Origin of the sequence: Streptomyces sp. NPDC126499 (genome assembly GCF_040302485.1) — a bacterium.
GTDB lineage: Bacteria > Actinomycetota > Actinomycetes > Streptomycetales > Streptomycetaceae > Streptomyces.
This window is the reverse complement of record NZ_JBEOUO010000002.1, coordinates 1-112,437: the sequence shown is the minus strand read 5'-3', so window position 1 is coordinate 112,437 and position 112,437 is coordinate 1. Positions and strand designations below refer to the sequence as shown.

The 112,437-nt window shown below is 73.3% G+C and carries 99 protein-coding genes, 3 pseudogenes and 1 riboswitch (1 of these 103 only partly in view); of the genes and pseudogenes, 56 read left to right on the top strand and 46 right to left on the bottom strand.

Annotated elements, in window-relative coordinates:
- The 3 genes in view from ABTZ91_RS03230 to ABTZ91_RS03220 are tightly spaced (each overlapping or abutting the next) and all read right to left on the bottom strand, a layout consistent with a single transcriptional unit that may run on beyond the window.
- Positions 1-688, bottom strand: partial view of a nucleotide sugar dehydrogenase gene (locus tag ABTZ91_RS03230; protein WP_352075390.1) — the 5' portion only. Its footprint begins 569 nt before the window's first position; only the first 688 of its 1,257 coding nucleotides appear in the window; the start codon lies at positions 686-688; the stop codon falls past the left edge of the window.
- Complete coding sequence (locus ABTZ91_RS03225; RefSeq protein WP_352075389.1) at positions 688-1,470, bottom strand: WecB/TagA/CpsF family glycosyltransferase; 783 nt, start codon at positions 1,468-1,470, stop codon at positions 688-690. The genes ABTZ91_RS03230 and ABTZ91_RS03225 overlap by 1 nt, the downstream gene beginning before the upstream one ends.
- A complete protein-coding gene (locus ABTZ91_RS03220) occupies positions 1,467-2,759 on the bottom strand; it encodes a hypothetical protein (protein WP_352075388.1) in 1,293 nt (430 codons plus the stop codon). The genes ABTZ91_RS03225 and ABTZ91_RS03220 overlap by 4 nt, the downstream gene beginning before the upstream one ends.
- A 710-nt stretch (positions 2,760-3,469) precedes the next feature.
- Between ABTZ91_RS03220 and ABTZ91_RS03215 the strand changes: the two genes are divergently transcribed.
- The 3 genes from ABTZ91_RS03215 (at position 3,470) to ABTZ91_RS03205 (ending at position 6,604) form a co-directional block, all read left to right on the top strand.
- A complete protein-coding gene (locus tag ABTZ91_RS03215; RefSeq protein ID WP_352075678.1) occupies positions 3,470-4,816 on the top strand; it encodes an MFS transporter in 1,347 nt (448 codons plus the stop codon).
- Positions 4,813-5,859, top strand: a complete 1,047-nt coding sequence (locus tag ABTZ91_RS03210) for a TolB-like translocation protein (RefSeq protein ID WP_352075387.1) — start codon at positions 4,813-4,815, stop codon at positions 5,857-5,859. The genes ABTZ91_RS03215 and ABTZ91_RS03210 overlap by 4 nt, the downstream gene beginning before the upstream one ends.
- Before the next feature lie 127 nt (positions 5,860-5,986).
- Positions 5,987-6,604: a hypothetical protein gene (locus tag ABTZ91_RS03205; protein ID WP_352075386.1), complete on the top strand. Its 618-nt coding sequence runs from the start codon at positions 5,987-5,989 to the stop codon at positions 6,602-6,604.
- 142 nt (positions 6,605-6,746) lie between these two features.
- Here ABTZ91_RS03205 and ABTZ91_RS03200 read toward each other — a convergent pair whose 3' ends face one another.
- The gene (locus ABTZ91_RS03200; RefSeq protein WP_352075385.1) at positions 6,747-7,112 is read right to left on the bottom strand and encodes a hypothetical protein; all 366 of its coding nucleotides are present in this window, start codon (positions 7,110-7,112) and stop codon (positions 6,747-6,749) included.
- A 296-nt stretch (positions 7,113-7,408) separates the two neighbouring features.
- On the opposite strand from ABTZ91_RS03200, the pseudogene ABTZ91_RS03195 reads away from it, so the two are divergent.
- Positions 7,409-7,642: pseudogene (locus ABTZ91_RS03195) on the top strand (IS5/IS1182 family transposase); the annotation flags it as partial.
- Positions 7,643-7,998: 356 nt separating this feature from the next.
- Here ABTZ91_RS03195 and ABTZ91_RS03190 read toward each other — a convergent pair.
- The 6 genes from ABTZ91_RS03190 to ABTZ91_RS03165 form a co-directional block, all read right to left on the bottom strand.
- The gene (locus ABTZ91_RS03190; RefSeq protein WP_352075384.1) at positions 7,999-8,952 is read right to left on the bottom strand and encodes a MurR/RpiR family transcriptional regulator; all 954 of its coding nucleotides are present in this window, start codon (positions 8,950-8,952) and stop codon (positions 7,999-8,001) included.
- A 215-nt stretch (positions 8,953-9,167) separates the two neighbouring features.
- Positions 9,168-10,508 (bottom strand): SidA/IucD/PvdA family monooxygenase, encoded by a 1,341-nt coding sequence (locus ABTZ91_RS03185; protein ID WP_352075383.1) that lies wholly within the window; start codon positions 10,506-10,508, stop codon positions 9,168-9,170.
- A complete protein-coding gene (locus ABTZ91_RS03180) occupies positions 10,505-11,092 on the bottom strand; it encodes a GNAT family N-acetyltransferase (RefSeq protein WP_352075382.1) in 588 nt (195 codons plus the stop codon). The genes ABTZ91_RS03185 and ABTZ91_RS03180 overlap by 4 nt, the downstream gene beginning before the upstream one ends.
- A complete protein-coding gene (locus tag ABTZ91_RS03175) occupies positions 11,089-12,879 on the bottom strand; it encodes an IucA/IucC family protein (protein ID WP_352075381.1) in 1,791 nt (596 codons plus the stop codon). The genes ABTZ91_RS03180 and ABTZ91_RS03175 overlap by 4 nt, the downstream gene beginning before the upstream one ends.
- Entirely contained in the window at positions 12,876-14,414 is a 1,539-nt protein-coding gene (locus ABTZ91_RS03170) for an aminotransferase class V-fold PLP-dependent enzyme (protein ID WP_352075380.1), read from the bottom strand. The genes ABTZ91_RS03175 and ABTZ91_RS03170 overlap by 4 nt, the downstream gene beginning before the upstream one ends.
- Positions 14,415-14,417: 3 nt before the next feature.
- The gene (locus ABTZ91_RS03165; protein ID WP_352075379.1) at positions 14,418-16,229 is read right to left on the bottom strand and encodes an IucA/IucC family siderophore biosynthesis protein; all 1,812 of its coding nucleotides are present in this window, start codon (positions 16,227-16,229) and stop codon (positions 14,418-14,420) included.
- Between the two features lie 216 nt (positions 16,230-16,445).
- On the opposite strand from ABTZ91_RS03165, the gene ABTZ91_RS03160 reads away from it, so the two are divergent.
- A complete protein-coding gene (locus ABTZ91_RS03160; RefSeq protein WP_352075378.1) occupies positions 16,446-17,966 on the top strand; it encodes an MFS transporter in 1,521 nt (506 codons plus the stop codon).
- Between the two features lie 96 nt (positions 17,967-18,062).
- On the opposite strand, the gene ABTZ91_RS03155 is transcribed toward ABTZ91_RS03160, so the two are convergent.
- The 7 genes from ABTZ91_RS03155 to ABTZ91_RS03125 form a co-directional block, all read right to left on the bottom strand.
- Positions 18,063-20,123, bottom strand: coding sequence for an iron ABC transporter permease (locus tag ABTZ91_RS03155; protein ID WP_352075377.1), 2,061 nt, complete (start codon positions 20,121-20,123; stop codon positions 18,063-18,065).
- The gene (locus ABTZ91_RS03150) at positions 20,123-21,115 is read right to left on the bottom strand and encodes an iron-siderophore ABC transporter substrate-binding protein (protein WP_352075376.1); all 993 of its coding nucleotides are present in this window, start codon (positions 21,113-21,115) and stop codon (positions 20,123-20,125) included. The genes ABTZ91_RS03155 and ABTZ91_RS03150 overlap by 1 nt, the downstream gene beginning before the upstream one ends.
- Positions 21,116-21,174: 59 nt before the next feature.
- Positions 21,175-21,963: an ABC transporter ATP-binding protein gene (locus ABTZ91_RS03145; protein ID WP_352075375.1), complete on the bottom strand. Its 789-nt coding sequence runs from the start codon at positions 21,961-21,963 to the stop codon at positions 21,175-21,177.
- A 179-nt stretch (positions 21,964-22,142) separates the two neighbouring features.
- Positions 22,143-23,651: a carboxylesterase family protein gene (locus ABTZ91_RS03140; protein WP_352075374.1), complete on the bottom strand. Its 1,509-nt coding sequence runs from the start codon at positions 23,649-23,651 to the stop codon at positions 22,143-22,145.
- Between the two features lie 612 nt (positions 23,652-24,263).
- Entirely contained in the window at positions 24,264-25,649 is a 1,386-nt protein-coding gene (locus ABTZ91_RS03135; protein ID WP_352075373.1) for an FAD-dependent oxidoreductase, read from the bottom strand.
- 245 nt (positions 25,650-25,894) lie between these two features.
- Positions 25,895-27,196, bottom strand: coding sequence for a hypothetical protein (locus ABTZ91_RS03130; RefSeq protein WP_352075372.1), 1,302 nt, complete (start codon positions 27,194-27,196; stop codon positions 25,895-25,897).
- Positions 27,197-27,420: 224 nt separating this feature from the next.
- Positions 27,421-28,203, bottom strand: coding sequence for an SAM-dependent methyltransferase (locus tag ABTZ91_RS03125; RefSeq protein ID WP_352075371.1), 783 nt, complete (start codon positions 28,201-28,203; stop codon positions 27,421-27,423).
- Positions 28,204-28,565: 362 nt separating this feature from the next.
- Here ABTZ91_RS03125 and ABTZ91_RS03120 point away from each other — a divergent pair, with 362 nt between their 5' ends.
- The gene (locus ABTZ91_RS03120; protein ID WP_352075370.1) at positions 28,566-29,615 is read left to right on the top strand and encodes a hypothetical protein; all 1,050 of its coding nucleotides are present in this window, start codon (positions 28,566-28,568) and stop codon (positions 29,613-29,615) included.
- Positions 29,616-29,879: 264 nt separating this feature from the next.
- Here the strand turns inward: ABTZ91_RS03120 and ABTZ91_RS03115 are convergent, their stop codons facing one another.
- Positions 29,880-30,296, bottom strand: coding sequence for a secondary thiamine-phosphate synthase enzyme YjbQ (locus ABTZ91_RS03115; protein WP_352075369.1), 417 nt, complete (start codon positions 30,294-30,296; stop codon positions 29,880-29,882).
- A gap of 74 nt (positions 30,297-30,370) precedes the next feature.
- Here ABTZ91_RS03115 and ABTZ91_RS03110 point away from each other — a divergent pair, with 74 nt between their 5' ends.
- The gene (locus ABTZ91_RS03110; RefSeq protein ID WP_352075368.1) at positions 30,371-31,495 is read left to right on the top strand and encodes an NAD(P)-binding domain-containing protein; all 1,125 of its coding nucleotides are present in this window, start codon (positions 30,371-30,373) and stop codon (positions 31,493-31,495) included.
- Here ABTZ91_RS03110 and mltG read toward each other — a convergent pair.
- Complete coding sequence (gene mltG / locus ABTZ91_RS03105; protein WP_352075367.1) at positions 31,452-32,330, bottom strand: endolytic transglycosylase MltG; 879 nt, start codon at positions 32,328-32,330, stop codon at positions 31,452-31,454. The genes ABTZ91_RS03110 and mltG overlap by 44 nt on opposite strands.
- Before the next feature lie 323 nt (positions 32,331-32,653).
- Positions 32,654-34,489: an ABC transporter ATP-binding protein gene (locus ABTZ91_RS03100; protein ID WP_352075366.1), complete on the bottom strand. Its 1,836-nt coding sequence runs from the start codon at positions 34,487-34,489 to the stop codon at positions 32,654-32,656.
- A 93-nt stretch (positions 34,490-34,582) separates the two neighbouring features.
- Between ABTZ91_RS03100 and ABTZ91_RS03095 the strand changes: the two genes are divergently transcribed.
- The 3 genes from ABTZ91_RS03095 (at position 34,583) to ABTZ91_RS03085 (ending at position 39,609) form a co-directional block, all read left to right on the top strand.
- Complete coding sequence (locus ABTZ91_RS03095; protein ID WP_352075365.1) at positions 34,583-35,026, top strand: MarR family transcriptional regulator; 444 nt, start codon at positions 34,583-34,585, stop codon at positions 35,024-35,026.
- A 67-nt stretch (positions 35,027-35,093) separates the two neighbouring features.
- Complete coding sequence (locus ABTZ91_RS03090) at positions 35,094-38,027, top strand: FAD-binding and (Fe-S)-binding domain-containing protein (RefSeq protein WP_352075364.1); 2,934 nt, start codon at positions 35,094-35,096, stop codon at positions 38,025-38,027.
- Positions 38,028-38,181: 154 nt separating this feature from the next.
- Positions 38,182-39,609 (top strand): Gfo/Idh/MocA family oxidoreductase, encoded by a 1,428-nt coding sequence (locus ABTZ91_RS03085; RefSeq protein ID WP_352075363.1) that lies wholly within the window; start codon positions 38,182-38,184, stop codon positions 39,607-39,609.
- Positions 39,610-39,668: 59 nt separating this feature from the next.
- Here the strand turns inward: ABTZ91_RS03085 and ABTZ91_RS03080 are convergent, their stop codons facing one another.
- A complete protein-coding gene (locus ABTZ91_RS03080; protein WP_352075362.1) occupies positions 39,669-41,273 on the bottom strand; it encodes a peptide-N4-asparagine amidase in 1,605 nt (534 codons plus the stop codon).
- A gap of 272 nt (positions 41,274-41,545) precedes the next feature.
- Between ABTZ91_RS03080 and ABTZ91_RS03075 the strand changes: the two genes are divergently transcribed.
- Together ABTZ91_RS03075 and ABTZ91_RS03070 are read left to right on the top strand one after the other, a co-directional pair.
- Complete coding sequence (locus tag ABTZ91_RS03075) at positions 41,546-43,435, top strand: ABC transporter ATP-binding protein (RefSeq protein WP_352075361.1); 1,890 nt, start codon at positions 41,546-41,548, stop codon at positions 43,433-43,435.
- The gene (locus tag ABTZ91_RS03070) at positions 43,432-45,213 is read left to right on the top strand and encodes an ABC transporter ATP-binding protein (protein WP_352075360.1); all 1,782 of its coding nucleotides are present in this window, start codon (positions 43,432-43,434) and stop codon (positions 45,211-45,213) included. The genes ABTZ91_RS03075 and ABTZ91_RS03070 overlap by 4 nt, the downstream gene beginning before the upstream one ends.
- 63 nt (positions 45,214-45,276) lie before the next feature.
- Here the strand turns inward: ABTZ91_RS03070 and ABTZ91_RS03065 are convergent, their stop codons facing one another.
- On the bottom strand, positions 45,277-45,984 hold the full coding sequence (locus ABTZ91_RS03065) for an NAD(P)H-binding protein (protein ID WP_352075359.1): 708 nt from the start codon (positions 45,982-45,984) through the stop codon (positions 45,277-45,279).
- A gap of 117 nt (positions 45,985-46,101) precedes the next feature.
- Between ABTZ91_RS03065 and ABTZ91_RS03060 the strand changes: the two genes are divergently transcribed.
- Positions 46,102-46,824, top strand: a complete 723-nt coding sequence (locus tag ABTZ91_RS03060) for a TetR/AcrR family transcriptional regulator (protein ID WP_352075358.1) — start codon at positions 46,102-46,104, stop codon at positions 46,822-46,824.
- Between the two features lie 47 nt (positions 46,825-46,871).
- Here the strand turns inward: ABTZ91_RS03060 and ABTZ91_RS03055 are convergent, their stop codons facing one another.
- Positions 46,872-47,663 (bottom strand): metal-dependent hydrolase, encoded by a 792-nt coding sequence (locus tag ABTZ91_RS03055; RefSeq protein WP_352075357.1) that lies wholly within the window; start codon positions 47,661-47,663, stop codon positions 46,872-46,874.
- A 155-nt stretch (positions 47,664-47,818) separates the two neighbouring features.
- On the opposite strand from ABTZ91_RS03055, the gene ABTZ91_RS03050 reads away from it, so the two are divergent.
- Together ABTZ91_RS03050 and ABTZ91_RS03045 are read left to right on the top strand one after the other, a co-directional pair.
- The gene (locus tag ABTZ91_RS03050) at positions 47,819-50,332 is read left to right on the top strand and encodes a DEAD/DEAH box helicase (protein ID WP_407077883.1); all 2,514 of its coding nucleotides are present in this window, start codon (positions 47,819-47,821) and stop codon (positions 50,330-50,332) included.
- Positions 50,333-50,369: 37 nt separating this feature from the next.
- A complete protein-coding gene (locus tag ABTZ91_RS03045; protein WP_352075355.1) occupies positions 50,370-51,233 on the top strand; it encodes an acyl-CoA thioesterase II in 864 nt (287 codons plus the stop codon).
- 70 nt (positions 51,234-51,303) lie between these two features.
- Here the strand turns inward: ABTZ91_RS03045 and ABTZ91_RS03040 are convergent, their stop codons facing one another.
- A complete protein-coding gene (locus ABTZ91_RS03040; RefSeq protein ID WP_352075354.1) occupies positions 51,304-51,522 on the bottom strand; it encodes a DUF6011 domain-containing protein in 219 nt (72 codons plus the stop codon).
- Between the two features lie 36 nt (positions 51,523-51,558).
- Here ABTZ91_RS03040 and ABTZ91_RS03035 point away from each other — a divergent pair, with 36 nt between their 5' ends.
- The 6 genes from ABTZ91_RS03035 (at position 51,559) to ABTZ91_RS03010 (ending at position 57,032) form a co-directional block, all read left to right on the top strand.
- Positions 51,559-52,041, top strand: a complete 483-nt coding sequence (locus ABTZ91_RS03035) for a glutathione peroxidase (protein ID WP_352075353.1) — start codon at positions 51,559-51,561, stop codon at positions 52,039-52,041.
- Positions 52,034-52,804 carry a putative protein N(5)-glutamine methyltransferase gene (locus tag ABTZ91_RS03030; protein ID WP_352075352.1) on the top strand — a complete coding sequence of 257 codons (771 nt, stop codon included), beginning with the start codon at positions 52,034-52,036 and terminating at the stop codon, positions 52,802-52,804. The genes ABTZ91_RS03035 and ABTZ91_RS03030 overlap by 8 nt, the downstream gene beginning before the upstream one ends.
- 121 nt (positions 52,805-52,925) lie before the next feature.
- On the top strand, positions 52,926-53,129 hold the full coding sequence (locus ABTZ91_RS03025; protein WP_352075351.1) for a DUF2795 domain-containing protein: 204 nt from the start codon (positions 52,926-52,928) through the stop codon (positions 53,127-53,129).
- A 38-nt stretch (positions 53,130-53,167) separates the two neighbouring features.
- Positions 53,168-53,839 carry a response regulator transcription factor gene (locus tag ABTZ91_RS03020; protein ID WP_352075350.1) on the top strand — a complete coding sequence of 224 codons (672 nt, stop codon included), beginning with the start codon at positions 53,168-53,170 and terminating at the stop codon, positions 53,837-53,839.
- Entirely contained in the window at positions 53,836-55,200 is a 1,365-nt protein-coding gene (locus ABTZ91_RS03015; protein WP_352075349.1) for a HAMP domain-containing sensor histidine kinase, read from the top strand. Before ABTZ91_RS03020 ends, ABTZ91_RS03015 begins: the two co-directional genes overlap by 4 nt.
- Before the next feature lie 92 nt (positions 55,201-55,292).
- Positions 55,293-57,032 carry an alpha/beta hydrolase gene (locus ABTZ91_RS03010; protein ID WP_352075348.1) on the top strand — a complete coding sequence of 580 codons (1,740 nt, stop codon included), beginning with the start codon at positions 55,293-55,295 and terminating at the stop codon, positions 57,030-57,032.
- A 14-nt stretch (positions 57,033-57,046) separates the two neighbouring features.
- On the opposite strand, the gene ABTZ91_RS03005 is transcribed toward ABTZ91_RS03010, so the two are convergent.
- A complete protein-coding gene (locus ABTZ91_RS03005) occupies positions 57,047-58,396 on the bottom strand; it encodes a cytochrome P450 (RefSeq protein ID WP_352075347.1) in 1,350 nt (449 codons plus the stop codon).
- Positions 58,397-58,517: 121 nt separating this feature from the next.
- Here ABTZ91_RS03005 and ABTZ91_RS03000 point away from each other — a divergent pair, with 121 nt between their 5' ends.
- The gene (locus ABTZ91_RS03000) at positions 58,518-58,985 is read left to right on the top strand and encodes a VOC family protein (protein WP_352075346.1); all 468 of its coding nucleotides are present in this window, start codon (positions 58,518-58,520) and stop codon (positions 58,983-58,985) included.
- Between the two features lie 37 nt (positions 58,986-59,022).
- Here the strand turns inward: ABTZ91_RS03000 and ABTZ91_RS02995 are convergent, their stop codons facing one another.
- Positions 59,023-60,246 carry an acyl-CoA dehydrogenase family protein gene (locus ABTZ91_RS02995; RefSeq protein ID WP_352075345.1) on the bottom strand — a complete coding sequence of 408 codons (1,224 nt, stop codon included), beginning with the start codon at positions 60,244-60,246 and terminating at the stop codon, positions 59,023-59,025.
- Between the two features lie 197 nt (positions 60,247-60,443).
- On the opposite strand from ABTZ91_RS02995, the gene ABTZ91_RS02990 reads away from it, so the two are divergent.
- Positions 60,444-61,094 carry a TetR family transcriptional regulator gene (locus tag ABTZ91_RS02990; protein WP_352075344.1) on the top strand — a complete coding sequence of 217 codons (651 nt, stop codon included), beginning with the start codon at positions 60,444-60,446 and terminating at the stop codon, positions 61,092-61,094.
- A gap of 84 nt (positions 61,095-61,178) precedes the next feature.
- On the opposite strand, the gene def is transcribed toward ABTZ91_RS02990, so the two are convergent.
- Positions 61,179-61,739: a peptide deformylase gene (gene def / locus ABTZ91_RS02985; protein ID WP_352075343.1), complete on the bottom strand. Its 561-nt coding sequence runs from the start codon at positions 61,737-61,739 to the stop codon at positions 61,179-61,181.
- A 114-nt stretch (positions 61,740-61,853) separates the two neighbouring features.
- Between def and ABTZ91_RS02980 the strand changes: the two genes are divergently transcribed.
- The 5 genes from ABTZ91_RS02980 (at position 61,854) to ABTZ91_RS02960 (ending at position 66,448) form a co-directional block, all read left to right on the top strand.
- Positions 61,854-63,095, top strand: a complete 1,242-nt coding sequence (locus ABTZ91_RS02980; protein ID WP_352075342.1) for a MurT ligase domain-containing protein — start codon at positions 61,854-61,856, stop codon at positions 63,093-63,095.
- A 31-nt stretch (positions 63,096-63,126) separates the two neighbouring features.
- Positions 63,127-63,855, top strand: coding sequence for a glutamine amidotransferase (locus ABTZ91_RS02975; protein WP_352075341.1), 729 nt, complete (start codon positions 63,127-63,129; stop codon positions 63,853-63,855).
- Between the two features lie 199 nt (positions 63,856-64,054).
- The gene (locus ABTZ91_RS02970; RefSeq protein WP_352075340.1) at positions 64,055-65,083 is read left to right on the top strand and encodes a 6-phosphofructokinase; all 1,029 of its coding nucleotides are present in this window, start codon (positions 64,055-64,057) and stop codon (positions 65,081-65,083) included.
- 105 nt (positions 65,084-65,188) lie between these two features.
- On the top strand, positions 65,189-66,142 hold the full coding sequence (locus tag ABTZ91_RS02965; protein WP_352075339.1) for a cytochrome c oxidase assembly protein: 954 nt from the start codon (positions 65,189-65,191) through the stop codon (positions 66,140-66,142).
- Between the two features lie 120 nt (positions 66,143-66,262).
- A complete protein-coding gene (locus ABTZ91_RS02960) occupies positions 66,263-66,448 on the top strand; it encodes a hypothetical protein (protein ID WP_352075691.1) in 186 nt (61 codons plus the stop codon).
- 62 nt (positions 66,449-66,510) lie between these two features.
- Here the strand turns inward: ABTZ91_RS02960 and ABTZ91_RS02955 are convergent, their stop codons facing one another.
- Both ABTZ91_RS02955 and ABTZ91_RS02950 read right to left on the bottom strand, forming a co-directional pair.
- Positions 66,511-67,041, bottom strand: coding sequence for a GNAT family protein (locus ABTZ91_RS02955; protein WP_352075338.1), 531 nt, complete (start codon positions 67,039-67,041; stop codon positions 66,511-66,513).
- A 125-nt stretch (positions 67,042-67,166) separates the two neighbouring features.
- On the bottom strand, positions 67,167-68,141 hold the full coding sequence (locus ABTZ91_RS02950) for a DUF3048 domain-containing protein (RefSeq protein ID WP_352075337.1): 975 nt from the start codon (positions 68,139-68,141) through the stop codon (positions 67,167-67,169).
- A 93-nt stretch (positions 68,142-68,234) separates the two neighbouring features.
- On the opposite strand from ABTZ91_RS02950, the gene ABTZ91_RS02945 reads away from it, so the two are divergent.
- A complete protein-coding gene (locus tag ABTZ91_RS02945) occupies positions 68,235-68,948 on the top strand; it encodes a lysophospholipid acyltransferase family protein (protein ID WP_352075336.1) in 714 nt (237 codons plus the stop codon).
- Between the two features lie 64 nt (positions 68,949-69,012).
- Positions 69,013-70,044, top strand: a complete 1,032-nt coding sequence (locus ABTZ91_RS02940) for an NAD-dependent epimerase/dehydratase family protein (protein ID WP_352075335.1) — start codon at positions 69,013-69,015, stop codon at positions 70,042-70,044.
- 169 nt (positions 70,045-70,213) lie between these two features.
- Here ABTZ91_RS02940 and ABTZ91_RS02930 read toward each other — a convergent pair whose 3' ends face one another.
- The 7 genes from ABTZ91_RS02930 to ABTZ91_RS02900 all read right to left on the bottom strand — a co-directional run bounded on the left by ABTZ91_RS02930 (position 70,214) and on the right by ABTZ91_RS02900 (position 75,477).
- A complete protein-coding gene (locus tag ABTZ91_RS02930; protein ID WP_352075334.1) occupies positions 70,214-71,002 on the bottom strand; it encodes an urease accessory protein UreD in 789 nt (262 codons plus the stop codon).
- Positions 70,999-71,682: an urease accessory protein UreG gene (ureG, locus tag ABTZ91_RS02925; protein ID WP_352075333.1), complete on the bottom strand. Its 684-nt coding sequence runs from the start codon at positions 71,680-71,682 to the stop codon at positions 70,999-71,001. The genes ABTZ91_RS02930 and ureG overlap by 4 nt, the downstream gene beginning before the upstream one ends.
- A gap of 212 nt (positions 71,683-71,894) precedes the next feature.
- Positions 71,895-72,569, bottom strand: coding sequence for an urease accessory UreF family protein (locus ABTZ91_RS02920; protein WP_352075332.1), 675 nt, complete (start codon positions 72,567-72,569; stop codon positions 71,895-71,897).
- 21 nt (positions 72,570-72,590) lie between these two features.
- Positions 72,591-74,312 (bottom strand): urease subunit alpha, encoded by a 1,722-nt coding sequence (locus ABTZ91_RS02915; RefSeq protein WP_352075331.1) that lies wholly within the window; start codon positions 74,310-74,312, stop codon positions 72,591-72,593.
- On the bottom strand, positions 74,305-74,646 hold the full coding sequence (locus ABTZ91_RS02910) for an urease subunit beta (protein WP_352075330.1): 342 nt from the start codon (positions 74,644-74,646) through the stop codon (positions 74,305-74,307). Before ABTZ91_RS02910 ends, ABTZ91_RS02915 begins: the two co-directional genes overlap by 8 nt.
- A 16-nt stretch (positions 74,647-74,662) precedes the next feature.
- A complete protein-coding gene (locus tag ABTZ91_RS02905) occupies positions 74,663-74,965 on the bottom strand; it encodes an urease subunit gamma (protein ID WP_352075329.1) in 303 nt (100 codons plus the stop codon).
- Between the two features lie 227 nt (positions 74,966-75,192).
- The gene (locus ABTZ91_RS02900) at positions 75,193-75,477 is read right to left on the bottom strand and encodes a type II toxin-antitoxin system Phd/YefM family antitoxin (RefSeq protein ID WP_352075328.1); all 285 of its coding nucleotides are present in this window, start codon (positions 75,475-75,477) and stop codon (positions 75,193-75,195) included.
- Positions 75,478-75,533: 56 nt separating this feature from the next.
- On the opposite strand from ABTZ91_RS02900, the gene ABTZ91_RS02895 reads away from it, so the two are divergent.
- The 3 genes from ABTZ91_RS02895 to ABTZ91_RS02885 all read left to right on the top strand — a co-directional run bounded on the left by ABTZ91_RS02895 (position 75,534) and on the right by ABTZ91_RS02885 (position 77,470).
- Positions 75,534-76,163: an ATP-dependent Clp protease proteolytic subunit gene (locus ABTZ91_RS02895; protein WP_352075327.1), complete on the top strand. Its 630-nt coding sequence runs from the start codon at positions 75,534-75,536 to the stop codon at positions 76,161-76,163.
- Between the two features lie 7 nt (positions 76,164-76,170).
- The gene (locus tag ABTZ91_RS02890) at positions 76,171-76,476 is read left to right on the top strand and encodes a hypothetical protein (RefSeq protein ID WP_352075326.1); all 306 of its coding nucleotides are present in this window, start codon (positions 76,171-76,173) and stop codon (positions 76,474-76,476) included.
- A gap of 314 nt (positions 76,477-76,790) precedes the next feature.
- Positions 76,791-76,990, top strand: a riboswitch (cyclic di-AMP (ydaO/yuaA leader).
- A gap of 3 nt (positions 76,991-76,993) precedes the next feature.
- Complete coding sequence (locus tag ABTZ91_RS02885; RefSeq protein WP_352075325.1) at positions 76,994-77,470, top strand: C40 family peptidase; 477 nt, start codon at positions 76,994-76,996, stop codon at positions 77,468-77,470.
- A gap of 2 nt (positions 77,471-77,472) precedes the next feature.
- Here ABTZ91_RS02885 and ABTZ91_RS02880 read toward each other — a convergent pair whose 3' ends face one another.
- Positions 77,473-77,904, bottom strand: coding sequence for an ATP-binding protein (locus ABTZ91_RS02880; RefSeq protein ID WP_352075324.1), 432 nt, complete (start codon positions 77,902-77,904; stop codon positions 77,473-77,475).
- Between the two features lie 252 nt (positions 77,905-78,156).
- Here ABTZ91_RS02880 and ABTZ91_RS02875 point away from each other — a divergent pair, with 252 nt between their 5' ends.
- From ABTZ91_RS02875 to ABTZ91_RS02865, 3 genes are all read left to right on the top strand, one after another.
- Complete coding sequence (locus ABTZ91_RS02875; protein ID WP_352075323.1) at positions 78,157-78,633, top strand: VOC family protein; 477 nt, start codon at positions 78,157-78,159, stop codon at positions 78,631-78,633.
- A gap of 2 nt (positions 78,634-78,635) precedes the next feature.
- Positions 78,636-78,929: a hypothetical protein gene (locus ABTZ91_RS02870; RefSeq protein ID WP_352075322.1), complete on the top strand. Its 294-nt coding sequence runs from the start codon at positions 78,636-78,638 to the stop codon at positions 78,927-78,929.
- An 84-nt stretch (positions 78,930-79,013) separates the two neighbouring features.
- On the top strand, positions 79,014-79,223 hold the full coding sequence (locus ABTZ91_RS02865) for a transposase (RefSeq protein ID WP_352075321.1): 210 nt from the start codon (positions 79,014-79,016) through the stop codon (positions 79,221-79,223).
- Between the two features lie 84 nt (positions 79,224-79,307).
- On the opposite strand, the gene ABTZ91_RS02860 is transcribed toward ABTZ91_RS02865, so the two are convergent.
- The 3 genes from ABTZ91_RS02860 to ABTZ91_RS02845 all read right to left on the bottom strand — a co-directional run bounded on the left by ABTZ91_RS02860 (position 79,308) and on the right by ABTZ91_RS02845 (position 82,255).
- On the bottom strand, positions 79,308-80,138 hold the full coding sequence (locus ABTZ91_RS02860) for a hypothetical protein (RefSeq protein WP_352075677.1): 831 nt from the start codon (positions 80,136-80,138) through the stop codon (positions 79,308-79,310).
- A gap of 251 nt (positions 80,139-80,389) precedes the next feature.
- Entirely contained in the window at positions 80,390-81,001 is a 612-nt protein-coding gene (locus tag ABTZ91_RS02850; RefSeq protein WP_352075320.1) for a hypothetical protein, read from the bottom strand.
- Positions 81,002-81,034: 33 nt separating this feature from the next.
- On the bottom strand, positions 81,035-82,255 hold the full coding sequence (locus tag ABTZ91_RS02845; RefSeq protein ID WP_352075319.1) for an 8-amino-7-oxononanoate synthase: 1,221 nt from the start codon (positions 82,253-82,255) through the stop codon (positions 81,035-81,037).
- Positions 82,256-82,397: 142 nt separating this feature from the next.
- On the opposite strand from ABTZ91_RS02845, the gene bioB reads away from it, so the two are divergent.
- From bioB to mug, 10 genes are all read left to right on the top strand, one after another.
- Positions 82,398-83,606, top strand: coding sequence for a biotin synthase BioB (gene bioB, locus ABTZ91_RS02840; protein WP_352075318.1), 1,209 nt, complete (start codon positions 82,398-82,400; stop codon positions 83,604-83,606).
- Positions 83,607-83,614: 8 nt separating this feature from the next.
- Complete coding sequence (locus ABTZ91_RS02835) at positions 83,615-84,895, top strand: adenosylmethionine--8-amino-7-oxononanoate transaminase (protein ID WP_352075317.1); 1,281 nt, start codon at positions 83,615-83,617, stop codon at positions 84,893-84,895.
- Positions 84,896-85,027: 132 nt separating this feature from the next.
- Complete coding sequence (gene bioD, locus ABTZ91_RS02830; protein ID WP_352075316.1) at positions 85,028-85,744, top strand: dethiobiotin synthase; 717 nt, start codon at positions 85,028-85,030, stop codon at positions 85,742-85,744.
- Between the two features lie 18 nt (positions 85,745-85,762).
- The gene (locus ABTZ91_RS02825) at positions 85,763-86,107 is read left to right on the top strand and encodes a VOC family protein (RefSeq protein WP_352075315.1); all 345 of its coding nucleotides are present in this window, start codon (positions 85,763-85,765) and stop codon (positions 86,105-86,107) included.
- A 113-nt stretch (positions 86,108-86,220) separates the two neighbouring features.
- A complete protein-coding gene (locus ABTZ91_RS02820; RefSeq protein ID WP_352075314.1) occupies positions 86,221-86,658 on the top strand; it encodes a GNAT family N-acetyltransferase in 438 nt (145 codons plus the stop codon).
- A 295-nt stretch (positions 86,659-86,953) separates the two neighbouring features.
- Entirely contained in the window at positions 86,954-88,294 is a 1,341-nt protein-coding gene (locus tag ABTZ91_RS02815; RefSeq protein ID WP_352075313.1) for a hemolysin family protein, read from the top strand.
- On the top strand, positions 88,291-89,310 hold the full coding sequence (locus tag ABTZ91_RS02810; protein WP_352075312.1) for a hemolysin family protein: 1,020 nt from the start codon (positions 88,291-88,293) through the stop codon (positions 89,308-89,310). Before ABTZ91_RS02815 ends, ABTZ91_RS02810 begins: the two co-directional genes overlap by 4 nt.
- Positions 89,311-89,586: 276 nt before the next feature.
- Entirely contained in the window at positions 89,587-90,378 is a 792-nt protein-coding gene (locus ABTZ91_RS02805) for an SGNH/GDSL hydrolase family protein (protein WP_352075311.1), read from the top strand.
- Positions 90,379-90,451: 73 nt separating this feature from the next.
- Entirely contained in the window at positions 90,452-91,891 is a 1,440-nt protein-coding gene (gene purB, locus ABTZ91_RS02800) for an adenylosuccinate lyase (protein WP_352075310.1), read from the top strand.
- Positions 91,888-92,481 carry a G/U mismatch-specific DNA glycosylase gene (gene mug / locus ABTZ91_RS02795; protein WP_352075676.1) on the top strand — a complete coding sequence of 198 codons (594 nt, stop codon included), beginning with the start codon at positions 91,888-91,890 and terminating at the stop codon, positions 92,479-92,481. Before purB ends, mug begins: the two co-directional genes overlap by 4 nt.
- Positions 92,482-92,517: 36 nt before the next feature.
- On the opposite strand, the gene ABTZ91_RS02790 is transcribed toward mug, so the two are convergent.
- Entirely contained in the window at positions 92,518-92,886 is a 369-nt protein-coding gene (locus tag ABTZ91_RS02790; protein WP_352075309.1) for a hypothetical protein, read from the bottom strand.
- 162 nt (positions 92,887-93,048) lie between these two features.
- Here ABTZ91_RS02790 and ABTZ91_RS02785 point away from each other — a divergent pair, with 162 nt between their 5' ends.
- Positions 93,049-94,206, top strand: a complete 1,158-nt coding sequence (locus ABTZ91_RS02785; protein WP_352075308.1) for an ROK family transcriptional regulator — start codon at positions 93,049-93,051, stop codon at positions 94,204-94,206.
- A gap of 328 nt (positions 94,207-94,534) precedes the next feature.
- Here the strand turns inward: ABTZ91_RS02785 and ABTZ91_RS02780 are convergent, their stop codons facing one another.
- Both ABTZ91_RS02780 and sigJ read right to left on the bottom strand, forming a co-directional pair.
- On the bottom strand, positions 94,535-95,275 hold the full coding sequence (locus tag ABTZ91_RS02780) for a GntR family transcriptional regulator (RefSeq protein WP_352075307.1): 741 nt from the start codon (positions 95,273-95,275) through the stop codon (positions 94,535-94,537).
- 257 nt (positions 95,276-95,532) lie between these two features.
- Entirely contained in the window at positions 95,533-96,396 is an 864-nt protein-coding gene (sigJ, locus tag ABTZ91_RS02775) for an RNA polymerase sigma factor SigJ (protein WP_352075306.1), read from the bottom strand.
- A 215-nt stretch (positions 96,397-96,611) separates the two neighbouring features.
- Between sigJ and ABTZ91_RS02770 the strand changes: the two are divergent.
- Positions 96,612-97,358, top strand: a pseudogene (locus ABTZ91_RS02770) (alpha/beta fold hydrolase); the annotation flags it as partial.
- Positions 97,359-97,394: 36 nt separating this feature from the next.
- Here the strand turns inward: ABTZ91_RS02770 and ABTZ91_RS02765 are convergent.
- Positions 97,395-98,519 (bottom strand): annotated as a pseudogene (locus tag ABTZ91_RS02765) (DMT family transporter); the annotation flags it as partial.
- 153 nt (positions 98,520-98,672) lie between these two features.
- On the opposite strand from ABTZ91_RS02765, the gene ABTZ91_RS02760 reads away from it, so the two are divergent.
- The 5 genes from ABTZ91_RS02760 to ABTZ91_RS02740 all read left to right on the top strand — a co-directional run bounded on the left by ABTZ91_RS02760 (position 98,673) and on the right by ABTZ91_RS02740 (position 107,635).
- On the top strand, positions 98,673-100,079 hold the full coding sequence (locus ABTZ91_RS02760; protein WP_352075304.1) for a PLP-dependent aminotransferase family protein: 1,407 nt from the start codon (positions 98,673-98,675) through the stop codon (positions 100,077-100,079).
- A gap of 223 nt (positions 100,080-100,302) precedes the next feature.
- Positions 100,303-101,943, top strand: coding sequence for an alkaline phosphatase D family protein (locus tag ABTZ91_RS02755; protein ID WP_352075303.1), 1,641 nt, complete (start codon positions 100,303-100,305; stop codon positions 101,941-101,943).
- Positions 101,944-102,025: 82 nt separating this feature from the next.
- Complete coding sequence (locus ABTZ91_RS02750) at positions 102,026-103,408, top strand: SWIM zinc finger family protein (protein ID WP_352075302.1); 1,383 nt, start codon at positions 102,026-102,028, stop codon at positions 103,406-103,408.
- A complete protein-coding gene (locus tag ABTZ91_RS02745) occupies positions 103,405-106,059 on the top strand; it encodes a DUF6493 family protein (RefSeq protein WP_352075301.1) in 2,655 nt (884 codons plus the stop codon). Before ABTZ91_RS02750 ends, ABTZ91_RS02745 begins: the two co-directional genes overlap by 4 nt.
- An 85-nt stretch (positions 106,060-106,144) precedes the next feature.
- Positions 106,145-107,635, top strand: coding sequence for a GNAT family N-acetyltransferase (locus ABTZ91_RS02740; protein WP_352075675.1), 1,491 nt, complete (start codon positions 106,145-106,147; stop codon positions 107,633-107,635).
- On the opposite strand, the gene ABTZ91_RS02735 is transcribed toward ABTZ91_RS02740, so the two are convergent.
- Positions 107,583-108,773 (bottom strand): PLP-dependent transferase, encoded by a 1,191-nt coding sequence (locus tag ABTZ91_RS02735; RefSeq protein WP_352075300.1) that lies wholly within the window; start codon positions 108,771-108,773, stop codon positions 107,583-107,585. The genes ABTZ91_RS02740 and ABTZ91_RS02735 overlap by 53 nt on opposite strands.
- Before the next feature lie 60 nt (positions 108,774-108,833).
- Between ABTZ91_RS02735 and ABTZ91_RS02730 the strand changes: the two genes are divergently transcribed.
- The 3 genes from ABTZ91_RS02730 to ABTZ91_RS02720 all read left to right on the top strand — a co-directional run bounded on the left by ABTZ91_RS02730 (position 108,834) and on the right by ABTZ91_RS02720 (position 111,732).
- The gene (locus ABTZ91_RS02730; protein ID WP_352075299.1) at positions 108,834-109,331 is read left to right on the top strand and encodes an Lrp/AsnC family transcriptional regulator; all 498 of its coding nucleotides are present in this window, start codon (positions 108,834-108,836) and stop codon (positions 109,329-109,331) included.
- Between the two features lie 59 nt (positions 109,332-109,390).
- On the top strand, positions 109,391-111,121 hold the full coding sequence (locus tag ABTZ91_RS02725) for a DUF885 domain-containing protein (protein ID WP_352075298.1): 1,731 nt from the start codon (positions 109,391-109,393) through the stop codon (positions 111,119-111,121).
- Between the two features lie 161 nt (positions 111,122-111,282).
- Positions 111,283-111,732: an Lrp/AsnC family transcriptional regulator gene (locus tag ABTZ91_RS02720; protein ID WP_352075297.1), complete on the top strand. Its 450-nt coding sequence runs from the start codon at positions 111,283-111,285 to the stop codon at positions 111,730-111,732.
- Here ABTZ91_RS02720 and ABTZ91_RS02715 read toward each other — a convergent pair.
- Positions 111,722-112,437 (bottom strand): SbcC/MukB-like Walker B domain-containing protein (locus ABTZ91_RS02715; RefSeq protein WP_352075296.1); only part of this gene is annotated, 716 nt, incomplete at its 5' end. The genes ABTZ91_RS02720 and ABTZ91_RS02715 overlap by 11 nt on opposite strands.

Genomic DNA, 112,437 nt, shown 5'->3' with positions numbered 1-112,437 from the left:
TGTCGAGGTGGCGGGCGAACATCGCGATCTCGTTGACGAGGGCGATGTTGACGTGCCGGAAGGTGTTCTCCAGGAGTTTGGCGAGCTCGGCCTCCTTGGGCGAGCCGACCGGGACGGTGGTGTCGACCAGGCCGTCGTAGAAGTCCTGGACGGCCTTGAGGGAGGCCGCGTCCACGCCGGAGACGACCTTGGGGGTCTGCTCGAAGCCCCACACGGGGTTGCCGGGGTCGATCCGCTCGGGGCTGTAGCCGAGGTGGAAGTCGGCCCCGGCGACGAGCCCGGAGCCCTCTTCGAGGAGGGGGCCGAACAGTTCCTGGGTGGTGCCGGGGTAGGTGGTGGACTCCAGGACCACGGTGGCCCCGGGACGGAGATAGCGGGCGAGGGCGCGGGCCGACTCCTCGATGTAGCGCAGGTCGGGGGTGCCCTCGTGCAGCGGGGTGGGGACGGTGACGACGGCGACGTCGAAGCCGCCGCAGTCCCGTACGGAGTCGGTGGCCCGGTAGGTCCCGGCCTCGGTGGCGGCGCGGATGCGTTCCGAGGAGACGTCCTCGACGTAGGACTCCCCGGCGGCAAGGCTCTTGACCCGTTCGGCGTCCACGTCGTAGCCGATGACCTCGTGTCCGACCTCGGCAGCCCGGACGGCGAGCGGCAGGCCCACGTATCCCTGTCCCACGACGACGACGCGCATCAGGATTCCCCCCTGGTCACGGTGGTTGCGGTGCCGGCGGTCGGCGTGGGGCGGAGCAGCTCCCGTGCCGTCATGAGGGCGAAGGAGACGTTGGTGGTGAGGTAGCGGCGGCCGAGGCGGCGCGGTTCCTGGAGGGCGCGGTAGAGCCATTCGAGGCCGAGCCGCTGCCAGCGTTCGGGGGCGCGGCGGGTGACGCCGGCGAGGATGTCGAAGGAGCCGCCGACTCCGTGGACGAGGGCCACCTTGGTGCGCTCGCCGTATGCGGCGGTGAAGATCTCCTTCTTGGGCGAGGTCATGCCGAGGAACAGCATGTGGGCGCCGCTGGCGGCGATCGCGTCGGCTATCTCGGGCTGCATGCTGTCGTCGAAGTAGCCGTCGCGGCTGCCGGCGACGCGCAGTCGGGGGAAGCGGACGGCGACCTGGCGGAGCATCGTCGCCAGGACGTCCTGGCGGGCGCCGAGGAAGTAGACGGAGAGCCCTTCGCGCTCGGCCTCGGTGAGCAGCCGCATGAACAGGTCGATGCCGGCGACGCGTTCGGGCAGCGGGCGGCGGAGCAGCCGGCCGGCCCACACGACGGCCTGCCCGTCGGCGAGGATGAGGTCGCAGCCGGAGACGGCCCGCGCGAGGGCGGGGTCGCGGCGCATGGTGACCAGCTTGGCGGCGTTGACGACGCCGATCTCCAGGCGTTCGCCGGCGCGTACGGCGTCGAGGCAGCGGGTCACGGTCTGGTCCATGGTGAGGGCGTCGAGGGTGACGCCGAACAGGTGCTGACGTGTCGTCATCTCGGGGCGCCCTTCTGGGTGGTGTCGCGCGGACCGCTGTCGTGGTCACCGCTGTCGCGGGTGCCGCCCTGGTGGTTGCCGCCCTCGTGGCCGGCGCCTTCGCGGCTGCCGCCTTCGTGGTTGCCGCTGGCGTGGCTGCCACCGTCCCGGATGCCGCCCAGCCAGGCGAAGAGCATCCAGCCGAACTCGTACGGGCGGCACTCCCGGTCCACGGCGGTGGGGCGGAACACGACGTCGAGAGGGCGGAGCCGTGCCCCGGGCAGGACGCGCGTGGTGAGGCCGCGGGCGGCGCGTACCGCCTTCTTCGGGTCGCCGCGGTGGACCTTGCGCCAGGTGACGCCGAGGTCGTCGTGGATCATCGGCTCTTCCGCTCCGGTGCCGGCGAGTTCGGGGACCTCGGTCATCCAGCGCAGGCCGCGGCGGACCGGTTCGGCGAAGTCGGTGCCGCCGGCCTCGGCGAGGTCGAGGAGGGCGGTGGGGGCCATGGCGTGCTGGTGGACGCTGTAGACCGGGTAGCCCTCGACGACGGTGCCGCGCCGGGCGTCGTAGTGCCACCACCACTGGCCGCCGTCGCCCTGGAGGGCGCAGATGCGGGTGGCGCAGGCGTCGGCGGCGGCCAGGGCCTCGGGGTCGTCGCCGGAGGCGTGGGCGCGGGCGAGGGCCTGGAGCGGGTAGGTCTGGTCGGCGAAGCAGCCGATGTGGGCGCGGTACCAGGGGGTGAGGCCCGGCCCCGTGGCGTGCGGGAAGAGCGGGCCGCCGTCGATCCGGGCGCGCAGCAGCCGGTCGCGGGCGGCCTTGAGGCGGTCCTCCACGTCGAGGGTGGCGCGGGCGGCGGCGAGCGCGGAGAGCACCCAGGCGGCCTCGACCGTGTACCGGGGCCGGCCGGGCGGGTCGAGGGCGGTGACCCGGTCGAGGGCGTCGGACAGTTTGGGGTGGGCGGTCTCGGCGGCGGCCCAGGCGACGAGGGCCGCGTCGCCGAGGTTGCGGACCCCGGGCAGCCGCTCGATCAGCAGGCCGGTGAACTCCTCGGCGGTGCGGCCGCCGAGGACGGCGCGCTGCCGGTCGGCGGGCAGGAAGCGGGCGCCGAGCGCGGTGATGGCGGCGTAGCGGACGCTGGTGCCGCGCTGCTCCAGGCTCCACGAGCCGTCGCCGGTGGAGCGGGCGGCCCGGGTGAAGACGAAGCCGGTCCCCTCCGGCAGGAGCATGCGCGGGAGTCCCCGCTCGGCCACCGTGAGCAGGCGGGTGGCGAGGTCGTGCAGCGGACGGTCCGCTTCCGCGAGCTTCGTCATCCGTGAACTGCGTGGATCATCGGGTGTGTTGGCAGGACGAGCGGACACACCCACCCCCCTCGGGTCGGTCCGGGCCAGAGCGGCTGGTCCGGGTCGGCTGACTGATCGACTGACTGAGCGACTGACTGAGCGACTGACTGAACTGCGGGCTGAGCGACTGACTGACTGAGCGACTGACTGAACGACTGACTGAAGGACTGACTGAGGGACTGACTGAACGGCCGGTTGTCGGCCGGCTGTGGTGGAAAGGCGGCACGGCGCTCTACGGCGCGGCGCGCAGGACACGGTGGGGTGTGTGGCACGGCGCGGGACGCCGTCGTGGCACCCCCGGGGGGGGATGCCGCCCCGCGTCCGGGCGCGACTATCCGGCGGACACCCGGTTCCCGGGCAGGCCGGTGTGCGGTAGGGCCCGGGCCTCACGACCCCGGGCGCGATGAGCATGATGAGAAGAACAGTCGGCGTCGAAGCGTCGGCGCTTCGGCCTCCTGCCGGTGGAACCCCCCACGGACACCCCCTGCGCACAGCGCGAACGTTGTGCTCAACTCGCAGCGTACAACGGGAAGATAGGCGCACAACACGGTGACGATGAGGCCTTTCGCGGAATTGGTGGCAAGCGGTCGCGAAGCCGCACCGATCGCGCCGTTCCGGCGGACGTCCGGCGTTACAGTGGGCGCGCGTTCACCCGTTCACGGCAGTGGGGGTCCTTGACTGTGTACCTGGCCGATCGCTCCGCACCGCGCGGGTCGACCGCCGCGCCGGACCGCGTCCGCGGCACGGTGCGGGCGGTCTCGCCGACCGTCCTGGCGCTCGGCACGGTCAGTCTGGTCACGGACGTCTCCACCGAGATGGTCACCGCCGTGCTGCCGCTGTACCTGGTGGTGGGGCTCGGCCTGAGCCCGCTGGGCTTCGGCGTGCTCGACGGGGTGCAGAACGGGGTGAGCGCGCTCGTGCAGCTCACCGGCGGCCATCTGGCGGACCGGGTGCGCAACCACAAGCTGGTGGCGGGGATCGGTTACGGCCTGTCGGCGCTGTGCAAGCCGCTGCTGCTGGTGCCGCACCTGGGCGCGCTCGGCGCGGCCCTCGCGCTCGACCGTACGGGCAAGGGCCTGCGCACCGCACCACGGGACGCGCTGATCTCGCTGTCCGCGCCGCCGGAGCACCAGGGCCGGGCCTTCGGCGTGCACCGGGCGATGGACACGACGGGGGCGCTGCTCGGTCCGATCCTCGCGTTCCTCGTGCTCGGTGCGGCGGCGGGGGGTTACGACGCGGTGTTCGCCGTGAGCGGGTGCGTGGCGGCGCTCGGCGTGCTGGTCCTGATTCTTTTCGTACCGAGCGGAAAGAAGCCGGCCGCCCCACCGGACGGGGCTCCCCCGGACGCGGTGGTCGCGCCGGGCGGGAAGGCTGCCGGGGGAACGGGCGGAGGGGCCGCCGAGGCGCGGGTGGATCTGCGGGCCGCCTTCGGGCTGCTGCGGTCCCGGCGGCTGCGTGCGCTGTTCGGCTGTGCCGTGCTGCTCGGCCTGACCACGGTCAGCGACGCCTTCCTCTACCTGCTGGTGCAGCGCCGTACGGGGATGGACGAGCAGCTGTTCCCGCTGCTACCGCTCGGGACGGCGGCGGTGTTCCTGCTGCTCGCGCTGCCCGCCGGGCGGCTCGCCGACCGGGTGGGGCGCCGCGCGGTCTTCCTCGCCGGGCACGCCGGACTGCTGCTCGCGTACGCGCTGCTGCTCTGGGCGCCGGCCACGCCCGCGCTGCCGTATCTGGTCCTGGTGCTCCACGGGCTGTTCTACGCCGCCACCGACGGCGTGCTGCCGGCGGCGGTCGCCGCGGTGGTGCCCGAGCGGCTGCGGGCCAGTGGCATCGCCCTGGTCGGCACCGGTCAGGCCCTGGCCCGCTTCTGCTGTTCCCTGGCCTTCGGCGCCGCGTGGGCCGCGTGGGGCGACGGCCCGGCGCTCGCCGCGGCGGCCGCGGGCCTCGCCTGCTGCGCGGCCGTGGCCGGCCTCGCCCTGCGCCCCGCCCGCCCCGCGCGCCCGGCGCGCCCCACGGGAGATCCGCGATGACCCTCACTCCGCTGCGCCGTCTGCTGATCCTCGCCGCCGGGGTCCTGCTGCTCACCGGCATCGGCGCCTGGTCGGTCCTGTCGGCCGCCGACCGGGCCGCCGAGGACGACAGGCCCCGGCCGGGCGGCCCGGCCTTCGCGAGCGGGCGGGTCACCCTGGACGAGCCGGGCCGCCTGGTCTTCCGCAACACGGCGGCGGGTCCGCACCGCGACCGGCTCGTCTCGGTGCCGGCCGACGCCCCGACCGGCGCGACCCGTACCGCCTCGGACGTCGCCTGTCTGCGCTTCCACGCGGCCGCCGGCACCGGCGTCTGCCTCCAGGCGACCACCCTCCTCGGCCGCCCGTCCTACCGCGCGGCGATCCTGGACGAGCGGCTGCGCACCCTGCGGACCTATCCGCTGGCCGGCATCCCGAGCCGCGCGCGGATCTCCCCCAGCGGCCGGCTGGCCGCCTGGACCGTCTTCGTCAAGGGCGAGTCGTACGGGACCGCGTTCTTCTCCACCCGCACCGCGATCCTCGACACCCGGGGCTGGCGGCTGAGCCCGAACCTGGAGGAGTTCACGGTCGTCCTGGACGGCCGCCCGTACCGCAACCGGGACGTCAACTTCTGGGGCGTCACCTTCGCGGCCGACGACGACACCTTCTACGCCACCCTGAGCACCCGCGAGCAGACCCATCTGGTCCGCGGCTCCCTCAGGGCCCGTACGGTCACGACGCTGACCCGCAACGTCGAGTGCCCCTCGCTCTCCCCCGACGGCACCCGCGTCGCGTACAAGAAGCGGGTCCTCGGCACGGCCGCCCTCTGGCGGGAGCACGTCCTCGACCTGCGCACGATGAAGTCCACCCCGCTCGCCGAGCGCCGCAGCGTGGACGACCAGGCCGTCTGGCTCGACGACGCCACCCTCGCCTACGCACTCCCCGCGGACACGGGCGCGCGCACCGACGACGTCTGGACCGTCCCGGCCGACGGCAGTGGAACCCCCCGCCTCCTGCTGAAGAGCGCCCTGGCTCCACCGGCCCCGGCGGCTGGACACTCCGGGTGAGGAACCATGGCCCGCCGCATCCCTCTCCGGGGTGGCGAGCGGAGAACAGCGGGCACGGCGCATGCAGGCCCAGATCGGCGGTCCGGTGCGGACGAAACCATTTGACGGCATCGAGAGAATGCCTGGCATGGGGACAGACATGAGCGGCTTCCTCGAGTACCGAGCGCCGCGGGACGATCAGGAGCCGATCTGGTACTGCGCACACGACCTCAGGTCTCTCAACGATGTCCGTAACTACGACGCGTTCGGGTGTCTCTTCGGGGTCCGTAACCACGCGAACTTCCGCCCCGTGGCCGCGGGCCGGGGTTTTCCCGCCGACGCCTCGGCCACTGTGAGGGCGCGATTCGCCCAGCTGACCGAGTGGTACGGCACGGACGGCTTCCACGGCACCACGTGGATCACGTGGGCCGAGGTGAAGGCCGTCGACTGGGACGAGCCCGCGGAGAAGCCCGACAGCCGGCTGCACCAATACCACCAGACGCCGAACGGGCTCCGCATGACGGGCAAGGCCTCCTGGAGTGGCGCATTCGCCGCGGCTGTCGGTCTCAAAGCCGGTGAGGTTCGGGAGTGGCCCGAAGGAAGTGAGTGGCTCGTCGGGGACACGCTCTACAGATCCGTCACGATCCGCCGCAGAGATGCCGTCACCGAAACCGGCGAGTGGCAACCCGTCTGGGAAGCCATGAAAGAACTCGCGGCACAGCACGGTGACGACAACGTGCGCCTCGTCGTGTGGTTCGACGACTGAGCGGGCCTCCCACGCTTCAGCGCCCTCGCGCGTGCCGGGACCGCCGTTGGGCCAGTGAACCAGCAGCTCCCCCGTGAGATGCGCCTCCACATCGTCCGGACGCAGCGGCGACAGAGTGTGATGCCGATCGGTCGAGGAGACGTCAGTGGGGCTTGTAGTCGTCCCAGTAGGAACCGGTCCGGCGCCGTTCGTACGAGGCTTCAGCCCTCGCCATCCAGGCGTCGATGTCGGCGACCATCGTAGGGAACCTCTCCTTGAGAGGTTCGGCCAGCTCGACCAGCTCCTCCCAGGAGTCGGCCAGATAGGACCCGTTCTCCAGTCCGATCGCGACCTCGCCCCGGAACGGATCGTCCGACTTCAGCCACTCCTTCCCGGTCCCGAAGATCTGCGCCCCGTCCTTGGGATCAATGATCCAGGACATGGAGAGCAGCTGCTCCGCGACATACCCAGGGGTGACATTCGGAGCCCTGTGGTCGACGAGGAAGTTCATGACGTCCTCAACCTTCACTGTCTACAACCTCCGGTACATGCGCCACGCGAGCGCGCCCGCGTGCGGTGTGATGACTCGGCCGTCGGTGTACTTCATCGTCCCGAACATCTGCGACGGGTGGACCCCCGGCCCCCTCGTCGATCAGTTCGAAGCCTGCCGCGGCCATCTCCTCTGCTGTGGCCTTCCCGAAACTTGTTGCGCTGCGCGGCCGAGACGATCGGCAGACCACCTCGCTCCAAGACTCGAGCCGTCTCCGCGTTGACCGGGTTGAATCCGAACGGATTGACAGCGTGGACCGTCCTCAAGGTTCCCTCCTGACCATGCGCCAGCTCGCCCCCCCTGTTCGAGGTGTCCAAGTCGGCGGCAGACCGGATCATCGACCACCTTGGGCCAATGCTTGCGCTTCAGCCCCACAAGCGGTTTGCCAGGGACGCCGTGCTCATCGTGGACTGCACGCTGGTGCCCACCCGAGATCACACCATCGCCGAGCGGTCGAAGCACGACCGGTACTCGCTGACCACCAGGTCGTCATCGACGCCGACACCCGCGGCCGACACCTGGGACAACCATGCCTACGGCAGTCGGAGATCATGTACGGGACAACTCTTTAGCGGATCACTGGGTCACCAGTGGTCGCCACGTCGCCGCTCGTGACAGACGCGAGCGGCGAGGCGGCGGCCCCGGCCCAGGGGTTGACCGGGGCCGCCACGAGTGCGTCGCGCTGGGCGCGGCGCGTGCCGTTCACACAGGAGGGCCGTCTGAGGAGGAGGGGGCGGCCCTGACGTGTTCTGTGCGGCCCGTGGGGGCACGCTCAGTAAATATACTTACTGGCGAGAAAGCAAGAGAATGAAAACTTTCATGCACGGTGCCGCCACTCGGACCCTTCGGCCCCCCTGGCCCCGTCTCAGTCGTCCAGGAAGAAGTCGTGCTGCTCGGCCGCCTGCTCGTATTTCTCCAGACGGGTCTGCGTGCGCTCCGGGTCCGCGTCCGCCATGGCCTGGAGGATCGCCGCCGACAGCACGCCGGGCGCCGCGTAGGAGTCGAAGACGAGCCGCGAGCCGGTGCCGGCGGTGAACACCACGTCGGCCTCGTCGACGAGCGGCCCGAACGCCAGGTCGCAGATGAGCGCGACCCGCAGTCCGGCGGCGCGGGCGGCGCGGACGACGGCGAGGGTCTCCTTGGCGTGCCGGGGCATCGCGAAGGCCAGCACCCACGTTCCGCCCGCCTCGCGGGCCTGGAGGAGGCCGTCGTAGGCGACGCTGCCGCCGCGCGTGACCACCCGCACGTCCGGGTGGATGCGACGCGCGGCGTAGGCGAAGTACTCGGCGAGGGAGACCGAGATGCGCAGGCCCAGGACCGTGAGCGGGACGGACCGGGCCAGCTCGCGGCCGATGTCGAGGATCCGGTCGGGATCGGCGAAGACGCCGCGCCGCAGGGCGGTGAGGTTCTCGATCTCGGCGTCGACGGCGGACTGGAGCTCGTTGCGCAGCCGCCCCTCGCCCTCACCCTCGCCCGGCGCGCCGGCGACCGCGCTGAGCGCGATCGGCTGGAGGGCCTCGCGCAGCGCCGGATAGCCGCTGAATCCCAGCGACGAGGCGAAGCGGGTCACGGACGGCTGGCTGACGCCCACCCGCTCCGCGAGTTCGGTGATCGACAGGAACGCCGCCTCGGTGAGGTGGTCGATCAGGAACTGGGCGATGCGCCGCTGCCCGGGTGAGAGGCGGTGTCCGCCGAACAGCGCCCGCACCCGCTCGGCCGGAGAACCCGCCTCCGCCTGAGCCTCCGGGTCCGCGTCCGCCGAGCGCCTGCCCGGTGTGATCGCGGCCGCCTGTGCGCGCGCCTGCTGCCCAGATGGCACGGGGTGCCTCCCTCTCGTCTCGCTGCCGCCCAAGATAGTTCAACGGCCCGGACGGCCCCGCCCCGCTCGCCCCCGCCCCGGTCACCCCTGCCCCGCTCACCGCTGCCGGGTCCACCTTCCGACCGGGTACCCCCCCCCCGGCGTATCACCGGAAGCCGAGGGGGCACCCCCGTGGCCGCGTCCTCCGCCGAGACGGTGAAGGACGCCGGCGGCGACTACATCGGCCGGGCCCCGGATCCCGGCATCCCCTGCGCCGGGGCCTCGAAGCGGGTGAAGGCGCTGCGCTTCGGCAGCCGGTAGACCTCGCGGCCGGTGATCGCGTTCAGGATGGTGGCGTTGCGCACGGCGCCGATGTCGAGGTTCGGGGAGGAGACGCCGTACGCGTGGATCTCGGCGTTGGCGACGAAGATCCGCCCGGTGACGCCCTCGGCCAGCCCGACGGAGTGGTCGGCGCGGACCAGCGGGCGCCCCCGGCCGTCGCGCTCGATCAGCTCCTCCACCGGGGCCAGGAAGGCCGGCGGGCGGCCGCGGTAGCCGGTGGCCGCGACGACCAGGTCGGTGACGTGCTCGAAGCGCTGTCCCGTGTCCAGGTGACGGCAGGTCAGCACGGTCTGGCCGTCCGGGTCGACGGCCGCGTTCTCGACGGCGATGCCGAAGCGCAGTTCGACGTCGGCGAGACCGTGGTCGAGCTGGCGGCGGTAGAGCAGTTCGTGGATCTCCTCCAGGGTGTCGGTGGAGACGCCCTTGTAGAACTGCCACTGCTCGCCGACCAGCCGGTCGCGCACCTCCTCCGGCAGGGAGTGGAAGTAGCGCATGTACGCCGGGGTGGTCAGCTCCAGGTTCATCTTGGTGTAGTCGAGCGGGGCCCAGGAGCCGGTGCGGGTCAGCCAGCTCACCGCGGGCCCGCCGTCGAGGTTGCGGGTCAGCAGGTCGACCGCGACCTCCGCGCCCGACTGCCCGGACCCCACGACGGTGACCTTCCCCGCGCGCTCGACGTCCCGGGCGCGGAAGAGGTAGTCGGAGGTGTGCAGCAGCCGGTCCTCCGGCAGCCCGGCGAGGGCCTCGGGCACGTGGGGCGCGGTGCCGATCCCGATGACGAGGTGCCGGGCCCGCAGCCGCAGCCGCGTGCCGTCGCCGCGGACGACGTCGACGGTGAAGCGTTCCTCGTCGCCGTCCCAGCGGACCTCCTCGACGCGGTGCGAGAACCGCACGCTGGGCAGCCGCGCGGCGGCCCAACGCAGGTAGTCCTCGTACTCCCTTCGGGAGGGGAAGAAATTCTCCCGCACGGTGAAGGTGTAGAGCCGGTCCATGTCGTGGAGGTACGCCAGGAAGGACAGCGGGTGCCAGGGGGCGACCAGGGTGACGAGGTCGGCGAGGAAGTTCACCTGCATCGAGGCGTCGCCGAACATCATGCCGCGGTGCCAGGTGAACTCGGGCCGTTCCTCCAGGACGACCAGGTCGAGTGCGTCCACGGTCGAGGCGAGGGCGGCGAGCCCCAGGTTGAAGGGGCCGCAGCCGATCGCGACGACGTCGTGCTCGGCGGTGGTCTCGGTCATGTGGGCAGGTCCTCCTCGCGGCGGGGACGGACGAGCAGGGCGGCGGTCTTGTCCGGGAGCGTGATCTCGCCCAGGTCGCGGAAGCCGGCGGCGGCGAACGCCCTGAGCGAGGGCGTGTTGGTGACGTCGGGCTCGGCGACGACCCGGGTGCAGTGGGGGTCGGCGGCGAGCAGGCCGTCGGCGAGGACGCGCAGCAGGGTGCGGCCGAGACCGCGGCCGGTGTGCGCCGGGTCGCCGATGGCGATGTGGACGCCGAGGTCGTGGGGCAGATGGGCGTAGTACGGGGCGAGCCGGTCGCGCATCACGCGGTACACCTCGATGTACGCGACGGGCGCGCCGTCGAGGGAGACGAGCACCGGCAGGATGGCGTCGCCGGCGAGGTGCCCGGCGATCTCCTCGTACCAGCGTTCACGCGGCCACGCCTGGTGCCAGAAGGCGTCGATGTGGGGGGCCTGCATCCAGCCGTGCACCAGGTCGAGGTCGGCCCCCTCGGCCCGGGCCGTCCGGGCCGACCAGCGTCCCTCCATGAGGGGCAGCGGCGGGCCGGGGACGGTGCGGGCGTCCTCGGGGTGTAACGAGGTCATGCGGTGGCCTCCTGGAGCGGGTTGGGCGCGTCGAGGTAGACGGACTGGGCGTCGAGCGGGGCGAGGACCTCGTCGATGCCGTGCAGGCGGGTGAGCAGGTTGCCCTTGCAGGGCAGGGTGCCGGCCGTCAGCCAGCGGCGGGCGAGGCGGTCGCCGTCGGGGCCGGCCTCGGCCAGGGCGGGCAGCGCGGCGCGCAGCCGGCCGGCGAGGACGGCGAGCAGGTCGCGCTCGTCGGCGAGGCCGTCGACGGCGAGGCAGCCGACGACGGACAGCGCCTGGTTGCGCAGCAGGTAGTACGAGAGCCGGTCGTCGACGATCGCGTCGTCCACGACGGCCAGGGTGGAGGAGTCGGCTCCGCTGAGCTTGAGCAGTTCCGGCAGGTGGGAGGCGGCCAGGTAGTAGCCCTGGTTGTCGCGGAAGACGGCGCCGGTGACCCGGCCCCGGGCGTCCAGGCGGACCAGGGTGTTCTGCTGGTGGGCCTCCAGGCCGATGCCGGTGGCGGCGTACAGGTGGAGCATGGGCACGAGGACCCGGTCGGTGTAGTCGGCGACCCACTGCGCGGCGGCGTCGGCTCCGCCGAGTCCGGCGACCAGGTCGCCGAGGGTGCTGCGGCCGAGGCCGGGGCGGGGTGCGACGAGTCCGACCAGGCAGCGCAGGGCGTCGATGCCGTCGGGGACCTCGCGGACGGCGACGTCGAGGCCGGTGACGGCGGGGCCTTCGGGGCGGCCGGGTTCGTCGACGGCGAGCCAGGCGGGGTCGCGGGTGATGGCGAAACCGGGGTGGGCGCGGAAGGTGCCGTCGGCGTATCCGGCGTCGAGCAGCCGGTTGATCTCCAGACCGCGCCTGAGCTCCGTACGGGTGGACTCCCGGCGGGAGTTGGTCAGCCTGAGCCCGAGCGAGAGCTTCAGCATGACGGGGGCGCCGGGCCGGTAGACGGTGCGCAGGCTGGAGGTGGGCCACCAGGCGGGGCCGAGTTCGCCGAGCGGTTCGAGCGCTCCGGAGGCGATCAGGGCGGCGACCCGGGGGCGGTGCGGCACGTCCCGGGCCTGCCACGGGTGGGCGGGGACCAGGATGCGGCCGTCGTCGAGGCGGTGCTCGGCGAGCTCGGACATGAGGGCGACGGTGTCCCGTCCGGCGAGGGAGGGCGCGCCGGCGACGGCGTCGTGCGAGACGACCGCGGGGTCGGCGGCGAACCAGTGCAGCCGGAAGGAGCCGCGCAGCTCTGGCGAGAAGGCGGCCGCGTCGTGGTCGGAGATGCCGTCGCGGCTCTTGGGTGCCGGGTGGTGCAAGTGGCCGAGGATCAGGGCCTGTTCGGCGTCGAGAAAGCCGTCGGCGGCGGGTTCGGGGCGGGTGCGCCGGTGGCCGATGAAGGCGGTGACGCGGCGGACGGACTCGGCGGTGCGCTCGACGAGGTCGGCGATCTCGCCGGCCGGGACGCCGCCGGGCCGGCTGCCGCCGCGTACGGCCGCCTCGGTGGACAGCAGGGCGACCGCCGTCACGGGGTCGGCGGTGTCGCCGAGGGGGCCGCCGGGGCCTTCCAGGCGTACGGGGCCGAAGCGGTGCCAGCCGGTGGGTGAGCGGTGGGTGACCTCGGTGACCAGGGTCAGGCCGGCGGTCGGCAGCTCGATCCGCAGCGGGCCTGGGGCCGGCTCGGTGTGCGTCTCGCGCAGCCAGCAGCGCAGCAGGGCTTCGAGGTGGGCGTGTTCGGCGGCGCCCCGGGCGTCGGGGCGGTGCAGGGGGTCGTCGAGGGGGGTGTGGGGGGCGGGTGCGGGGGTGGGGTGGGTCATGCGGCGCCTTCCTCGGCGAGTCGCTCGCAGGTGCGGCCGGCCTCGAGTACGGCGTCGAGGAGGCCGTCGATGTCGGCGGTGGTGGCGGTGGGGTTGAGCAGGGTGAGTTTCAGGCAGACCCGCTTCGGCGAGCCGGGGCCGGCGGTGGCGGCCTCGGTGCGTCCGACGAGTGCGGTGCCGGTCTCCAGGAGCCGGCGGCGCAGGGCGCCGTTGATCTCGTCGGCCGCCGCCGGGTCGGCCGTCCGGTAGCGGAAGACGACGGTGGTCAGCTCCGCCGGGGCGACGAGCTCCAGGGCGGGTTCGGCGCGGACGCGCCGTTCGGCGTGGCGGGCCAGCGCGTGGCAGGCGTCGACCATGCGGCCCAGGCCCTCGCGGCCGTGGGCGAGGAGGGTGGCGGCGGCCTTCACCGCGTCCGGGCGCCGGGTGGTCTGGAGGCTGCGGCCGAGGAGGCCGTCGTAGCCGGCGTCGGCGTCGTCGGCCGGGTTGAGGTAGGCGACGTGGCGGTCGAGGGCGGTGAACGCGGTGGTGTCGGAGACGAGGAGGACGCTGGTGGCGGCCGGCTGCCAGCCGATCTTGTGCAGGTCGAGGGTGACGGAGTCGGCGAGTTCCAGGCCCGTCAGCCGATCGGCGAGCCGGTCGGAGAAGAGGGCGCCGAAGCCGTACGCGGCGTCGACGTGGGTCCAGACGCCGTGCTCCGCCGCGATCTCCGCGATCTCGGGCAGGGGGTCGACGGAGCCGTAGTCGGTGGTTCCGGCGGTGGCGACGACGGCGATGGGGGTGTGCTCGGGGCCGAGGGAGCCGAGGGCCTGCCGGAGCGCGTCGGGGCGCATGCGCCGCTGGGCGTCGACGGGCAGCGGGCGTACGGCCGCTTCGCCGAGGCCGAGGGCGGCGCAGGCCCGGTGGGTGGAGAAGTGGGCGAGCTCGGAGCAGAGGACGACCGGCCCCGGCAGGGCGGCGATCCCGTGCTGGCGGGCGTCGATGCCGCGCCGGTGGGCGGCGGCGTCCCGGGCGAGCAGCAGGGCGAGGAGGTTGGACAGGGAGCCGCCGGGGGTGAGGACGCCGTCGGCGCGTTCGCCGAAGCGGGCGAGCCGGGTGAGGACGCCGATGAGCCAGCGTTCGACGGCGATGGCGGAGGGTCCGGAGTCGTAGGTGTCGAGGGAGGCGTTGGTGACGCCGGCGAGCGTGTCGGCGGCGACCGCGACGGCGAGCGCGGGCGGCTGGAGGTGGGCGGCGGCCCGGGGGTGGGAGAGGTCGATGCCGTACTCGACGAGGACCGTGGTCAGCAGGTCGAGGGCGGCTTTGGTGCCGAGGCCCTCGATGGGCAGTTCGTGCGCGCCGAGGGCGTCGGCGGCGGCCTTGAGGACGTCCTCGGGGCGTCCTGCGGGGATCGGTCCGGCGGGCCGGCGGGCGGCCAGCGCGGTGTCGACGGCCCCGGCGAGCGCGGCGGTGACGTCGGCGAGGCCCTGGCGGGAGGCGGCGAGCAGCGAGGCGGGCAGGGGCGGGGCGGTGGGAGGTGCTTCCGTCAGCGGTGTCACGGTTCAGCCTTCCGCCAGCGGGTTGGGATGGGTGCCGTTCGGGTAGAGGGCGTGCCGCAGGGCGCGGTCGCCGTAGCGGGTGACGACGAGCCGGTCGCGGTTCAGGCCGTAGCGGGGGATCTCGGGGGTGAGCAGGTCGTACTCGGCGTAGCGCTCGGCGAGTTCGGGGAAGCGCTTCTGGAAGTCGAGGATGGTCTGCCGCACCAGCCGCCAGAACGTCTTCTCGTCCACGCCGAGCTGGTCGGCGCAGAGCGGCGCCAGGTAGCGGAAGTGGCCGACGAAGACCTGGTCCATGACGTGCTGGCGGATGATCGAGGGGTGCTTGCGGGGCAGGACGTGGTCGTGGCCGTCGGGCTCGGGGCCGCGCTCGGGGACGTCGGTGAAGGAGACGCAGACGTCGTCGACGAAGTCCTTGAGGTAGAGGCGGACGGGGACGTCGTTCTCGTCGTAGCCGATGAGGGTGTTCTGGCCGTGCGGGTTGAAGGTGACGCCGTAGCGGTTGAGGACGTGCAGGATCGGCACGAGCAGGGTGTCGAAGAGCCGGCGCAGCCAGTCCTCGGGGTCCAGGCCGGAGGAGCGGACGAGTTCGGCGACGAAGGCGTCGCCGGCGGAGTCGACGTGCAGCAGGGAGGCGAAGGTGCGCACCCGCTCGTCGGGGTCCTTGCGGGCGGAGACCGATTCGCGCCAGATGCAGCCCAGGGTCTCCAGGTGCTGGTAGGGGGCGTCCGGCAGCTTGGAGAGGTAGGGGTGGCGTACGGTCACGGAGGCGACCTCGCCGAGGAAGACGGTGCGGCACTCCTCGGTCAGGAAGGCGTCGCGCTCCACCAGGCCGCGCAGCCACTGGGTGACGACGGGGGCGCCCATGGTGCAGTGCGGGGGTATGCCGCGCCAGACGAGGGTGTTGAGGATCTTCAACGGCAGTTTGACGTCGTACCGTTCGGGGACGGTGACGTTGGCCATCGTACGGATGGACTGGCCGGGCAGGTACGCGTCGGGGCTCTCGCCGAGCGGGACGATCCGGTTCTGCGCCACGTCGGCGGCGTGCAGCACCTGGACGGCGTGGTCCCACTGCCAGGGGTGCACCGGCATCCACACGTACGCGTCGGGGTCGACGCCGGTGTCCTGAAGGACGGCGGTGAAGCGGGCGCGGGTCTCCTCGTCCAGCTCGCGGGCGAGGATCTCGGTCTCGGAGAGCTCCGAGGTGCCGCGGAACTCGGCGAGGCCGCGGTGCACGGCGATCCACAACAGCTTGACGGGCTGGGCCGCTTCGGGGGCGTAGGCGCGGACGTCTGTGGCGGAGAAGCCGATCCGGCCCTTGTTGGCGACGAGCAGGTTGTGGCCGGTCATCCGGCACTCCAGCTCGGAGTGGCCGAGGGCGCGCAGTTCGGCGACGGTCTCGCCGCCGTGGGTGAGGCGGGCGGCGTCGACGGCGAGGGTGGCCGAGAGCTCGGTGAAGTAGGTGGCGACGGTCGAGGGGTCGGTGCCGAGGGTGGAGGCGGCTTCGAGGAGGAACTGCTGGGCGTCCCAGGCGGGTTCGGCGATGGAGTTGCCGAGCATGCCGGTGGCGGTGCGGGTGAGCGACGCCGGGTCGACGCGGAGCCATCCGAAGGCGCCGGGCGTGGCCCGGAACGCGTAGGTCGTGCCGCTGTCGAGGTCGACGCGGTAGGTGCCGTCGCCGCCGTCGGCCGCTTTGAGCATGTCCTCGAAGACCCACTCGCCGATCGCCTTGGCGAGCAGGCGGCGGTTGGCCTCGCGCCAGGCGCCGGGAGTGACGTCGGCCAGCTCGGGCACGGGATGGTGGGAGGGGAAGGGCATCAGGCAGCTCCGCGTGTCTGTCCAGGACCAGGCCTCGGCCGTACGACCGAACCGCCGCAACATTAGGTAAGGCTTACCTCACCGGCAAGGTCAACTTCCGGCCATGGCCGGTATATGACTTTCCGTCAGAAAACGACTTAGGTTAGCCTCACCATGTCTATCCTCTGAATTCCCCGGCCGCCGCCGGGGCTACCCGTGTGTCCGAGGTGACCGCCGGTGCCCTCCTCCCCCCGCCGCACGCCCCGCTCCCCTCGCTCGCCCCGCTGGACCTTCGCCCTGGTCAGCGCGGGTGGCGTGATGATGACGCTCGACGTCACGGTGGTGAACATCGCACTCGCCGACATCGCCGCGGACCTCGACGCCGGGCTCGCCCGGATGCAGTGGACCGTGTCCGCCTACTCGCTCGCCTTCGGCGCGCTGATCCTCACCGCCGGGGCGCTCTCCGACCGGCTGGGACGGCGCGCCGTCTTCACCGCGGGCATGGTCCTGTTCACTCTCGCTTCGGCCGGATGTGGTCTTGCGCCGGACGCGGGGACCCTGATCGCGGCCCGCGCGGCCCAGGGAATCGGCGGCGCGATGGTGTTCGCGCCCACGCTCGCCCTGATCGCGGCCGCGTACGAAGGGGCTCGCCGCCGCACCGCGATAGCGGCGTACGCGGTCACCGCCTCGGCCGCCGGTGCCGTCGGGCCCGTCGTCGGCGGCCTCCTCGTGGACGGCCTCGGCTGGCGGTGGATCTTCCTCGTCAACGTACCGATCGGCGTGCTCGTCGTGGCCGGCGCGCTCACCCGCATGCCCGGCTCGCCGGCGCCCGACTCCCGCTCCCGCCTCGACCTCGTCGGCGCGGGGCTCGCCGTGGCGACGCTGCTGACCCTGCACTACCCCCTGGTGACCGGGCCCGAGTCCGGCTGGACGGCCCCCGGCGTGCTGGGCAGCGCGGCCGCCTGCCTGGCGTGCGCCACGGCACTGGTGCTCAGCCAGCGGCGCGGGGACGGTCTGATCGACCCACGGCTGCTGCGGATCCGCGCCTTCTCGGGGGCGGCCCTCCTCGGCTTCCTGGCCCGCATGGCGAACCTCGGGGTCCTGGCGTTCCTCACCCTCTGGCTGACGACCGCCCACGGCTACTCCCCCTCGGAGGCCGGCCTGCGGCTGCTCCCGCTCACCGGCAGTCTGCTGGTGGCCGGCCTGTTCACCGCCCGTCTGCAGCGGCTCCTCTCCCCCGCCGCCCTGGTCGCCTCCGGTTTCGCGGCCCAGGGCGCCGGCCTCCTCTGCCTGGCCGCCGCGGGCGCGGGCGCCGGACAGACCGCCCTGACCGGCGGTCTGGTGCTGCTCGGAACCGGCGGCGCCGTCGTCTTCCCGCCCCTGATGGGCGTGGCCGTGTCGGCGGTACCGACCGAGCGGGCCGGCATGGCCTCCGGCCTCACCAACGCCTGCTACCCCCTCGGCACCGCCACCGGCGTCGCCCTCTTCGGCGCCCTGTTCTCGGCCCGCGTCACCTCGGGCCTCGGCTCCGCCGCGTCCCCCGGCGCGCGGGAGGCCGCCGAGACCGGCCGCTTCGACCTCCTCGACCCTGCCCTGCGCCCCCTGGCCGGGCAGGCCTTCGCCGACGCCTTCGCCCTCGTCTGCCTGGCCGCCGCGGCCGTCTGCGCGCTGGGCCTCCTCACGGCCCGCACCCTGCGGGCCGCCGCGGCGGAACCGGCGGCGGCACTCCGGCAGCCGGCGGCGGCACGGGCGTCGTGACGGAGGGGCCCGGCGGCGGCACGGGCGTCGTGACGGAGAGGGCCCGAAAACCGGGGGCGCGCGGGATCAGGCCCCGCAACTCCCCCGGTCCGGTTCTCACAGTTCCTTCGTGCGGCGCAGCAGCCACACCAGGTACGGCGCGCCGACCAGGGCCGTGACGATGCCGACGGGGATCTCGGTCGGGGCGAGGAGCCAGCGGCCGAGGGCGTCGGAGACGACGACCAGGACGGCGCCGAGGACGGCGGCCATGGGGACCATGCGGCGGGTGTCGTTGCCGACGAGGCGGCGGGCCAGGTGGGGCGCGACGAGGCCGACGAAGCCGACCGCGCCGACGGCGGCCGCCGTGCCGGAGGCCATCACCGCGCCGGCGGCGAGGACGAGCAGCCGGGCGCGGCCCAGCTCCAGGCCGAGGGCGCGGGGCAGTTCGTCCCCGAGGGCCAGCAGGTTCACCGGCCGCGCCACCGCGACCAGCACGGCCGCCACCAGGGCGGGCACGACGAGCCAGCCGAGCGCGTCGAAGCCGCGGGCGTAGGTGCTGCCCGCGAGCCAGCTCAGCGCCGCGGAGATGTTCATCTGCGAGCTGACCACCATGATGTTCACCAGGGCCATCGCCGTGGCACCCGCGCCCAGTCCGACCAGCACCACCCGGGTCGGGTCGAGCCCGCCCCGTACACCGTGCCGCCGTCCGCCGGCGATGGCGACGACCAGGGCGAGCATCAGGACACCGCCGATGCCCGCGGCGATCGGCAGGACGACCAGCGGAGCGGACGGCACGGCGATGATGACCAGCATGGCGCCCAGGGAGGCACCGCCGGTGACCCCGACGAGGCCCGGCTCGGCCAGCGGATTGCGCACGACGGCCTGCACCGCCGTGCCCGCCACCGCGAGACACGCGCCCGCCACGGCCGCCACCAGGATCCGCGGCAGCCGGTACGACACCACGGCCTCGGTGATCTGCTCGGCGGAACCGAACAGCGCCGCGCCCAGCTGGCCCCAGCTCACCTCGACGTCACCCACGCGCAGCGACAGCGCCATGGCCACGACCAGGGCGACGAGGCCGCCGCCGATCGCGACCGCGTAGACGGGAGCGCGGCGCCGGTCGGAGACCACGACCGCCGCACCGGTGTCGGCGTCACCGGTGCTGACCCGCCGGGCCAGCACCATGAAGAAGGGCCCGCCGATGAGCGCGGTGACCACGCCGACGGGGATCTCCGAGGTGTACACCGCGGACGGCGGCACGACGAGCTGGGCCGCCGCGTCCGCCGCGAGCAGCACGGCGGCGGCGGTCAGCGCGGCCGCCGGGATCAGCAGCACGTGGGTGCGCAGGCCCAACTGCCGTACGATCACGGGCGCGATGAGCCCGATGAAGCCGATCGGGCCGGCCAGGGACACGGCCGCCGCGGCCAGGAGCACGGCGACGAGGAACGCCGCGGGACGGATCCGTTCCACCCGTACGCCCATGGCCTGGGCCGTCTCGTCACCGAGCGCCAGCAGGTCGAGGGGCCGGGCGAGGAGCAGCGCGGGCACGGCGACGACGGCCACGAACACGCCGAGCACGAGGGGCCGTTCGAGGCCGGTCTGCATCAGGGTGCCGTTGCCCCAGAAGAACAGTCCGCGGGTCGCCTGCACGTCCAGCATCTGCAGGAACTCGGCCGCCGCGGTGCAGGCGAGCGCGACGGTCGCGCCGGCGAGCAGCACCCGGCCGGGCGCGGACACCCCTCCTCTGCTCAGCAGATGGACCACGGCGATGGCGAGCAGCCCGCCGAGGAAGGCGGCGCCCCCGGCCGGGACCGGGCCGAGGCTGACGCCGGTGAACGCCACGAGCACCACGGCGAGGTACGCGCCCGCGTTCACGCCGAGCGTGTCGGGGGCCGCGAGCGGGTTGCGGGTCGCCCCCTGGACGAGCACCCCGGAGACGCCGAGCGCGACACCGACGACGAGGCCGGTGAGCGTACGGGGCAGCCGGGCGCCCAGGAGCACGTCCTTGGTGTGGGACTCCCCGTGGCCCGCGAGCAGGTCCGCGATGTCCTCGAGGCCCACCCCGGACGCGCCGATGCCGAGGTGGAGCACACCGACCAGACACAGCAGCAGCGACAGGGCGCCGCCCACGAGCACGGCTCGTGAGCGGCGCCCCGGCAGCGCGACGGCGACCGCCATCAGACCTTCAGGGCCTTGCCGGTCTCGTCCAGGATCTGCACGGCCGACAGCGGGCCGCCGAACAGCCAGGTGCCGGGGTCGAGCGCCAGGGCCCGGTCCTGCTTCACGAAGTCGAGGCCCTTCCAGACCGGGTTGCCCGCGAGGGAGCCGGTGAACGGGTTGTCCGCGTCGGCGGCCACGTACAGGAAGGTGGAGTCCTTCTCGACCTTGGTGAGTCCCTCGACGCCGACCGTGGTCATGCCCCAGGCGTCGGGCTGGCCCTTCCAGCCGTTCTTCAGACCGGCGAGGCCGAGCACCTGGCCGGCGAGGGAGTCGTCGGTGAGCATCCGGATGGAGGCGGAGCCGTTGGCCGTGAAGCCCTGCGCGAGCGCGTACTTCAGGCCGCCCTTGCCCGCCTTGTCGAGACGGCCCTTGAGCTCGGCGGCCTTCGCGTCGATCTTCCCGAGGACGCCGGCGGCGGCGTCCTCCTTGCCCACCGCCTTCGCCAGCTCGGTGAAGTTCTTCTTCAGCGTCTGCATCTGCGGCTTGGTGGTGTACACGAAGGAGAGCACCGGGGCGATCTCGCCGAGCGCCTTGAGGTTGGCCTTCGAACGGTCGTCGTCGACCACGATGAGATCGGGCTGGAGGGCCTTGATCTTCTCCAGGCTGGGCTCGTTGCGGTTGCCCACGTCGGTGACGCCCGCCGGGAGCGCCGCCCCTTCGGCGGTGATCCACGTGCCGTACCCCTTGTTGTCGGCGTTGCCGACCGGGGTGACGCCGAGTGCGACGAGTTCCTCGGTGTACGTCCACTCCAGTGTGACGACCTTCTTCGCCGGGGCCGGCAGGGACACCGTGCCCCGGGCGGTCTCGACGGAGATCGCTCCGGCGGTACCGGCCTTTCCGCCGCCCGTCTTGTCGCCGGTCTCGCCGACCGTGCCGGATCCGCAGGCCGCGGTCAGCGCCATGGCGACGGCCGTGCCGCCGATCGCGAGGGCGCGCAGCATTCTCCGCATGAACAGACTCTCCTTCGTGCTGTGAAAGGTGGTGCGTGGGGCGGGGATCGATCCGGGGATCAGGAGGTGGCGGCGGACGCCCCGGACCGCTGCGGGAAGCAGGCGAGATAGCCGGTCGACGGATCGCGGACGACGCTGACCCGCAGGCCGAAGGCGTCCTCGATGACGTCGGGGGTCAGCACCTCCTGGGGCGCGCCGGCCGCGGTGACCCGGCCGTCGGCGACGACCACGACCTGGTCGGCGTAGGCCGCCGCCTGCGTCAGGTCGTGCAGCACGACACCGCAGGCGATCTGGTGGTCGCGCGCCAGGCGCCGGACCACGTCGAGCACCTCGAACTGGTGCCGCAGGTCGAGATAGGTGGTGGGTTCGTCGAGCAGCAGGACGCCCGCGCGCTGCGCCAACACCATGGCGAGCCAGGCGCGTTGGCGCTCTCCGCCGGAGATCTCGTCGAGCCGCCGCTCGACCAGGGGGGCCGCGTCCGTGACGTCGAGGGCCCACTCGATGGCCTCGGCGTCCTCGGCGGTGTGCCGGGCGAGCGCGCCCCGGTGGGCGTAACGGCCGTGTCGTACCAGCTCACGGACGGTCACACCGGCCGGAGTCAGGGAGGTCTGCGGGAGGAACGCCAGCCGCTGCGAGAGGCTCCGGCGTCCGAGGGAGGCGAGCGGGGCGCCGTCGATCAGCACCTCGCCGCCGATCGGTGCCAGGAGTCCCGCCACCGTGCGCAACAGGGTCGACTTGCCGCAGCCGTTGGGGCCCACCAGGACGGTGAGCTCCCCCGCCCGTAGCGACAGTTCGACGTCCCGGAGCACCGTACGGCCCGCGTGCCCGACGTCGAGACCCTTCGCCACCAAGCGAACGTCGCCTAAGAGCACCGCATACCTCCCACTGTTCGGGCCGACGCCGCCACGATACTGGTGAGGTTAGGCAATCCTAAGAGGATGGGGCTCGTTTTTGATCGTCGTAATCATGTCGAGACCTCGCGCGCGCCCCCGCGCCCCCTCTCAAGTCCCACACTCCCGCCCGGTGTTCAGGGGTGCAGCAGGGGCAGGTCCACCTCGGACCACAGAGCGCGGGGAACGGCGGTCCGGTCCTCCTGGATTCCCTCCTCGGTACGCCAGATCTGGGCCCGGAGGGCGGGGCCGTCGCCGTCCACCGCCGGCCAGCCCGGGTCGCCCGTCGCGGCGAAGCCGGCCCAGGCGCGCACCATGCGGTCGGCCAGCCGATGGTCCTGGGCGGTGGGCGCGCCGCCGATGAGGAAGGCCAGGCGCTCGTCGCCGATGTTGCCGAAGGCGAACGGGATGTCCGCGCAGTGCCAGGCGCGTACGACTCCGTCGGGGCCGGTGCGCCGCCGGTCGAAACGCGAGAGGAAGGCACGGCCGCCGGCCCGGGCGTGGAGTTCGGCGAGCCGGCTGCTGTACTCGCCGAACAGCAGATCGCCGTAGAGGGCGAGATAGACGTCGAGGACGGGGGCCTCGGGCATCGCGGCGCGATAGCCGCGGACCAGGGTGTCGGGGAGGTCGAAGTCCTCCGCGAACCGGGCGAGCCGTTCGGGGGTGTCGACCTTGGCGCTGCTGCCGACCGCGTCGAGCAGCCAGTACTCCTCGGTGGTGTGGCAGACCAGCAGGTCGATGCCCTTGGTCGCACCGGCGGTCATCCCCGTGAGCGGGTCGGTGGGCAGGACGTCGCCGTCCAGGACGGGTGCGTAGAGGGAGGGGTCGTAGTGGCGGGACCCGGAGGCGGGGTCGCGCCGATAGCGGTCGACGACCCGGTCGGAGGCGCCGACCAGGGCCTGCGCAGTCGCGGCCGTCAGTCCCTCGGGCGTGGCGGGGCACCCGGCTTCGGCGGCGACCTCCCGGGTGGTGGCCGCGGCGGTGTCCGGGGTGTAGCAGGGGCTGGCGGGGCTGTGGAGGATGGCGCGGTGGAAGAGGCCGCGGGCCCGGTCCATCACCATCAGGCAGGCGGCCGAGGCGGCCCCGGAGGACTGGCCGGCGACGGTGACGTTCCCGGGGTCGCCGCCGAACGCGGCGATGTTCTCCCGCACCCAGCGCAGGGCGGCGACCTGGTCGAGCAGGCCGCGGTTCTCCGGGTACGCCTCGCCTTCGCCGCCCGGGACATGGCCGAAGCCCTCGAAGCCGAGCCGGTAGTTGAGCGTGACCACGACCAGCCCGGCACCGGCCAGGACGGTGCCGTCGAAGTCGGGCTGGGCGGACGACCCGAAGACGTAGGCGCCGCCGTGGATCCACACCAGGACCGGCAGTCGCCCGCCGTCCGGGGCGGGGGTCCACACGTTGACGGTCAGGATGTCCTCGTCCCCGGGCGACCACACGGGCGCACCGGGCAGCTCCGCCGACTGCGGTGCGACCGGCCCACATTCCGTACAGTCCCGCACACCGCTCCACGCGGGCGCCGGCCGGGGCTCGCGGAACCGGTCGGCGCCGAAGGGCGGTGCGGCGTAGGGGATGCCGAGGACGGCGACGATCCCGGCGGAGGTCCGAAACCCGCGCACCGTTCCGCTGTCCGTCTCGAAGATCTCCACGGTGACCGTCCTTCACTCGGGTGCCGAATCGCCTGGTGAGGCGGGGACTTGAGTGTGGCACCGCACGGCGCCGCGTGACCAACACCAAGATCGTCGGGATTCACGCACTGCCGTTGTCAGTTCGCGATGGTTGTCGCCCGGGTCAGCAGGAGGCGGACATCTCGTCGGGGCGGTGACGGCGGTTGTGGGCCTCCTGGGCCAGAGGTCGTCCCGGTCCGGGGCGGCCCGCGTGGTGCGACCATACGGCTGTGGAACGGCATGGCCCTGGAGGCCCATCCGGCCGAGGACCCCCGGACGGAGCTGCCCTGCCCGCGCCCCTTCGACGCCGACGCCTATCTCGCCTTCCTCGCCGCCCGGCCCGAGGTCGGCGCCGGACCGGTCGCCGCACCGGCTACCGCATCGGCACCCTGCCGCCCGGGGCGGTCGGGGAAGGCGGCGAAGGCGGCGAAGGCGTCCGCCTGGCCGTCAGGGGTGAGGCCGTCCCGGTGGTCACGCCCTCCAAGTTGGCCGACCGGGCCGACGCCCGACGTCCTCGGCCCACAGCCCGGTTGGGGACGCCCGCCCGACGTCCCCCGCCCACAGCCCGGTCGGGGGCGTCCGCCCGGGTCGACGTCAGCGCCCCAGGCTCGCCAGAACCGCCTTGGCCGCGTTCTCGCCCGAGGTCGCCGCGTCGGCGAGCGACGGCATGTCGAGCTGGTAGTCGCCCGCCAGGTGGATGGGCCCGAGGGCGTTCCTCAGCGTCGGCAGCGACGCGCGCCTCCCGGGGCCCCAGAAGGGCACCACGCGATGGTGCCGGCGCACGATCCCCTCGCCGAGCCTGCCTTCGAGCTGGGGGTAGACCGTGATCAGGTCCTTGGCGAACCGGGCGGTGATCTCCTCGTCGGAGAGCTCGAACAGCTCGTCGGCCATGGCGCCGCCGGCGAAGCACGCCAGCGCGCCGCCGGGCTTGCGCGGACCGCCCCTGCGCAGGGCGGCGGCATGGTTGAACACCGCCTGGAACGAGAGCTGCGGCGTGGACACGGCGAGGAGTTCGTCCCAGGGCTGCGGCCCCTCCTCCTCGGTGAAGAAGCCGACGATCACGTACCGGCCGTAGCGGATGTCGGCGAAGGCGTTGCGGTACGTCTGCGGAAGCCCGGGCAGGATCCGCAGGGCGATGTCGCTGGGAACGGCGACGACGGCCCGCTTCGCTCGCACCCGTACCGGGCCCTCCGCGTCGACGTAGTCCACGACGACGCCGTCCCCGTCCGGCTCCACGGACCGGACGGTCGACCGGAGCCGGAGGCGCGCGCCGAGATCGGCGGCGAGGATGTCGGTGAGCGTCTGGTTGCCGCCTACCGGCAGGGCGAAGTTCGGCACCTTCGCCGGGTCCGTCAGGGCGATGCCGATGGACGTCACCAGCTGGGTGGCCGCCGTTTCCTCCGGCTCGCACCCCATCCACTGGCCCGACCAGGAGCGCACCATGGCCCGGGCCGTTTCGGAGCGGATGCCGCGCAGCAGGTCCGAGGCGAGACGCCGGTCGAGCCTGGCCCGCACCCTTTTCGCGATGCGGCTGTCCGATGCGAGGAACGGAACGGCCGAGAGGAGCCGGGCGCCGACCATGACCATGCCGAGCTGGTCCATGAGGCGCATCCGGGTGCGGAACAGGAGCGCGAGCACGTCGGCGGTGTCGACCAGCTTTCCGTTGAGGGCCAGCGCCACGCCCTTTCCGGCCAGCGAGCCCATCTCGATGCCATGGTGGTGGAGCGCGTCGATCAAGGGCCCGGTGCCCTCGGTGAACTGCGTCCCGACGTTGATCCAGTAGTCGCCCTTCCGGACCGTCTCGACGCGCCCGCCCGCCCGGTCCGCGGCCTCCAGCACGACGACGTCGCTCTCGCCGGCGAGTGTCGTGGCCGCCATGAGCCCCGCCATTCCCGCACCGACGACGACGACGTCGCAGGTCTCCTCGCGTACGGACCGCTCTGCGCTCGTCGCCTCCGGCTCGGGCCGCGCGTTGGTCATCTTTGCTCCTCACACCCGCCGACAGACCGGACTCACGACCCGATCTCGAATCGCATTCGAGTTTAGACCACGCACGACTCCCTTGGACAGGCCCGAGGGCCACCGTGTGGTGCCGACCGCTGCCCCGGCTCCGTACCGCGGGCCCGGCCACGGAGGCATCGAGATCCTCACCGACCACGTCGGCCGTGTATCCCTCCACCGCTCAGCGGTCGGACCTCACCGAGCGAGTGCGAGAGCCCGTGCGCCTACGCGGGCAGCGCGGGGAACACGACCACCGAACCGTCCTTGTCGCGGGCGATCTCGATCGCCACGTCCGTCGTGCGGCCCCTGACGGTGACGCCGTCGCCCAGCCGGTGAATCCGGTGTGCCGCCCTCATGAGGCGATCGACTTCACCGGGGGTGAAGACGGGTCGCAGACCGCTCGGGCGTGCCGGCTCCAGTGCCGACAGGCGTACGAGGACATCGGCGATGCCCGTCTCCCATGCGTCGAGACGCTCCTGATCGCGCTGGAGAGCGTGGGTGAAGTTCTCGAACGGATTGCCGGGCTCGCTCTGGGCGTGCTCGACTGCCTGGAGAATGACCACCCGTCGCATCAGCGCGATGGCCAGGGAAGCGAGTTCGAGGTGGGTGCGGAAGGTTCCACCTTCGTCGTCGATGCCGGGGAACGACTTGGTCAACAGCCCGAGTTCGACGGCCTCGCCCTGGGGCAGGCTGCCGAGTGCACTCTGCCAGCGGGCCAGGCGGCGGTCGGTCTTGCTGAGCGCCGTGTTGATGGCGTGGACCGCCGAGTCGAGCCCCAGCGAGACACCGAGCCTGCCCTGGTCGAGCAGGATGGCGGTGGCCTTGTCGATGGCGGTGCGGCAGGCGTCGAGTTCGCTGAGCTCGTCCTCGAGTTTGTCCTCCTGAAGCTGCTCCAGCAGTTCCGTGATGTGTTCGGTGGCCTGCCGACGCTTGTGTTCGGCGTGCACGCTCACCCCCACCGCCACGGCCATGAGCACGAGCGGAGCGGCCACGGTGAGCGCCGTGCCGCCGGCGGCCGCGACACCGGCGGTCGCGCCGGCCCCGCCGGCGGCTGCCGCTCCTCCGACCGGCACGAACGTCGCCTGGGAGGCGATCCTTCCCGTCGAGTTCACGAGGGCACCGTAGACACCACCGGCACCGCCCTTCGGCACCATCGGGCGAATGAGGCCCTGCCCGAACTGGGCGGCGACCTTCGCCGGGACCACCATGCGATACAGACTCTCGCCGGAAGCGGTCGCCCTGGCCACCGTGAGGGAGCTGCGCGCCGATTGCGTGACGAACTGTGACAGGTGCTGCGCCAGGGGACTCGCGGCGTCGAGCGGGATGCCACGGCTGCGATCGAGCTTGGCGGGCAGCGGATGCGCCTCAAGCGTGACGATCGGCTCGTCGGCCAGGACGGCCAGCACCCCGCGCAGTTCCGCCAGACGCTCGGCCGTCATCGACTCGCCCGCGGTCAAACCGGACAGTCGGACATCGGCAGTCGCCAGCGTCCACACGGGTACAGTCGCCTTGCGGTCGTCAGTCATCGTCCCCCCCCTGTTCTCCGCCAGGAGCTTACGCCTGACGTCACATCACCAAGCCTTCATGGCCTGAACGAAACCCTTCTCGACGCGGCCGCGAACGGGACTGCACCCGGTTCTCGCCGCCGTCGTCCGGCACGGTAGGCCGCGGCCCTCCCGGCTGATGTACGTGGCCGGGTCTCAGCGCGCCGGTCCTGGCGTACGGGCGCCGGAACCGGCCACGCCCGCCGTCACTTGCGGCCGACGCCCGCGTACATCGCGACGTCCGGCGCCGGGGTCTCCGGCCGCCACGCGGAGCAGGACACCACGCCGGGCTCGAGCAGCTCCAGGCCGTCGAAGTAGCGGGCGATCGCCTCGGGGGAGCGCTGGGTGAGCTTCGGGGTGCCGTGCTCGTTCCAGAAGGCCACCGCCGCGTCGACGTCCGGCATGTCGGGGTGGGTGACGGTGTGGGACAGGACGAGGGGGCTGCCGGGCGCGAGGGCGTCCATGAGCCGGCGGACGATCCCGTACGACTCCTCGTCGTCCTCGACGAAGATGACGACCCCGAGCAGCATCAGCGCGACCGGCTTCGACAGGTCGAGCGTCTTCGAGGCGGCGGCCAGGATCGTGTCGACGTCCCTCAGGTCCGCGTCCAGGTAGTCCGTCCGCCCCTCGGGCGTCCCGACGAGCAGGGCGCGGGCGTGGGCGAGGACGAGCGGGTCGTTGTCCACGTACACCACCCGCGCGTCGGGGGCGACGCGCTGGGCGACCTCGTGCGTGTTGTCGGCGCTCGGCAGTCCCGTGCCGATGTCCAGGAACTGCCGGATGCCCTCCCGTTCGGTCAGGTGCCGCACCGCCCGCCCCAGGAACAGCCGGTCCGCCTTCGCGTACTCCCCGATCCCGGGGTGCAGCTCACGGATCCGGTCACCGGCCTCCCGGTCGACCGGGTAGTTGTCCTTGCCGCCGGTCCAGTAGTTCCATATCCGGGCGGTGTGGGGCCGGGAGGTGTCGATGCGCGATTCGATGTCGGTCATCCCTGCAACGTATCGCAGCGCTCCCGCAACTCCCGTGCCCGGATGCCCCTTTGACTCCTGCTGTTCACGCTGCCGCCGTGGCGGCCGTGGGCCCGCGACGGCCGGCCTCCTTTGACCAGGACTTCCGCGGCCGCCCGGCCCGGTCACCCCAGGAAACTCAGCCGCACCTGTCGCTCCGGGGCGTTCTCCAAGGGCGACACTGGAGATGCGGAGCTTGCCGCCCACCAGTCCCGCCGCAGGCAGCGCTGGTGAACAGGAACCAGCACCGCTTCCCCATGACGGAAGAAGGACAAGTGCCCGCTACCGGACCAGCCACCCTTCTCGTCCCGTTCGCCCGGGCGAGCCATGAGCACCTTGAGCCAATGCAGGACGTCACGCAAGCGCTCACGCCCACGTCCACCGGCCTCGGACCATACGTCGTCCCGGCGTACGGGTACCTCCGGAACATCGTCCTGGATGTCCATGCGTTCGGCGGCTCCGGCACCGGCGTTACCGCCGCGGAAGACGCGCCGTGGAGTGTGATCTCCGAGATCGCCCTCGTCGACACGAACGGAACGCCCGTCGTCGGCCCCTTCTCCGGGTATGACCTGTACCTCGTCAACAAGTACGGAGGCTACGTCTACGCTTCGGACCCGAAGCTGTCACCGATATATTCGGGTGTCGCCGCGTCCGACGGCGGTTTCCGGTTCTGCTTGCGAGTTCCCGCGGAGCTCTCCGCACAGGATGGGCTGGGAAGCCTCCCAAATACGAGCGCGGCATCCACGTGGAAGGTCCGAATCACTCTCGCCCCTGCGAACCATGTCTACGGCACCACACCATCCCACCTGCCGTCGGTGCGTATCCGGATACACCTGGAGGCATGGTCACAGCCGTCACGGACAGATCTCCAGGGCAACCTGATGGCCCAGGCACCACCGGCCGTCGGTACGACGTCTTACTGGTCCAAGATCACTCTTCCGGTGTCGAACGGCTTCAACACGCTCCGGTTGCTGCGCGTGGGGGCGCTCATCCGCAACCTGTTGTTCGTCTGTCGCGACGCGGCCGATTCGCGGTCGGAGGGCGACGCGATGTTCCCCGATACGACGTCGTTGTTCTGCGACACCCGTCTCCTGAAGACCTACCAGAAAGATTTATGGAAGCACGAGATGTTCCGGAAGACGGGGTTCTCCGCGCCGATCGAGGCGGCAAACGGACTCGACTCCGGGGTGTATGTCGAGAATTACTGCCCTCACCTCGATGGGAGGGCCGGCGACGAACTCCACCACCACTACCTGGCAACCACGCAGAGTACAAGGTGCGAGTTGACAGGATCGTTCTCCGCGGGCGGAACCCTCACGGTGCTCACGAACGACGTGGTCCCCGCTCCCGAGATCCGCACGGACGAGGTCGAGCTGGAGGGGCGTCGGCGGTGACGTCACCCGTGGGCCACTCAGCGAGGTGGGCCCGATGATGTGCCCGCCGATGGGGCGGCAGCCGTCAGCACGTCCTCCCGATGCCGCTCGGGCGAGGCCGTGGCAGCCTTGACCCGTGACAGCCGAAGGACGCCGAGCAGGCACTTCCCGCAGCCGCCCTACGGCCGCTCGGTCCGTCCATGGCGGTACCGCGCATCTTTCTCCCGTTTCGCCGGAACGCAAGGAGAATCGGCGGCCACAGCCGGGCGACCTTGACCCGATCGGTCACCCGAGGAAACTCAGCCGCACCTGTCGCTCCGGGTTGTCCCTGTTCGTGTCCACCAGGCACACCGACTGCCAGGTCCCGAGCACCAGGCGGCCGGCCACGACCGGGAGGGTGGCGTGCGGGGGGACGAGGGCGGGGAGGACGTGGTCGCGGCCGTGGCCCGGGGAGCCGTGGCGGTGCTGCCAGCGGTCGTCGGCGGGGAGCAGGTGGTGGAGGGCGGTGAGGAGGTCGTCGTCGCTGCCGGAGCCGGTCTCCAGGATGGCGAGGCCGGCGGTCGCGTGGGGGACGAAGAGGTTGAGGAGGCCGTCGCGGCCCTGGGCGTTGTCGGCGAGGAAGTCCTCGCAGTGGCGGGTGAGGTCCGTGACGGTCTCGGTGGACCCCGTGGTCAGGCGGAGGATCGTCGTGCTGAACGGCATGGGGCCATCCTGCCGCGATCGTGCCGCCCGCCGCAGCCGGGAAGAACGCCGCCCCGCCCACCGTTAGTGGAATCGTGAACGATTTCGGGGTACAGGAAGCAGCCGGCTCCCCCGCCCGCGAGGTGGACGTCGTGGTCGTCGGCGCAGGTCAGGCCGGACTGTCCGCGGCCTACCACCTGCGGCGTACGGGTTTCGCGCCCGACCGGGACTTCGTGGTGCTCGACCACGCCCCGCGCCCGGGCGGTGCCTGGCAGTTCCGGTGGCCCTCGCTCACGTACGGCAAGGTGCACGACATGCACGCGCTGCCCGGGAAGGAGCTGACCGGCGCCGATCCGGGCCGGCCGTCGTCCGAGGTGATCGGCGGCTACTTCGCCGACTACGAGGAGACCTTCGACCTGCGGGTGCACCGGCCCGTCGACGTGCGCGCCGTCCGGGAGGGCGAGGGCGGGCGGCTGCTCGTGGAGACCTCCGAGGGCGACTACGCCACCCGAGCGCTGATCAACGCGACCGGCACCTGGGACCGGCCGTTCTGGCCGCGCTACCCCGGGCAGGAGACCTTCCGGGGCCGCCAGCTGCACACCGCCCAGTACCCCGGCCCCGAGGCCTTCGCCGGTCAGCGGGTGGTCGTGGTGGGTGGCGGCGCGTCCGGGACGCAGCATCTGCTGGAGATCGCCGAGGTCGCCGCCGGGACCACCTGGGTCACCCGGCGCGAGCCGGTCTGGCGCGAGGGACCCTTCGGAGAGGTCCAGGGCCGGGCCGCCGTCGCGCTGGTCGAGGAGCGGGTACGGCAGGGGCTTCCGCCGCAGAGCGTCGTGTCGGTCACCGGTCTGCCGCTGAACGACGCCCTCCGCGCCGCGCGCGAGCGCGGCATCCTCGACCGGCAGCCCATGTTCGACCGGATCACCCCGACCGGGGTGGCCTGGGCCGACGGGCGGACCGTCGACGCGGACGTGATCCTGTGGGCGACCGGCTTCCGGGCGGCGATCGACCACCTCGCTCCGCTGCGACTGCGCGAGCCCGGCGGCGGCATCCGTGTCGAGGGCACGCGGGCGGTACGGGACCCCCGCGTCCATCTCGTCGGCTACGGCCCCTCGGCGTCGACCATCGGCGCCAACCGGGCCGGCCGCGCGGCGGTCGCCGGGGTCCGCAAGCTGCTCAGGAGCCCGGAGAACGCGCGGCAGCCCGTCGCTGTTCGTTGAACTCGGCGACGTTCTCCAGGTGTTCGGCGTAACCGGCGGTGAAGCGGGTGTCGCCGGGCCGGACGGTGACGAAGTAGAGCCAGTCCCCCCGCGCCGGGTCGACGGCGGCGTTCATGGCCTGCTCGCCGGGGTTGCCGATGGGTGACGGGGGCAGTCCCCTGCGCTCGTAGGTGTTGTAGGGGCTGTCGATGCGGGTGTCCTGGTGGGTGGTGTCGACGGTGTCGCGCCCGAGGGCGTAGTTGATGGTCGAGTCCATCTGGAGGGGCATCCCCTGGGCGAGCCGGTTGTAGACGACCCTCGCCACCTTGCCCATGTCGTCGGCGGTGTCGGCCTCGGCCTGGACGATGCTGGCGACGACGACCAGCTCGTGGACGCTCAGCCCGTGCCGTCGGGCGCCCTCCGCGATGCGCGGGGTGCCGAAGCGTTTCCTCGCGGTGTCGACCATGTAGCGCAGCAGCGCCTCGGGGGTGGTGGCCCTGGTCACCGGGTAGGTCGCGGGGAAGAGGTAGCCCTCGGGGTTGCCCGCGGCGGCGGGCGGGAGGGCGAGGCCGGTGGCCGGCGATGCGGCCACCTTGCGGGCGGTGCCGGCCGGGAGGCCGAGGGAGCGGTCGACGGCCGCGTACACCTCGCCGCCCCGCCATCCTTCCGGGACGAGGAGGGTGCGCTGCTTCTCGGGCGCGGGCCGCTCGGGTTCGGCGTCGAGCAGGAGCAGCGGAACGGTGATCGCGGCGGCGGCGACGGCGAGGACCCCGGCGAGGATGAGGACGAGCCTGCCGCGCCGGGTGAGCCGTGCGCGGCGGCGCCGGTGTTCGGGCTGCCAGGACCGGAACGTCATGGGCGCACGCTAACCCGGTCCGCCGGCGAATCCGGGGAGCCGGGCGGGTGTCCCGTGACAGGGGACCCGTACGCGCGGCGGCGCCGCCGGTCCCCGGGGACGGGGGGCCGACGGCGCCGCTTTCCTGCTGTGGCGTGAGGGTCAGACGAGCCAGCCCAGGAAGTGGAGGACGCCGGCGAGCAGGTCGGTGATGACGTTCATGAAGGTGCTTTCTCCTTGTGCGGAACTGCTGTGGGACTGCGCAGTCGCGGTCTGCAGCCCGTCGCTTGCGCCCCCTCATCCTCAACCGTCACAGGGGAGTTGTGCACCGAAAAGCGGGACGATCACACGTTCTGGGGAACATCCGCTCCCACGTTCGTGCGTTCGTCGCGGCGGACCAGTGCCGCGTATCTGCCGTCGAGGGCAAGCAGTTCCTCGTGGGTGCCGCGCTCGGCTATCCGGCCCGCCTCCAGGACGACGATCTGGTCGGCGTCGCGGACGGTGGAGAGCCGGTGGGCGATGGTGATGGTGGTGCGTCCGGCGGAGAGCGCGTCGATGGCCTGCTGCACGGCGTGTTCCGTACGGGTGTCGAGCGCGCTGGTCGCCTCGTCGAGGATCAGCACGGGCGGGTCGCGCAGGATGGTGCGGGCGATGGCGAGGCGCTGCTTCTCGCCGCCCGAGAAGCGGTAGCCGCGCTCGCCGACGAGGGTGTCGTAACCGTCGGGGAGGGAGGCGATGTGGTCGTGGATCTGGGCGGCCCGAGCGGCGGCCTGGATCTCCTCGTCGGTGGCGTCGGGCTTGGCGAAGCGCAGGTTGTCGGCGACGGAGGCGTGGAAGAGGTACGTCTCCTGGGAGACGACGCCGACGGCCCGGGCGAGGGTGTCGAAGTCCAGGTCGCGCACGTCGACCCCGTCGAGGGTGACCCGGCCGTCGGTGACGTCGTACAGCCGGGGCACGAGGTAGCTCAGGGTGGACTTGCCGGAGCCGGTGGGACCGACGACCGCGAGGCTGCCGCCCGCCGGGACGGTGAGGTCGATGCCGTCGAGGGTGGGGCGGCCCTCGCCCCCGGGCTCGTAGCGGAAGCCGACCTTCTCGAAGGCGACCTCGCCTGCGACCTTCGGCAGGCGCACGGGCTCGGCCGGTTCGGTGATCTCGACCGGCAGGTCCAGGTATTCGAAGATCCGCTGGAAGAGGGCGAGGGAGGTCTGGATCTGCACACCGGTGGAGAGCAGGCTGACGGCGGGCCGGAACAGACCCTGCTGGAGCGAGACGAAGGCGACGAGCGTGCCGAGGGAGACGGTCGGGCCGCCGGCCTGGAGGGCGAGACCCGCCGCCCAGTAGATCAGCGCGGGCATGGCGGCCATGACGATGCCGATGGTGGACATCCGCCACCGTCCGGCCATGGAGGAGCGCACTTCGAGGTCGACGAGGCGCTCGGACTCCGCCTCGAAGGATTTCGTCAGGGAGTCGGCGCGGCCCATGGTGCGGCCGAGCAGGATGCCGCTGACGGAGAGGGACTCGGTGACGGTGGCGGCCATGGCGGCCATCTGCTTCTGCCGCCGGGTGGTGATCCGCTTGCGCTCACGGCCGACCCGGCGGCTGATCCAGACGAAGACGGGGAGCAGGAGCAGCGAGACGAGGGTGAGCCGCCAGTCGAGCGCGAGCATGGCGACGACGGTGGCGACGACGGCGGTCAGGTTGGAGACGAGGGAGGTGGCGGTCGAGGTGACCGTCGCCTGCATGCCTCCGATGTCGTTGGCGATCCGGGACTGCACCTCGCCGGTACGCGTGCGCGTGAAGAAGGCGAGCGGCATCTTCTGGAGGCGGCCGTAGACCGCGGTGCGCAGGTCGTGCATGACGCGCTGGCCGACGGTGGTGGAGATCAGGGTCTGGAGCACGCCGAAGACGCCGGAGGTCACGGCCGTGAGGATCATGCCGAGGGCGAGCAGGCTGAGCAGCCCGGTGCGGCCCTGCGGGATGGCGGTGTCCAGGATCTCCTTCAGGAGGAAGGGCGAGGCGACCGTGACCAGCGAGGAGGCGCCGACGAGCAGGCCGACGACGGCGAGGCGGCCCCGGTAGGGACGGAAGAGCCGCAGGATGCGCCGCAGCTGGGCGGGCTCCTCGGGCTGCCGGGGGTCACGGGCGGGTGGCGTCCAGGTGGACTCGTCGTGCGGGTGCATGGGCTCCTGCGCGGGTGGGAGAAAGCGACCGATGAGAGCATAGCTCATTGTTACCTATACTCACAATGAACAGGGTCCTGATATTGTTCCCGCATGAGCACCCCCGATCCCGACGGCCTCCTCGCCGAGCAGCTGCTCCGCCTCACCCGCCGGCTGCACCGCATCCAGAAGCTGCACCTGGAGCCGGTCGGCATCACGCCCGCGCAGTCCCGGCTGCTGCGGACGGTCGCGCACTACGAGGAGCCGCCGCGGATGGCCGACCTCGCGGCCCGGCTCGAGGTGGTCCCGCGCGCCGTGACCACGCTCGTGGACGGCCTGGAGGCGGCCGGCCGGGTGCGCCGGGTGCCCGATCCGACGAACCGCCGGGTGGTCCGGATCGAGCTCACCGACGCCGGCCGCGACACGCTGAGGGAGCTGCGCAGCGCGCGCCGCGCCGCCGCAGAGGACATGCTGGCCCCACTGACCGTCGAACAGCGCGAGGTGCTCGGAGGTCTGCTGTCCGCCCTCGTCGACCGCGGCCCGGAGCGGGTCTGCTGACACCGGGGCAGCCGGGACGAGGGCAGCCGGGCCCGGGGCACGGTCGCGCCGGAGGGGAGCCCTGGCCATGCCCGTACTGGAGCCGAACCCGCGGGCCCTGCGAGCCGGTACGAAGCGGCGGCCGGCGCCCGACCGGGTGCCCGACCTCCAGTCCCGGGGCGCTCCCAAGCACCTGAGGGAGGAGCTGGTCGCCCTCCTCGGCCCGGACCGGGTGCTGGGGACGATCTCGGACCTGGTGAAGTACGCCTCCGACGCGAGCCCTTACCGGTTCGTGCCCCAGGTCGTCGTGGTGGCCGCGGACGTCGACGACGTCTCCGCCGTCCTCTCCTACGCGCGCGGCAAGGGCCGTGAGGTGGTCTTCCGGGCCGCCGGGACGAGCCTCAACGGGCAGGCGCAGGGCGAGGACATCCTGGTGGACGTGCGCCGCCACTGGGCGGGCGTCGAGGTGCTGGACGGCGGCGCCCGGGCCCGGATCCGGCCGGGGACCACGGTCGTCCGGGCGAACGCCGCCCTCGCGCCGTACGGCCGGGTCCTCGGCCCCGATCCGGCGAGCGCGATCGCCTGCACCATCGGCGGGGTGGTCGCCAACAACGCCTCCGGCATGACCGCGGGCACCACACGCGACTCGTACCGCACGGTCAGCTCGCTCACCTTCGTACTGCCGAGCGGCACCGTCGTCGACACCGCCGACCCGGCCGCCGACGAGGAACTGGCGCGCGCCGAGCCTCGGCTGTGCGCGGGGCTGCTCGCGCTGAAGGCGGAGATCGAGGCGGACGGGGAGCTGACGGCCCGGATCCGCGCCAAGTACGCCATCAAGAACACCAACGGCTATCGTCTGGACGCCTTCCTCGACGGAGCGACGCCGGTGGAGATCCTGCGCGGTCTGATGGTCGGATCCGAGGGCACCCTCGGCTTCCTCTCCGAGGTCGTCTTCGACACCGTTCCGCTGGACCGCATGGTCGCGACGGCGCTGCTGTTCTTCCCGTCCCTGCCGGCCGCCGCGGCCGCCGTCCCGCGCTTCACCGAGGCCGGGGCCCTGGCCGTGGAGCTGATGGACGGCAACACGCTGCGGGCCTCGGTGCGCGTGTCCGGCGTGCCCGCCGACTGGGCGGAGCTGCCCGGGGACACGACCGCGCTGCTCGTGGAGTTCAGGGCGCCGGACGCGAGCGCGCTGGCGGCGTACGAGGAGGCGGCGGTCCGGGTGGTGGCGGACCTGGAGCTCGTCGCCCCGGTCGCCTCCGTCGCGGACACCTGCAACGTCTTCACCCGTGACGCGCGGACGATCGCCGGCTACTGGAAGGCCCGCAAGGCGTTCGTGGCCGCGGTCGGCGGCTCCCGCCCCTCCGGCACGACCCTCATCACCGAGGACTTCGCGGTGCCGCCCGCCCGGCTCGCCGAGGCCTGCGCGGAGCTGCTCGACCTCCAGGCCCGGCACGGCTTCGACGCCGCCGTGGCCGGTCACGCGGCCCACGGCAACCTGCACTTCCTGCTGGCCTTCGACGCGGCCGACCCCTCCGACGTCGAGCGGTACGCCGCCTTCATGGCCGAGTTCTGCAAGCTCACCGTGGAGCGCTTCGACGGCTCCCTGAAGGCCGAGCACGCCACCGGCCGCAACATCGCGCCCTTCCTGGAGCTGGAATGGGGGCCCCGCGCGACCGAGCTGATGTGGCGGACCAAGGAGCTCGTCGACCCCGACGGCGTCCTCGCCCCCCGCGTCGTCCTCGACCGCGACCCGCAGGCCCATCTGCGCGGCCTCAAGACGATCCCCACCGTGGAGCCGGTCGCCGACCCGTGCATCGAGTGCGGCTTCTGCGAACCGACCTGTCCAAGCGTCGATCTGACGACCAGTCCGCGCCAGCGGATCGTGCTGCGCCGGGAGATGACGCGGCAGGCGGACGGCGCCCCGGTCGAGACCAGCCTCCTGGAGTCGTACGGTTACGAGGCGGTCGACACCTGCGCCGGGGACTCCACCTGCAAGCTGGCCTGCCCGGTCGGCATCGACACCGGCGCCCTGATGAAGTCCTTCCGGCACGCCCGGCACTCCTCGCGCGAGGAGCGGATCGCGGCGCTCGCCGCGCGCGACTTCCGTACGGTGGAGGCCTCCGCGCGGCTCGCGGTCGCCGCGGCGGAACGGGTCGCGGACCGGTTCCTGGAGACGGCGACCGGCCTGCTGCGCCGAGCGGTGCGCCCCGACCTCGTACCGGAGTGGCTGCCCGAGATCCCGGGCGCCGCGGCCCGCCGGCTGCCCCGCACCCACCGGCCGGCCGCCGTCGCCGTCTACTACCCGGCCTGCGTGAACCGGATCTTCGGAGGCCCGGAGGGCCGGCCGGGGCCGTCGCTGCCCGAGGCGGTGGTGGCGCTGTCCGCACGGGCCGGCCGGCCGGTGTGGATCCCCGACGACGTGGCCGGCACGTGCTGCGCGACGATCTGGCACTCCAAGGGGTACGAGCGCGGCACCGAGGTGATGGCGAACCGGATCGTGGCGGCCGCCTGGGGCTGGACGGCCGGCGGCAGGCTGCCCCTGGTCGTCGACGCCTCCTCCTGCACGCTCGGCATCGCGCGCGAGGTGGTGCCGTATCTCACCGACGACAACCGGGAGTTGCACGCCGCGCTGACCGTGGTCGACTCGCTGGTGTGGGCGGCGGACGAGCTGCTGCCCCGGCTCGACGTCCGCCGGCGGGTGGCCTCGGCGGTGGTCCACCCCACCTGTTCCATGCGGCACCTCGGCGACGAGGACCGGCTGACCACGCTCGCCGAGGCCTGCGCGGAGGAGGTGGTGGTCCCCCTCGACGCGGGCTGCTGCGCCTTCGCCGGCGACCGGGGCATGCTCCACCCGGAGCTGACCGCGTCCGCCACCGCGCGAGAGGCGGCCGAGGTCACCGCGCGGCCGTTCGACGCCCACCTCTCCGCCAACCGCATGTGCGAGATCGGCATGGACCGGGCGACCGGCCGCACGTACCACTCGGCCCTGCTGGAGCTGGAGCGCGCGACCCGCCCCTGACCCGCGGCCACGGCGGCAGGCAACCGGAGGAGAAGAGTCCAACCACCGCTCCGCACAAGTCCAAACGGCGCCCTTGCACATCAGGAGCAACAGCGGCCAAGGTCCTGTTCGGGATTCATGAACCCACCCTGCACTCACCGCAACCGGAGGTTCGATGAACGACAGCACTCCCCCGCGCCCCAGCCGCCGCTCCGTGCTCAGGACCACGGGTGCGGCGGGCGCGGGGCTCGGGCTCGGTGCCCTGGGTACGGGCTCCGCCGAAGCCGCTGCCTCGTCGCAGGCACCGGGGACCGGGGCGCCGCCATCCGACGAGGCCCTCGCGACCCCGCCCCGCCGGGGCGCGACCATGGCCGGCGTCCCCTTCGAGGGCCGCTCCACCGTCCGGGTGGCCCTGGTCGGTCTCGGCAACCGCGGCGGCAGCATGATCGACCTCTATCTGGCCCTGCCCGGCGTCCGGGTGGTCGCCGTCTGCGACCCGGTGAAGGCGAAGGCCGAGCGGGCCGCCGCCAAGGTGGTCGCCGCCGGCCAGTCCTCCCCCGCGGTCTACGCCAGCGGCCCGGAGGACTATCTGAAGCTGTACGAGCGCACGGACGTCGACTTCGTGCACGTGGCCACGCCCTGGGATCTGCACTTCGAGCAGGCGAAGCAGGCGATGCTGCACGGCAAGCACGTCGGCGTCGAGTGTCCGGTCGCGATGCGCCTGGACCACCTCTGGGAGCTCGTCGACCTGTCCGAGCAGACCCGGCGGCACTGCATGCAGCTGGAGAACTGCTGTTACGGGCGCAACGAGATGCGGGTGCTGCGCATGGCCCACGCCGGAAAGTTCGGCGAACTCCTGCACGGCGCGGGGGCGTACAACCACGACCTGCGCGAGCTGATGTTCTCGCCGACCTACTACGAGGGGCCGTGGCGCCGGCTGTGGCACACCCGGCTGCGCGGCGACCTCTACCCGAACCACGGCTTCGGTCCGGTCGCCAACTACATGGACGTCAACCGGGGCGACCGCGCCGTCAGCATCAGCAGTCTCGGCACGCCCGCGCTGGGGCTCGCCGAATACCGGGCGGCGAACATGCCCAAGAGCGATCCCAGTTGGAAGGAGTCGTACATCGAGAGCGACCGCACGATCAGTCTGGTGAAGACGGCGAAGGGCCGGGTGATCCGGCTGGAGCACGACGTGTCGACCCCGCATCCCTACAGCCGGATCAACAGCCTGGGCGGCACCAAGGGCGTCTTCGAGGACTACCCGGCGCGCATCTATCTGGAGCCGGACCACAAGGGCCACCAGTGGGGCGACTTCGGCGCCTACGCGGCGGAGTTCGACCACTGGCTGTGGAAGGAGCACGCCAATCCGCCCGGCGGGCACGGCGGCATGGACTACATCATGGTGTACCGCCTGACGCAGTGCATGCGTCTGGGGCTCGTACCGGACTTCGACGTGTACGACGCGGCGACCTGGACGGCGCCGGTGCCGCTGAGCCACGCCTCGATCAAGGCGAACGGCGCCCCGCAGCCCATCCCGGACTTCACGCGCGGCGAGTGGCGCAGGGCCCGCTCCGGCGTGGACTCGGCCCGGCCCGCCTGATCCGCCCCGGCTGGTCCTTGCGGTGTCCGGGCCCCGTGCGGGGCCCGGACATCACGGCTTCAGCAGCGGCGCAGGTCCTCGACCAGGGTGCCCTGGACGGTCTTGAGGGAGCGGTCGTAGCAGCCTTCGGAGCCGTACAGCCGGTAGCGCTCGGCGCTGGTGCCGACCGCGTGCCGCTGCTCGCGCGGGACGCCGAGGGTGAAGGCGGCGTCGCCGGTGTACGTGTCGTCGAGCCGCGACCAGGACAGCCGCTTCCCGTTCCGTACGACGTCGGCGAAGGCGCGGTCCGCGAGGGTCAGGACCGTCCGCAGCCGGTTGTCGGCGCCGATGGTGATCTCGCCGTCCATCGTGTACGCGCGGTGGGTGCGGGTGGTGGTGCGGCCGACGGTCACCGTCTCGTCGTCGGTCCACCGGGCGCTGAGGGCGTCCGGGTTCTCGTCGGCGCCCCAGCGGTGGGTGGAGCGGTGGTCGACGGTGCGGGTGACGGTGGTGGCGACCCGGCCGTGCGAGGTGTTCAGATGGCCGGCGACGGTGAGCGAGCCGCCGCCCGTCGTCTCCAGGACGTCGGGCGAACCGGGCGTGTGCACCGAGGAGTTGCGGGCGACGCCGACCTCGTGGCGGTCGAGGGCACCGGTGACGACGGTGCTGCCCTCGTCCTGCCACAGCAGCACGTTGGTGGGGACGCTCCAACCGGTCCGCCCGGCGGGCACGCCGGCGACGGAGACCTCCACGCGGTGGGCGCGGCCGTCGTTGAGGAGGGCCGCGAAGGGAGTGAGGTCGTAGGTGATCGGCTGGACGTCGAAGGCGCGCGGCGCGGGGGTCACGTACCAGAGGAAGGGGTTGGACCAGCCGCCGGTCCACACGTGCGGGAAGGGGGCGGCGATGCCGGCGAGCCGGCCGTCGACGGAGATCCGCACCTCGCGGTAGGGGCCGTCGGTGGCCTTGCAGGAGTAGGGCGCGGCGCCGGGGACGGTGAGGTACCAGAACTCCTCGCAGCCGCCGCCGGAGCCGGTGGCGTACACCTCGGCGAGGATCCGCTCGGTGTTGCGCGGGGTGGTGAGGGTGGTTTCGGTGAGCGGCAGGACCCGGTCGGGCGTGCCGACGGCGGGTTTCACGGCGCCGCGCGCGGTGTGGAAGGTGAGGGTGACGCGGACGTCGAGGACACCGGTGTAGGTGTCGTTGACGACGTTGCCGATGAGCATCTCGACGGGCTGGGGGCGGCTGAGGGTGTCGCGGTAGCGGGTGACGTCCTTCTCGACGGACCAGGTGATGCCGTCGGGCGAGGGCTCGGGGGTGGAGGTGCGGAAGATCTCGACTCCGCCGAGGGTGAGGTGGCCGAGCCGGTCGTACTGGCGGCCCTTCACCTTGCCGTCGAGACGCAGGACCACTTTGTGCCAGCGGGTGCCGCATTCCTCGGGCGGGGTGTAACTCCCCCGGTAGGGCGTGAAGTCGCGGAACCGGGCCTCGGCGATCGTCACTTCGCAGGTGCGGGTGCCCGGTGTGGGGATCGGCGGTGCGGCGGTGACCGGGTCGTGCCAGTCGGTGGTGAACTCGGCCGGCGGGGTGGCGGGGGTCTCGTCCGCGTGGGCCGCGGGGGCGGCGAGCAGGAGTCCGGCGGCCAGGGTGAGGCCGCTGATCATGCTCATGATCTTCCGTTGAGTCATGGGTGGTGAGTGAAGCGCGGGCTCACGGGTGCGTCCAGAGGGCAGGGGCCCGGCTTGGCCGGATGTGGTGGGAGTTGCCAGAAAATCGTTTGCCGACGAAGGGCCGGCGGCGCGAGCCTTGACCGGTTCGAGTCCTCACAGCAGTCCACGCAGTCCACAGCCGTCCACGCAGTTCACAGCGGCCATCCGCAGTCATCCGAAGTCATTCGCAGCCATCACAGGACCGGTCCGTCGCCCTCGGCACGCCATCGGTCGAAAGCGCTTGGGGCGCCATGCAGATTCGTGACCTACCGTACGCCGACCCGGGGGAACCGGACGTCCGCTCGGGCTCCCGGTTCCTCCTCTGGCTCGGCCGGCGCCAGCTCGGCGGGCAGCTGAGCTGCCTGCTGTGGGGCCTGCTGCTGCACCTCGGCATCGCCGGGCTGCCGCTCGGCGTCGGCGTCGCCGTGCAGGCGGTCGTGGACCGCGACGGCGGCCGGCTCGGCCTCGGGATCGGACTGCTCGTCGCCTTCGGCCTGGCCATCGCGGCCGGCGACACCATGGTCCACCGGGTGGCCGTCACCAACTGGATCACGGCCGCCGCCCGGGTCCAGCAACTGCTGTCGCGCAAGACCGCCGAGCTCGGCGCGATGCTGACCCGGCGGGTCGCCGCGGGCGAGGTGGTCGCCGTGTCGACCAGCGACGTCGAGAAGATCGGCTGGTTCGTGGAGGCGGTCTCCCGCTTCGCGTCCGCCGCCGTCGCCCTGGTCCTCGTCTGCGTCGGTCTCGTGCTCTACCAGCCGGATCTGGGCCTGGTGGTGGCGCTCGCCGTCCCCGTCCTCGCCCTCGCCGCGCTGCCGTTGCTGCCCCGCGCCACCCGACGGGCCGACGAGCAGCGCGAGAAGGCGGGCAAGGCCACCGAGCTGGCCTCCGACACCGTCGCCGGACTGCGCGTCCTGCGCGGGATCGGCGGCGAGGAGCTGTTCCTCGGCCGCTACCGGGCCGCCTCGCAGGAGGTCCGCCGGGCCGCCGTGCGCAGCGCCCGGATGTGGGCGCTGATCGCGGCGATCCAGGTGCTGCTGCCGGGGCTGCTGCTCGTCGGCGTGGTCGTGTACGGGGCGGTGCTCGCGCTCGACGGGCGGATCACCATCGGCCAACTGGTCACGGTGTACGGGGCGGTGGCGCTCACCCACCATCCGCTGCGCACCTTCGAGGAGATCGCCATGGCGTACTCCTTCTCGCGGCCCTCCGCGCAGCGCGCCGCCCGGGTGCTCGCCCTGTCCCGTACGGCCACGACCACGCGCGCGCCCCTTCCGTCGCCCGGGGCGCCCGGGCAGGTGCCGGGCGGCGACCTGTACGACCCGGTGACCGGGGTGCTCGCGCCGGCCGGGCGGTTCACGGCGGTGGTGTGCGGCGACCCGGACGCGGCCGGACGGCTCGCGGACCGGCTCGGCGGCCATCCCCCGGAGGGCGGCGAGGGGCACTCCTCGGTGCTGCTCGGCGGCGTCCCGCTCGACGAACTGCCGCTGGAGACGGCCCGCACGGCCGTCCTCGTCCAGGACAAGGACCCGGTGCTGCTCTCGGGCACCCTGGCGGAGCTGCTCGACGTGCCGGCCTCCGGCGACGTCACGGCGGCCGAGGCGCTGGAGGCGGCCCGGTGCGGTGACGTCCTCGACGCCCTCGCCCAGGCGTCCGTGGACACCGGCGGCGACCCGATGCGGACCCGGATCACCGAGCGCGGCCGGTCGCTCTCCGGCGGCCAGCGCCAGCGGCTCGCCCTGGCCCGCTCCCTGGTCACCGACCCGGAGGCGCTGGTCCTGGACGAGCCGACCTCGGCGGTCGACTCGCACACCGAGGCCCGGGTGGCGGCCGGCATCAAGCGGCTGCGGGCGGGCCGGACGACGGTGGTCCTCGCCTCCTCGCCGCTACTGCTCGATGTGGCCGACCGGGTCGTGCTGGTCGACGGCGGTACGGCGGTCGCGGCCGGCACCCACCGCGAACTGCTCGCCCGTGAGCCCCGCTACCGGGCGGTCGTCACCCGCGAGACCGACGACGAGACCGGGGCGCCCGAAGCCGAGCCGGTGGCCGCGCCCGACGACACGCGCCACGGCGGGCTGACGGACGGGCGGGCGAGAGGGCTGGAGGAAGAGTTGCAGGACGAGCTGGAAGGGGAGTCGGCATGATCGGCCTGGCACCGCCCGCGTACGACCCGGCGGCACCCCGGTCGGCGACGACGCTGCCGGTGGGCGGCCCGGCGACGGTCCGGACCTACGTCCGGGAGCTGCTGCGCCGCCACCGGGGCGCCTTCGTCGCGCTCGTCGCCGTCAACGGCGTCGCCGTGATCGCCTCCATGGCGGGCCCCTATCTCCTCGGCTCGCTCGTCGACGACCTGACGGCCGGGGCCCGGGAGCTCCCGCTGGGCCGCACGGCCGCCCTGTTCGCCGTCGCGCTCGTGGTCCAGGCGGTGTTCGTCCGCCTGGTACGGCTGCGCGGGGCGATGCTCGGCGAGGAGATGCTGGCCGATCTGCGCGAGGACTTCCTGGTGCGCTCGGTGGGCCTGCCGCCGGGCGTCCTGGAGCGGGCGGGCACCGGCGACCTGCTGTCACGGATCACCACGGACATCGACCGGCTGGCCAACGCGATGCGCGAGGCGGTGCCGCAGCTCGTCATCGGCGTGGTGTGGGCGGCGCTGCTCGTCGGCGGCATCGCGGTGGTCGCGCCGCCGCTGGCGCTCGCGCTGCTGCTCGCCGCGCCGCTGCTGATCGCGGGCTGCCGCTGGTACTTCCGGCGGGCCCCCTCGGCGTACCGCTCGGAGGCGGCGGGGTACGCGGCCGTCGCCGCCGCCCTCGCCGAGACCGTGGACGCGGGCCGTACGGTCGAGGCGCACCGCCTCGGCAGGCGGCGGGTGGAGCTGTCGGACCGGCGGATCGCCGAATGGACCGCGTGGGAGCGGTACACCCTCTTCCTCCGCTCGGTGCTCTTCCCGGTCATCACCCTCACCCACACCGTCGTGATCACGTCCGTGTTGCTGGTCGGCGGCGTCTTCGTCCTGAAGGGCTGGATGGACGTGGGGCAGCTGACCACGGGCGCGCTGCTCGCGCAGATGCTGGTCGACCCCGTCGGGATCGTGCTGCGGTGGTACGACGAGATTCAGGTGGCGCAGGTGTCGCTCGGCCGGCTCGTCGGCGTGCGGGAGATCGATCTCGGGGCCGGGGACCCGGAGGTGCGGCCCGAGGGGCGGACGGTGCGGGCCGACGAGGTGCGCTTCGGCTACCGGGAGGGCGTCGACGTGCTGCACCGGGTGTCGCTGGACGTCGCCCCGGGCACCCGGCTCGCCCTGGTCGGCCCCTCGGGCGCCGGGAAGTCGACGCTCGGCCGGCTGCTCGCGGGCATCTACGCCCCGCGCGCCGGACGGGTCACCCTCGGCGCGGCGGAGCTGGCGCGGATGCCGGCGGAGCGGGTGCGCAAGCACGTCGCCCTGGTCAACCAGGAGCACCACGTCTTCGTCGGCTCGCTCCGCGACAACCTGCTGCTGGCGCGGGCGGGTGTCGGGGACGCCGACCTGTGGGCGGCCCTGGCGGCGGTCGACGCCGACGGCTGGGCCCGCGCCCTGGACGAGGGCCTGGACACCGAGGTCGGCTCCGGCGGCCTGGCCCTCACCCCCGCGCAGGCCCAGCAGGTCGCGCTCGCCCGGCTGGTCCTGGCCGACCCGCACACCCTGGTCCTGGACGAGGCCACCTCGCTCCTCGACCCGCGCGCGGCCCGCCACCTGGAGCGTTCCCTGGCCCGCGTCCTGGACGGGCGCACGGTGGTCGCCATCGCCCACCGCCTGCACACCGCCCACGACGCCGACCTGATCGCCGTCGTCGAGGACGGCCGGATCAGCGAGCTGGGCAGCCACGACGAGCTGGTGGCGGCGGACGGGGCGTACGCGGCGCTGTGGCGCTCCTGGCACGGGTAGGGGAGGCCCTTTTCCGGATCTCGCCCTGCGGGGCCGAGGGCCGGTGGCCCTCGGCGCGGCCCCTCAGTAGCCGGCGGTGAAGCGGCGCTGCACGAACCTCGGCAGTTCCGCCTCGTCGACGAGGGCGACGGCGGCGTCCTCGGCCGAGATGCGGCTGCGTCCGTCGGCGTCCCGGACGGCCTGGTCGCCGCCGATGCGGAAGCGGCCGGTTCGCTCGCCCGGGGCGATGTCCTCCGCGGGGCTGAAGTAGGTCCAGCGGCGGTTGGAGGTGCGCAGCACGTTCAGGGCGTCCCGGTGGCCGCGTACCGCCGCCGCGTAGGCGCGGGGCAGTCCGATCGCGTCGAGCGTCTCGTGGATCCGTTCCTCCGAGTCGGCGAGCACCGTCCCCGGTTCGGTCTCCAGGCTTCCGGCGCCGCCGATCACGATGAGGCGGGTCCTCGGGTGGCTCTCCAGCGCCTTCAGCAGGGACCGGGCCGCGGCGGCGTAGACGGTCGGGTCGGCGATGGAGCGGCGGACGGTGTCGTCGAGGTCCTGTGCCGCGTTGCCGGGCTGGAAGGCGCTGACGAGCACGTCGAGGCCGGGCAGTGCGGCGGCGACGGCCGCCGGGTCGAGGACGTCGAGGGTCGCCCACGTGATGTGCGACCGGGTTTCCGCGGCTGCGGGCCGGGTGGCGTCGCGGCTGAAGGCCCGGACGTGGTGGCCGCGTTCCAGCGCCTCCGTGACCACGCGACTGCCGATGGTGCCGGTGGCTCCGATCACTCCGATGAACATGGCTCTCCCCTGGTCGTGGCACGGTGCCGGACTGCCGCGTCTTCACGGCGTTCGAAAACTATACGCTGTGAAGTAAAGGGACGGCGCTCAGAAAAAGAGACGCTGTAGAGTGCCGACGTGACTGGAACGGGAAGGACCGTCGGGGGACGCCGGGAGCGGCTGCGCGCGGAGACGACGGCCGAGATCAAGGACACGGCCCTCAGGTTGATGGCGGACGGCGGCCCGGACGCGATCACCCTGCGGGCCATCGCCCGCGAGATGGGGATGACGGCCAACGCGATCTACGGTTACTTCGCCACCCGTGACGAGCTCGTGACCACCCTCATCGCCGACGTGTACGAGGCACTCGCCGACGCCGTGGACGCGGCCTGGGCGCAGGCCCCCGGCGACGATCCGGCCGCTCGCATCCTGGCCTGGGCCGATGCCTTCCGGGGGTGGGCCCTGGCCAACCCCGAGGGTTTCCGCCTCGTCTACGGCGACCCGGTGCCCGGTTACGAGGCGCCCGAGGGCGGCCCGGCTCCCGACGCCGCCCGGCGGGTGTGCACGGGGCTGACCGCCCTGGCGGACGCGGCCTGGCCGTACGCGGAAGCGCACTACCGGCACAGCGCGTTCACGTGGGACGACTTCGACGCCGGGCTCCTCGACAAGGTCCGCCCGGCCTTTCCCGAGCTGCCCCCCGCCGCCGTGGCGCTGGCCCTGAGGATCTGGGGGCATCTGCACGGACTGGTGGCCCTCGAGGTCTACGGCCACCTCGGCCGTCAGACGTCGAGTCCGGACAAGCTCTTCCGGGAGGAGCTGGCCCAGCTCACCCGGACCCTCGGCATGCCGCACACCGGCTGAGCCGAAGGACGGGGCCTACAGGAGCGGGCCTGGGGAGCCGTGAGGAGTCAGAGGAAACCGAGCGCCGAGGCCCCGCCCACGCCGCCGAGGAGCATGAAGGCCGGCATGAGGACCTTCAGCTCGACCCAGCTGCCCGCGCGGAAGCGCAGGCCCCTGGGCGGGCCGACCGGGTACCAGCGCTTGCGGCCCACCGGGATGGGCCAGAGGATCGGGCAGCCGGAGACCGTCAGGGCGTCACCGATGTCGTGGACGAGGGCGCCGAGGACGACGGGCAGGCCGAGCCACAGGTACTCCTGGCCGGGGCCCGTGAAGAGCCAGTTCGCGCCGTTGCCGGGCTGGTCGAGGACGCCCGCGAGGATCCAGGCGCTGGTCGCGCCGAGCAGCCAGACCAGGACGTCGCTGGACATGCGCGCGGCGCGCCACAGCAGGCCCTCGACCGCGAGGACGAGGTGGACGAAGAGGATCGTCAGGACCGCCCAGCGGCCGCCGGTGATCGCGGCCACCGAGCAGCCGGCCCCGATCACGACCGCCCACAGCCAGGTGTGGGTGAGGGTGCGGTGACCGCCGGAGCGGCGCGGGTCGGCGGCGGAGCGGGTGGCCTTGTAGACGGCGTACGACAGCTTGTCGACCATCTCGCACAGGCCCCGCGAGATCGGTCCGAAGGCGCGCGAGATCGTCGCCGACTTGTGGTCGAGGTCGGGCGCGAGGGCCGCGCCCGCGCAGATGAGCGCGCCGACCACCAGGACCGGCCAGGGCATCGGGCGGTCGAGGGCCGCTGCCGCCGCCCCGACGCCGAGCCAGGCCGCCGCTCCGGACAGCGAGTGCGCCGGTCCCATCATGTTCGTTCCCGCCCCGTTCCACCTGCGCCGGCGCCCAGTTGACGGCCGGTCGGACCACCGGTCGTGCAGCCGGTCGACGGGCCAGCCTATCCTCCGTGATCTTGCTGTCGGCGGCCGGTTCCCTCCTCCGGGGGGAATCCAGGCAAGATGGGGGCGTGACCCTTATCGATCAGCTGCCGCCGACCGCCGACCCCGACGCCCTTTTCGAGGCCTTCTCCTCATGGGCGGAGGGCCGGGGCATCACGCTCTACCCGGCCCAGGAGGAGGCGCTGATCGAGGTGGTCTCCGGGGCCAACGTGATCCTTTCCACTCCCACCGGTTCGGGAAAGTCGCTGGTCGCGGCGGGGGCGCACTTCACCGCCCTGGCCAATGACCAGGTGACCTTCTACACGGCGCCGATCAAGGCGCTGGTGTCGGAGAAGTTCTTCGACCTCTGCAAGATCTTCGGCACGGAGAACGTCGGCATGCTGACCGGCGACGCCTCCGTGAACGCGGACGCGCCGGTCATCTGCTGCACCGCCGAGGTCCTCGCCTCGATCGCGCTGCGCGACGGCCGGCAGGCCGACATCGGCCAGGTCGTCATGGACGAGTTCCACTTCTACGCGGAGCCGGACCGCGGCTGGGCCTGGCAGATCCCGCTCCTGGAACTCCCGCAGGCCCAGTTCGTCCTCATGTCGGCCACCCTCGGCGACGTGTCGATGTTCGAGCAGGACCTCACCCGGCGCACCGGCCGGCCGACGGCGGTGGTCCGCTCGGCCACGCGCCCGGTGCCGCTGTCGTACGAGTACCGGCTCACCCCCATCACCGACACCCTCACGGAGCTGCTGCAGACCAAGCAGGCGCCGGTCTACATCGTCCACTTCACGCAGGCGCAGGCGGTGGAGCGCGCGCAGTCGCTGATGAGCATCAACATGTGCTCGCGCGAGGAGAAGGACGCCATCGCCGAGATGATCGGCAACTTCCGCTTCACCACCAAGTTCGGCAAGAACCTCTCCCGCTACGTCCGGCACGGCATCGGCGTGCACCACGCGGGCATGCTGCCGAAGTACCGGCGGCTCGTGGAGAAGCTGGCCCAGGCGGGCCTGCTGAAGGTGATCTGCGGCACGGACACCCTCGGTGTCGGCGTCAACGTCCCGATCCGTACGGTGCTGTTCACGGCCCTGACGAAGTACGACGGCAACCGGGTGCGCACGCTGCGGGCCCGGGAGTTCCACCAGATCGCGGGCCGGGCGGGCCGGGCCGGCTTCGACACGGCCGGTCTCGTGGTGGCGCAGGCGCCCGAGCACGTCATCGAGAACGAGAAGGCGCTCGCCAAGGCCGGCGACGACCCGAAGAAGCGCCGCAAGGTGGTCAGGAAGAAGGCCCCGGAGGGCTTCGTCGCCTGGTCGGAGAACACCTTCGAGAAGCTGATCGCCTCCGAGCCGGAGCCGCTGACCTCCCGCTTCCGGGTCACCCACACCATGCTGCTGTCGGTGATCGCCCGTCCGGGCAACGCCTTCGAGGCGATGCGCAAGCTCCTGGAGGACAACCACGAGCCGCGCAAGGCGCAGCTGCGGCACATCCGCCGGGCCATCGCGATCTACCGCTCGCTGCTCGACGGCGGGGTCGTGGAGCAGCTGGACGAGCCGGACGCCGAGGGCCGCACGATCCGCCTGACGGTCGACCTCCAGCAGGACTTCGCGCTCAACCAGCCGCTGTCGACGTTCGCGCTCGCCGCCTTCGACCTGCTCGACCCGGAGTCGCCGTCGTACGCGCTCGACATGGTGTCGGTGGTCGAGTCGACCCTCGACGACCCGCGCCAGATCCTGGCCGCGCAGCAGAACAAGGCGCGCGGCGAGGCGGTCGGCGCGATGAAGGCCGACGGGGTCGAGTACGAGGAGCGCATGGAGCGGCTCCAGGAGATCACGTACCCGAAGCCGCTGGAGGAGCTGCTCTGGCACGCGTACAACGTGTACCGGAAGTCGCACCCGTGGGTCGGCGACCACCCGGTGTCGCCGAAGTCCGTCATCCGCGACATGTACGAACGGGCGCTGTCCTTCACCGAGTTCACCTCCTTCTACGAGCTGGCGCGCACCGAGGGCATCGTGCTGCGCTACCTGGCGAGCGCGTACAAGGCGCTGGACCACACCATCCCGGACGACCTGAAGACGGAGGACCTGGAGGACCTGATCGCCTGGCTGGGCGAGATGGTGCGGCAGGTCGACTCCTCGCTGCTCGACGAGTGGGAGCAGCTGGCCAACCCGGAGGTGGAGACCGCCGAGGAGGCCCAGGAGAAGGCCGACCAGGTCAAGCCGGTCACGGCGAACGCGCGGGCCTTCCGGGTCCTGGTGCGCAACGCGATGTTCCGCCGGGTGGAGCTGGCGGCGCTCGACCACGTGGACGAGCTGGGCGAGCTGGACGCCGAGTCGGGCTGGGACGCGGACCGCTGGGGCGAGGCGATGGACGCGTACTGGGACGAGTACGACGACCTCGGCACCGGTCCGGACGCGCGCGGCCCGAAGCTGCTGTCCATCGAGGAGGACCCGGCGCACGGTCTGTGGCGCGTCCGGCAGACCTTCGCGGACCCGAACGGCGACCATGACTGGGGCATCAGCGCGGAGGTGGACCTGGCGGCCTCGGACGAGGAGGGCCGGGCGGTCGTCCGCGTGACGTCGGTCGGACAGCTGTAGACCTCGCGGTGGCAGACCTCACGAACGGAGCACGAAGGTGACCAATCCCGCCGAGCGACTCGTGGACCTGCTCGACCTGGAACGGATCGAGGTGAACATCTTCCGCGGCCGCAGCCCGCAGGAGTCGCTCCAGCGGGTCTTCGGCGGGCAGGTCGCCGGCCAGGCCCTGGTGGCGGCCGGCCGTACCGTGGACGACGACCGCCCGGTGCACTCCCTGCACGCCTACTTCCTGCGGCCCGGCCGCCCCGGCGTGCCGATCGTCTACCAGGTGGAGCGGGTGCGCGACGGGCGTTCCTTTACCACCCGGCGGGTCACCGCCGTCCAGGAGGGACGGACGATCTTCAATCTGACGGCCTCCTTCCACCTCCCGGAGGAGGGCGCCTTCGAGCACCAGCTGCCGCCCCGGCACCTCACCGATCCGGAGACCCTGCCGAACCTCGCGGACGAGATCCGCGACCACCTCGGCACGCTGCCGGAGGCGCTGGAGCGGATGGCCCGCCGCCAGCCCTTCGACATCCGGTACGTGGACCGGCTGCGCTGGACGAAGGAGGAGGTCACGGACGCGGACCCGCGCAGCGCCGTGTGGATGCGGGCGGTCGGGCCGCTGGGTGACGACCCGCTGGTGCACACCTGCGCGCTGACGTACGCCTCCGACATGACCCTGCTCGACGCGGTGCGCATTCCCGTGGAGCCGCTGTGGGGGCCGCGGGGCTTCGACATGGCGTCGCTGGACCACGCGATGTGGTTCCACCGGCCGTTCCGGGCCGACGAGTGGTTCCTGTACGACCAGGAGTCGCCGATCGCGACCGGCGGGCGGGGCCTCGCACGCGGCCGGATCTACGACCGCGAGGGCCGGCTGCTGGTGTCGGTGGTCCAGGAGGGCCTGTTCCGGAAGCTGTAGCGCCCCCGGCTCACGGGCCGGCCGTTTCACCGGCCTCTGGCAGGCCGGCTCTCTGGCAGGCCGGGCCGTCTCACAGGCCGGGCAGCGGGTCCTGCGCGACCTCGTGCCGCCGGGTGCGGATGTCCGGGCCCGGCGGGTGGAGCTTGGCGTCGCAGGCGGGGCCGAGGCCGGTGCGGCGGGAGTCCGCACCGGTCAGCGGGCGCCCGCACAGCCGGCACCGGACACGGCGCGGCCCCTCCCCCGTCTCCGGCGCGGGGCCGATCTCGATTGCCAGCGGTTCGTCACCCATGCTGAGATCAAACCTCATCCCTACGAGGAGCTGTGCATGAGCCTGTACGAGATTCCGCTGAAGACCCTCACCGGCGAGCCGCTCTCGCTCGCCGATTTCCGCGACCGGGCCGTCCTGGTCGTGAACGTGGCGTCCCGGTGCGGTCTCACCCCGCAGTACGCGGGCCTGGAGCGGCTGCAGAAGGAGTACGGGGACCGCGGCTTCACCGTGCTCGGCGTGCCGTGCAACCAGTTCGCCGGCCAGGAGCCGGGCAGCGCCGAGGAGATCGAGACCTTCTGCTCGACGACCTACGGCGTGACCTTCCCGCTCCTGGAGAAGACGGACGTGAACGGCACCGGGCGGCACCCGCTGTACGCGGAACTGACCCGGGTGGCGGACGCCGACGGCGAGGCCGGGGACGTCCAGTGGAACTTCGAGAAGTTCCTCATCGGCCGTGACGGCGTCGTCACCCGTTTCCGCCCGCGCACCGAACCCGACGCCCCGGAGATCGTGGCGGCGATCGAGGCGCAGCTTGTCTGAGCCCGGGGTGGTGGAGCGGCTGCGGGCCGCGGGCTGCGTCTTCGCCGAGGAGGAGGCGGAGCTCCTCGGTCTGGCGGCCGCCGGCCCGGCCGAGCTCGACGCGATGGTCGAGCGGCGGATCGCGGGCCTGCCGCTCGAACACGTGGTGGGATGGGCGGAGTTCGCCGGGCTGCGGATCGAGGTCGACGGCGGGGTGTTCGTCCCGCGCCGGCGTACGGAGTTCCTGGTGCGGCAGGCGGTGGAGCTGGCCCGGCCGGGCGCCGTCTGCGTCGACCTGTGCTGCGGCTCCGGCGCGGCGGCCGCGGTGCTGCTCGACTCCGTCGAGGGGGCCGAGGTGCACGCGTCCGACATCGAACCGGCCGCGGTCCGGTGCGCCCGCCGCAACGTGGAGCCGAGGGGCGGGCACGTCCACGAGGGCGACCTCTTCGCCCCGCTGCCGCGCGGACTGCGCGGCCGGATCGAGGTGCTCGTCGCCAACGTCCCGTACGTCCCGAGCGGTGACGTCCCCCTCCTGCCGCCCGAGGCCCGCGACCACGAGCCCCTGGTCGCCCTGGACGGCGGCTCGGACGGCCTGGACGTGCTGCGCCGGGTCGCCGCCGAGGCGGCGCACTGGCTGGCCCCGGGCGGGCACCTCCTGTCCGAGACCAGCGAGCGCCAGGCCGCCGACGCCCTGGCGGCCGTCCAGGCCCAGGGCCTCGTCGCCCGGGTCGTCGAGGACGAGGACCTGTACGCGACGGTGATCGTGGCGAGCCGGAATTCCTGACGCCCTGGCGTCGCGTCCGCCGGAATTCCCGGCCCGCCTCCTCGCATCCGCCGGCGGATCCGGGGCAGCCGCCACGCGATCCGCCTCGGCGGAGCGACGACACGAGAGGAGGCCACTGATCATGGCCGACGTGAGTCCGATCGACGTGCAGAAGGCCCTCAAGGGCGCGGAGTACCCGGCGAGCGCCGACGACCTGGTGTCCCTGGCGCGGAACAACGGCGCCGCTGACGAGGTGGTGGAGCGGCTCCGCTCCTCCGGGACGAAGCGCTACGACGGTCCCGACGACGTCCAGAAGGCCCTGTTCTCCGGCGGCGACGGCAGCTGACCGCCGCCGGGGTGGGGGGGGCTCGTTAGGGTGGCGGCGTGCGTGTACTGCTCGTCGAGGACGACGAAAACCTCCGCTTCGGGGTGGCCGCCGCCCTGCGGGCCGCCGGGCTCGCCGTCGACGAGGCGGGCGATCTGCCGCAGGCGGACGAGGCGCTGTTCGTCACCGCGTACGACTGCGCCGTCTTCGACCGGATGCTGCCTTCCGGGGACGCCGCCACCTATGTGGAGGGGCTGCGGCGCGGGGGCCGTGGGGTGCCGGTGCTGTTCCTGACCGCGCGGGACACGGTCGCGGACCGGGTCGAGGGTTTCGCGAGCGGCGGCGACGACTATCTGGTCAAGCCGTTCGCGGTGCCCGAGCTGGTGGCCCGGGTGCGCAGCCTGTGCCGCCGCGCGGCGGTGGTCCGGCCCCCGGTGCACCGCGTCGGTGACCTGGAGATCGACACGGCGCGCCGGCACGTCCGGCGCGCCGGTGTGCTGCTGACCCTCACCGGCCGGGAGTTCGCGGTCCTTGAGGTCCTCGCCGCCCACGCCGACCAGGCGGTCGCCCGCGCCACCCTGATCGAGAGCTGCTGGGACGAGATGGCCGAGCCGCAGTCCAATGTGCTGGAGGTGCTGGTCTCCCAGCTCCGCCGCAAGCTCGGCGACCCACCGCTGATCCACACCGTGCGCGGGGTCGGCTACCGGCTCGCGCCCGGCGACGTCCGGTGAGGCCCCGGCTCCCGCACCGGGCCTCGCGCCGCTCGCGGGCCCTGACGCCCACGGAACGGGTGCTGCGGCTGCGCCGGCGGATCAGTGTGCTGTTCGCCCTGACCAGCGCCCTGGGCCTGATCACGATGGCCGTGCTCGCGGTACGCAGCGACAGCGGGCGCTGGCGCGAGCAGCTCGATCACGCGATGGACGCGGACACCAGCTGGGCGCTGGGCCTGCTGGAGACGGACGCGGACGGGCGGCTCGACACGTCCGTCCTCGCGGACACGATGAACATCGACTGCCCGCCCCTGACCGTGCTGCTGGTGTCCGGCGGGGGTCGCGGCCCGGACACTCCGGCCCCGGACACCGGGGACGCCCCGGGCCGCCTGACCGTGCGGCACGCCCCGGCCAGGCCGTGCCTGGCCGTCGACCGGGACGTCGTCCTGGCGGCCGGCCGCGCGGCGGTGGACGCCGAGGACGTGCGGGCCTTCGACCGGCGGTCGACGGACGGCGCGCCCGTACGGGTGTTCGCGATGCCCTTCTACGACGCCGAGGCGACCGCGGACGACGCTCCGCAGGGCGTCCTGGTGACCGCGGCCGACGCGACCGCGCAGCGGGACGACCACCGGCGCCTCGTCTGGCTGGTGACCGGCGGCTGCGCCCTGCTCGTCCTGCTGTCCGCGGCGGTCGGCCATGTGCTGTCCGGGCGGGCGGTCCGCCCGGCCCTGATGGCGCTGGCCCAGCAGGAGGCGTTCCTCGCGGACGCCGCGCACGACCTGCGGACCCCGGCGGCCTCGCTGCGGACCCTCGCCGAGACGGCGCTGCGCGGCGAGACGGACAGCGCGGACGTGCACCGGCGCACCCTGCGCCTGGCGGAGGGCATGGGCCGGCTGGTCGACGGGCTGCTCACCCGGGCCCGGCTGATGTCCGGCACGGCGGCGCCGGCGCGCCAGCCGCTGCGCCTCGACCAGCTGGTGGAGGCCGTGGTCGAGGAGGCTCCCACGGAAGGCCACCGTGTCCGCGTCGAGGCCGAGGACACGGTCGTCGTCGCCGATCCCGACCTCGTGCGCCGGGCCGTGGCCAATCTGCTCGGCAACGCGCTCACCCACGGCCACGCGCCGGGCCGGCCCGCGGACGTCCTGGTCACGGTCACGGCCGACGGGACGCTGACGGTCGAGGACGCGGGCCCCGGCCTGCCGCCGGAGGTCGGGGGCGCCGCCCTGTTCGGCCGCTTCCGCAGCGGCTCGGCATCGGGCTCCACCGGCCTCGGACTGTCCATCGCCGCCTGGGTCGCCCACGTCCACGGCGGCACGCTCACGGCGGGGCGGGGTGCCCGGGGCGGCGCCCGGTTCGTGCTGCGGCTGCCGGCCTCGGACTGACGCTTCCGGCACGGTCGGCCGGACGGCCTCAGGAAAACCTCAGCATGGGCGCGTGATCCTTCGGTGGACCCGTCACCGAAGGAGAGTTCCCCGTGATCCGCGCCCACGCCCGCCGCCGTCGTCCGGCTCTCGTCGTCGCCCTTGCCGTCCTCGGCGCCACCTCCCTGGCCGCGTGCACGGCCGGGGCGGGACCGGAAGGGGTCTCACCGGCACCCGGCGCCGCGTCCGCCGCCGATCCGGCCGAGCGGCCGGAGCTGCGGCGCTTCTACGGGCAGAAGCTCGCCTGGCGGGACTGCGGCGAGCTGCGGTGCGCCTCGCTCACCGTGCCGATGGACTACTCCCGCCCCGGCGACGGCAGGACCTTCGTGCTGCCGGTGGCGAAGGCCGCCGCCCCGTCCGCCGCGGGGCGCCGGGTCGGGGCCCTCGTCTACAACCCCGGCGGTCCGGGCGAGCGCGGCGTACAGGCCCTGCGGGACGGGCTCGCCGAGGACCTGGGGCGAGGGGTGCGGGAACGGTTCGACATCGTGGCGTTCGATCCGCGCGGGGTCGGGGAGAGCCGGCCGGCCCTGACCTGCCGTACCGGCGGCGAGGAGGAGCCGGACGAGGACGCCCCGGCCGGCGACTCGGTGGCGCTCTACCCGCGCACGGCGGCCGAACGCGCCGCCGCCGTCGCCGACGCGCGGGCGACGGCGGCGGCCTGCCGGGAGGCCAGCGGTCCGCTGCTGCCGCACGTGGGAACGGACGACGCGGCACGGGACCTGGACGTGCTGCGGGCGGCGCTGGGCGAGCGGAGGCTGACGTACGTCGGCTGGTCGTACGGTACGAGCCTGGGCACCTCGTACGCCGAGCAGTTCCCGCGCCGGGTGCGGGCGATGGTCCTGGACGGGGCGGTCGATCCGTCGCTCGACTGGCGGCAGCGCGCGCTGAACCAGTCCAGGGGCTTCCGCAAGGCCGTCGAGGACTACGCGGACTCCTGCGCGGACACGGTCGGCGAGGGCTGTCCCGGTGCCACGCCCGAGGAGATACGCGCCCTGATCGACCGGCTCGTCACGCGCGCGGAGCGCGAGCCGCTGCCGGTGGACGGCTCCGAGGAGGGTCTGGACGCGGCCGGCGTGGTCTCGGCGCTCGCCCTGTCCATGTACACGCCGGAGGCGCAGTGGGAGGACCTGTCCGAGGCGCTGCGCGCGGCCGGCGGCGGGGACGGCACGGCGCTGGCGGCCCTGGCCACGGGCGAGGAGGAAGAGACGGAGGAAGGCGAGGAGGACGCGCAGGGCGGCGAGGAGGACGCGGAGAGCGGTGAGGGGGACGCGCACGGCGGTGACGGCGATCCCGCCGGCGGGACCTCCGAGCCCACCGCGCCGGACGAGCCCGCCGGATCCGCCGGCACCACCGACTCCACCACGCCCGCCGTGCCCGAGGACAACTCCGAGGCCGCCCTGATCGCCGTCAACTGCCTCGACGTCCCCCATCCGCGCGACGAGCGGGCCTACTGGGACGCCCTGGACCCCGCCCACCGGGCCGCCGGTGCGTACGGCACCACCGGCGTGACCGGCGAACTCGTCTGCAAGGACTGGCCGGCCGGCCGGCAGCGGCCGCACCGGGTGAAGGCCGACGGCGTGCCCCCGGTCCTCGTCGTGGGCACGGCCGGCGACCCGGCGACGCCCTACGACGAGGCGGTGAGCCTGGCGCGGCAGTTCCCGGGCGGCATGCTGCTGTCCTTCGAGGCGGCGGGCCACACCGGCTACGGCCGCAGCGCCTGCGTCGACCGCGCGGTCGAGGCGTATCTGGTCGACCTGGTGAAGGTCCGCCCCGGCACCACCTGTTCCGCCTGACGCGCGGACGCCGGTCAGGTACGGGCCTTCAGACGGCAGCGGGCCGGGCCGAGGGCCTGGAGGGTGATCGCCGAGCCCAGCGGGACGTGGGTGTCGACGGCCTCCAGCTCGTAGGTCTGGAGGATCATCGCCAGGGCGATCACCGACTCCAGCATCGAGAAGTGCTGGCCGATGCACGCGCGCGGGCCGCCGCCGAACGGGAACCAGGCGTAGCGCGGGCGGGCGGCCTCGGCCTCGGGGGTGAAGCGGTCGGGGTCGAAGCGCTCCGGGTCGTCCCAGTAGCGCGGGTGACGGTGGGTCACCCACGGGGAGACGATGACGTCCGCGCCGGCGGGGATCGGGTGGCCGCCGATCTCGGTGGCGGCGACGGCCCGGCGGCCGATGGCCGGGGCGGCCGGGAAGAGCCGCATGGCCTCCTTGAGGACCCGGGTGAGGTGGGGCAGCGCGTCGAGGTCCGCGGCACCGGGCGTACGGCCGGCGAGCACCCGGTCGATCTCCTCGTGGGCGCGTTTCTGCTCCTCGGGGTGGCGGGCGAGCAGGTGCAGCGCGAAACCCATGGAGGTGGCGGTGGTCTCGTGGCCGGCGAGCAGGAACACCAGGACCTGTTCGCGCAGTTCGGCCGCGTCGAAGCCGCCGTCCTCGTCGCTTCCGGCGGCGACCAGGAGGGTCAGCAGGTCCCGTCCGGTTCCGCTCGACCCGGCCGCGCGGCGCTCCGCGATGATCCGGTCGCAGACGGCGTACAGCTCCTCGTGGGCGGCGGCGGCCCGCCGGTTGCCGGGGGTGGGCCAGTCGCGCGGGAGCTTGCGGGGCGCGAAGCCGCGGCTGGAGACGTAGGCGCCGAGCACGGGGAAGCAGCGCTCGACGATGCCGACGGCCTCCTCGACGTCGGTGCCGAACAGGATGCGGGCGACGGCCCGCAGGGCGAGCCCGGTCATCTCGTGGACGACGTCCACGGTGTCCTCGGCCCGTTCCCGCCAGCCGTCGGTGAGCCGGGTGACCTCGGCGGCGACGGACGAGGCGTAGGTGTCGACGCCGCGGCGGGTGAAGAGCGGCTGCACGAGCCGCCGCTGGCGCAGGTAGTCGTCGTCCTGGCTGGTGAGCAGTCCGTTGCCGAAGGACTCGCGGATCTCCTGGTAGAAGGCGTTGTCCTTGCGGAAGTTGGCGGCCTCGGCGGCGAGGACCTGCTGGGCGCCCTCGGCGGAGAACACGCAGTGGACCACGCCCCGCAGGCCGGGCGGCCCCGCCGTGATCCGGACGACGTCCCCGTGGTCGCGCCGGGCCTTCAGGAAGGTGCCGAGCGAGTCGTTCCTGAGGTCGAGCAGTGAGCCGAGCAGTGGAAGCCCGGTGAGTTCGGGTATCGCCATCGTCGAGTCCCCCTGTGAACGTGCGGCGTGGTGATTGTGCCCCAGCGGGTGACCGGCCGGTAGGCGGCGCGTCGGCCGCCGGGCCGGGAGCGTTGTCAGTGGTGTCTGCGAGGCTGCCCTCATGGACGCACCCGAGATGACCGTGCAGTTGACCGTCGACTGCGCCGACCCGCGGCGCCTGGTCGTCTTCTGGGCCGAGGCACTTCACTACGTACCGGAGCCGCCGCCGGACGGCCACCCGACGTGGACGGCGTACTGGAGGGCGATCGGCGTGCCCGAGGACGAGTTGGGGGACGGCGCCGGGGAGCTGCCGGAGTCGATCGTCGATCCGAAGGGGGCCGGTCCCCGGCTCTGGTTCCAGCGGGTGCCGGAGCCGAAGACGGTCAAGAACCGGCTGCATCTGGACCTGAAGGTGGGCGGCGGCCGCGGTGTGCCGCTCGCCGTCCGCCGCGAGCGGGTGGACGGCGAGGTGGCCCGGCTGACGGGGCTCGGCGCCTCGGTGCTGTACACGAGGGACGAGCCGGAGGGGATGGATTATTACGCGGTGGTGCTCCAGGACCCCGAGGGCAACGAGTTCTGTGTGGTGTGAGCGGTGGTGTGAGCGCTCCGGCTCCGTCCGTGGTGCGTCAGCGGATCGGCATGCCGGAGAGGGTGCGGGCGATGACCAGGCGCTGGATCTCGCTCGTGCCCTCGAAGATCGTGTAGATGGCGGCGTCGCGGTGCATGCGCTCGACGGGGTATTCGCGGGTGTAGCCGTTGCCGCCGAGGATCTGGATGGCCTGGGCGGTGACCTTCTTGGCGACCTCGCTCGCGTACAGCTTGGACATCGAGCCCTCGGCGGAGGTGAAGGGCTTGCCGGCGGTCGCCATCCAGGAGGCGCGCCAGACGAGGAGGCGGGCGGCGTCGATCTGGGTGCGCATGTCGGCGAGCTGGAAGGCGACGCCCTGGTTGTCGATGATCGGGCGGCCGAACTGCTCGCGGGTCCTGGCGTAGTCGAGGGCGACCTCGTAGGCGGCGCGGGCGGTGCCGACGGCCATGGCGCCGACGGCGGGCCGGGACGCCTCGAAGGTGGCCATGGCGGCGTTCTTGACCCTGTCCCCGCTCTTCGCCTTCTCCCGGGCGCGGGCGAGGCGCTCGTCGAGCTTCTCCTTGCCGCCGAGCAGGCAGTGGCCGGGGACGCGGACGTCCTCCAGGACGACCTCGGCGGTGTGGGAGGCGCGGATGCCGTGCTTCTGGAACTTCTGGCCCTGGGAGAGACCGGGGGTGTTCGGCGGCACGATGAAGGAGGCGTGCCCCTTGGAGCCGAGTTCGGGGTCGACGACGGCGACGACGACGTGGACGTTGGCGATGCCGCCGTTGGTCGCCCAGGTCTTGGTGCCGTTGAGCACCCACTCGTCCTTGGCCTCGTCGTAGACGGCGCGGGTGCGCATGGAGGCGACGTCGGAGCCGGCGTCGGGCTCGGAGGAGCAGAAGGCGGCGACCTTGACGTCGTCGGCGTCGCCGTACATCTGCGGGACCCAGGTGCCGATCTGCTCCTCGGTGCCGTTGGCGAGGACGCCGACGGCGGCGAGGCCGGTGCCGACGATGGACAGGGCGATGCCGGCGTCGCCCCAGAAGAGCTCTTCCATGGTCATCGGGATGCCGAGGCCCGTGGGGTCGAAGAACTGCTGGGCGTAGAAATCGAGGGAATAGATGCCGAGCTTGGCGGCTTCCTGGATGATCGGCCAGGGAGTCTCCTCGCGCTCGTCCCACTCGGCGGCCGCGGGGCGCATCACGTCGGCGGCGAAGCCGTGGAGCCAGTCGCGCACCTGCTTCTGGTCGTCGTTGAGCTCGAGCGTGAACTCGGCCATGGTCCCTCCCAGCGATATGTTACTTGCGGTAACAGCAGTCTGTTACCGGTGGGTAGAGACTGTCAACCAGCATCGGAGCGCTTCCTGCGGGACGACCGCCGGGCCACTGCCGGGCGACTGCCGGACGGCACGCGGTGCCGCCCGGGTGTTACGTTGCGACCAGCCTCAGGAATTCGTACGGGCGGGGAGACACGCTTATGGACACCACACACCGGACCACCACCGACCAGCAGAAGCCGGCCGACCAAAGGCGCCGCGAGCTGCTGGAGGCGGCGGACCGCGTGGTGCTCCGCGACGGCCCCAAGGCCTCCATGAACGCGATCGCCGCCGAGGCGGGCATCACCAAGCCGATCCTCTACCGCCACTTCGGCGACAAGGGCGGCCTCTACCGGGCCCTTGCCACCCGGCACACCGACGCCCTGCTCTCGGCACTCCGGGCCGCGCTCGACGCGCCCGCGGACCGGCGGCAGCGCGTCGAGGCCACCCTCGACACCTATCTGGCCTCCATCGAGGCCATGCCGCAGGTCTACCGCTTCCTCATGCACCCCGCCGAGGAGTCCCACCAGTCCGAGCAGGGCTTCGACGTCGGCCGCCACTCCGCCCCGCTGCTGCGCCGCATGGGCGAGGAGCTCGGCCAGGTCATCGCCGAGCGCATCGACCTCGGCCCGGACGGCGAGGCGCAGGCGCGGATCTGGGGGCACGGGATCGTCGGCATGATGCACGCCGCCGGCGACTGGTGGCTCGGCGAACGCCCCTGCTCGCGTACGGAGTTGGTGCGCGCCCTGGCCGACGTCCTGTGGGGTCGCCTCGCCCAGGCCCAGGACCGCGCGGACGGCCCGGGATTCTGACGTCTTTTTCGCCTCCCTCGCCTCCCGGGGTTTCGGGCCTCGCTCGGCGGCTTCCGGGCCGCCACCGCGGGCGCCGCTCCCGGCTCACCCCTCCAGCACCCCCGCGCCGCTCCCCCACGGCTCCTTCCCGATCGCCCGCAGCAGCCGGCGCCGGGCCCGGCCGGTGACGTGGTCCGCGTAGACGCCGCCCTGAAGGTGGTCGCACTCGTGCTGGAGGCAGCGGGCGAAGAAGCCGGTGCCCTCGATCCGGACCGGAGTGCCGTCCACGCGGACGCCCTCGACGACCGCGCGGTCGTAGCGGGGGGTCGGGGCCTCCAGGCCCGGCAGCGACAGACAGCCCTCCGGGCCGCTGAACACGTCCCCGTCCGCCGCCACCAGGCGCGGGTTCACCACATGGCCCAGGTGTCGGACGTCCTCGTCGTCCGGGCAGTCGTAGACGAAGACCCGCAGCCCCACCCCGACCTGGTTGGCGGCGAGACCCACGCCGTTCGCCGCGTACATCGTCGCGAACATGTCCTCGACGAGCCGGGCGAGCTCCGGCCCGAAGTCGGTGACGGTCTCGCAGGGGGTGTGCAGCACCGGTGCGCCGAGCAGGGTCATCGCTCGGACGTGGCCGGAAGTGCCGGGGATCAGGCGGTTTCGCATGGGCGCAAGGGTACGTTCAGGGGTCAGCCCGGTCGTGGCGCGGTGCCGTGGTTCGGGCTGCTGGCCGGATCTCGATAGGCTGAGCCCGGACCGACGCAAGGAGGAACAAGGACGATGTCAGGCAGCAACTCGGAGCCGCTGACGCCGCGCGCCAAGCTGGCCGTGACGGCGGGCAGGGCCGCCGCCGCGGTGTCGCGGGCAGCGGGACGCGGCAGCGGATCGGTGATCGGCGGCCGGGTCGCGCTGAAGCTCGACCCCGATCTGCTGGGGCGGCTCGCGCAGCATCTGGACGTCGTGCTCGTGTCGGCGACCAACGGAAAGACCACCACGACCCGCCTGATCGCCGAGGCGCTGCGCGCCAGCGGTCCGGTCGTGTCGAACGCGCTCGGCGCCAACATGCCCGCCGGCATCACCTCCGCCCTCGCCGGCGGATCGGACGCCCGGTACGGCGTCATCGAGGTCGACGAGAAGTACCTCGCGGGCGTCGCCCGGGACACCACGCCCAAGGCGATCGCGCTGCTCAACCTCTCCCGCGACCAGCTCGACCGCGCCGCGGAGACCCGGATGCTGGCCGAGAAGTGGCGCGAGGGCCTCAACGGCACCAAGGCCGTCGTGATCGCCAACGCCGACGACCCGCTGATCGTGTGGGCCGCCTCCTCCTCCCCCAACGTGGTGTGGGTCGCCGTCGGCCAGGAGTGGAAGGACGACGCCTGGTCCTGCCCGGCCTGCGGCGGTGTGCTCCAGCGCCCCGGCGACGACTGGTTCTGCGGCGAGTGCGGCTTCCGCCGCCCCGCGCCGAGCTGGGCGCTCAGCGGCGACCACGTGCTCGACCCGCACGGTTCGGCCTGGCCGATCCACCTCCAGCTGCCCGGCCGCGCCAACAAGGCCAACGCCGCCACCTCCGCCGCGGTCGCCGCGGTCTTCGGGGTGCCGCCGCAGGTCGCCCTGGAGCGCATGTACCAGGTGCAGGCCGTCGCCGGCCGCTACGACGTGGTCTCCTTCCAGGGCCGTGAGCTGCGGCTGCTGCTCGCGAAGAACCCGGCGGGCTGGCTCGAAACGTTTTCCCTGATCGACCAGCCGCCGACCCCGGTGATCCTCTCCGTCAACGCCCGCGGCGCCGACGGCACGGACACCTCCTGGCTGTGGGACGTGGACTACGGGCGGCTGGCCGGCCACCCGATCATGGTGATCGGCGACCGGAAGCTGGACCTCGCGGTCCGCCTGGAGGTCGCGGGCGTGGACTTCCGGGTGTGCGACACGCTCGACGAGGCCGTCACGGTGGCGCCGCCCGGTCAGATCGAGCTGATCGCCAACTACACCGCCTTCCAGGACGTCCGCCGCCGCGTCGGCAACTGACCCGACTCGACCTTCGCAAAGGACTCGCAGCATGACTGACAGCAGCCTGCGTCTGGTCTGGGTCTACCCGGACCTGCTCAGCACCTACGGCGACCAGGGCAACGTCCTCGTCGTCGAGCGCCGTGCCCGCCAGCGCGGCCTCAGCGTCGAGCGCGTCGACGTGCGCAGCGACCAGCCGGTGCCGACCTCCGGCGACATCTACCTGATCGGCGGCGGCGAGGACCGCCCGCAGCGCCTGGCGGCCGAGCGGCTGCTCCGCGACGGCGGCCTGAGCCGGGCCGCCGCCAACGGCGCGATCATCTTCTCGGTGTGCGCCGGCTACCAGATCCTCGGCCACGAGTTCGTCAACGACGTCGGCGAGCGCCAGGCCGGCCTCGGCCTGCTCGACGTGACCACGGTCCGCGGCGAGGGCGCCCGCTGCGTCGGCGACGTGCTCGGCGACATCGACCCGCAGCTGGGCCTGCCCCAGCTCACCGGTTTCGAGAACCACCAGGGCGTCACCCACCTCGGCCCGACCGCCCGCCCCTTCGCCCGGACCGTCTTCGGCAACGGCAACGGCACCGGCGACGGCACGGAGGGCGCGTACAACGACACCGTCTTCGGCACGTACATGCACGGCCCGGTCATGGCGCGCAACCCGCAGATCGCGGACCTGCTCCTGAAGCTGGCGCTCGACGTGAACGCGCTGCCGCCGACGGACGACCGCTGGTACGAGGCGCTGCGCGCCGAGCGCATCGCGGCGGCCACGCAGCCCGCCTGACGGCCCGTCGTACCGCCGGACGCCCGGCCGTCGCGCCGCACGTCTGAGCGCGTATACGCACAACAGATGCGTAAGTAAAGACGGTGTCCACTTCGCGGACATCCGGTTCGGCCCCGCCACCCGGCACCGATAGGGTGGCGGGGATCCAGCCGGACGACGTGGTCCGGGAGTCGGCCCACGTTGCAAAGGTTTTTGGGCTATGCGCATTGGTGTGCTCACCTCCGGCGGAGACTGCCCCGGTCTGAACGCCGTCATCCGCTCCGTCGTGCACCGCGCCGTCGTCGACCACGGTGACGAGGTCATCGGCTTCCACGACGGCTGGAAGGGCCTGCTGGAGGCGGACTACCGCAGGCTCGACCTGGACGCGGTGAACGGCATCCTCGCCCGCGGCGGCACCATCCTCGGCTCCTCCCGGGTGCAGCCCGCGCACCTGGTCGACGGCGTCGAGCGGGCCCGGGGGCACGTCGCCGACCTGGGCATCGACGCGATCATCCCGATCGGCGGCGAGGGCACCCTGAAGGCGGCGAACCTGCTCTCCGAGGCCGGTCTGCCGATCGTCGGCGTGCCGAAGACCATCGACAACGACATCGCCTCGACCGACGTCACCTTCGGCTTCGACACCGCCGTCACCGTGGCGACCGAGGCCCTGGACCGGCTGAAGACCACCGCCGAGTCCCACCAGCGCGTGCTGATCGTCGAGGTCATGGGCCGGCACACCGGCTGGATCGCGCTGCACTCCGGCATGGCCGCCGGCGCGCACGCCATCGTGGTGCCGGAGCGCCCCTTCGACATCGACGAGCTGACCGCCCGGGTCGGTGCCCGCTTCGAGGACGGCAAGCGCTTCGCGATCGTCGTGGTCGCCGAGGGCGCGAAGCCCCGCGAGGGCTCCTCCATGGACTTCAAGACCGCCGGCAAGGACATCTACGGCCACGAGCGCTTCACCGGGGTGGCCAACCAGCTCTCCGTCGAGCTGGAGCGGCGCCTCGGCAAGGAGGCCCGCCCGGTGATCCTGGGCCATGTGCAGCGCGGCGGCACCCCGACCGCGTACGACCGCGTCCTCGCGACCCGCTTCGGCTGGCACGCGGTGGAGGCGGCGCACCGCGGCGACTTCGGCATGCTGACGGCGCTGCGCGGCACCGACATCGAGCTGGTCCCGCTCGCGAAGGCCGTGGAGAGCCTGAAGACGGTGCCGGCCGAGCGCTACGACGAGGCGGAGACCGTGCTCTGAGCGGCGCGCCCGCACGCGTGAACCGCCCCCGGTCGCCGACGCGGCCGGGGGCGGTTCTAGTCTGGTGCGGACAACAAGCGCGAATCGGGCTCCAGGAGTAGACAGATGGATCACAGCGGACACGGCATGACCATGGATCTGCCGCCGTTCACGCTGGGGCGGGCCCTGGAGTTCTCCCCCGACCTCTTCTTCCTGGTCGGCTGCCTGGCCGCGCTCGGTCTGTACGGGTGGGGCGTGGCGCGGCTGCGGCGGCGCGGGGACGCCTGGCCGGTGAGCCGGACGGTGTTCTTCACGGTGGGCGTGCTGTCGATCGCCCTGGTGATGTGCACGAAGCTCAACGACTACGGCATGGTCATGTTTAGCGTGCACATGGTGCAGCACATGGTGATCTCCATGCTGTCGCCGATCCTGCTGCTGCTCGGCGCGCCGGTGACGCTGGCGCTGCGGGCGCTGCCGGTGGCCGGCCGGGGCTCGGCGGGGCCGCGCGAGCTGCTGCTCAAGCTGCTGCACAGCCGGTACATGCGGATCGTCACGCACCCGGCCTTCACGATCCCCATGTTCATCGCGAGCCTGTACGGGCTGTACTTCACGCCGCTGTTCGACTTCCTGATGGAGTCCAAGCCCGGCCACATCGCGATGATGGTGCACTTCCTCATGGTGGGTCTGATCTTCTTCTGGCCGATCATGGGCGTCGACCCGGGGCCGCACCGGCCGGGCTATGTGATGCGGATGCTGGAGCTGTTCGCGGGCATGCCCTTCCACGCCTTCTTCGGCATCGCGCTGATGATGGCGAGCGAGCCGATGGTGCGGGCCTACGAGGTGCCGCCGGCCTCGCTCGGCATCGACGCGCTGTCCGACCAGCACGCGGCGGGCGGCATCGCGTGGGCGTTCAGCGAGATCCCCTCCGTGCTGGTGCTGATCGCGCTGGTCTACCAGTGGTACCACTCCGAGCAGCGGCAGGCGGTCCGCAAGGACCGGGCCGCGGACCGGGACGGCGACAAGGAGCTGGAGGCGTACAACGCGTATCTGGCCTCGCTGCGCACGGGCGGCGGCCGGTAGAGAGCGCCCCGGGGGCACGGGCGCGCGGGCGCGCGGTCCCAGGGGTGGCGCACGCCCCTGTCCCGGGGTCACCATGGCTTCGAGGAGGGCGGAGCGATGATGTCCGGTCCCACGAAGACGATGAGTGTGATCACCTTCGCCGCCCTGGTGCTGATCACCACCTACACGGTGGCGCTCGGCAGCAGCGGCTGGCTCTGGTTCGCCTGGATCGTGCTCGGCGTGGCCACCGTCGGCATGGCGGCGGCGGACAGCGGCGAGGCCCACGCCCGGCCGGTGCGCCCGGGCCGCCCGAAATCCCAGCCGTGAGAGTGCCGACCATGGGCGCGCCGGCGTGAGGTTCGGCGGCCGGCGAGGCACCGGCCCGAGCATCAGGGCCTCAGCAGTCCGCCCACCCACCAGTCGTGCGGCTTGCCGTCATTGGCGATGCCGCGTCTGCGCAGTGTCCCTTCGACGGTGAAGCCGAGCTTCTCGGCGACGGCACGCGAGCCGGTGTTCCCGGCCATGGCCCACCACTCGATGCGGTGCACATCGAGCGTGGCCCAGCCCCACTCGCACAGGGCCCGAGCGGCCTCCACCGAGTACCCGTGCCCACGCTGCTCCTTGACCGCCCAGTAACCGAGCTCCCACACGCCGCGGCTGATGAAGGTCAGGCAGTACGAGCCGACCAGGGCGCCGGTGTCCTTGCGGAACGCGCCGAGGGCGTAGTCCCTGTCCTCGGCCCACCGAGCGGGCAGCTCCTCACCGACGAGCCTCTCCGCGTCCGCACGCCGGTACGGCACCGGCACGGGGGTGTAGAACTGGATGTCCTCGTCCTGGCACGCTTCGTACACCGCGTCCACGTCGCCGGCGGTGAAGGCCCGCAGCACCAGACGGTCGGTCTCGAGAGTCACCGGATCCATCGCGGCAGTATGACCCCGTCAGCAAGCGGCGACCAGCGAATATCCCGACCACGCTCGACCCGGAACGGCCGGGAAGAGGGCTTTCGGCCACGCCCGCCCTTGGTCGCGCACCGAGCCGTCACGTGTCAACGGCCGCCGGTGAGCACCACCCAGACCTGCCCCGCCGCGAAGTTCAGCGGCGCGCCCGACGGGGTGGTGTAGGTGGTGCCCGCCTCCGCGTTCGGCCGGCTCCAGCGGGCCTCGTGGACGCGGCCGTCGCGCAGGACCTGGGCGGTGCCGGAGCCGGTGGTGACGGTGTACGGGGAGACGGCGCCCGTGAAGTCGTGGAACCGCGAGGGGCGCACGGTGACGTGCTGGATCACGACGGTGGCCGGCTTCAGAGGGCCGTCGGACCGGCCGTCCATGGTCACGCGCCAGGCCCGCTCGGCGGGTGTCCAGGTGAAGGTGTAGCGGGTGGCGGGGAAGCTCACCGTGCGGCTGTTGACCGGGGTGCCGTCCGTCGGGGCGGGGCCGAAGCGGAAGCCGACGTCCTTGACGTGGCCCGCCTCGGGGGCGGCCGCGAGTGCCCGGTCGGGCCGCAGGTAGAGGTTGTGCGGGGCGGCCCGGTCCGTGGCGCGTACGAAGGCGCCGGGGGTGTTCGCCTCGGTGACCAGGTGGAGCGGCGCGGCCCGCAGCAGGGGGCCGAGGGCGCTCTGGGCGCCGGAGTAGGCGAGGACCGGGCGGTCGAACTGCCGCAGCAGCTCGATGTCCGACTCGCGGGCACTGCGGACCGGGCCGATCCGGTCGGGCAGCCGGGAGGAGTAGAGGGCCATGAGCCGGGTCTGTCCGGACTCGACCTGCTCGACGTAGACGAGGTCGGCGGCGGCGAGACCGGTGTGAGGGCGGGCCGGCGGCACGTTGTCGATCTTTACGGCGAGGACCGGGCCCGCTCGGGCGGGCAGTCCGGTGAGCGGCGAGACGCCGGCAGGGGCGGGCGTCGGGGTCGGCCGCGGCGTCGACGGGCCCGCGTCGGCGCAGCCGTACAGCCCGGCGGCCGTCACGACGCACAGTACGGCGGTGGCGGCTGCGCCGGGACGTCTGTGCCCGCGCGCGCCTGTCATCGTCCCGCTCCTCCCCACCAGTGGACCACGGGACCGCCCGAGGTTACAAAGGGGTTGCACGTGCCTTTTCGGGCGACGAGACGGGGGCTTTGGGTGTTCTACCAGGTGCTGAAGTACGTGCTGCTCGGGCCGCTGCTCAGGCTGCTGTTCCGGCCGCGGGTGGAGGGTCTGGAGCACGTCCCCGAGGAGGGCGCGGCGATCATCGCCGGAAATCATCTGTCCTTCTCCGACCACTTCCTGATGCCGGCGGTGCTGAGCCGGCGGATCACCTTCCTCGCCAAGCAGGAGTACTTCACCGGCCCCGGCCTGAAGGGCCGGCTGACGGCGGCCTTCTTCCGCAGCGCGGGCCAGATCCCGGTGGACCGCTCCGGCAAGGAGGCGGGGCAGGCGGCGATCCGCGAGGGCCTCGGGGTGCTCGCGAAGGGCGAGCTGCTCGGGATCTATCCGGAGGGCACGCGGTCGCACGACGGGCGCCTGTACAAGGGCAAGGTGGGGGTCGCGGTGATGGCGCTGACGGCCGGGGTGCCGGTGATCCCGTGCGCGATGGTGGGAACCTTCGAGATCCAGCCGCCCGGCCGGGTCGTCCCGCGGATCCGGCGGGTCACCATCCGGTTCGGCGAGCCGCTGGACTTCTCCCGCTACGCCGGGATGCAGGGGCAGAAGGCGGTGGTGCGCGCGGTGACCGACGAGATCATGTACGAGATTCTGGCGCTGTCCGGACAGGAGTACGTGGACGAGTACGCGGCGAAGGTGAAGGAGGCCGAATCGGCGTCCACGCCACGGAAGTTCCCGCGACGCGGACGCTGAGGGCGAATCCGCGCACGGCGAAAGGTCCTGGGCCGGGCGGCCCCGTGCCCGTAGCGTCACCGTCATGACCAAGGGAAGCGCGTTCGTGCTGGGAGCGACGGGACAAGTGGGACGGGCGGCCGTGCGGGCGCTCGTCGAGGACGGCTGGGAGGTGACCGCCGCCTCGCGCCGGGGCGGCCGGGACGAGCGGTGGCCGGCGCGGGTCCGGTCGGTGGCGGTGGACCGCGAGGCGGACGGGGCGCTGTCGGCGGCGCTCGGCGGGGGCACGGACGTCCTGGTGGACATCGTGGCCTACGACGCCGGGCACGGGCGGCAGTTGGCGGGGCTGGCGGACCGGGTCGGTTCGGCGGTGGTGATCTCCAGCGGGGCGGTCTACCAGGACGACCGGGGGCGGAGCTTCGACACGCAGGACGAGCCGGACGGCTTTCCGCGCTTTCCGGTGCCGATCCCGGAGGGCCTGACGACCGTCCCGCCGGGGCAGGACAGTTACAGCACCCGCAAGGTCGCCCTGGAGCAGGAGCTGCTGGCGGCCGGCGACCGTCTGCCGGTGACCTTGCTGCGGGCGGGGGCCGTCCACGGCCCGTACAGTCCGGGTCCCCGGGAGCTGTGGTTCGTCAAGCGGGCGCTGGACGGGCGGCCGGTACGGATCCTCGCGGAGGGCGGACGCTCCCGCTTCCACCCGGTGCACGTGGACAACCTCGCCGAGCTGATCCGTCTCGCGGCCGCGAAGCCGGGCAGCCGGGTGCTCAACGGCGGTGATCCGGCCGCGCCGACGGTCGCGGAGATCGGTGCGGCGATCGACGCGGTGATGGGGGTGCAGAGCGAGACGGTCCTCATCGAGGGCGCCGCGCGGGGCACGGTGGGGCTGACGCCGTGGACGGCGGCGCATCCGGTCGTCTACGACATGACGGCGGCGGAGCGGGAGCTCGGCTACCGGCCGGTCGTGACGTACGAGGAGTCGCTGCCGGCGACGGTGGAGTGGCTGGCGGCGCGGGCGGCGGAGCGGGACTGGCGGGAGGCCTTCCCCGGCCTGGCGAACTACGGGGTGGACTTCTTCGACTACGCCGCCGAGGACGCCTGGCTGGCCTCGCGGTGATCTGACGCGAGCCCTTGCACCGCTTGTGCGGTTCGACGGCGCCGGAATGCGGGGTCGCCGCGTCGCACTTGGCCTGGGTGACGAGCACCGGCGGCAGGCGCTTCGCCGGTCCTCACCGACCCATGACCGGTGCCGGTGTACCGCTGAGCGGTGTGCCGACCGCTTCCGCTCAGGCGGGGACCAGCGTGCGGCGGGCTTCGTCGAGGAGGCGGCGCAGGGCGAGCGCGTCGGGGGCGACGGCGGTGACGAGGGCGGCGGGCCCGGCGAGCGGGGCGAGGACGGCGTGCTCGCCGAGCAGCCGGGTCTCGGCCGGCTTGTCCGTGAAGCGGGGGCCCACGACGAGGAGTTGGCCGACGGCGCGATGGCCGGCGAAGACGGCAGGGCCGTCCCAGCCGGCCGGCGCGGCGGGGCCGTGGGCGAGCTCCTGGTCGAGCAGGGGGCGTCCGGCGCGGCGCACGGTGAGCCGGCTGAGGAGGCTGCCGGGCTCCTCGCCATGGCGGCCGAGGATTTGTTCCTCTCGGAGAACAAGTCGTGCGCCGGCGGCGAGCTCGACGGTGGTCCGCATCCGCAGCTCCGAGCCGGCGGCGGAGATCAGCTGCTCGGGCAGCCAGCGCAGTTCGGCGTCCGCGCCGACGGTGAGCGTGATGTCGTACGTGGCGGGGGCGCCGTCGCGGCCGGGCAGGGCGACGGTCGCGGCGGCGGAGTCGACCAGGAGCCGGGCCCCGTCCCGTACCTCGGCCGTGAGGGCGAGCCGGTCGCCGCCGAGGGGGGCGCTCATCGCCCCGACGACGGTGACGCGGGTGTACGGGCCGGGACCGCGGGTGCGGCGCAGGGCGAGCGGCCCGTCGCTCTCCAGGACGGGGAGCGAACCGTCCGGGGCGGCGACGATACGGGCGCGGGCGCTGAGGGAGCCGGCGGTGAGGGCGCGGGCGGTGTCGGCGCGGGCGATGGGGCTCATGCGGTCCAGTCCGCGAGGCGGGCCCGGACCCATGCCGCGACGGGTGCCACGCCCTCCTCCGAGCGCAGGGAGGTGAAGGCGACGGGCAGGTCGCCCCGCTGTTCCTTGGCGTCGCGGGCCATGCGCTCCAGGTCGGAGCCGACGTAGGGGGCGAGGTCGGTCTTGTTCACGACGAGCAGGTCGGCGGTGCTGACGCCGGGGCCGCCCTTGCGGGGGATGTCGTCGCCGCCGGCGACGTCGATGACGAAGATCTGGGCGTCGACGAGGCCCTTGGAGAAGGTGGCGGTGAGGTTGTCGCCGCCGGACTCGACGAGGACGAGGTCGAGCGGGCCGACCGCCTCCTCCAGTTCCTCGACGGCTTCGAGGTTCGCGGAGATGTCGTCGCGGATCGCGGTGTGCGGGCAGGCGCCGGTCTCGACGGCCTGGATGCGCTCGGGCGGCAGGACCGCCTCGCGGAGCAGGAACTCGGCGTCCTCGCGGGTGTAGATGTCGTTGGTGACGACGGCGAGGGAAAGGGTGTCGCGCAGCTCGCGGCAGAGGGCGGCGACGGTGGCGGTCTTGCCGGAGCCGACGGGCCCGCCGAGGCCGATGCGCAGGGCGCGGCGCCGGCCGTCGGGCCGGTGGGCGTCGGCGGAGACGGCGGAGGCGTGACCGTGGTCGTGACCGTGGTCGAGGTGCATGGGGGCTCCTTACGGGCTGAGGGCTTGGGGGCCGTGCGGGCTGTGCGCCGTGCGGGCTGTGCGGGCGTGGGGGGCTTGGGGACGTGCGGGCTGTGCGCCGTGCGGGCGTGGAGGGCTTGGGGACGTGCGGGCTGTGCGGGACGTGCTCGCTTGGAGGACGTGCGGGCTGTGCGATCTGTGTGGGCCGTGCGGGCTGCGCTGGCCGCGCAGCGCTACGAGGCGAAAAGGCGGACGGGCCAGGCCGCGTGCTGTTCGGCGGTGAGGTCGAGCAGCGGGGCGGAGGCGGCGGGCAGGGCGTCGAGGCCCTCGCGGAGCGCGACGGCGGCGCGTTCGGCGGCCCGGGCGGCGACCTCGTCCATCGCCGGGGCGAGCCGGGCGAGGACGGCGGTGGCCCGGAAGGGGTCGAGGCCGAGCAGGCGCACAGCGGCGGTCGCGGGACCGCTGACCGTCTCGTACGCGACGCAGTGGGCGGCGTCCTCGGGGCCGAGCCCGGCGGCCCGGGCGGCGGTGCCGAGGACGGCCGGCTGGTGGGCGCCGCGCGGGAACGCGGCGGCCAGCCGGTCGAGTTCGCGGCTCGGCCAGGTGGCGCGGGCGGCCCGCATCATCTGGCGGCCGAGCCTGCGGGCGGCGGCCCGCAGGGCGGGTGACGGGGTGCGGGCGTCGGCGGCCTCGTCGAGGGCGTGCGGGTCGGCACCCAGGGCCGCGGCGGCGGCGAGTGCGGCCGTGGTGAGGCCGGTGGTGTGCAGGCGGCCGCGGCAGAACGCCTCCAGGTCGGCGGCGTCCCCCAGGCGGCCCGCCTTGACGGCCGCCTCGGCGCCGCCGGAGTGGGCGTGAGCGCCGGCGGGGAAGCGTCCGTCGGCGAGCACGAGCAGGGCCGAGCGTGTCATCGGGTGGTTTCCGGTTCCGGGTCAGAAGAGGAAGTAGCGCTGGGCCATGGGCAGTTCGGCGGCCGGTGCCGGTTCGACCGGTTCACCGTCGATGGTCACCGAGAAGGTGTCGGCGTCGACCTCGACCCGGGGCAGGGCGTCGTTCTCCCGCATGTCGGCCTTGGTGACGCGCCGGGTGGAGCCGATGGCGGTGAACTCCTTGTGCAGGCCGAGCCTTCGGGGCAGGTCGTCCTCGATCGCCGCGCGGGCGACGAAGTTGACGGAGCCGGCCGCGGCGGCACGGCCGAGGGCGCCGAACATCGGCCGGGGCAGCACGGGTTGGGGGGTGGGGATGGAGGCGTTGGCGTCGCCCATCTGCGCGTAGGCGATCTGCCCGCCCTTGAGGACGAGGAGGGGCTTGACGCCGAAGAAGGCGGGCTCCCACAGCACCAGGTCGGCGAGCTTGCCGGGCTCGACGGAGCCGACGAGGTGGTCCATGCCCTGGGCGACGGCCGGGTTGATGGTGTATTTGGCGACGTAGCGCCGGGCCCGGTGGTTGTCGGCGGCCCCGTCGCCGGGCAGGGCGCCGCGCCGCTTCTTCATGACGTGGGCGGTCTGCCAGGTCCGCATGATCACCTCGCCGACGCGCCCCATGGCCTGGGAGTCGGAGGAGATGATCGAGATGGCGCCGAGGTCGTGCAGGATGTCCTCGGCGGCGATCGTGGAGGGCCGAATGCGGGACTCGGCGAAGGCGAGGTCCTCGGGGACGGCCGGGTTGAGGTGGTGGCAGACCATCAGCATGTCGAGGTGTTCCTCGATGGTGTTGACGGTGTGCGGCCGGGTGGGGTTGGTCGAGCTGGGCAGGACGTGCGGCTCGGAGACGACGGTGATGATGTCGGGCGCGTGCCCGCCGCCCGCGCCCTCGGTGTGGTACGCGTGAATGGTGCGCCCGGCGATGGCGGCGAGGGTGTCGCCGACGAAGCCGGCCTCGTTCAGCGTGTCGGTGTGGATGGCGAGCTGGGCGCCGGTCTCCTCGCAGACGTTCAGGCAGGTGTCGATGACGGCGGGGGTGGCGCCCCAGTCCTCGTGGATCTTGAATCCGAGGGCCCCGCCGCGGAGTTGGGAGTGCATGGCCTCCCGGGACATGGTGTTGCCCTTCCCGAGCAGACCGATGTTGACCGGGAAGGTGTCCAGGGCCTCGAACATCCGGGCCATGTGCCAGGGGCCGGGGGTGACGGTGGTGGCCTTGGTGCCCTCCGCCGGGCCGGTGCCGCCGCCGACCAGGGTGGTGACGCCGGTGGCGAGGGCCTGTTCCACGACGGTCGGCGAGATGAAGTGGATGTGGGTGTCGACGGCTCCGGCGGTCAGGATCCGGCCGTTGCCGACGATGACCTCGGTCTCGGGGCCGATGACGAGCTCGGGGTGGACGCCGTCCATGGTGTCGGGGTTGCCGGCCTTGCCGAGGGCGGTGATCCGGCCGTCGCGGATGCCGATGTCGGACTTGACGATGCCCCAGTGGTCGATGACCACCGCTCCGGTGATCACGGTGTCCGGGGCGCCTTCGGCGCGGGTGGTGCGGGACTGCCCCATGGACTCGCGGATGACCTTGCCGCCGCCGAACACGGCCTCCTCGCCCGCGCGGCCGGGGCCGCCGGAGCGGTCCTCCTCGATCTCGACCAGCAGATCGGTGTCGGCGAGCCGGACGCGGTCGCCGGTGGTGGGGCCGAACAGGTCGGCGTAGACGGCGCGGTGCAGCTCAGGCACGGTCGCCTCCGTTCGGCTCCGTGACGGTGTCCAGGGGTCCGGCGGTCTCGCCGCGCAGGCCGGGCACGATCCGGCGGCCGGCGATCGGCACGAGCTCGACCTCGACGGGGATGCCGGGCTCGAAGCGGACGGCGGTCCCGGCGGCGATGCCGAGGCGCAGGCCGCGCGCGGCGGAGCGGTCGAATTCCAGGCCGGGGTTGGCCTCGGCGAAGTGGTAGTGGGAGCCGACCTGGACGGGCCGGTCGGCGGCGTTGAGGACGGTGAGGCGGGAGACGGGGCGGCCCTCGTTGAGGACGACGGGCCCGTCACCGTAAAGGATCTCTCCGGGAATCACGGCTGCCGGCCCGCCTTCACACGATCGGGTCATGGACGGTGACGAGCTTGGTCCCGTCGGGGAAGGTCGCCTCGACCTGGACGTCGTGGATCATCTCCGGGATGCCGTCCATGACCTCGTCGCGGCTGAGCACCTTGCGGCCGGAGGCCATGAGTTCGGCGACGGTACGGCCGTCCCGGGCGCCTTCCAGGACGTGCGAGGTGATCAGGGCGACGGCCTCGGGGTGGTTCAGCCGCACTCCGCGTGCCCTGCGCTTCTCGGCGACGTCCGCCGCGACATGGATGAGCAGGCGTTCCCGCTCATGGGGGCTGAGTTGCACGCTTCCACCTCACTGTCGTCCACCGGGAATCAGTCCCGACAGCAGCGGACCTTAGCGATCTTCAACGCCTCGTCGCGTCGCGCGGAGGGGCCGCCGAGCCAGACATTGCACGTTAGGGCGGAAGTTTTTCCGGCTCGTTAACTGGGGCTTTGCGTCCGCATGGACATGAGCCCGCGGACGCCGCCGGCCCGGCACCCTCCGTACGACGTGCCGGGGCCCGGTTTCCGCTACGCGCTCGGGGCGCCGGGGTCGCGGTGGTGGGCCGCGATGCCGAAGCGGCGCTGTTCACCCGGAGCGGACGCGGCGCCGCGGACGGCGGAGACCGAGCTGATCACCTGCTCCTCGGCTTGCTCCTCGGCCGCCTCGAGTCGTTCCAGGTCAGCGGCGGAGACCAGGGCGACCAGCGGCTTTCCGTGCCGGGTGACGACCACGCGCTCATTGCCGTAGACGACGCGGTTGATCAGATCCGCGAGCTCTGCGCGCGCTTGCGTCACCGGAATCTCATAGGCCATGCTCCTCATCTTACGGGCTGTACATCCTGTACATTTTTTACAGAAGGAGGAGCGTCATGCGGAGCACCATGCGATATGTCCTTCCGGAGTTCACCGAGCGCACCAGCCTCGGCACCCGCACCCTCGACCCGTACTCGAAGCTGCTCGAAGAGCGGATCGTCTTCCTCGGCACGGCGATCGACGAGACCGCGGCCAACGACGCGATCGCGCAGTTCCTGTACCTCGACCACGCCGCCCCCGAGAGCGTCATCAGCCTCTACGTGAATTCCCCCGGCGGCTCGATCAGCGCCATGACCTCGGTGTACGACACGATCCGCACGGTCTCCTGCGAGGTGGAGACCATCTGCCTCGGCCAGGCCGTGGGGCCCGCCGCGGTGCTGCTCGCCGCCGGCACGCCCGGCCGGCGGCTCACCCTGCCGGGGGCCCGGATCGTCCTCCAGCAGCCCACGCTGGACGAGCCGTTGCGGGGACAGCCCAGCGATCTCGACATCCAGGCACGGGAATTGCTGCGGCAGCGCGCCCTGGTCGCCGGACTGCTCGCGGAGCACACCGGCAAGGACCACGAGCGCGTCGACGCCGACATCGACCGGACCACCGTGCTCGACGCGGCGGGCGCGGTGGCGTACGGCCTGGTGGACCACGTCGTCGAGAGCCGCCGCGGGACCGCCGGCGCCGGGAAGGAGTGAGGCCGACGTGCTTCCGGAGCTGCCGCCGCTGCCCGCGCTGACCCGCGCCGAGGGCGAGTTCGTCGACGCGTACCTCGAAGTCGTCGACCTGCTGGGCCGGATCAATCCATCCAGGACCTCGCATACCTATGGGGCGCTCCGCGCGGCGCAGGCGCTGGTCGGCCGTGCGACGGCGCTGCGTGACGCGCTGACGCTCATGCACATGCGGGGTGAGAGCGAGGTGCACGCCGACACGCTGGCGCGGGCGCTGCGGACGCTCGACGGCGAGCGGCGTTCCGGGCGCGTCACCGTCCCCGGGGACCAGGTGAGTTGACATCGGGGCGTGTCGTGTCGAGGTCCACTCGGGGCACGCGGACCGCAGAATCCCTCCCTCGTTCGGCGTAGTCGATGTATCGACATAAAACTCAGGTGAGTTGCGCAACGGGTGTACGCATCTGGCGGAATCGGGCGTTCCACCCCTGGTGAAGGGCCCGTCGGCCAAACATCGAGGGTCCCGAATCCCGACTGTCCACCCGTATGGATCAGTCGTGAGGAGCCTCACAAATCGCCGTTTCAGCTCGGATTCGGGCCAGTGTGTGAGTCAAGATCCCTGTCGACGACAAGCCCCCGCCACCCGAGGCGGGGCGGTCCGGGCGGACGCCGAGTCCTGCCGCCGTCCCGGACGTCTGGTCGACAGGAGTGGATCGGCAGGAGTGGAGGACCCGAGCAACACGGGACGTCTCGCGCAGTGGGGGACGTTCCTCGGGGTGAAGCCGCAGCCGCGGCCGGGCATCTTCGCCTGCCCGAACCCGACAGGTCATCCTTCACAGGCGGCTGACGAAGGGTTGCGCATGACTGCGCAGATTCATGTCCCGTCCCTGCTGTCCCGGGCCGGAGCCGTCTCGGCTCTCACCCTCGCCGCCGTCGGCGGCACGCTGCTCGCCCCAGGAGCGGCACCCGAGGCCCAGGCCGCCACCTCGTACGCCGGCAAGGCGTTGAACGTCGCGGCCTCGAAGAAGGGATCGCCCTACAAGTACGGTGCGGCCGGCCCCACCCGTTTCGACTGCTCGGGCCTCACGCTCTACTCGTACAAGAAGGCGGGCAAGACGCTGCCCCGCACCGCGCAGCAGCAGTACAACAAGACCCGGCACATCTCCGCGTCGAGCCGGCAGAAGGGGGACCTCGTCTTCTTCCATTCCGGTGGAAGGGTGTACCACGTCGGCATCTACGCGGGGAACAACAAGATCTGGCACTCGCCGAAGCAGGGCTCGTGGGTGAAGCTCGACCGGATCTGGACGTCGAAGGTCCTCTACGGCCGGGTCCGCTGACGTCAGCCGGGAACCGCCGCCGGCCAGGGCAGGTCGATCCAGACGGTCTTCCCGCCCTCGGCCGTCGGCGTCACCGACAGCCGGCCGCCCGCCTCGGCGGCCAGGTAACGGATGATGACCATGCCCCGGCCGTTGTCCTGCTGGACCGCCGCCGGGAGGCGCTGGGGCCACCGCGGATGGCTGTCGGTGACCCCGATGCGCAGCAGCTCGTCCCGCTCCAGACGGACGTCGACCGTGAAGGTGGGCGACTGCCCGAAGGTGTGCTGCACGGCGTTGGTCGCCAGCTCCGAGACGACCAGCCGGACCGTGTCCGCGATGTCGGTGCCGTCGCCGAGACCCCAGGAGGAGAGGACCTCGGCGACGTACCGCCGGGCGGCAGCGACCGAGGCGGGATCGCTCGGCAGCGTGACGGTTGCTTCCTGATGGTCTGCCATGGCGACGCTGTCCCTTTCCCACCGGGCCCCGCCCGGCTCGCTCTTCGCGTCAGAGTGCCACCGATCGTGCCGCCCCGGGGGGCGATCCACCGCGATATACGGATATCTGTCGCCCGAAGCAGTGAACCGTCCGACGGGCGAGCGGATCGGCGGCGGACCGGTGGCGGACCGGGCGGGCGTGCAGGCCGGGCGGATCGGGCGCGGGGCCGACCGGCCACGCCTGTACGGACGTTGAGCGGGCACACGAACCGTATGACCGTTCCCAAGACGACCGTCCTCGTCCTCGACAGCAGCGATCCCGAACCCCTCGCCCGCTTCTACGCCACCCTGCTCGGCGCCACCGTCGAACCGGCCGACGGCGACCCCGACCTGCTCCTGCTCCAGTCCCCCACCGGTCCCGCCCTCGGCATCCGCCGCGACCCCGGCCAGGCACCGCCGAGCTGGCCGCGCCCGGAGGACTCCCAGCAGGCCCACCTGCGGATCCTCGTCGCCCCCGACGCACTCGACGAGGCCGAGCGGGAAGCGATCTCCCTGGGCGCCCGCCCGGTCGCCGCCGAACGCAACGGCGCCCGCCTCGACCGGCGCACCGACGTGCGTCGCTACACGGACCCGGCCGGCCACGCCTTCGTCCTGGCCCCCGCACAGGCACCGAACGGCGCGTTTCACCCTGATCCGGCGGGGCAGCCGCGTACAAACCCGTCCCCCTCGACCACCACGCCAGGAGGGTGATCATGAGCCACCACGAGCGCCGACGCACACTGCCCGCCGACCGGCCGCCCCGGACCACACCGTCCCAGGCCGTCGGCGAGAGCGGCGACGCCGAGGCCCGCCGGGAGGCGGAGGAGGCCGTACGGGGCAGCCTCGGCGACGCCGCGCCCGACGACCACGGCATGGACGCCAAGCGCCAGTCCCCGGGCCTCGGCCGCGAGGAACAGCGCCATCCGCACGGGCGCCGGGGCACGGCCGGAGAGGGCCGCGACCGCTCCGAGGAAGGACGGGGCCCGGGAGCGGGAAGCGACAGCTGACGACCGGACCCCGCCGGGAGCCGCCCCGTCCCTAGAGCGTGTCTCCAAATGATTTTTGGGGTCACGGTGTCGTGATACGTCGCCATGAACTGTCTGGCCGAGTGGCGTTTCGCCCGGCCGTTGCTGCCCGTGTCGTTGCGGGGACGGAAGCGGCCGGACGACCACCGGGCCCTGAAGGGGATGGTGGGGAAGTTCCGGACCGGGACGCCCTGGCGGAACCTGCCTACGCTCCGTGCGCGACGCTGCACACGCGTTTTCGCAGGTGGGCGGCGGACACTCTCGCGTCCCTCCTGATGCGGGCGTGACATTTGACGACAAAACCTCGGTGGCCTGGGTGTGCGCTGCTGTTGGCCCCCAGGCATGCTCTTCGGCGCTGGCTCAGGTGCCGGTCGCCCGAGCCGAACGGGGTCGAGCCCGCAGTGCGGGGAGGCGTGTACAGTCCTCCGCTCCGGCGAGGCTCTCGCCCAGGGTCAGGAGCGAGAGGAGCAGCACCGGCCGGCCGGCTGTGGCAGCGGCCTCCAGTTTGTGATGACCGTCGAGGAGGAAGTGGGTCAGGCCCCAGTGGACAGACGGGTCCTCTCCCAAGCCCAGGGCGGGCTGGCACACGTCCAGCGTGGAGATCGCCACCGCCGTGGGCACCGTTCCCTGCTCCATGAGGGCGACGTACTCCTCGACACGCTCCCTCTCGTTCCACGTCGGGGGCACCATGGGCACGACGAACTCATAGAGGTGCGCGTCCGCGTCGACAACGGTCTCAAAGGTTCGGTAGTACGGGGTGTGCGGGTACTCGGGGAGGCCCCAGAACTGATCGACCCCCCACATCGTGACCTGTTCGCCGCTGAAGTAGTCACCTTCCTTCCCCGGGATGATCAGCCGGGGTTCCACGCTCAGGAGCAGCGGAAGGTACTCGCCCTCCGGCAGCAACGCACCGAACGCATCGATCACACCACGGTCGTCCGGATCGTCCAGTGCACCGGTGAGCCGATCCTGCATGCTCTCCAGGGAAACCTTCTCTCTCGCGGTTTCTAGTCGGCGAAACAGGAGCGGGCACGTTCCACAGTAGAAACTGAGCTCGAAGGCAGGCTCGTCGTCGACCATGAGCAAGCGGCGCCGCGGCCCGCCGCCGAGCTCCTGCAGTTCCGCACCGAAGTGCAACCGAGCCTCGGAAGAAGGGACGCCGAGACTGCGAGGGTCGCCCGTTTTGATCATCACGGACCGACCGTACGGGACGCCGTGGACCGGCTCCACCGGATACTGAGCGGGTATCTGGCCCGACGGGGCAACTACCGTGCTAAGAGGTCATCTCATGTGGATAGCCGCCGATAGGGTGTGGGCTCCTGGGGGGGGGGGGGATTGTTGAGCGGTTGGTGCCGGATGAGTTGTGGGACCTGTTCCAGCGAGTGGTGCCGGAGGCTCCATCGCGACCCCAGGGCAGTGGCCGGCGTCGGTCCGGACACGCTCTAGGAGACGAAGCCGATGACCCCGAAGCCGGGCCGCGCCGCGGCGTGGCGGAGCCAGCCGGTCACGTCCATGATCGCTTCGACCACCTCGGGGTCGAGCGGCGGGGCGTGACCGTCCCGCTTGGTCTGCTCGAACTGCTCGAGGGCCGCCAGGCACTGCTCGTGCGTCCACTCGCCGCAGTTCGGCAGGTCGTAGGTGGGTATCGGCTCCGGCATGTCGTCGCCGTAGCCGAAGTCGGCCACCGCCACCGCCGTGATGCGCAGGGCCTTCAGACCCTCGTCGACCGTCTCCAGCCAGTCGCCCCGGAACGGGGAGAAGCAGGAGTTGTCCAGGAAGGACCCGGTCAGCGAGCACAGCCGCTTGTAGGCGTAGCCGTACTGGAAGGAGTACTGCTTCTTCCCGTCGAAGGGGCCGCCGGCGATCACGGCGCGCAGCGCCTCGGAGGCGGTGGGGGCGCCGTCGGCGATCTCGGAGGAGAACCAGTCGTCGTCGCGCGCCAGGTCGTCGGCGAAGCGGCCGTGGATGATCTGGAGCAGCTGCTCGTCGCGCGAGCCCACGAGGGCGTGCGTGGCCTTGATGTCGAGCAGGTACGGGCTCAGCGAAAGACTCATGTGATCACCGTAGGCACCGGCACTGACAATCGGTCAGGACAGCCGGGGCGCGGTCCGCAGGATGGTCTCGACGGCCCGTTCGATCTGCGCGTCGTCGAGGTCCGCGCGGGCGGTCAGCCGGAGGCGGGAGACGCCGTCGGGCACCGACGGTGGCCGGAAACAGCCCACCGCGAGCCCGAGTTCGCGGCAGTCGGCCGCCCAGCGCAGCGCCTCGTCGGGGCCCGGGGCCCGGACCGAGACCACGGCCGCGTCGGGGCGGGCGGCGGTGAGTCCGGCCTCGGTGAGCAGCCGGTGGAGGGTGGTGGCGACCGTACGGGCGCGGGCGGCGAGGCCCGGTTCGGCCTCGATCAGGCGCAGGCTCGCGAGCGCGCCGGCCGTGGCGGCGGGCGCGAGACCGGTGTCGAAGATGAAGGTACGGGCCGCGTTGACCAGGTGCTCGATCACCCGGGCGGGCCCGAGCACCGCGCCGCCCTGACTGCCCAGCGACTTGGAGAGGGTGAGGGTCGCGACGACGTCCGGGTCGCCCGCGAGGCCCGCCTCGTGGAGGGCGCCGCGCCCGCCGTCCCCGAGGACGCCGAAGCCGTGGGCGTCGTCGACGACCAGGCCCGCGCCGTGTGTCCGGCACGCCCGCGCCAGGGCGGCGAGCGGGGCCTTGTCGCCGTCCACGGAGAAGACGGAGTCGCTGACCACCAGGGCGCGGCGGTCCGGATGGGCGCCGAGGGTCTTCGCCACGGCCTCCGGGTCGGTGTGCGGGACCACGGCCGTCTCGGCCCGCGCGAGCCGGCAGCCGTCGACGATGGAGGCGTGGTTGCCCGCGTCGGACACGATCAGCCCGTCGCGGGCGGACAGGGCGGTGAGCGCGGCCAGGTTCGCGGTGTAGCCGGAGGAGAAGACGAGGGCCGCCTCGAATCCGCAGAAATCGGCCAGTTCGCGTTCGAGGCGGGCGTGCAGCCGGGTCGATCCGGTGACCAGCCGCGATCCGGTGGAGCCCGCGCCCCAGCGGCGGGCCGCCTCGGCCGCCGCCTCGGTGACCTCCGGGCGGCGGGTGAGGCCGAGGTAGTCGTTGCTCGCGAGGTCCAGGAGCTCGGACTCGGCCGGCCGGGGCCGCAGCGTCCGTACCAGGCCCGCCGCCGCGCGCTGCCGAGCGGCGGCCTCGGTCCAGTCGAACGCGGTGCGGCGGGGGTCCGTGGCCTCCGCGATGACCGGTCCGGCGACCGGTCCGGCGTCCAGCGGGTCCTCGGCGTACGGCGGCATGGCAGGTCCTTTTGTAGGCAGCGCACAGACCCTAGCCGTCCGCGGCCGACGACAGGGTGTGGTCATACACACACTTCAAAGCGGTCTGTTTGTCCTTCTCTTCCTTGGCCCCGGGGTCTGCCGTAGGTAAGGATCAGCCCTTATGGACCTGCTGAACACGCTGGTGGAGAAGGGGCTGCGGCGCGAGCTGCCGACCCGTGAAGAAGCGCTCGCCGTGCTGGCGACATCCGACGACGACCTGCTCGATGTGGTGGCCGCGGCCGGCAAGGTGCGGCGCCAGTGGTTCGGGCGCCGGGTGAAGCTCAACTATCTCGTCAACCTGAAGTCGGGGCTGTGCCCCGAGGACTGCTCGTACTGTTCCCAGCGGCTCGGCTCGACCGCCGGGATCCTGAAGTACACCTGGCTGAAGCCCGACGAGGCGTCGGCCGCGGCGGCGGCCGGTGTCGCGGGCGGCGCCAAGCGGGTGTGCCTGGTGGCCAGCGGCCGTGGCCCGACGGACCGCGACGTGGAGCGGGTCGGCAAGACCATCGCGGCCATCAAGGAGCAGAACGAGGGCGTGGAGGTCTGCGCCTGCCTCGGTCTGCTGTCCGACGGGCAGGCGGAGCGGCTGAAGGAAGCCGGCGCCGACGCGTACAACCACAACCTGAACACGTCCGAGGGGACGTACGGGGAGATCACCACCACCCACACCTACGCGGACCGCGTGGACACCGTGGAGAAGGCCCACGCGGCCGGGCTCTCGGCCTGTTCGGGTCTCATCGCGGGCATGGGCGAGAGCGACGAGGACCTGGTCGACGTGGTGTTCGCGCTGCGCGAGCTGGACTCGGACTCGGTGCCGGTCAACTTCCTCATCCCCTTCGAGGGCACGCCGCTCGCCAAGGAGTGGAACCTCACCCCGCAGCGCTGTCTGCGGATCCTGGCGATGGTGCGGTTCGTCTGCCCCGACGTCGAGGTGCGGATCGCCGGCGGGCGCGAGGTGCACCTGCGCACGATGCAGCCGCTGGCCCTGCACATCGCCAACTCGATCTTCCTCGGCGACTACCTCACCAGCGAGGGCCAGGCCGGCAAGGCCGACCTGGAGATGATCGCCGACGCCGGCTTCGAGGTGGAGGGCGCGGGCACGACCACGCTGCCCCGGCACCGGGTGGACGCGCTCGCGGCGGCCGGAGCCGCGGCCGGCGGCTGCGGGTCGCACGCGGAGGCGGGTGGCGGGTGCGGGCCGTGCGGCGGTCACGCCGAGGTGCCCGCCGCGGCGGCGACCGCCGTTCCGGCGTCCCCCTCGGAGGCCAGGACCGACCTGGTGGCGGTACGCCGCCGCGGCGCCGGTACGGACCTCGCCCCGAACGCGTAACGGTGACCATGCGCAACGACGAACTGCTCGCCCTGGACCGGGCGCACGTCTGGCACCCGTACGGCCCCATGCCGGGGCGTACGGACCCGCTGGTCGTCGCGTCCGCGTCCGGGGTACGGCTCCGGCTCGCCGAACCCGCCGAGGGCCAGGACGAGTTGGTCGACGGCATGTCCTCCTGGTGGTCGGCCGTCCACGGCTACAACCACCCGGTGCTGAACGAGGCCGCGCGCGGCCAGCTCGACCGGATGAGCCACGTCATGTTCGGCGGGCTCACCCACGAGCCGGCCGTCCGGCTCGCCGCGCGGCTCGTGGAGATCACGCCCGAGCCGCTGCGGCACGTGTTCCTCAGCGACTCCGGGTCCGTCGCGGTCGAGGTGGCCGCGAAGATGTGCCTGCAGTACTGGCGCTCGGTCGGCCGCCCCGGCAAGCAGCGGCTGCTGACCTGGCGCGGCGGCTACCACGGCGACACCTGGCAGCCGATGTCCGTGTGCGACCCCGAGGGGGGCATGCACGAGCTGTGGTCGGGCGTCCTGCAGCGGCAGGTGTTCGTCGCCCCGCCGCCGGCCGGGTACGAGGAGTCGTACGCGCGGCTGCTGCGCGAGGAGATCGGGCGGCACGCGGACGAGCTCGCCGCGGTCATCGTGGAGCCGGTCGTGCAGGGCGCGGGCGGGATGCGCTTCCACAGCCCCGCGTATCTGCGGGTGCTGCGGGAGGCGTGCGACGCGCACGACGTGCTGCTGATCTTCGACGAGATCGCGACGGGGTTCGGGCGTACGGGCGCGCTCTTCGCCGCGGACCACGCCGGGGTCTCCCCCGATGTGATGTGCGTGGGCAAGGCGCTCACCGGCGGCTATCTGTCCATGGCGGCGACGCTGTGCACCAGCCGGGTCGCGGAGGGCATCTCGCGCGGCGAGGTGCCCGTCCTCGCCCACGGGCCGACCTTCATGGGCAACCCGCTCGCCTCCGCGGTCGCCCTCGCCTCGATCGACCTGCTGCTGTCCCAGGACTGGCAGGTGGAGGTGAAGCGCATCGAGGCGGGACTACGGGAGGGGCTGGCCGCCGCGGTCGACATCCCGGGTGTCGCCGACGTCCGCGTCCTCGGCGCGATCGGCGTCGTCCAGCTCGACCACGACGTCGACATGCGGGCCGCGACCCGGGCGGCGGTGGGAGCGGGCGTCTGGCTGCGGCCGTTCCGCGACCTGATCTACACGATGCCGCCGTACGTGACGCGGGACGAGGACGTGGCCCGCATCTGCGAGGCGGTCCGCGCGGCGGCGACGGCGGGCTGAGCCGCCGGGCTCTCCGCCGGGGCGCGGGCACGCACCGCCGGGGCGGCACGCCGCGCCCGGCGGGGCGGGGCCTGTCGCCCCCTCACCCACGGCCGTCCGGCCCGCACCCATCCAACAGAGAGGGACACCAGCATGACCACCATCGTCGTCAGCGGCACCGGGACCGAGATCGGGAAGACCGTCGTCACCGCCGCTCTCGCCGCCGTCGCCACCGCCGCCGGGCGGTCCGTCGCCGTGCTGAAGCCGGCGCAGACCGGGGTCGGGCCCGGGGAGGCGGGGGACGCGGACGAGGTGGTGCGGCTGTCGGGTGCGGTGACCGGGGCGGAGCTGGCCCGGTTCCCGGAGCCGTTGGCGCCCGCGACGGCGGCCCGGCGGGCGGGGCTCGCGCCGGTGGGGCCCGCCGAGGTCGCGGAGGCGGCGCGGAAGCTGGCCGCCGAGCACGACCTGGTGCTCGTGGAGGGGGCCGGCGGGCTGCTCGTACGGTTCGACGAGGAGGGCGGGACGCTCGCGGACGCGGCCCGGCTGCTCGGCGCGCCGGTGCTCGTGGTGGTGCCGGCCGGTCTGGGCACGCTGAACTCGACCGCGCTGACCGCGGAGGCTCTGCGGGCGCGCGGCATCGAGCAGCTGGGCGTGGTGGTCGGCAGCTGGCCGGCCGCGCCCGACCTGGCGATGCGCTGCAACCTGACGGACCTGCCGGAGGCGGCCGGGGCGCCGCTGCTCGGCGCGGTGCCCGAGGGCGCGGGCAGGCTGGACGCCGAGGCGTTCCGGGCGGCGGCGGCGAGCTGGCTGGCGCCCGTGCTCGGCGGCGCGTGGGACGCGGCGGCGTTCGCCGCGACGGCGGGGGCCTGAGCTCCGTACGCTCGCCGTATGCGTACGCGAGTGCAGGAGATCGTTTTCGACTGCGCCGATCCGGCCGCGCTCGCGCGGTTCTGGGCGGCGCTCCTCGGCGGGGCTCCGGTCGATCGGAGCCCCGACTGGTCCTACGTGGACCCGCCGGAGTTCGCGCGGGTCGCGTTCCAGAAGGTGCCGGAGGGCAAGTCGGTGAAGAACCGGGTCCATCTGGATCTCGAGGTCGCCGATCCGGCCGTGGCCGCCGAGGAGGCGCTGCCGCTGGGCGCGCGCCGGTCGGGCGGAATCGTGACGGACGAGCACGGGTCGTTCCAGGTGATGTGCGATCCGGAGGGCAACGAGTTCTGTTTCGTGACGGGGTAGGTCCGTGGGGACACCCCGTCGACGAGGGGTCTGCCCCCCCGCCCCCTCCGTACCCGTCCCGCGTCGTGGAACGCGGTCGACGGGCCGGTGCCGCCGGTGGTGGGATGACCGGCATGGACGATCTTCGGATACGGGCCGCGGTGGCGGCCGACATCGACGCCGTGCTCGCCTTCTGGAAGGCGGCGGCCGAGGGCACCAGCATCAGCGACGACCACGCCGGTGTGGCGCGGCTCGTCGAGCGCGACCCGGAGGCGCTGCTGCTCGCGGAGCGGGCGGGTGAGCTGGTCGGGACGGTGATCGCCGGGTTCGACGGCTGGCGCTGTCATCTGTACCGGCTCGCCGTCCACCCGGAGCGGCGGCGGCGCGGCATCGGCACGGCGCTGCTCGCCGCGGCGGAGGAACGTTTCGTACGGCTCGGGGGGCGGCGCGTGGACGCGATGGTGCTCGACCGCAACGAGCTGGGCCGGGCCGCGTGGCGGGCGGCGGAGTACGGGCCCGACGAGGCGTGGACGCGCTGGGTGAAGCCGCTCGCGGTGCCGGCCGGTTCCTGACCGCCCTCCCCCGTGCCCGTCCCTCCCCTCCGCCCCGCCTTTCCCGTCACGCCCTGCTGTACCCGTCGCTCTCCTCCGCTCTGCCCGTCGCTCCGCCACTTTGCCCGTCCTTTACGATGGACGGGCAAAGTGATCAGGGAAAGTGACCACCCACCCGATCGCGTTCCGGAACTCTCGAAAGGTGTGAGCGTCCGCCCATGGGCGAGCCTCCCAGTAGTCCCTCCCGCAGCCGACATCGCGCGGTCCTCCCTCCCCTGACTGATCATGGGACACGTCGAGGGACGGAGGTGAACCGATGACCGAGGTACTGCTGCTCCTGGTGGCGCTGCTGCTCTCGCTCGCCTGCGGCGCCTTCGTCGCGGCCGAGTTCTCGCTGACCACCGTCGAGCGATCCGAGCTCGAGAAGGCCGTGGAGCGTGGCGAGCGCGGTGCGGCCGGCGCCCTCAAGGCCGTCAAGTCGCTCACCTTCCAGCTCTCCGGCGCCCAGCTCGGCATCACCGTGACCAACCTGATCGTCGGCATGCTCTCCGAGCCGTCGATCGCCAAGCTGATCCGCGGCCCGCTCATGGACCTCGGTCTGTCCGCCGGCGTCGCCTCCTCCGTGGCCCTGGTGATCGGCACCGCCCTGTCGACCGTCGTCCTGATGGTCGTCGGCGAGCTGGTCCCCAAGAACTGGGCGATCTCCTCGCCGCTGGCGATGGCCAAGGTGGTGAGCACCCCGCAGCGGATCTTCACCGCCGCGTTCAAGCCGCTGATCAGCCATCTCAACAACACCGCCAACCGGATCCTGCGCCGGCTCGGCATGGAGCCGACCGAGGAGCTGGCCTCGGCCCGCTCCCCGCAGGAGCTGGTCGCCCTGGCCCGGCACTCCGCGAAGGAGGGCGCGCTGGAGCCGGACACCGCCGAGCTGTTCGTGCGCACCCTCAACCTGGCCGAGCTGACCGCGGAGAACGTGATGACGCCGCGCGTCCAGGTCACCGCCCTGGAGGTGCAGGCCACCGCCGAGGACGTCGCCAACGCGACCCGCGCGACCGGTCTGAGCCGCTTCCCGGTCTACCGCGGCAGCCTCGACTCGGTCGTCGGCATCGCGCACATCAAGGACGTGCTGGCGATACCGGCCGACGAGCGGCGCCTCCGCCGGATCGGCGACATGCTGCGCGAGCCGCTGCTGGTCCCCGAGAGCCTGACCGTGGACAAGCTCCTCGACCGGCTGTCCGGCAAGCAGACCATGGCCGTCGTCATCGACGAGTACGGCGGCACGGCCGGCGTCGCGACCCTGGAGGACATCGTCGAGGAGGTCGTCGGCGAGGTCCGCGACGAGCACGATCCGCACGAGACGCCGGACCTGGCGCGGGCGGGCGAGGACGCCGACGGCCGCGCGCTGTGGTCCGCGGACGGCGCGGCCCGCACCGACCAGCTGGAGACCGTCGGCCTGCGGGTGCCCGAGGGGCCGTACGAGACGCTGGCGGGCGTGCTCGCCACCGAGCTCGGCCGGATCCCGGCCGTCGGCGACACCCTGGACCTTGCGGGCTGGCGCCTCGAAGTGGTGGACGCCTCCGGGCGGCGGGCGGCCCGCGTGCTGATGCACGCCCCGCTCCCCCAGCTCGGTGACACGGACGAGGAGGTCGGCCGATGACCGCGATCCAACTGCTGATCGGTCTGGCGACCCTGGTCGTCAACGCCTTCTTCGTCGGCGCCGAGTTCGCCCTGATCTCCGTGCGCCGCAGCCAGATCGAGCCGCTCGCCGAGTCCGGCGACCGCCGGGCGCGCAGCGTCATGTGGGGTCTGCAGCACGTCTCGGCGCTGCTCGCCGCCGCCCAGCTCGGCATCACGCTGTGCACCCTGGTCCTCGGCATCGTGGCCGAACCGGCCATCGCGCATCTGCTGGAGCCGGTCTTCGACGCCATGGGCGTGCCGCACGGTCTGGTGCACCCGATCTCGTTCGTGATCGCCCTGACGGTCGCCACGTATCTGCACATGCTGCTGGGCGAGATGGTGCCGAAGAACATCGCCCTGGCCGAGCCGACCCGGTCGGCGCTGCTGCTCGGCCCGCCGCTGGTGGCGCTCGCCCGCGCGCTGCGGCCGGTGATCTTCGCGATCAACGCGTTCGCCAACGGCATCCTGAAGCTGCTGCGGGTGGAGGCGAAGGACGAGGTCGCGGCGACGTTCTCGGACGACGAGCTGGCCCGGATGGTCACCGACGCGGGTGACGCCGGCCTGCTCGACGACCGTGCGGCCGAGCGGCTGCACGACGCCCTGGAGCTGGGCCGGCGCCCGGTGCGGGACGTGGTGATGCCGGTGGAGAAGGTCGTGTACGCGCGCGTGGACACGACCCCGGAGGAGCTGGAGGCGCTGTCGGCGCGGACCGGGTTCTCCCGCTTCCCGGTGATCGACTCGGGCCGCCGGATCCTCGGCTACCTCCATGTGAAGGACGCCCTGGACGTCACCCCGCGCGACCTGCCGTTCCCGGTGTCGGCGATGCGGCCGATCGCCCGGGTGCGGGCGGCGACGCCGATGGACGACGTGCTGACGGCGATGCGGCGCAGCCGGACCCACCTGGCGGCGGTCGTCGACGAGGACGGCAAGCCGGCCGGTCTGGTGACGATGGAGGACGTGCTGCGCGAGCTGGTGGGGCGCCCTTCGGCGCCGTGACGACCCGCCGTCGCGCGCTTCGGCGCCGCGACGGCGCGTCGTAGGAGCGGGGCCCGGGACACGATGGTGTGCCAGGCCCCGGTCGCGCGTGCGGGTCGCGCGTGCGGGTCGCGCGTCCCGGTCGCGGGGTGCGTGACCCGGGGCCCGCTCGGGGAGTGCGTGATCCGCGCCCCGGTCGCACGGTGCGTGAACCACGCCCCCCTCGCCCGGCACGTGTCCCGCGTCCCGGTCGATCGGCGCCGAGCGGCCCATACCGAGCGGTATGATCGCGGGGTCATGGAGATCAATGCCACCTACACCAGTCTCGTCGCCCTGGGCGACAGCTTCACCGAGGGTATGTCGGATCTGAACCCGGACGGCACGTACCGCGGCTGGGCCGACCTCCTCGCGGGCCGGCTCGCCGCCCGTACGCCGCCCGGCTTCCGCTACGCCAACCTGGCCGTGCGCGGCAAGCTGATCGGCCAGATCGTCGACGAGCAGGTGGACGCGGCGGCGGCGATGAAGGCCGACGTCGTGACGCTGGTCGGCGGCCTGAACGACACCCTGCGCCCGAAGTGCGACATGGGACGGGTGAAGGCACTGCTCGGCGAGGCCGTCGAACGGCTCGCCCCCTCCTGCGGGCAGCTGGTCCTCATGCGCAGCCCCGGCCGCAACGGGCCGGTCATGGAGCGCTTCCGGCCGCGCATGGAAGAGCTCTTCGCCCACGTCGACGAGCTCGCCGCCCGGCACGGCGCCCTGGTGGTCGACCTGTACGGCGCTCCGGTGCTCGGCGACCCGCGCCTGTGGGACGCGGACCGGCTGCATCTCACGGCGGAGGGCCACCGCAGGGTGGCCGAGGCGGTCTGGCAGACCCTGGGGCTGGCGCCCGAGGAGGACTGGCGCACCCCGCTGCCGGCGGCGATGCCGCCCGGCTGGGCCACCCGCCGGGTCGCCGACGCCCGCTTCGCCCGGCAGCACCTGGTGCCCTGGATCGGCCGCCGGCTCACCGGCCGCTCCTCGGGCGACGGGCGCGCCCCGAAGCGCCCGGAGCTGCTGCCCTACGAGCCGCTCGCGCGCGAGCCGCGGTGACGCGCGTCTCGTAGCAAGCTCCAGGCCGGACCCTGGCGCTGGCCTGCAGAAACCGCCAGTAGAATCTGGTCACGTGACTGCTGCTGCGAAGCCCCGCATCCCCAACGTCCTGGCCGGCCGCTACGCCTCCGCGGAGCTCGCCGTCCTCTGGTCCCCCGAGCAGAAGGTGAAGCTGGAGCGCCGGCTGTGGCTCGCCGTGCTGCGTGCCCAGAAGGACCTCGGGATCGAGGTTCCCGACGCGGCGCTCGCCGACTACGAGCGGGTGCTCGACCAGGTCGACCTCGGCTCCATCGCCGAGCGCGAGAAGGTCACCCGGCACGACGTGAAGGCCCGGATCGAGGAGTTCAACGCCCTCGCCGGTCACGAGCACGTCCACAAGGGCATGACCTCGCGCGACCTGACCGAGAACGTCGAGCAGCTGCAGATCCGGCTGTCCCTGGAGCTGATGCGGGACCGTACGGTCGCCGTCCTCGCCCGCCTCGGCAAGCTGTCCGGCGAGTACGCGGAGCTGGTCATGGCCGGCCGCTCCCACAACGTTGCCGCCCAGGCCACCACCCTCGGCAAGCGGTTCGCGACCGCGGCCGACGAGCTGCTCGTCGCCTACGCGCGCCTGGAGGACCTCCTCGGCCGCTACCCGCTGCGCGGCATCAAGGGCCCGGTCGGCACCGCCCAGGACATGCTCGACCTGCTCGGCGGCGACGCCTCGAAGCTGGCGGAGCTCGAGCAGCGGATCGCCGGGCACCTCGGCTTCGCGCACGCCTTCACCTCGGTCGGCCAGGTCTACCCGCGCTCGCTCGACTACGACGTGGTCACCACCCTGGTGCAGCTGGCCGCCGCCCCGTCGTCGATCGCCAAGACGATCCGCCTGATGGCGGGCCACGAGCTGGTCACCGAGGGCTTCAAGCCCGGCCAGGTCGGCTCCTCCGCCATGCCGCACAAGATGAACACCCGCTCCTGCGAGCGCGTCAACGGCCTGATGGTGATCCTGCGCGGCTACGCGTCGATGACCGGCGAGCTGGCGGGCGACCAGTGGAACGAGGGTGACGTCTCCTGCTCGGTGGTCCGCCGGGTGGCCCTGCCGGACGCGTTCTTCGCCCTGGACGGCCTTCTGGAGACCTTCCTCACCGTGCTGGACGAGTTCGGCGCCTTCCCGGCGGTCGTCGCCCGCGAGCTCGACCGCTACCTGCCCTTCCTCGCCACCACCAAGGTCCTGATGGGCGCGGTCCGCGCCGGCGTGGGCCGCGAGATCGCCCACGAGGCCATCAAGGAGAACGCGGTGGCCTCCGCCCTCGCCATGCGCGAGCAGGGTGCCGAGCGCAACGAGCTCCTGGACAAGCTGGCCGCCGACGAGCGGATCCCGCTGGACCGGGAGCAGCTGGACGCGCTGATGGCCGACAAGCTCTCCTTCACCGGTGCCGCCGCCGACCAGGTCGCCGCCGTCGTCTCCCGTATCGAGGAGATCGTCAAGCAGCACCCGGAGGCCGCCGGCTACACCCCCGGGGCGATCCTCTGACCGGGAGCACCCGGTTCTCCCCTGAGGAGCTCGAGGCCGCCCGTGACCGCGTCGTCCCCGACGTGGTCGCGGGCGGTCTTTCCATCCTCCTGTGCGGGATCAATCCGGGTCTGATGACGGCCGCGACCGGCCACCACTTCGCCCGGCCCGGCAACCGCTTCTGGCCGGTGCTGCATCTGTCCGGCTTGACGCCGCGGCGGCTCGCCCCGGCGGAGCAGTCCGAGCTGCTCGCGTACGGCCTCGGCATCACCAACGTGGTGGCCAGGGCGACCGCACGGGCGGACGAGCTGACCGCCGAGGAGTACCGGGAGGGCGGGCGGATCCTCACCGAGAAGGTGCGGCGGCTGGCGCCGCGCTGGCTCGCGGTGGTCGGCGTCACCGCGTACCGCACCGCCTTCGGCGACAAGAAGGCCATGGTCGGGCCGCAGGAGCGGACCATCGAGGGTCCGCACGGCACGACCCGGATCTGGGTGCTGCCCAATCCGAGCGGCCTGAACGCGCACTGGACGGCGGCGACGATGGCGGAGGAGTTCGCCCGGCTGCGGGAGGCGGCCGGGCTGCCGGACCGGCGCGCCGCCGAGGGGACGTAGCACCCCGGGTGACGTGGTGCTCAGGGGACATGGTCCTCAGGGCGGGTCGACGGCGGTGACGCAGACGAGTATCCGGTGCGTGTCCTCCGCGGCCCGTACGACTCCGAGCGCTATCCACCGCCCGTCCGCCCGCCACAGCTCGACGTCGGGCACCGTCTCGCTCAACAGGTCCCAGGGCGCGGGTATGCGCTCCCCCCGCTCGGCGCGCAGCAGCAGCGTGCCGAGGCCGAGGCGGTCCGGCGGCCCCCAGCGGGCCGCGAGCAGCTCGGCGAGGGCCGTCCGCTCCGCCTCCGTCTGCTCCTCGGAGGCGTCGGCGGCGGCTAACTCGGCCAGATGGTGTCCGCCGTCGCGGACGGGGCGTCCGCGCAGCAGGTCGAGGGCGGCGACGTGCCGTGCCAGGGTCATGGGTCCAGTAAAGCGGGCCCCACTGACAGTTGGTGCCCCGTCAGGTGCCCGCCGGGCCTCCCGGCCGCGAGGGGCTGGTCGCGGGCGCCGGGGGGCGCTCGCCGCCCCCGGGTCCATTGAGTAACATCCGGCCAAAGAGGCGCACGAGCTGGGAGGCACACGGTGGGGCGGCTGACCGGCGGGGATCCGTCGCTGCTGCGGCGGATCAACTCCGCGGTGGTACTCCATGCGCTGCGGAGCTCCGACGCGCTCACGCTCACGGATCTGACCCGGATCACCGGCCTGTCCCGGCCGACGGTCGAGGGGGTGACCGAGGGCCTCATCGAGGGCGGTCTGGTCGTCGAGGCGGCGCCCGAGGAGGGCGAGACCCGGCGGCAGGGCCGGCCGGCCCGGAGGTTCCGCTTCCGCGCGGAGGCGGGGCATCTGCTGGGGATCGAGATCGGTCCGCACCGGGTCGCGGCGCTGATCTCGGGCCTGGACGGGCGGATCATCGGCGCCGGTTCGCGTGAGGTCTCGGAGACCGCCCCGGAGGACGAGCGTCTGGACCGGGTACGGGCCGTGGTGGCCGACGTGCTGCGCAGGACCGGGGTGCCCCGGGCGAATCTGCGGGCGGTCGGGGTCGGCACGCCGGGGATCGTGGAGGCGGACGGGACGGTCCGTCTGGGGACGGCGCTGCCGGGCTGGACGGGTCTGGCGCTGGGTGAGCGGCTGCGCCGCTCCTTCCGCTGCCCGGTGATCGTGGAGAACGACGCCAACGCGGCGGCGGTCGCGGAGCACTGGAAGGGCGCGGCGACCGACTCCGACGACATCGTGTTCGTGCTCGCCGGCCTGAGCCCGGGGGCCGGTTCGCTGATCGGCGGGCGGCTGCACCGGGGGTACGGAGGGGCGGCCGGCGAGATCGGCGCACTGCACCTGCTGGGCCGCGGGGTCACCCCGGAGCATCTGCTGTCGACGACGGACGAGCCGCTGCACCCGCTGGACGAGCAGGCGGTGGCGGAGGTCTTCGCGCTGGCCCGGGGCGGCGACGAACAGGCTCGGGCGGCCGTGGACCGGTTCATCCAGCGGCTGGTGCACGACGTGGCGGCGCTGGTCCTCGCGCTCGATCCCGAGCTGGTCGTGATCGGCGGCTGGGCGGCGGGCCTCGACGGGGTGCTGCAGCCGCTGCGTGACGAGCTGGCCCGCTTCTGCCTGCGGCCGCCGCGGGTGGCGCTGTCGATGCTGGGCGAGGCGGCGGTGGGTACGGGGGCGCTGCGGCTCGCACTCGACCATGTGGAGGAGCAGCTCTTCGCGGTGGAGGGCACGGTGACGGCCCGTCGCTGAGACGGCCCTCGGGCGAAGGCGCGGGGGCGGGGCGGCTCTCGGGCGAAGGCGCGGGCGCCGGACGAAGACGCGGGGGCGGGGCGAAGGCGGGGGGCGGGGCGGCCCTCAGGCGCAGGCGCAGGGGTGGGGCGAAGGCGGGGGCGCCAGGCGAAGACGCGGGCGGCGGGCGCCAGGCAGCGGCGACGCCGCCGCGCCAAACGAAGGCGCAGGCACCGGACGAAGGCGCAGGCACGCGGAAGACGCGGGCACCCGGAAGGCCCCGGGCACGCGAAAGGCCCCGGGACTGCGCCCGGGGCCTTTGAGGGTGTCGTCGTGCCGGGTGTCCGGGTCAGGACGCCATCGCCAGGTCGCCGGAGTCGCCGAAGGTGAGCCGGCAGGTGTCGGCGCGGTAGGTGGCCACCGAGACGGCGGCGGTGCGGCCCTCGGAGAGGTAGCGGGTGGTGACGACGAGGACCGGGGCGCCGGGCAGACGGTCGAGCTCCCTGGCGTCGTCGGCGCGGGCGGAGCCGAGTTCGACGGAGCGGTCCTGGCCGTCGAGGGTGAGCTGCCGCAGTTCGCGCAGGACGGCGCGGGCGCGGGCCGGTCCGCCGGGGGCGTCGGCCTCGACGAGGCCGGGGACGGATCCGGCCGGCACGTAGAGCAGTTCGGCCGCGACGGGCTGTCCTTCGGTGACGCGCAGCCGGCGCACGATGTGCACGCGCGCGGTGGGCTCGATGTCGAGCAGGCGGGCGACGGCGGCGGGGGCGGTGTCGTCGGCGGAGTCGACGGACTGCCAGGTGTCCTCGCCCACGCCGGGCCAGCTGTGCTGGGTGGTGGAGACGTCGACGCCGACGCGCGGCGGGGCGACGGTGGTGCCGACGCCGCGGCGGCGCTGCAGGCGGCCTTCGAGCTCCAGCTGCTCCAGGGCCTGCCGCAGGGTGGCGCGGGCGACGCCGAACCGGGCGGCCAGCTCACGCTCGTTGGGCAGGATCTCCCCGACCGCGAAGTCCGAGTCGAGGGCTTCGCCGATCACGGTCTTGAGGTGCCAGTACTTCGGCTCCGGCACTGTTTCCAGCTGCGTGGTCCCCACCCTGATCCTCCGCACATTCGCCGTGTCCCGCGGCGTTTTCCGCGCCCTTGTTTATTAAAGGTTCCTGCACTAACTCTGCGACGATAAGGCGCGGCACACCCTTGGTCAAGACCAATCCTGCGGCCGGCGGCCCCGAATGTGACCCTCTGACCTAGATCGTTCACACGACGTTCGCGGAGCCGTGTGCCCCGGGCAGCGCGAAGCCCCGCTCCCGGGCGGGGAGCGGGGCGGCGGGCGGGGCCTTCGCGGTGGGCGGGTCAGTCCCGCGCGAGGGTCCGGAGCTTGTCGGGGTTGCGCACGATGTACACGCAGGCGATCCGTCCGTCGCGGACGTCGACCTGGAGGACGGAGTCGACCCTGCCGCCGGCGCGGGCGACCAGCGCCGGGCCGCCGTTGACCTCCTGGAGGCGCAGGTCGTCGTAGAGGTCCTCGGTCCCTTCGGAGACGGCGAGCAGGAAGCGGGCGATCTTCTCGGCGTCCTCCATGATCCGGAGCGGGGCCTTGGACTTGCCGCCGCTGTCGCCGACGAGCCGGACGTCGGGCGCGAGCAGGGCGAGCAGTCCCTCCAGGTCGCCGCTCGTGGCGGCGGCGAGGAACCGCTCGGTGAGGTCGCGGCGTTGGGCGGGGTCGACGTCGTAGCGGGGGCGGCCCTCGTCGACGTGCTTGCGGGCCCGGCCGGCGAGCTGCCGGACGGCGGCCTCGCTGCGGTCGAGGGTGGCGGCGATCTCGGCGAAGGGGAAGCCGAAGGCCTCCCGCAGCACGAACACGGCGCGTTCGAGGGGCGAGAGGGATTCGAGGACGACGAGGAGGGCGAGGGAGACGGAGTCGGAGAGCAGGACGCGTTCGGCGGTGTCGGGCACGGAGGGCCCGAAGTCGGTGACGATCGGCTCGGGCAGCCAGGGGCCCACGTACGACTCGCGGCGGGACCGGAGCTGGCGGAGCCGGTCGATGGCGAGCCGGGTGGTGATCCGTACGAGGAAGGCGCGGGGCTCCCGGACGGTGCCGCGGTCGTCGGCGGACCAGCGAAGCCAGGCCTCCTGAACGACGTCCTCGGCGTCGGCGACGCGTCCGAGCATGCGGTAGGCGACCCCGGTCAGCAGCGAGCGGTGTTCTTCGAACACGGCGGTCGGATCAGCCGGAACGACGGTCGGATCGGAGGCCGGACCGGCAGGAACGGCGGTCGGGTCGGTCGGAGCGGCGGTCGGCGTCTCGGGCGGCACTCCCCCATCCCATCCGACACGGCGGTCCGTGTCCAGTTGCGCACGCACGTCTTGAACTCGACTCTACCCACCGGTAATTCTTGCTGACAGGGTGTCTCAAGACGACAGGAGCAGCCATGTCCGCACAGATCTCGTTCGCCGTGGAGTCCCCGGCCGGGCCCCGCACGGTCACCATGACGTACGAGCGGCGGGGCGCGGGCGAACCGCTGCTGCTGCTCCACGGGATAGGCCACCACTGGCAGGCCTGGGAGCCCGTGCTCGACGTCCTCGCCACCGAGCGGGACGTGGTCGCCGTCGACCTGCCCGGCTTCGGCGCCTCCCCGGCGCTGCCCGAGCCGCTGGCCTACGACCTGGACACGGTGGTCCCGGTCCTGGGCGCCTTCTGTACGGCACTCGGCCTCGAACGGCCGCACGTGGCGGGCAACTCGCTCGGCGGCTTGCTCGCCCTGCGCCTCGGCCGCGAGAAGCTGGTGCGCTCGGTCACGGCGCTCTCCCCCGCCGGGTTCTGGTCGGAGGCCGAACGGCGGTACGCGTTCACGACACTGCGCGCGATGCGGGGCGCCGCGCTCGCGATGCCCGTCCCGCTGATCGAGCGGCTGTCCCGCAGCGCGGTCGGCCGCACCGCGCTGACCAGCACCATCTACGCCCGCCCCGGGCGCCGTTCACCCCAGGCGGCGGTCGCCGAGACGCTGGCCCTGCGCGGCGCGACCGGCTTCCACCAGACGCTCGCCGCCGGCCGGACCGTGCTGTTCACCGACGACGTCGCCGCCGTGCCGGTGACCGTCGCCTGGGGCACCCGGGACCGGCTGCTGCTGCGCCGTCAGGGCGTGCGCGCCAAGCACGCGCTGCCGGGCGCCCGTCTGGTCCGCCTGCCCGGCTGCGGCCATGTCCCCATGAACGACGACCCCGCTCTCGTGGCCCGGGTGATCCTGGACGGCAGCGCCGACAGCGGGGGTGGCATCGGCAGCGCCGACGGCAGGAGTGACTCCAGCAGCGCCGCCGGCGGGGGCGGCACCGGCAGCGCCGACGGTAGGAGCGGCACCGGCGGCACCGGCAGGCCCGACAGCACCAACAGCACCAACAGCACCAACAGCACCAACAGCACCAACAGCATCCGCAGCGCCTCCGGCTCCGGCTGAGCCGCGGGCGGCCCTCGGGCCGAACAGGCCGGTGCCCAGGGCCGCCCCGGCGCCCACCAGCAGGCTTCCGACGGCCTGCGGCAGGCCGAAGGACCCGTGCGCGACCATGACGGCGGTCAGCGCGGCGGCCACCGGGATGGCGCCGGTGAACAGGGTGGCCCGCTCCATGCCGATCCGCTGGACGCCCATGTAGAAGAGGACGAATCCGACGACGGTGGCGAGGGCCGCCTGCCACACCAGGGCGCCGGTCTCCACCGCGGTCGGCGTCCGCAGCACGGCGGTCCCGTCGACCAGGAGCCCCACCACCGCCGACTCGACGGCCGCGATCCCGCACACGACCGCCGTCAGCAGCTTCGGGCCGAGCGGCCGCAGCACCGGCACCGCGAGCAGGGTGAAGCCGACCTCGCCGGCGAGCGCCGCCACCGACCAGCCGAGCCCGGCCCCGTCGGTGCGGCCCCAGCCCTGCACGGTGAAGGCACCGGCCGCGACCAGCACCGCCCCGTACAGCACCGGCCGGGTCGGCCTGCGGCCCTCCGTCAGCGGCACCAGGACGGCGACCACGACGGGGGCGCAGCCGACCAGGACGCCGGGGACGGCGGGCTCCGCGGTGCGCTCGGCGGCCAGGACGGCGAGGTTGAAGCCGACCATGCCGACGGCCGCGAGCACGGCGAGCCGCAGCCAGTGCCGGGCGGTCAGGTCGCGCAGCGGGCGGAGCCCGGCCCGGCCGATCAGGGGCAGCAGGAGCAGGCAGGCGGCGCCGTAGCGCAGGGCCTGCCCGCCCGCGTACGGGTAGTCGCCGAGCAGGCTGTTGGCGGTGAAGGAGGCGCCGACGAGGGCGTAGGCGACGGTCACGAGGAGTGCGCCGCGCAGGGAGTTCGCGTTCATGCCCTCGACGCTAGGAACCGGACGGCCTTCCTTTGAGGTCCACTTGCGGGGCGGCATCGGGGACCACTTGGGGGTGACGGGGAGGGCCGCGGCGGGCCGTGGCCCGGTCTTCTAGGCTCGCCCCGACGGCACGACGGAGGGAGACAAAGGGCGATGCGCGGTCATCCGGCCTGGGAGCTGCTGCTTCCCGCGGCGGCGGCTCCGGCGCGACAGCGGGGCCGGTCGCTCCAGGAGGCACTGCGGGAGGCGGTGCGGACGGGGCGGCTCACGGCCGGCACGCGGCTGCCGTCGAGCCGTGAACTCGCCGCCGACCTCGGCGTCTCGCGCGGCCTGGTGACCGAGGCGTACGAGCAGCTCACGGCCGAGGGGTATCTGCGCAGCGACCGGGGCTCGGGCACCTGGGTCGGCGAGGCGACGCGCGCCGCGGCGGCGCCGGGCGTACGTGATCTGGCGCCGCGCGCCCCCGGCGTGCGGGTGGACTTCCGCCCGGGGACGCCCGACCTGTCCCTCTTTCCTCGGTCCGCCTGGGGCGCCGCCCAGCGGGCCGTCCTCGCGGAGCTTCCGCACCGGCGGCTCGGCTACCCCGATCCCCGTGGTCTTCCGGAGCTGCGGGCGGCGCTCGCCGCGCTGCTGGCGCGCCGCCGCGGGGTGGTGGCCGATCCCGAACGCCTGGTGGTGTGCTCGGGGGTGGCGCAGGCGGCGACCCTGCTCGGGTTCGCGCTGCGCTCGCGCGGTCTCGGAGCGGTGGGCGTCGAGGATCCGGGCAGCCCGGAGCACGGCAGGCTGTTCGCCGCGACCGGCCTGGACACGGTGTGGCTGCCCGTCGACGAGGACGGCCTCGCCCCGGGGCCGCTGGCGGCGTCCGGCGTGCGGGCGGTGGTGGTCACGCCCTCGCACCAGTTCCCGTCGGGCATCGCCTACGCGGCACGGCGCCGGGCCGAACTGCTCGACTGGGCGCGGTCCGTGGACGGCTTCGTGCTGGAGGACGACTACGACGGCGACTTCCGCTACGACCGGGCGCCCGTCGGCGCCCTGCAGGGGCTCGACCCCGAACGGGTCGCCTACGCCGGCTCGGTCAGCAAGTCCCTCGCGCCGGGGCTGCGGCTCGGCTGGCTGCTGGTGCCCGAGGCCCTGCTCGGCGAGGTCGTCGAGCGCAAGCGGACCATGGACCTCGGCAATCCGGCCCTCGACCAGGCGGTGCTCGCCCGCTTCGTGACGAGCGGCGGCTACGACCGGCAGCTGCGCCGCTGCCAACGCGCCTACCGGGAGCGCCGGGACGCCCTGGTGGCGGCCCTGGAGCGGCACTTCCCCGGCACGGAGGTGAGCGGCATCGCCGCCGGACTCCACGTCATCGCGCGCGTACCGGTCGATTACGGCCCCACCGGCCGTTTCCTGGAGCGCGCCAGGGCCGCGGGCGTGGCGCTGCACCCGCTGGAGGACTACGGCACGGCCCGCCCCGACGACGGCGCGGTCCGGCTGGTCATCGGCTACGCGCACCTGTCGCCGGCGGACATCGCCCTGGGGGTGCGACTGGTCGCGGGGGCGGAGGCGTTGACGTAACGGAAGCCGGAGCCGGAGCCGGAGTCGTGGCCGCAGCCGTGGTCGTGGCCATGGCCGTAGCCGTAGGGAGCGTCGCGGGAGGGTGCGGGGCCGCATGCCGTCCGTCGCCGTGCCTTCGGTGCCGGAGGGCAGGGCCGTTGTTCACGCGGGGTTCGGTTCCCCGCCGCTCCCGGGCGCTAGGCATGGGTCGGTCCCGCCCCGCCCACGCCTTGGAGGCGCCTCCATGTCCTCGTCCCCTTCCGGTCCGTCGCCCGCCCGCCGTACCGTTCTGCGCGGCTCGCTCGCCGCGTCCGCCGCCGCCCTGACGGCCGGCGGGGGCGCGTTCGCGAGCCCGGCGTTCGGCAGCCCGGCGACCGGAATTCCAGCGTCCGGAAGCCCGGCGTTCACGCTCTCGGGGCGGCCGTCGGCCGCCTGGGGCGTGCAGACCGGCGATGTCACCGCGCACTCGGGTCTGGTGTGGGTCCGCTCGGACCGGCCGGCCCGGATGGTCGTGGAGACCTCGTCGAGCGAAACGTTCCGCCGCGTCCGCCGCCACCAAGGGCCGCTCCTGGGCCCCGGTTCGGACTTCACCGGCACTACGGCGCTGCGCGGGCTGCCGCCCGGCGAGCAGATCCACTACCGGGTCACGCTGGCCGATCCGGACGACCCGCGCCGCACCGGCGAGCCGGTCACCGGCACCTTCCGCACGGCCCCCGCCCGGCGCCGGGACGGTGTGCGGTTCCTGTGGTCCGGCGACATCGCCGGGCAGGGCTGGGGCATCAACCCGGACATCGGCGGCTTCCGCGCGTACGAGGAGATGCGCCGGCTCGACCCGGACTTCTTCCTGTGCAGCGGCGACACCGTCTACGCGGACGGCGTCGTCCAGCCCAGCGTGACGCTGCCGGACGGCCGGATCTGGCGGAACGTCACCACGCCGGAGAAGTCCAAGGTCGCCGAGACGCTGGACGAGTACCGCGGCAACTTCCGCTACAACCTGCTCGACCACAACGTGCGCGCCTTCAACGCCCAGGTGCCGTCGATCGTGCAGTGGGACGACCACGAGGTCCGCAACAACTGGTATCCGGGCCAGATCCTCGACGACCCGCGCTACACGGAGAAGGACGTGGACGTCCTGGCGGCCCGCGCCTCGCGCGCCTTCGCCGAGTACTTCCCGGTGTCCACGCTGCACGCGCGCGGTGACGGCACCCGCGCCGAGGGCCGGATGCACCGGGTGGTGCGCTACGGGCCGCTGCTCGACGTGTTCGTGCTCGACATGCGCTCGTACCGGAACGCCAACTCGCCGGGCCGGCAGGCCGAGGACCGCACCGGCATCCTGGGCGCCGAGCAGCTGGAGTGGCTGAAGCGGGAGCTGTCCCGGTCGCGCGCCGTGTGGAAGGTGCTCGCCGCGGACATGCCGCTGGGGCTCGTGGTGCCGGACGGGTCGGCGGACTTCGAGGCGGTCGCGCAGGGCGATCCGGGGGCACCGCTCGGCCGCGAGCTGCAGATCGCCGAACTGCTGCGGTTCGTCAAGCACCGGCGGATCACCGGCACCCTGTGGCTCACCGCCGACGTGCACCACACCTCGGCGCAGCACTACGCGCCGGAGCGCGCCGCCTTCCAGGACTTCGCGCCCTTCTGGGAGTTCGTGTCGGGGCCGCTGGCGGCGGGCGGCTTCCCGGCCAGCCGGCTGGACGGCACCTTCGGCCCGGAGCGGGTCTTCGTGCGGGCGCCGGAGCGGGCCAATCTGTCGCCGATGGAGAGCCCGCAGTACTTCGGCGAGGTCGACATCGACGGCGACAGCGGGGAACTGACGGTCCGGCTGCGGGCCGAGGGCGGCACGGTGCTGTTCAGCAAGGTCCTCCAGCCGGGCCGCGTCGGGCAGTAGCCCCGGCGGCGGCTCCTGAGCAAAGACCCTGGTGGGCGGCGGTCCCGGCCGATTGTCAGTGCCGGGTCCTACCGTCGTTTCCATGACGCGATCCGTACAGGCGCTCGCCTACGCACGCCCGTCCGCACTGGAGCCTTCGGGCTCCGGGCGGCTGCTCGGTCTGGAGACGTCCGGGGGTCTCACGCCGCTCGGCGCCGAGCCCCGTCCCCGGTTCTTCTCCGGCTTCCTCACCTCGCCGCGGATCGCCGCGCGGGGTCTGCTGGCCGTCGCCGACGTGGCGGCGGCCCGCTATCACCAGCGGATACGGCCCGGTTCGCTGGACCCGGTGGTGACCGGGAACGGCGACCGGCTGCGCTTTGAGTCCTTCTCGGGCTGCGGCGGGGTGTACGCGCGTCTGGACGTGCTCAGCGCCGGGCTCGACGGCGCCCGCACGGGGCACGGGACGACCAACGTGGACGTCAACAACCCGCTGCGGGAGGCGCTGTCCCGGCTGACGGGTGAGGATCCGCTGCATCTGCGGGTCGGCCCCGAGGAGCTGGCGGTGACGACGCTGGAGGGCCCGGTCGTGGAGAAGAAGGTGCCGCTGCCCGACCGCTGGCTGCGCGGCTTCGCCGAGGCGCAGGTCTCGTCCGCCGGATTCGACCTGCGCGCGGAGCTGTCGGGGGCGGAGGCGGTCCGGTTCCTGCACTCGCTGCCGCGCACGCAGGCCCGGGGCCGGGGCCCGATGTGGGTGGTGCCCTCCGGCCGGACGCTGCGGCCGACCACGCGCCCGGTGGCGGGCGCGGTGTGCCTCGCGGGGCCCGAGCGGCTGGCGGCCCTGGAGCGGGTGCTGCGGCACGCTTCGGCGCTGCGGGTGTACGGGCCGGTGCCGGACGGCGGGCCGGCGCCGAGCGCCTGGGAGGTGGCGCTGCCCGGGATGCGGCTCACGCTGACCCTGTCACCAGACCCCGCGCGCGGCTTCTCCGGCGAGGGCGGTGTCCTCGAGGCGCTGGCCACCCGGGAGGCGGCGCGGGACGCGGAGCTGGTGTCGGTGCTGCTGGCCTGGGAGCCGCGGATCGACCTCGCCGACCTGGCCGGGCAGTCGGGCCTTTCCGTGGCGCGGGTGCGGGCGGCGCTGACCCGGCTCGGCACGGCCGGGCGGGTGGGGTACGACGTGGCGGAGGCGGCCTACTTCCATCGCGAGCTGCCCTATGACGCGGACCGCGCCGAGCGGCACAACCCGCGCCTGGTCGCGGCGAGGACGCTGCTCGCCGAGGGCGCGGTGGTCCTGGACGGGACGCTCGCCTCGGTGGAGTCGGGGGAACGGCGCTACCAGGTGCGGGAGTCGGCGGACGGACGGCTGAGCTGCACCTGTACGTGGTGGGCGGAGTACCGGGGCCGGCGGGGCCCGTGCAAGCACGCGCTCGCGGTGCGCATCGCCCGGCGCGGGGCGAGGGTCGAGACGGTGGCGGGGGGCACGCGATGACGGGGGGCGAGGCGGGGGTGGAGCAGTTCCTCGACGCGGTCCGGCAGGGGCGGTACGGGGACGTGCCCGGCCTGCTCCGGCAGGTGGACGCGGCCGGGCGCAAGGCGGCGCTGCCGGAGCTGAAGCGGCTGCGCAAGGAGGTCCGCGGCTGGGACTGGAAGCGGTGGGAGGAGCGGAGCAGGGTGCGGTGCGCGCTGCGGCTCGCGGGCGCCGGCTGTCACACGGGCGCGGCGGCGGCCGCCGACTGGATCGGCGGCCGCGATCTGCGGGACTGGCAGGACCACAGCGGGCCGCTGCTGGGGGTGCTCGCGGACCGCGACCACGCGTGGCTCACGGAGGTGGCCCGGCGGCTCGCCGAGCGGCCGGCCGTGGCGGAGGACGAGTACGGCCTGGTGCACGGTCTCGTGCTGCTGACCGGCTGCCCCGCTCCGGCGACCGACGGCTATCTGCGTGGCTGGGTCCGGGCCGTGCACGGCCGGACCCTCGTCGACACCCTGCGCGGCGACCGGCAGACACCGGTCCTCGCGCCCCGGCTGCTCGACCTGGCCGAGACACCGGACGCCCTCACGTGGAGCGCCGCCGGTGCCGACACCTCGTACGACTGGCCGACGGCGCTCGCCACCCTCGCCGCGGAGCGGGTCCTGGACCGGAAGGTGCTGGTCGACGGATGTGTGGCCCGGCTGCTGCGCGGCGGGCGGGCGCGTGATCTGCGCTTCCCGCTGGCGCTGCTCCGGGCGCTGGGCACGACGGACGAGGAGCGGCGCGGGCGGGTTCCCGACTGGCTCGGCATGGTGGCCGACGCGCCCTCGCCGGTGGCCGCGTACGCGCGGGAGGTGCTCGCCGAGCTGGCGCTGGACGGCGGTCTCGCGGTGCGGGATCTGGCGGAGATGTCCGGATCGGTGCTGTTCCGCACGGAGAAGAAGCTCGTGCGGGCGCAGCTGACGCTGCTGGGGAAGGTGCTGCGGCGTGATCCGGGGGCGGCGGAGGAGCTGCTGCCGGTGGTCACGGACGCCTTCGGGCACGAGGACACGGCGATCCAGGCGCGGGCCCTGAAGCTGGTGGGCCGGCATCTGTCCGACGTGCACGACGCACGCGTGCGTGAGGAACTGGCCGGCGCCGCCGAGCTGTTGAGTCCGGTGCACCGGGCGGCCGCGGCGGAGGTGTTCGGTGCGTCCGTGGCCGTCGGCGCCCGGCCGTACGAGGAGGTGCTGCCGCCGGTGCCGGAGGTGCGCCCGGTGGCGCCGGCGGCGGCGACGGTCGCCGAGCTGGTGGAAGAGCTGGTGGCGGTGGAGCGGCGTCCGTTCGACGCGCCGGAGGAGTTCGAGCGGGCCCTGGACGGTGTCGTACGGCATGCCCACCGGGACCGGGAGGCGCTGGCGGCGGCGGTGCGGGAGGCGTTCGTGGGCGCGTACTGGCTGGAGGGGGGCGAGTACGCGCCCACCGGCCTCACGCTGGTGCTCGCCGCCCTGGTGGGCACCGCCCGGGTCACGCGGGTCGACGTCCGCCGGGACGCGTCCTGCGCCCATGAGGCACTGACCGGCGCGGTCGACGCCCGGCTGCGGGAGGTGGCCCGGCAGTTGGCCGCGGGCACACCGGTGCCCTTCCTGCTGGCGGCGCCGACCCGTCACACGGGGGCGATCGATCCGATGGCGCTGGTGGAGCGGCTGCGGGCCTACCGGGACGCCGGGGTGAAGCCGCTGCCGGTGGATCTCGCGCAGGCGCTGCTGCGGGTGCGCAAGGCCGAGCCGTCGGCCGCCCGTGCGGCCGCGGAGGCGGCGGCGCTCGGCACGCGGGCGGGGACGCGGCTCGCGGACTGGCTGACGGCGGACGTGTCGCTCGCGCCGGGGCTGCGGTTCCTGGAGCGGGGGCGGGACAGCCGGTCGGGCAGGTGGTGGCTGGCGGACCGGCTGGTGATCGCGGTCCGGGAGCGCCGGGCGATCCGGGAGGAGTTCCCGCCGGCCTTCCAGTGGCTGGGCGGCGCGCCGGTGGAGACGGTGCGCGGCTGCGGCCGGTACCACTGGTCGGGGCTGCGGCCGCTGTGGCCGGGGGTGCTGCCGGACGACCGGGAGACGCTGGCCGCCTGGCTGCTTCCGTCGATGGCCGGCGGGGCGGAGTGGGACGAGCGGGACGCGGCCTGGGGGCTCACGGCGCTGGCCGAGGGGGACGGACCGGCCGGGCCTGCCGTCCATCTGGCGCTCGCCGTGGGGCTTGGCTGCCGGCACGCGGAGGACCGGCTGACGGCCGTGGACGCGCTGCTGGTGCTCGCCTCCCGGGGTGACCTGGATCCGGCGCTGCTCGCCGCGCGGCTCGCGGAGCTGGTGACGGAGGGGACGGTGAAGCCGAACCGGCTGGCGGACGCGGCGCGTACGGCTGCCGCGACGGGTGCGTACGCGACGGTGTGGGCGGTGCTCGCGGGGCTGCTGCCACGGCTGCTGACGGCCCGGCAGCCGCCGCGCGGGGCCGGGGAACTGGGGGCGGTGGCCGCGGAGTGTGTGGAGCGCTGCGGCGGGAGCGGGCGGATCACGGGGCTCGCCGAGACGGCGGCACGGGCGGGTTCTTCGCAGGTGGTGGTCCAGGCGCGGCGGCTGTCGGTCGCACTCGGACACGACACCGATCGAGCATCATCAGAAGTGGTCGAAATCGGCCACTAGCCTCCCAGATCAGCGCTTAACCCATCAGTCACAAAGCGTTCGTGATCACGCAACACCGCTGGGTCACAGTGAGGTCATGACCGACATGACGCCCACGCCGAACGCCCGCCGCACGCACCACTGGCGGCACGACCTGATCGAGCTCGCGGCCCTCTTCACCGCCGTGGTGGTGGCCGACACGATCGCCAAGAGCATCGCCAAGGGACCGGACGGCCCCTACCTCCTGGTGTTCTCGGCGATCGCCCTGGTGGCCACCGCCGCCTTCCACACCTGGTGGGCCCGGAGGCACAGTCATGCGCCGCCCCTCGACGATCCCGGCGGCAGCGGGAAGACCCCGCTGCCGCCGACCGTCGTTCCCGGCGCGGACCCCACCCCCGTGGGGGACACCGCCGGGACGGTCCTGTGGCGGATGCGGACCACGGTCCGCGACACCCCGGGCAGTCTGGCCGCGCTGTGCACGGTGCTCGCCCGCCACGGCGTCGACATCCTGACCCTGCAGACCCATCCGCTCGCCGAGGGCACGGTCGACGAGTTCCTGCTCCGCGCCCCCGCCGGGCTGCAGACCGGCGCGCTCACCCGCGCGATCGCCGCGGCCGGCGGCACCGACACCTGGACCGAGCGGGCCGACGCCCACGACCTCGTCGACACCCCGACCCGGGTCCTCGGGCTCGCCACCCGTACCGCGCTCGACGCGGCCGAACTGCCCCTCGCCCTGCGCCAGCTGCTCGGCCGGTGCACCATCCACTCCGTGCCGCCGGTCTCCCTGACCGGCCGGCCCACCGGCGAACAGGCGCCGGTGGAGGGCGTCCTGGAGGACACGGTGATGCGGCTGCGCGACCCGGGCGGCGGCACGATCGTCGTGGAACGACCGTATCTCCCGTTCACGCCGACCGAGTTCGCCCGGGCACGCGCCCTGGTCGAGCTCGACGCCCGCCTCGGCCCGCGCGTCCCGCGCGGCCGGGACGTGCTGACCCTGCCCGAGGGCAACGAGATCACCGTGCGGCGCGCCGACCAGCGCGACCTGGCCGCCGCGCGGGCCATGCACGACCGCTGCTCGGCCCGCACCCTCGGGCTGCGCTACCACGGCCCCGTCGGCGACGCCGACCGCTATCTCGACCATCTCCTCAGTCCCCGCTACGGCCGCACCCTCGCCGCGCAGACCGCGTCCGGGCGGGTCGTCGCCCTCGGCCATCTGCTGTGGGACGGCGACGAGACCGAGGTCGCCCTCCTGGTGGAGGACGACTGGCAGCGGCGCGGCATCGGCTCCGAGCTCCTCGGCCGGCTGGTGGCGATGGCCGAGGAGGCCGGCTGCGACAGCGTCTACGCGGTGACCCAGTCGTCCAACACCGGCATGGTGGCCGCCATGCGGGCGCTGAACCTGCCGCTGGACTACCAGATCGAGGAGGGCACCCTGGTCGTCACCGCCCGCCTCACCGGCCGGGCGGCCACGGCCGGGGCCGCGGGTCCCGACCCGGCCGCCGCGCGGGACGCCGCCCCGACACCGGAGGCGGCGCCCCACCGGGCTACGCCCGCGCGGCCGGCTCCGGACGCGTCGCCTGGACGGGCCCGGCACTGAGCGCCTGGGTCAGGTCACGCCACAGGTCCTCGACGTCCTCGAGGCCGACCGACATCCGCAGCAGCCGGTCGCTGATCCCGCCGGAGCGGCGGTCCGAGGCGTCCACGATGCGGTGGCTGATCGAGGCCGGGTGCTGGATGAGGGTGTCGACGCTGCCGAGGCTGACCGCCGGCGTGATGAGCCGTACCCCGGCGATCACGTCGTGCGGGTCCCCGTACACCTCGAAGGCGACCATCGCCCCGCCGATCCGCGGGTAGTGCACGCGCGCGATCCGCGGGTCGACGGTGAGGCGCCGGACCAGTTCGGCCGCGGTCGCCGAGGCCGCCCGCACCCGCACCGGGAGCGTCGACAGGCCGCGCAGCAGGAGATAGCCGGCGAGCGGGTGCAGCACCCCGCCGGTCGCGAACCGCACCTGGCGAAGCCCGCGGGCGAACTCCTCGTCGCAGGCGACGACCCCGCCCATCACGTCGCCGTGACCGCCGAGGTACTTGGTCGCGCTGTGCAGCACGATCCGGGCGCCGAGCTCGGCGGGTCGCTGGAGCACGGGGGTGGCGAAGGTGTTGTCGACGAGCAGCGGCACCGAGCCGCAGGCGTGGGCGAGCGCCCGGATGTCGACCTCGGCGAGGGTGGGGTTGGCGGGCGTCTCGACCATGACCAGACCGGTGTCGGGACGGATCGCGTCCGCGACACCGGCCGGGTCGGTCCAGGTCACCTCGGTGCCCAGCAGCCCGGCGTTCAGCAGGTGGTCGCTGCAGCCGTACAGCGGCCGGACGGCCACCACGTGCCGCAGGCCCGTGCTCGCCCGGCTGAGCAGGACGGCGCTGAGGGCCGCCATGCCGCTGGCGAAGGCGACCGCGGAGTCGGTGCCCTCCAGCCGGGCCAGTGCCGTCTCGAAGCGCCCGGTGGTGGGGTTGTCGAGACGGGCGTAGACCGGCGGGCCGTCCGGGCGGGCCCCGGTCGCGGCGAACTCGTCGATCCGGGCGGCCTCCGCCCGGGTGTCGTACGAGGGGTAGGTGGTGGACAGGTCGAGCGGCGGGGCGTGCAGGCCCAGCTCGGCGAGATCGTCACGGCCGGCGTGCACGGCTTCGGTGGCCAGCGCCCGGGTGGGGGCGGCGGAGGCGTCCATGGAGGTGTCCATGGGGCGCACTGTGAACGAATACCGGGCCGTAGCGGGAAACCGCCGTGTTACGTTCGGCGCATGGCCGATTCTGTCGTACTGGACGCGGTCGATCTGCACATTCTTCGCCTGCTGCAGAACGACGCCCGGTCCACCTACCGCGAGCTCGCCGCCGAGGTCGGGGTGGCTCCGTCCACGTGTCTGGACCGGGTGGCCCGACTGCGCCGCACCGGCGTGATCCTCGGACACCGGCTACAGCTGAATCCGGCCAAACTCGGCCGGGGGCTCGAAGCGTTGCTGCTCGTCCAGGTCCGGCCGCACCGGCGGGAACTCATCGGGCCGTTCGTGGAGCGGGTCCGCCACCTGCCGGAGTCCCGGGCGCTGTTCCATCTCACCGGACCGGACGACTACTTGGTGCACGTGGCCGTCGCGGACCCGGCCGACCTGCAGCGACTGGTCCTGGACGAGTTCACCTCACGGCGCGAGGTGGCGCGCGTGGAGACCCGGCTGATCTTCCAGCAGTGGGAGTGCGGCCCCCTGCTGCCGCCCGCGCCGAGCACTCAGGTGTCGGCCGACTGAGAGCGACGGAGATCCGTCGAGGGTGACGCGGGCGCGGTGCTCGGGCCAGGATGAGACCCATGCCAGAGTCTTCCAGCACCGCACTTCCCCGCCAGGTCGCCGACGCGTACGTCGACGCGCTCATCGAACTCGACCCGATCGCCGGTACGTTCCTCGGAGTCCGGGAGAGCGCGGGCCGGCTGCCCGACTTCTCGCCCGCCGGTCAGGAGGCCGTGGCCGACCTCGCCCGGCGCACCCTCGTCCGGCTCGACGAGGCCGAGCGGCTGCCCGGTGCCAAGGACGAGGCGGAGCGGCGCTGTGCCCGGCTGCTGCGGGAGCGGCTGACCGCCCAGCTCCTCGTGCACGAGGCGGACGAGGGCCTGTGCGTGGTGAGCAACCTCCGCTCCCCCGCGCACAGCGTGCGCATCTCCTTCACCATGCTGCCCACCGCGACCGCGGCGGACTGGACGGCGGTCGCCGAGCGGCTGCGCGCGGTCCCGGCGGCCCTGGAGGGCTATCGGGCCTCGCTCGCGCTCGGCCTGGAGCGGGGCATGCGGGGCGGCCCCCGGGCGACGGCCACCTTCGTCGGCCAGCTCACCGAATGGGCGGTCGCGGGCGGCGAGGGCCCGGACGGCAGGGTCCGCGGCTGGTTCGAGGGGTTCGCCGCCGGTGCCGAGGAAGCCGACGGGGCGGAGGTCTCCGAGGAGCTGCGGACGGAGCTGGCGGCGGCGGGCGCGGGCGCCGACCGGGCCGTGGTGGAGCTGCGGGACTGGATGCGCGACGTGTACGCCCCGGCGGTGGCCGACGCGCCCGACACGGTGGGCCGCGAGCGCTACCGCCGCTGGTCGCGCTTCTTCAACGGCACCGACCTGGACCTCGACCAAGCCTACGCGTACGGCTGGTCCGAATACCACCGGCTCCTCGCCGAGATGCGGCGCGAGGCCGAGCGGATCCTGCCGGGCGCCGGCCCGTGGGAGGCGCTCGCCCACCTCGACGAGCACGGCACGCACATCGAGGGCGTGGACGAGGTACGGGACTGGCTCCAGCAGCTGATGGACGAGGCCATCACGTCGCTGGACGGCACCCACTTCGAACTCGCCGAGCGGGTACGGAGGGTCGAGTCGCGGATCGCCCCGCCCGGCGGCGCCGCCGCCCCGTACTACACCGGCCCGTCGGAGGACTTCTCGCGCCCCGGCCGCACCTGGCTCCCGGTCGACGGACAGACCCGGTTCCCGGTGTACGACCTCGTGTCGACCTGGTACCACGAGGGCGTGCCCGGGCATCACCTGCAGATCGCGCAGTGGGTGCACGTGGCCGACCGGCTCTCCCGCTACCAGGCGACGATCGGCAAGGTCAGCGCCAACACCGAGGGCTGGGCGCTGTACGCGGAGCGGCTCATGGACGAACTGGGTTTCCTCGGCGACCCGGAGCGGCGGCTCGGCTATCTCGACGGCCAGATGATGCGGGCCTGCCGGGTGATCGTCGACATCGGCATGCACCTGGGGCTCGAGATCCCGGCGGACTCGCCGTTCCACCCCGGCGAGCGGTGGACTCCGGAGCTGGCGCAGGAGTTCTTCCAGATGCACAGCAGCCGCCCGCCGGCCTTCGTGGAGAGCGAGATGACCCGCTATCTCTCCGTCCCGGCCCAGGCCATCGGTTACAAGCTGGGCGAGCGGGCGTGGCTGCTCGGCCGGGCCAACGCCCAGGCCGCGCACGGGGATGCCTTCGACGCCAAGGCGTGGCACATGGCGGCCCTGTCGCAGGGGCCGCTGGGGCTCGACGACCTGGTGGACGAGATCTCCCGCCTCTGAGCGGCGGCCTCCGGGCCGGTCGTGGGCGGCTTCCGGGCGGGTGATGGGCGGCTTTCCGGCCGGTCACGGGCCGCGCCCCCGCCGCTCATGGGCCGGTCCACCTTGTGGGAAACCCCGGGAGGCGCTTGAACTCCCGGGGATTTCCCTGCAAGGTCACGCCCATGACCAGCGGATACACCCCGGACGCCACGGACTGGCGGATCATCGAGGCCCTCCAGGAGCAGGGCCGGGCCAGCTTCGCCGAGCTCGCCCGTGCCGTGTCCATGTCCGCCTCGGCCGTCACCGAGCGGGTACGCCGCCTGGAGGAGGTCGGGGTGATCGCCGGCTACACGGCCGTGATCGACCAGGAGCGGCTCGGGCTGCCGATCCTCGCCTTCGTCCGGTTGCGTTACCCGCATGGGAACTACAAACCCTTCCACGACCTCGTCGCGACCACTCCGGAGGTCCTGGAGGCGCACCACGTCACCGGTGACGACTGCTTCGTCATGAAGGTCGCCGCCCGCTCCATGAAGCACCTGGAGCAGATCGCCGGGAAGGTCGGCGCGCTCGGCCCGGTCACCACCAGCGTCGTCTACTCCTCGCCGCTCCCCCGGCGCCCGATCAGCCGCTGAGGGCCTCTCCTCCGGTACGCAGCCGCACCGCCGAGCCGTGCCGCGCCTTGACGACCTCCAGCTGGGCCGGGATACGGCGGCGCAGGTCGCCGACGTGGCTGACGATGCCGACGCTGCGGTCGCGCTCGCGCAGCGAGTCCAGGACGTCCAGGACCTCGTCGAGGGTCTGGTCGTCGAGGCTGCCGAAGCCCTCGTCGATGAAGAGGGTGTCGAGCCGGATCCCGCCGGCCTCGTCGGTGACGACGTCGGCGAGACCGAGGGCCAGCGCGAGGGAGGCGAAGAAGGTCTCGCCGCCGGACAGGGTCGCGGTGTCCCGCTCGTTGCCCGTCCAGGCGTCGACCACGTGCAGTCCGAGACCGGCGCGCCGGCCGCCGCTGCGGGCGTCGGAGTGGACGAGCGTGTAGCGCCCCGAGGACATGCGCTGGAGGCGGGCGGTGGCCGCGGCGGCGACCTGTTCGAGACGGGCGGCGAGCACGTACGACTCCAGGCGCATCTTGCGCTCGTTCTCCGCCGAGGTGCCGGCGGTGAGGCCGGCGAGCCGGGCCACCCGCTCGTACTCCTCCCGGAGCGGGCCGAGCCGACGGACCTCCGCGTCGATCTGCCGGGAGAGCCGGTCCAGGGCCCCGGCCCGCTCGCGTGCGGTCGCGAGCGCGGTGTCCGCCTCGCGCAGGGCCCGCTCGGCGGCGGTGTGCGCGGCCTCGGCGG

Coding starts and splice junctions, on each gene's coding strand:
- ABTZ91_RS03225 (WP_352075389.1), bottom strand. CDS start 1,470: ATGACGACACGTCAGCACCTGTTCGGCGTCACCCTCGACGCCCTCACC.
- ABTZ91_RS03220 (WP_352075388.1), bottom strand. CDS start 2,759: ATGACGAAGCTCGCGGAAGCGGACCGTCCGCTGCACGACCTCGCCACC.
- ABTZ91_RS03210 (WP_352075387.1), top strand. CDS start 4,813: ATGACCCTCACTCCGCTGCGCCGTCTGCTGATCCTCGCCGCCGGGGTC.
- ABTZ91_RS03205 (WP_352075386.1), top strand. CDS start 5,987: ATGGGGACAGACATGAGCGGCTTCCTCGAGTACCGAGCGCCGCGGGAC.
- ABTZ91_RS03185 (WP_352075383.1), bottom strand. CDS start 10,508: ATGACCGAGACCACCGCCGAGCACGACGTCGTCGCGATCGGCTGCGGC.
- ABTZ91_RS03180 (WP_352075382.1), bottom strand. CDS start 11,092: ATGACCTCGTTACACCCCGAGGACGCCCGCACCGTCCCCGGCCCGCCG.
- ABTZ91_RS03175 (WP_352075381.1), bottom strand. CDS start 12,879: ATGACCCACCCCACCCCCGCACCCGCCCCCCACACCCCCCTCGACGAC.
- ABTZ91_RS03165 (WP_352075379.1), bottom strand. CDS start 16,229: ATGCCCTTCCCCTCCCACCATCCCGTGCCCGAGCTGGCCGACGTCACT.
- ABTZ91_RS03155 (WP_352075377.1), bottom strand. CDS start 20,123: ATGGCGGTCGCCGTCGCGCTGCCGGGGCGCCGCTCACGAGCCGTGCTC.
- ABTZ91_RS03150 (WP_352075376.1), bottom strand. CDS start 21,115: ATGCGGAGAATGCTGCGCGCCCTCGCGATCGGCGGCACGGCCGTCGCC.
- ABTZ91_RS03135 (WP_352075373.1), bottom strand. CDS start 25,649: ATGACCAACGCGCGGCCCGAGCCGGAGGCGACGAGCGCAGAGCGGTCC.
- ABTZ91_RS03130 (WP_352075372.1), bottom strand. CDS start 27,196: ATGACTGACGACCGCAAGGCGACTGTACCCGTGTGGACGCTGGCGACT.
- ABTZ91_RS03125 (WP_352075371.1), bottom strand. CDS start 28,203: ATGACCGACATCGAATCGCGCATCGACACCTCCCGGCCCCACACCGCC.
- ABTZ91_RS03120 (WP_352075370.1), top strand. CDS start 28,566: ATGCAGGACGTCACGCAAGCGCTCACGCCCACGTCCACCGGCCTCGGA.
- ABTZ91_RS03115 (WP_352075369.1), bottom strand. CDS start 30,296: ATGCCGTTCAGCACGACGATCCTCCGCCTGACCACGGGGTCCACCGAG.
- mltG (WP_352075367.1), bottom strand. CDS start 32,330: ATGACGTTCCGGTCCTGGCAGCCCGAACACCGGCGCCGCCGCGCACGG.
- ABTZ91_RS03100 (WP_352075366.1), bottom strand. CDS start 34,489: ATGCACCCGCACGACGAGTCCACCTGGACGCCACCCGCCCGTGACCCC.
- ABTZ91_RS03095 (WP_352075365.1), top strand. CDS start 34,583: ATGAGCACCCCCGATCCCGACGGCCTCCTCGCCGAGCAGCTGCTCCGC.
- ABTZ91_RS03090 (WP_352075364.1), top strand. CDS start 35,094: ATGCCCGTACTGGAGCCGAACCCGCGGGCCCTGCGAGCCGGTACGAAG.
- ABTZ91_RS03085 (WP_352075363.1), top strand. CDS start 38,182: ATGAACGACAGCACTCCCCCGCGCCCCAGCCGCCGCTCCGTGCTCAGG.
- ABTZ91_RS03080 (WP_352075362.1), bottom strand. CDS start 41,273: ATGACTCAACGGAAGATCATGAGCATGATCAGCGGCCTCACCCTGGCC.
- ABTZ91_RS03075 (WP_352075361.1), top strand. CDS start 41,546: ATGCAGATTCGTGACCTACCGTACGCCGACCCGGGGGAACCGGACGTC.
- ABTZ91_RS03070 (WP_352075360.1), top strand. CDS start 43,432: ATGATCGGCCTGGCACCGCCCGCGTACGACCCGGCGGCACCCCGGTCG.
- ABTZ91_RS03065 (WP_352075359.1), bottom strand. CDS start 45,984: ATGTTCATCGGAGTGATCGGAGCCACCGGCACCATCGGCAGTCGCGTG.
- ABTZ91_RS03055 (WP_352075357.1), bottom strand. CDS start 47,663: ATGATGGGACCGGCGCACTCGCTGTCCGGAGCGGCGGCCTGGCTCGGC.
- ABTZ91_RS03040 (WP_352075354.1), bottom strand. CDS start 51,522: ATGGGTGACGAACCGCTGGCAATCGAGATCGGCCCCGCGCCGGAGACG.
- ABTZ91_RS03035 (WP_352075353.1), top strand. CDS start 51,559: ATGAGCCTGTACGAGATTCCGCTGAAGACCCTCACCGGCGAGCCGCTC.
- ABTZ91_RS03025 (WP_352075351.1), top strand. CDS start 52,926: ATGGCCGACGTGAGTCCGATCGACGTGCAGAAGGCCCTCAAGGGCGCG.
- ABTZ91_RS03005 (WP_352075347.1), bottom strand. CDS start 58,396: ATGGCGATACCCGAACTCACCGGGCTTCCACTGCTCGGCTCACTGCTC.
- ABTZ91_RS03000 (WP_352075346.1), top strand. CDS start 58,518: ATGGACGCACCCGAGATGACCGTGCAGTTGACCGTCGACTGCGCCGAC.
- ABTZ91_RS02995 (WP_352075345.1), bottom strand. CDS start 60,246: ATGGCCGAGTTCACGCTCGAGCTCAACGACGACCAGAAGCAGGTGCGC.
- ABTZ91_RS02990 (WP_352075344.1), top strand. CDS start 60,444: ATGGACACCACACACCGGACCACCACCGACCAGCAGAAGCCGGCCGAC.
- def (WP_352075343.1), bottom strand. CDS start 61,739: ATGCGAAACCGCCTGATCCCCGGCACTTCCGGCCACGTCCGAGCGATG.
- ABTZ91_RS02980 (WP_352075342.1), top strand. CDS start 61,854: ATGTCAGGCAGCAACTCGGAGCCGCTGACGCCGCGCGCCAAGCTGGCC.
- ABTZ91_RS02975 (WP_352075341.1), top strand. CDS start 63,127: ATGACTGACAGCAGCCTGCGTCTGGTCTGGGTCTACCCGGACCTGCTC.
- ABTZ91_RS02970 (WP_352075340.1), top strand. CDS start 64,055: ATGCGCATTGGTGTGCTCACCTCCGGCGGAGACTGCCCCGGTCTGAAC.
- ABTZ91_RS02965 (WP_352075339.1), top strand. CDS start 65,189: ATGGATCACAGCGGACACGGCATGACCATGGATCTGCCGCCGTTCACG.
- ABTZ91_RS02960 (WP_352075691.1), top strand. CDS start 66,263: ATGAGTGTGATCACCTTCGCCGCCCTGGTGCTGATCACCACCTACACG.
- ABTZ91_RS02955 (WP_352075338.1), bottom strand. CDS start 67,041: ATGGATCCGGTGACTCTCGAGACCGACCGTCTGGTGCTGCGGGCCTTC.
- ABTZ91_RS02950 (WP_352075337.1), bottom strand. CDS start 68,141: ATGACAGGCGCGCGCGGGCACAGACGTCCCGGCGCAGCCGCCACCGCC.
- ABTZ91_RS02940 (WP_352075335.1), top strand. CDS start 69,013: ATGACCAAGGGAAGCGCGTTCGTGCTGGGAGCGACGGGACAAGTGGGA.
- ABTZ91_RS02930 (WP_352075334.1), bottom strand. CDS start 71,002: ATGAGCCCCATCGCCCGCGCCGACACCGCCCGCGCCCTCACCGCCGGC.
- ureG (WP_352075333.1), bottom strand. CDS start 71,682: ATGCACCTCGACCACGGTCACGACCACGGTCACGCCTCCGCCGTCTCC.
- ABTZ91_RS02920 (WP_352075332.1), bottom strand. CDS start 72,569: ATGACACGCTCGGCCCTGCTCGTGCTCGCCGACGGACGCTTCCCCGCC.
- ABTZ91_RS02900 (WP_352075328.1), bottom strand. CDS start 75,477: ATGGCCTATGAGATTCCGGTGACGCAAGCGCGCGCAGAGCTCGCGGAT.
- ABTZ91_RS02895 (WP_352075327.1), top strand. CDS start 75,534: ATGCGGAGCACCATGCGATATGTCCTTCCGGAGTTCACCGAGCGCACC.
- ABTZ91_RS02885 (WP_352075325.1), top strand. CDS start 76,994: ATGACTGCGCAGATTCATGTCCCGTCCCTGCTGTCCCGGGCCGGAGCC.
- ABTZ91_RS02880 (WP_352075324.1), bottom strand. CDS start 77,904: ATGGCAGACCATCAGGAAGCAACCGTCACGCTGCCGAGCGATCCCGCC.
- ABTZ91_RS02875 (WP_352075323.1), top strand. CDS start 78,157: ATGACCGTTCCCAAGACGACCGTCCTCGTCCTCGACAGCAGCGATCCC.
- ABTZ91_RS02870 (WP_352075322.1), top strand. CDS start 78,636: ATGAGCCACCACGAGCGCCGACGCACACTGCCCGCCGACCGGCCGCCC.
- ABTZ91_RS02865 (WP_352075321.1), top strand. CDS start 79,014: ATGAACTGTCTGGCCGAGTGGCGTTTCGCCCGGCCGTTGCTGCCCGTG.
- ABTZ91_RS02860 (WP_352075677.1), bottom strand. CDS start 80,138: ATGATCAAAACGGGCGACCCTCGCAGTCTCGGCGTCCCTTCTTCCGAG.
- ABTZ91_RS02850 (WP_352075320.1), bottom strand. CDS start 81,001: ATGAGTCTTTCGCTGAGCCCGTACCTGCTCGACATCAAGGCCACGCAC.
- ABTZ91_RS02845 (WP_352075319.1), bottom strand. CDS start 82,255: ATGCCGCCGTACGCCGAGGACCCGCTGGACGCCGGACCGGTCGCCGGA.
- bioB (WP_352075318.1), top strand. CDS start 82,398: ATGGACCTGCTGAACACGCTGGTGGAGAAGGGGCTGCGGCGCGAGCTG.
- ABTZ91_RS02835 (WP_352075317.1), top strand. CDS start 83,615: ATGCGCAACGACGAACTGCTCGCCCTGGACCGGGCGCACGTCTGGCAC.
- bioD (WP_352075316.1), top strand. CDS start 85,028: ATGACCACCATCGTCGTCAGCGGCACCGGGACCGAGATCGGGAAGACC.
- ABTZ91_RS02825 (WP_352075315.1), top strand. CDS start 85,763: ATGCGTACGCGAGTGCAGGAGATCGTTTTCGACTGCGCCGATCCGGCC.
- ABTZ91_RS02820 (WP_352075314.1), top strand. CDS start 86,221: ATGGACGATCTTCGGATACGGGCCGCGGTGGCGGCCGACATCGACGCC.
- ABTZ91_RS02815 (WP_352075313.1), top strand. CDS start 86,954: ATGACCGAGGTACTGCTGCTCCTGGTGGCGCTGCTGCTCTCGCTCGCC.
- ABTZ91_RS02810 (WP_352075312.1), top strand. CDS start 88,291: ATGACCGCGATCCAACTGCTGATCGGTCTGGCGACCCTGGTCGTCAAC.
- ABTZ91_RS02805 (WP_352075311.1), top strand. CDS start 89,587: ATGGAGATCAATGCCACCTACACCAGTCTCGTCGCCCTGGGCGACAGC.
- ABTZ91_RS02790 (WP_352075309.1), bottom strand. CDS start 92,886: ATGACCCTGGCACGGCACGTCGCCGCCCTCGACCTGCTGCGCGGACGC.
- ABTZ91_RS02760 (WP_352075304.1), top strand. CDS start 98,673: ATGCGCGGTCATCCGGCCTGGGAGCTGCTGCTTCCCGCGGCGGCGGCT.
- ABTZ91_RS02755 (WP_352075303.1), top strand. CDS start 100,303: ATGTCCTCGTCCCCTTCCGGTCCGTCGCCCGCCCGCCGTACCGTTCTG.
- ABTZ91_RS02750 (WP_352075302.1), top strand. CDS start 102,026: ATGACGCGATCCGTACAGGCGCTCGCCTACGCACGCCCGTCCGCACTG.
- ABTZ91_RS02745 (WP_352075301.1), top strand. CDS start 103,405: ATGACGGGGGGCGAGGCGGGGGTGGAGCAGTTCCTCGACGCGGTCCGG.
- ABTZ91_RS02740 (WP_352075675.1), top strand. CDS start 106,145: ATGACGCCCACGCCGAACGCCCGCCGCACGCACCACTGGCGGCACGAC.
- ABTZ91_RS02735 (WP_352075300.1), bottom strand. CDS start 108,773: ATGGACACCTCCATGGACGCCTCCGCCGCCCCCACCCGGGCGCTGGCC.
- ABTZ91_RS02730 (WP_352075299.1), top strand. CDS start 108,834: ATGGCCGATTCTGTCGTACTGGACGCGGTCGATCTGCACATTCTTCGC.
- ABTZ91_RS02725 (WP_352075298.1), top strand. CDS start 109,391: ATGCCAGAGTCTTCCAGCACCGCACTTCCCCGCCAGGTCGCCGACGCG.
- ABTZ91_RS02720 (WP_352075297.1), top strand. CDS start 111,283: ATGACCAGCGGATACACCCCGGACGCCACGGACTGGCGGATCATCGAG.